We start from the raw sequence: 111,389 nt of genomic DNA, 5'->3' as shown, positions 1-111,389 counted from the left end.
CGATGTCAGGCGTGCTGCGCAGGAGATGGGTATCGATCGTTCCGGGGGCCACCGAGTTGACGCGGATGCCGTCGGGGCCGAGCGCGTCCGCCAGCGCCTTGGCCATGAGCACCACCCCGCCCTTGCTGGTCGAATACGCCACGGTCATGCCCGCACCTGCGATCCCGCCCATGCTGGCCATCAACACGATGCTGCCGGGCTTTCCGCGCGCCTTCATCTGCCGCGCCGCGGCTTGGGCACCGAACAGAACGCCGTCCAGGTTCACCGACATCAGCCGGCGGTAGCCCTCTTCGGCCACGTCCGCGCCGTCCGAGGGCAGCGTGATGCCCGCGTTGCACACCATCACGTCGACACCGCCGAACTCTGCTGCAGCCGCGATGAGCGCATCGACCTCGGCGTGTTTGCTGACGTCGGTCGGGTGAAAGCGCGCAATGACACCGAGCGCCTCGATCTCGGCGGTCGTCGGACCACCGCCTTCGCGCGGCGTTTCGCTGATGTCCGAGACGATCAAGGCCTTGGCGCCATGCTGCGCAGCCCCGATCGCGATCGCCCGGCCGATGCCGCTGGCCGCGCCGGTGACCACCACCACCTTGCCCTTGAGGATGTCACTCATGGCTGTCGTCCTGGGTCAGGCACTTCTTCACAGTGTCCCTGCGCGTCACGCCTGCTTTGCGGACGGCCAGGCGCCCAGCTGCTGCAAGAGCGAGAACAGATTCGCCACCCCCCAGTGCTCGGTGATCTTGCCGTTTTGCACGCGCATGGCGTCGACGGTCTCGAAATGGATCTCCCGGCCTGTGGGGGCGACCCCGAGGAAGTCGCCCTGGTGCGTTCCGTGGTAGGTCTTGAACGTGGTCACCACATCGCCATCGACGCGCTGCCAATGGATGTCCGCGTGGAAGTCAGGGAATGCCGCACGCAAGGCCCGGTACAAGCCCAGCGCGCCCTGCTTGTCCGGCGTGCAGTTCGGCTGCGGCGTGTGGTCCAGGAAATCGTCGGCAAAGAGCTCGTCGAAGAGCGCGTAGTTGCCGCCGCCCTGGACCTCTTCGGTGTTGCGGCGGACAACGGCCTTTGCCGCTTCGCCTGCGCTTGTGTTGCTCATATACGTATCTCCATCGCGTGGGATCAGCCGAACAGCTTGGCTGCGGTCTTCGCGACGAGCTCGCCCTGGTGACGCGCGCCGGCAAGATCGATCTCCGTCGGCTGGCGCGAGCCGTCGCCTCCCGCGACGGTGGTGGCGCCGTAGGGCGCACCGCCCACGATCTCGTCAACGCTCATCTGGCCTTGATGGCTGTAGGGCAGGCCGACGATGGTCATGCCGAAATGCAGCAGGTTCGTGATGATCGAGAACAGCGTGGTCTCCTGGCCGCCGTGCTGCGTGGCCGAGGAACTGAAGGCCGCGCCCACCTTGCCGTTGAGCGCACCGCGCATCCACAGGCCGCCGGCCTGGTCGAGGAAGGCGGCCATCTGCGAGGACATGCGGCCGAAGCGGGTGCCGGTGCCGACGATGATCGCGTCGTAGTTCTCCAACTCTGCGACGCTGGCGACGGAGGCCGCCTGGTCCAGCTTGAAGTGCGCGGCCTTCGCGATTTCCGTCGGCACGGTTTCGGGCACGCGCTTGACGTCCACCTGGGCGCCGGCACTGCGTGCGCCCTCGGCGACGGCTTCGGCCATCTTCTCGATGTGGCCGTAGGACGAGTAGTAGAGGACAAGAACCTTGCTCATGGAGATCTCCTGGGTTGGTGGAATCGATGACATGCTGCAAGGTTAGAAGCTGCTCATCTCTCGTGGAAGCCTCTTTTTCTCGATGAAACCCATCTACGGAAACGATGGATTTCGAACGCACCAACTCATGCGCGGCAGGGCCGCTGTCACGGGTCTTCGCGGGCGTGGCTCGCACTGGCGAGGTTTAGGCAAGGATGCACGGGGATTGACATACCGCCCTCCCGCCCTTCGTTCCTAGACTTCATCTCATCCCTGCAACAGCGCAAGGATTCAACCCACCACCCTAGGAGCAGTTATGTCTGGAATCGAAGGAAAAGTCGTCGTCATCACGGGCGCCAGCAGCGGCATTGGCGAGGCCACCGCGCGCTTGCTGTCCGAGCGCGGCGCGCGCGTCGTGATGGGCGCCCGCCGAACCGAGCGGCTGGAATCCATCGCCGCGGCCATCACCCGCGAAGGCGGACAGGCCCGCTTTCGCGCAGTCGACGTGACGAAGCGCGAGGACGTCGCTTCGTTCGTCGATTTCGCCGCGCGCGAGTTCGGCCGCGTCGATGTCATCGTGAACAATGCCGGGGTCATGCCGCTCTCGCCCCTGGAAGAGACCAAGGTCAACGAATGGGACCAGATGATCGACGTGAACATCCGCGGGGTTCTGCATGGCATCGCCGCGGGCCTGCCCCGGATGCGAGCGCAAGGCAGCGGGCAGTTCATCAACATGGCTTCGATCGGAGCACACACGGTGTCTCCGACAGCCGCGGTGTACTGCGCGACCAAGTTCGCGGTGCGGGCGATCTCGGAGGGGCTTCGCCAGGAGGTCGGGGGTGACATCCGCGTGACCGTGGTGTCTCCCGGCGTCACCGAGTCCGAGCTCGCCGAAAGTATCTCCGACGCGAGCGCGCGCGAAGTCATGCGCGGCTACAGGCAGATCTCGATCTCGCCCTATGCGATCGCCAGGGCCGCGGCCTTCGCCATCGACCAGCCCGACGACGTCGACACCAGCGAAATCATCGTTCGGCCGACGGCAAGTCCCTATTGACAGTGAAGTCGCGATGTATCCGACGAAGCATCTCTACCCTGCCGCCATCTCCGTGGCGTTTCTCGCCCTTCCCGGCGCAGCGATCGGGAGCGAGGCGCTGGCACAGAAGAACGCCTGTACGGCTTGCCATGCCGCGAGCAGCAAGCTCATGGGCCCATCGATTGCTGACATTCGCTCACGGTACACGACGAACTGATCGCAAAGAAATTCCCAATGGCCCACGACAAGACCGCATCGGACAACGATGCACCGCGTTCCGACGATGCAGAAGCGCGCCACGCGCGGGGTCTGGCCATTCTTCGCCAGATCGGCGGGCCCGAGTACGACGGCCCCATCGGCCGCCTGGCACGCGTGTCGCCGGACATGGCGCGCTTCACCGTCGACTATCCCTACGGCGACGTTCTCTCGCGCCCCGGGCTCGATCTACGGCTTCGACAGCTCTGCAACGTGGGCTCGCTCATCGCCCAGGGATCGGTTCAGCCTCAGCTGCGATTTCACATGGAAGGGCTGCTGAACGTCGGCGGAAGCGCTCAGGATCTCGTGGAAGTCATGTTCATCGCCACGGCCATCCTGGGTTTTCCGGCGGCGATCAACACGATCGGGATCGTTCGCCAGATTCTTGCGGATCGGTCCATCCCCTTCTCTCCGATATTGCCGCAAGCCGATGCCGGCGGCAGCCGGTACGCGCGTGGCCTCAGGGCGTTCGGGGAGCTCATGCAAGGTCCGCCCTCGGACTATCTTGCGTCGTTCGGGGCCATCACGCCCGAGCTGGCGCAGTGGTCGATCGAATTCGCCTTCGGCGATGTGCTGGCGCGCGGCGAGCTCGAGAGCAAGGCCAAGCATCTCGTCATCGCGAGCATGCTGGCGACGGTCGGCAACCGCGAGGATGCGCTGCGCCTCCATCTCGAGAGCGCCCTCAAGGTCGGCGCCACGAAGGAAGAAATCATCGAAGCGCTGATCCAGGTCAGCGTCTATGCCGGCTTCCCCGCCGCGCTGAACGCATTCGGCGTCGCCGCGCAAGCGTTTCAAAAGCGTGACGACGTGCCCGCTGTCGCTTCTGCCGTTCGGAGTTCGACGCCCGGTTCAGAGAGCGGCGCCCGGAGAAGGCAGCGCGGCCTTGCGGCCCTCGCCGCGACCTCGGGTGGATCCGGCGAAGCCGTTGTCCGCAGCTTCGAAGACGTGGCGCCCGAGATCGGCCAGATGATCGTCGAGCATTCCTATGGCGACATCTTCAGTCGTCCCGGGCTCGACCCCAAGACGCGCGAGCTGACGGCCTGCGCCGCGCTGGCAGGTCGCGCGACCAGGACGACGGAAACGCCCTTGCGCGTGCACATCAATGCCGCGCTCAACGTCGGCGCCAGCCGCGAGGAGATCGTCGAGACGCTCCTGAACATGGCGGCCTACTTCGGCTTTCCGGCGGTGCAAGGCGCGATGCGGATTGCGGGCGAAGAATTCCGGAAACGCGTGCTGTAACCCGTCAGCGGTCCGGCGTCGGTCACCTGACCGCCCTCTCGTGGGCCGCATTGCATGGCCTTGTACCGGCCGATCCGGCCTGGTGCTTCCAACCAGACCACCCAGCGTCCTGGGGCGGACTTCGCGCAGAGCATCGTCACGACGCAAGCCGTGAATGTGACCGGCGTCGCCGTGGCACGGCGGTGTTTCAGGGCCCTGGAATGCGCCATATCAGGGACTACACCTAGTTCTTCTATGCGAACTATGTTCCCATCCAAGAAATACCAAGCTATAGTTTGCAGTGAGATTGCACCGAAACCGCGAGACAAACTGCAACCGACGAGCCCCGCCCATGCAGATTCCTTTCGGCATCAACAGCCGGCCCGCCGCGCTCGATGTGGTGCCGGCCACGCTTCTAGCCTGCAAGATTCAGGAGAACCATTGATGGAATACGTTCGTCTCGGGCGCACTGGCCTGACCGTATCGCGTCTCTGCCTAGGTTGCATGAGCTATGGCACGGCCGGCTGGGAGGTCCACCCGTGGGCCCTGGGCCGCGAGGACTCCATGCCCTTTTTCCGCAAGGCAGCTGAAGCAGGCATCAACTTTTTCGACACGGCGGACCACTACAGCTACGGTGCGAGCGAGGAAATACTGGGCGATGCCGTGCGTGCGCTTTTCCGCCGCGATGAAGTCGTCGTCGCCACCAAGGTTGGGCTCCCCATGGGGCCTGGGCCGAACCTTGCGGGCCTGTCGCGCAAACGAATCCTGGAGTCGGTCAACCAATCGCTCAAGAGGCTGAAGTTCGATCACGTCGACCTCCTCTATACGCACCGCTTCGACCCTAACACCGAGCTTGAAGAAATGATGCTCGCGCTGGACCAGTTGGTGCGCGAGGGAAAGGTGCTGTACCTGGGCGCCTGCTCGGCCACATCGTGGCAGTTCGCCAAGGTGCGCGAGATGCAGAGGGCCGCGGGCTTGGCCCAGTTCCAAGTCATGCAGAACTTCTACAACCTCGCCTACCGCGAGGAGGAGCGCGAGATGATCCCGTACTGCCAGTATGAGGGCGTGGCGCTCGTGCCGTGGTCGCCGATCGCGCGAGGTTTCCTGGCCGGGACCAAGCCGCGTGATGGCTCTATCGTGGGCAACCGATCTGCAACGGACAAGGTACTGCAGAGTTACTTCGGCTCGGAAGCCGACTACCGTGTGCTCGACGCGGTCGAAGCCGCCGCAGAGCAATACGGTGTGTCGTCGGCACAGGTCGCCTACGCGTGGATTCTGTCCAAGCCGTACATCACAGCGCCCATCATTGGCGCCGACGCATTGACCCAGTTCGATCAGACGATTGCCGCGGCGAGTCTCAAACTGGACGACACCACCCTGCACGCCCTGGAGGCAGCCTACGAGCCACATGCCATGCTCGGGCAGGTGACCATCGGCGGGCGCCCCAGGCTTTGAAGGGAGCGCCGACATGCTCGCGCAACAACTGCTGAACGGAATCGTCGTTGGCGGCGTCTACGCCCTCTTCGCCATCGGGCTCACGCTCGTCTTCGGCGTTCATAGAATTCTCAACCTGGCGCACGGCGGCATCTTCATGCTGGGTGCCTTTGCAGCACTGTACGTTGTGGAAGCCGGCATGCCCCTGTGGCTGGGCTTCGTGGCGGCCACGGTGATCGGCGGCCTGTTGTCAGTCTTGGTGGAATTCGTGTGCTTCAGGCCGCTGCGCAGGACCGGCGACGAGGAGTTCGGAGCGATCATCTCGTCCATCGGCGCCAATCTGATCTTTGTCACGCTGGCCCAGCAGATATCGCAGACGCGCGTCATGCGCTTTCCGTTCGATACCTTCCCGGTGGAAATCTACCGCTTCATGGGCCTGCGCGTCTCGGCGCTGCAGTTGCTGATGACTGCGTGCGCCGTCGTGCTGGTGGTCGCGCTCACCTGGTACTTGCGACGCACGCAGTCTGGCCGACAGATCCGAACTGTCGCTGCCAATGAGCGAGCAGCGACGCTGGTGGGCATCAATCCCAACATGGTCTATTTTCAAACCTTCTTTGTTGCCGGGTCGCTGGCCGGCGCAGCGGGCGTCCTCGTGGGCCTTGCCTTCAACTCCATTCATTTCATGATGGGCGAGTCCTTCCTTCTGCGCGGCTTCATCGTTCTGATCCTGGGCGGCCTGGGCAGCATTCCCGGCGCGCTGGTCGCAGGCCTCCTCTTCGGAGTGATTCAGACAATCTCCTTCGCGTACCTGCCTACTCAGCTGAGCGACATCATCATCTTTACCTCGTTGTTCGTGATCCTGATGGTGCGGCCCACCGGTCTCTTCGGGCGTGACGGAGCCGGAACGATGAGGAGCGCACGATGATCGATTTCGTCCGATCCTGGCAGCCGCTCTTTGAGTTCCTGCTGCTGTATTCGGGCTACGCGCTCAGCCAGTATGTGGTGCTGCGCGCAGGCGTTTTCTCCGTCGCACCGGCCGGCTTCGCTGCCATCGGCGCCTACGGAGCGGCGATCCTCACAATGCGCCTCGGCTGGCCGCCCATTGCCGCCATGGCTACCGCGGCGACGGCTGGTGGCCTGCTGGGACTCTTGCTGGCCTTGCCGCTCGCGCGGCTGCGCGGGGTTTATCAGGCCATCGCGACACTCGCCTTCGTACAAATAGTGCTGTCGCTCAACCTCTACTTGGACGACTTCACGGGTGGTGCCAATGGGTTGAACGGGATCCCGAAATCCGTGGGCTTCTGGACCCTGTTCATTGCGCTCGGCGTGGTGGTCTATCTCATCACCAGCCTCAACGCCAGTCGTTCGGGCAGGGCGGCCAATGTGGTGCGCGACAACGAAGCCGTGGCCTCCACGCTCGGCGTGTCCGTCACCCTCCACCAGTCGGTGGCCTTCGGGCTCTCGGGTGCAATCGCCGGACTGTTCGGGGCGCTCGATGCCTTCCATGGCTACGCGCTGGATCCGAACCAGTTCGGGTTCGGCCTGGTCGTGGCCATTCTGTCGTATGTCGTGCTGGGCGGCCGCCGTTCGGTGGCCGGCCCCATCTTCGGCGCCGTCTTCCTGGGACTTTTGCCTGAAGTGTCGCGGCCACTGGCGGACTATCGGATGCTGATCTACGGCGCACTGCTCATCGCGGTCATCGCCTGGATGCCGCGAGGGGCTGTCGATACCTTGCTCAACCTATGGCGCCAGCGCCAGCTGAGCCGACCATGCACAAGTACCGCGCCCGTGCGGGTCAACACGCAAGCGGAGCCCAAGACGTGACCACGCTCACACTCGAAAAAGTCAGCAAGCGCTTTGGAGGCGTCATCGCCGCGGAAGACGTCAATCTCCGGGCCACGAGCGGCCGTGTCACCGGCATCATCGGCCCGAACGGCGCGGGCAAGACCACGCTGGTGAACCTTATCACCGGCATGACTACGCTCAGCAGCGGCGGCATACGACTGGACGGCCTGGACCTGAGCCGTTCATCGGCCGACGCTGTGGGCCGCGCCGGTGTCGCCCGCACGTTCCAGAACATTCGCCTGCAGACGGACGCCTCGGTGCTGGACAACGTCATGATCGGCTTCCAGCGACTGGAGACATCATCCGTCATCGCCGACCTGCTCGGCCTCCCGTCGTCACGGCGCGAGACCGCGCGAACCCGAAACAACGCGCGTTCCCTGCTCGAGGAGTTCGGCATGTCGCGCTACGCGCAACATCCTGCCGGCTCACTCGCCTACGGCCACCAGAGGCGAGTGGAGATGATGCGCGCCTTTGCCGCGAAGCCACGCGTGCTGCTCCTTGATGAACCTGTAGCCGGCATGAACGATGTGGAGGCGGAGGAACTTGGCGCCTTGTTTCGCGACCTCGCCGACAGTGGCGTGGCGGTGGTGGTCATCGAACACAACATGCGCTTCATCACAAGCATCAGCGACTACCTCTACGTGCTCGACCGGGGTCGCATCATCGCTGAAGGGGAACCGCGAGAAGTATTGACCAGCTCTTGCGTGATCGAAGCCTACCTGGGGAACTGAGGATGCTCACGATCACCAATCTGCATACATCTTACCGAGGCATCCATGCCCTGCGCGGCGTCAGCCTGCACGTAGCCCAGGGTGAAATGGTGGCGCTTATCGGGTCCAATGGCGCGGGCAAGTCGACGCTTCTCAATTCGATCAGCGGCGTTGTCAAGTCGGGGTCCGGCAGCATCAGCTTCGACGGCGCCGAGATCACCAACATCAGCCCCTGGCTGACCTCGCGCGCGGGTCTTATCCAAGTACCGGAAGGCCGCCAAATCATCCCCGACCTCACAGTACTGGAGAACCTGGAGGTTGGCACCACCGCTGTTGCGGGACGGCCACGCCGCTACGAGTTGGCCGACGTCTATGAACTCTTCCCGGTACTGGCCGAACGCAAGGCCCAGTTCGCGGGATCCCTGTCGGGCGGTCAGCAGCAGATGCTGGCCATCGGCCGCGCGCTGATGGGGTCGCCGCGCGTGCTGTTGCTGGACGAGCCTAGTCTGGGCCTGGCGCCGCTCGTTATCGGACAGGTCTTCGTCGCCCTCAAGAGGATCAATCAGCAGGGTCTCACTGTGCTGCTGGTGGAACAGAACGCCCGAAAAGCACTGGAGCTGACCGACCGCGCCTATGTACTCGACCAGGGGGCCATCGTGCTCGAAGGTCCCAGCGCCGCTCTGGCGGCGGACTCCACGATGACTGCCCACTACCTCGGCAGTGTGAACTGAGCAGGACCATCGCGTCCGTCAACCAGTACCAGGAGTAGACATGACCCGTATCGACACCAACAACCCCTTCACCGGCATCGCAGCGCTCGCCCTCGCTGCGAGCGCAGCACTGTCGCCGGGCGTCGCCCTCGCTGCCGAGCACAAGATCTCGGTGGTCATGGGAACCACCGGGCCGTCTGCTTTCGTCGCCGTGCCCGCAACCAACGCGATGAAGATCGCGGAGGAAGACCTGAGAGCAGAAAAGCTCTTCGGCGCTGACACGCTCAAAGTGACTTATGAAGACAACAGGTCCGACAAGCAGGAGGCGATCACGCTGCTCAACAAGATCGCTCAGGACAAGAGCACGCTGGTCTTCATCGGTCCTGTTTCTTCATCCGAAGCCCTGGCCGCCGCGCCGGCCGCCGTGTCGTTGAAAGTCCCGCTCTTCACGACCGGCACGAACCCCGCGATCCTGGCAGCGGGCGAGTGGGCCTTCAAGATTTCGGAAAACGCCGACGACTTCGTCCGCCCCTTGGGCGACTATATCGGCAAGGTCGTCAGGCCAAAATCCTGCTATCTCGTGTCGATCCGGGACAACGAGGCCTACCTCGTGTACTCCAAGGTTTTCAAGGAGGGGGTCACCGCCGCCGGCACCCGAATCGTGGGAGAGGACACCATCCTGTCATCGGACAGCAACTTCGCCGCTCTTGCCACCAAGATTGTGGATTCTGGAGCCGATTGCCTGTATGTTTCCACGCCGCCCGAACTCGGTGCCAACCTCGTCGTGCAAGCCAGGCAAGCGGGTATGGCGCGTCAAACAGTGCTGGTGGGCAACCAAAACATGGCCAGTGACAAGTACACGGCCATCGGCGGCAAGGCGGTGGAGGGCACCTACCTCATTGCCGAGTTCTCGCCGTTCTCGGACAGCGCAGCGGCAAGGGATTTCGTGAAGAAGTACAGCGCCAGGTACAACAGCCTGCCTGACGCTTGGGCCGCCGTCGGCTACTCGATGATGACGATCGCTGCGCACGCGGTGAAGAACGCCGGCCCCAACCCGACCCGCGAATCGGTCCGTGCCGCCATGGCTGCATCCAAGGATGTACCGGTCATCATCGGCAGCGGCAAATTCTCACTGGATGCCAACCGCGTCCCGCACTTCGGCGCCGTGGTCCTTCAGATCAAGGACGGCAAGGTGGCGCCTCCGGCGGTGCGGTGACCGGCGCCATCAGCAATCCCCTGCTCACCAGCCACTGCTGAATGCGCGCGGCAATGTCGTCGGAGTTCGTATCCATCATGAGCAGGTGCGAATTGCCGTGAACGCCCACTGCCGGAAGATCAAGCGCCGTGGCGTCGCCGCCCCTGCGCCGGACATTGGTGATGATCGCCAAGGACATCTGTTTGGCCGCGGTCCAGAAAGGCACCGCATCGACGTTGTCGCCCCACAAGGCGAGCATCGGAAAGCCGGTCAGCGCGTCGAAGTCGCCGGCGGCCATCTCGGGCGCTCCGCCTGGCTCGACCAACACCAACGCCTTGATCATGCCCGGAGCCTTGAGCGCCGCTCGAATCGCGAAGCCCGCGCCCTGACTGTGGGCGAACAGGAGACATGGGCCCTCGCGCGCGATCAGCGCATCGTAAGCGGCCTGTATCAACGCGTCGTTGCACGACCAGCGAGGCACGATCTGCCGGGTGAAATCGTCAAAAGCTGCCACCGGGAAAAGCCCTCCCGGGAATCCTCGTCGCTGCGCCGGATCCTCAACGAAGCCATCGCGCATACCAACGCGGTAGAGGGTCCATGCGGAATGCTGCGGCATGAAAAACGGCTCCGCCGGATAGAGGTCGGGGAAGCACGCCCAACCTGCGCGCCCACGCTCCACGGCATCGCAGACCAGGACGTCCAATCCCGCCGCAAGGAAGAAGGCCTGCCAGCCGGCGCGCGCGTCCGGTGTCGATTCCCAGCATGCGCCGGTCAGACCGCCGCCATGCCAAAGCAGCAGCGGGAACGGCGAACGTGGGGACACCAGCCTTGCGTGCTGAACATACATCTGCCCCACCTGGAACGAACCGTTGGGATCCAGCGCGATTCGAGGCGAGCCGGGCACTGGGGACAGTTCCACACCGGGTTTGCCCACGAGTTGGACAACGTTGCCACCGAGGTGGTAGCTGCCGAGTGCACGAAGCGCGAAGACCTGTTCTGACACCTAGCAATTCTAGTCAAAGGCACCATGAATATCTCGCAATCATCGACACAGCTGAACGGGGAAATAGCCAACTTCGGAATTGGTCAACCTATTGCGCGCGTGGAAGACGATCCGCTCCTGCGCGGTGCGGGTCGGTACACGGACGACATCCACCTGCCTGGCGAGGGATTCCTGCATGTCGTGCGCTCGCCCCATGCAGCGGCGAAGATCATTCGCATCGATGCTGCAGCTGCGCGAGAGGCGCCCGGTGTGGTCGCCGTCTATACCGCGGCTGATTTTGCCGGCTTGACCATTGCAAGCATTGATTCCAAAGTGCCGCACAAGCGGCCTGACGGCACACCGCATTCGCGAACACCGTACCAAGTACTGGCAGCCGAGCATGTGCCCTATCTCGGTGACGCGGTCGTCGCGGTGGTCGCGGAGTCGCTGAATCAGGCAAAGGACGCGGCCGAGCTGATCGCTATCGACTACGACGCGCTATCGTCTGTTACCGATGCCGCTGTGGCGCTCGCAACCGATGCCCCGCGTGTGTGGCCGCATTTGGCCGACAACACCTGCATGCAGTACACGCTTGGCAGCGAGAACGCGTGGGCAGGAGCAGCGTCGATGGCTGCCAGAGTGGTCCGCGAGCGCTTCGTCATCTCGCGCGTCGCGACCTCGTCGATCGAGCCGCGCGCAGCGATCGGGTACTTTGACAACCGAGCGAAGCGGTACGTGCTGTACGCTGGGCTGCAGATGCCGCATGAGGTGGGTCGCGACATCGCGGCAGCCTTCGGCATTTCATCCGGCGACGTGCACGTGATCTCGCCCGACGTGGGCGGCGGCTTCGGCATGAAGCTGGCGCTCTATCAGGAGTACATGCTCGTGCTGCTGGCCTCGCGCAAGCTGGGCCGGCCAGTGCGCTGGATCAGCGATCGCAGCGAGGCGTTTCAGTCGGACCAGCACGCGCGCGACACGGTGAGCGATGTCGAGTTGGCGCTGGACGCTGCCGGCCGCTTCCTCGGCCTGCGCGTGCGGACGGTGGCCAACCTGGGCGCGTACATCGGCCAGTGGAGCTTACACGTGCCCACCGGCAACCTGGGTGGGCTGACCGGCCCGTACAAGATCGCTGCCTTCGACGTAAAAGTGACTGGTGTGCTTACCAACACGGTGCCCGTCGGGCCGTTCCGAGGCGCGGGACGGCCAGAAGCGTCCTACCTGATCGAACGCATCGTCGATCGTGCTGCGCTGGAGCTGGGCGTGGACCCAGCCGAATTGCGCATGAGAAACATGATCGATGCGAACGAGATGCCCTACAACACCGGTCTTGTCTTCACGTACGACTGTGGCGAATTCAAGGCGCTGATGGCCGAGACGCTGGAGAAATCGGGCTGGCAGGACTTCGCCAGCCGCCGCGAGGAATCAAGCGCGTGCGGCAAGCTGCGCGGCATTGGCGTGGCTTATGTGATCGAGAGCGCTGGAGGCCCTGCAGGCAAGGCGTTCGACGAGCATGTAGAGATTCGCTTCGACTCCGGCGGCACGGCGACCATCTTCGTGGGAACGCATTCGCACGGCCAAGGGCACGAAACGGCTTATCGCCAGTTTGCGGCCGAGTACCTGGGCATGCCTTTCGATGCGGTGCGCGTCGTATGCGGCGACACGCAACTCGTCAGCCATGGTCGCGGCAGCTTCGGCTCGCGCACGATGATGGCTGGCGGTTCGGCCTTCAAGTCGGCTGCTGGCAGGATCATCGAGAAGAGCAAGACGATCGCAGCGCACGTGATGGAAGCAGCGGTGGAGGACATCGTGTACGAAAAGGGCCGGTTCGCCGTGCGAGGCACAGACAAGGCCATGAGCCTCGCTGACGTGGCGAGGACAGCCTTCAACCCTTGGGCCCTGCCCGATGTCATGGATACGGGTTTGCATGCAACTGCCGCCAATTCGCATGGAGGGATTACGTTCCCCAATGGCTGCCATGTGTGCGAGGTCGAGATCGATCCGCAAACCGGGTGCGTCGAGCTGCTGGACTACCACGTTGGCGAGGACGTCGGCACCGTCGTAAATCCACTGCTGCTGAAGGGCCAGATCGTCGGCGGTGTGGTGCAAGGCATCGGCCAGGCATTGATGGAGCAGATTGTCTATTCCGCAGACAACGGCCAATTGATCACCGGTTCGTTCATGGACTACGCGATGCCGCGCGCTGCAGACTTGTGCGATATCCAGTCCTTCAGCCGTCCAGTGCCGACAAAGGCCAACCCCCTGGGTGTGAAGGGCGCGGGCGAAGCCGGCGCCGTTGGCGCACTGCCGGCCGTGATGAACGCGGTTGGCAATGCTCTGTGGGCCGCCGGCGTTCGGCACATCGACATGCCGGCCACCCCAGCCCGCGTCTGGGCGGCACTGCAGCAGGCGTGGGCAGAAGTCCAGTAAGGCTGGCCGCAGGATCACTTCGCTCATGTCCTCGCCAAGCCACCCCTACATTGAATCAATTTCGGATCCGCTATCGAAGCCCGAAATCTCTATAGGAACCAATCGATGATCAGCCCGAGAACGTACTGGAGCATTGCCGCATCGGCAGTCCTTCTCACCCTTTCCAGCAAGGCACTGGGTAGCATGGCCTTGGCACAGAAAAATGCCTGCACGGCCTGCCATGCGGCGGACAAGAAGCTGATCGGCCCTTCGTTCAATGAGCTCCGCGTCCGCTACGCGAACGACCCCGGCGCATTGGCGAAGCTGGTCGCGAAGACACAGGCCGGCGGATCAGGTTCGTTCGGGGCAATCCCGATGCCTCCGCAGCGCCACGTGCCGGCTCAGGAGCTGGGCGCGATCGTGAAATGGATGCTCGAACCCGAGTGAGCACATGCGTAGCGCTGCGCCGTCACGCCGGCAGGGGGCTGCATTCCTGTGAAAGAATCGGGTTCCCATCCGCGAACTCTAGCCCTTATGTCGAAATCCGCCCTCCGCGTCCTCGAGATCATGGAACACATTGCCCAGCAGCCGCAGGGATGCACCCACACCGAGGTGGCGCAGGGCCTTCAGATTCCAAAGAGCAGCCTGACGGCGCTGCTGCAGGACATGATGTCCAAGGGCTATCTCCAGCGCAACCCCGACACCAACGTTTTCACGATCGGTGTGCAGGTCCTCTGGCTGGCGAACTCCTATCTGCGAAACCTCAACCTGGTCCGCCTGGGGCAGCCGGTCGTGGCGAGCGTGTTCAGCAAGGTGCAGGAGTTCACGCTGCTGGCGATTCCGACGGCGCACGAGTACATGGTCATTTGCACCGAAAGCGTGCCGTCCATCCTGGCCCATTCGCTGCAAATGGGCCAACGCGGGCCCATGTTCTGCAGCGCCGTGGGCCGCGCCATGCTGGCATTCATGCCCGACGCCCAAGTCGATGCGATTCTGGCGCAAAGCGAACTGAAAGCGCTCACGCCTTCCACGAAGACCGACATCGCGGACATCAAGAAGGAACTGGCGCGTACGCGCCGCACCGGCATCGGCGTCTCGAAGAACGAGGTCACGGCCGGTGTCAGCGGCTACGCCGCGCCTGTCTTCAACGCGACCGGCGTGCCAGTGGCATCGATCGGCGTCGGCTTCGCGACCGCCCAATCGACGCCGGCGAAAGTCAAGCAGATCGAAACGGAACTGCTGCTCGCCTGCGAGGCCTTGTCCGGGCAGCTCGGCTGGCGCACCCCGGCGGCCGTTGCCGTCTAGTCGCCAGCTCGTCGAGGGGCAGGCCGAGCGAAGGCGGGGGCGTGCCCGCGGCGATACATCAGGACGGTGCGCGTGAACTCGATGACGACGCAGCCATCCTGCGTGTAGCCGATCGTGCGGATGCCGACCACGCCGACATCCTCGCGTTTTGCCGATGGCCGCAGGCTCTCGATGCGCGATTCGCTGTACAGCGTGTCGCCCTCGAAGGCCGTGGCAGGCAGCCTGATGTCCGACCAGCCGAGGTTGGTCATGACGTTGGGCGTGAGATCGGCGACGGACTGGCCGGTGATCAATGCGAGCGTCAGCGTCGAATTCATCGGCCGCTTCTGATGACCCAGGCTTTGCGCGTAGTGATGATCGAGATGCAAGGGCGCGGGGTTCTGCGTCAGCAGTGTGAACAGCAGGTTGTCGTACTCGGTCACGCTGCGTGCGCTGCGGTGCTTGCATTCGTCGCCGACAGCGAAGTCCTCGAAGAAGCGGTCTCGCCAAGAAAGGTCGTTCATGGGCGCTCCGATCGCTCAGATTGAAACGACCACCGTGGTCACCGAAGCACCATCGGTACCGCTCACGGTGCCGCCCTTGCAGTAGGACATGGCCAGGCGGGCGCCCTCGATCTGCCGGCCTCCGGCCTGGCCCATCAGCTGCCAATAGAGCTCGCAGACCTGCGCCATGCCGGTGGCCCCCACCGGATGTCCGCGCGACAGCAGTCCGCCACTGGGGTTGACCGGCAGCCGGCCTCCCAGGCTGGTGGCACCTTCCTGCGTCCACCGGCCGCCCTCTCCCACCGGTATCAGACCCAGGCCCTCGAGGCGCACGATCTCGGCGATGGTGAAGCAGTCGTGCATCTCCACGAAGTCGATGTCGGCCGGGTCGATCGCGGCAAGTGCGTAGGCCTGCTCGCCGGCCCGGCGCGAGATGTCTTCCTCGTTCAACGCATACAGGCCGGTCCGCAGCGTTCCACTGACCAGGCCGATACCGCGCACCTCCGGTCGCCGCCCAACGATGCCCAGGCGTTGGAGGCCGCGCGGACTGCACACGACCGCGGCGGCCGCCCCATCGCTGATGGGACTGCAGTCGAGGACGCCCAGCGGATCGGCGACCGGTCTCGCGTTCAATACCTCTTCGAGGCTGACGGCGCGCTGGTACTGGGCATAGGGGTTGTGCTGCGAGTGCGCGTGGTTCTTGACCGCGACCATGGCAATCTGCTCTCGCGACGCGCCATGGTCGGCCATGTAGCGCTGCGCGCTCATCGCGTGGCCGGCAGTCATCACGAAGCCGTGCATCGCGTCCAGATCGCTGGGATCCGGTGCAACGCCTCCCTTGATGCGATCGGTCATCTTCTCGACCCCGAGCACCAGCACCACGTCGTACAGGCCGGCGGCGATCGCGAGCCAGGCCTCGCGCAGCGCCGTCGCGCCGCTGGCGCAGTAGTTCTCGTGGTTGCTGACAGGAAGGCCGCCAAGGCCGAGCTCGGTGGCTACACGCTGGCCGGCGACCGGGCCGCCGAAGACGTGCCCAACGAAGACCGCCTCGATGTGCGGACGCCGGGCGTTGGCGTCGGCCAGGGCCGCATTGCCGGCCTGGACGGCCAGCCTTTCGAAGGAGACGGTGTCATCGTATTTGCCGAAGCGCACCATGCCGGCACCAGCGATGTAGGTCGACGGCATCAGAGGCTCCCTTCTTCTTCGGGCACGAAGACATAGCCCACCACGGGCTGGCCGTCGTCCATTCGGACCGTGCGGAATTCAGTCTTCACCGGCAGGCCGATGCGCACCCCCTCCGGCGCCGTGTCGAGCTGGGCCATGACGCGAACCTGATCGCGCGGCAGGTCGACGTAGGCCAGCACATAAGGCACGGCGCGGCCCGGAGGCGCCTGACGCACGACGGTGAAACAGTGCAACGTGCCAGAGCTCGACAGGCCGCGTGTCGACAGGCCCTCGCGCGCGCCGCAGGCGGCACAGAACTCACGCTTGGGGAAAGTCACGGCGCCGCAGGTCGCACAGTGGAGCCCCAGCAGCTGGGGCGGGTCGAGTTGCATGACGTCGTCACGCATCGCTCGCGGGGGTAGGGATGGGGTCATCACGTTTCTTTCGGGAGTTTGTCAAAGCGCCTGGAATGAACACCGCGGTTCGGCGATGCCATGCTCCGCGGTGTCGACTGCCAACAGGCCGCCGGCCCACGGCTGCGCCTCGAGTGCTGCAGCGTCCAGTCCGTGCCGCGCCGTGGTGATGTAGAGCGTGCGCAGATCAGGGCCGCCGAACATGCAGCTCGTCGGCTGCGTCACGGGAAGCTGGATGACACGGTGGAGCCGGCCATCCGGCAGGTAGCGGTGGATGACGCCGCGGCCGAACTGGGCGCTCCAGACGCCGCCCTCAGCGTCCACGGTCAGGCCGTCCGGTCCACCCGGGCCCTCTTCCACCTGGACAAAGGGCCAGCGCGAGCGCACCGTGCCGCTCGCGATGTCGAAGTCGAAGGCATCGATCCGGCCGGTATGGGTATCGGTGAAGTACATCGTGCGGTTGTCCGGGCTCCACCCGATGCCATTCGAGAGCGTTGCGCCGCCAGCAACGCTGCACAGTGATCCGTCTTGCAGGCCATAGAGCTGACCCACGGGCTGGTGCAGCGCCCGGTCGAGCGTCCCGACCCAGAACCGCCCGCGGCGGTCGACCTTACCGTCATTGAAGCGCTCCTGGTCGCTTTTCAAGCCCGGCACGTCCAGCCAGCGCACCGCTTCGCCCGATGCAGACAGCAGGGCCATTCGGCTGCGAAATGCCATCAGCAGATCTCCGCCCTCCAGGAGCGCGAACGAGCCAGGCGGCTTGGGCAACTCCCGGACGGTCGTCGTCCCGGTCGCGCTCTCCAGGCACCACAACTGGGGCCTTGCCACATCGATCCACCACAGGCGCGCGGCTGCCGCATCCCATAGCGGCCCCTCGCCGAGCGAGTTTCCGCAATCCGCGACCAGTCGCACTGCTGAAGCCAACGCGTACTCCTAGTGATAGGTAAGCAGCCAATGCTGCGATGCCCCAAAGTTTAATCGAAGTAGTTCTTCTATGTGAACTAGGTTCTTCCCTAAGAACTAAAACAGAAATCGCGGCTATGCTGAAGATGCCGAAACGCCATGCCCACGCAGTTGACGGCACCGCCCGCCCCTGACCCCTGCCGAGGAGAAACCGGTGACCCAACGCCCCCAGCCAGCACCTTGCCCGGCGTGCTTCGAGATCGCACGCCGCCACCCCGACCCGCGAGGCCGTGGTCGCACCATCGACCCGCCTGACCTACCGTGCACTGGCCGCGGAGGTGGATCGCGCCGCACGCGGCCTGCAACGGCTGGGGATTTCGCGCGGCGACAAGGTGGCGATCCTGATGGGGAACCAGCCTGAATGGATCGTGGCTGCCCTGGCGGTGACCACGCTGGGCGCGATCGTCGTTTCGATGAACACCTGGTGGACACCCCGCGAGATCGAGTACGCGCTGTCCCACTCCGACGCCCGGCTGCTGGTCTGCACGCGGCGCTACCTCCGGCACGACTATGAAAAGGAGATCGCGAGCCTTCGAGGCCGGCTGCCGCTCCTGCGGCACGTGGTCGGCGTCGGCGACGAACTGCCGCCCGACTGGCAGCGCTTCGACGAACTGGACGCAGACCAAAGCCCCGGCGAAATACCCCTGATTCCCGAGCCCGACGATCCGGCCTTCCTGCTCTACACCTCGGGCTCCACCAGCAACCCCAAGGCCGTGCAACTGTTGCATCGGGGCATGGTCGAAAACACCTGGCACATCGGCGAGCGGCAGCGCCTCAGCGAGCAGGACCGGCTGTGGCTCGGCGTCTCGCTGTTCTGGGGCTTCGGTTGCTCCAACGCCTTGCCGGCCGTGCTCAGCCATGGCGGATGCGTCGTGCTGCAGGACTCCTTCGACCCCGGCCGTGCCCTGGAACTGATGGAGGCCGAACGCTGCACCGTCTTTTACGGGACGCCCAACATGGTGCAGGCCGTGGTCGATCACCCCGAGTTCGCGACGCGGCAGCTGCGCCTGCGCACCGGCACGACCTTCGGCAATGCGGCGCAGATGCAGCGCGCCCTCCGCCTGGCCCCCGAGATCTGCAATGTCTACGGAATGACGGAAACCTACGGCAACTCGCACGTGGCCGGCGCCGGCGAAACTCCGGCGGTCCGCACCGCCTGCTGCGGGACGCCGCTGCCGGGCCTTGCGCAGCGCATCGTCCATCCCGACACGGAAGAGGACTTGCCTGCGGGGCAGATCGGCGAGATCCGCATCAAGGGCTATGCGGTCAGCTACTACAAGGACGAAGCCCAGACGGACGCCGCCTTCGACGACCAAGGCTATTTCAAGAGCCGGGACCTCGGGTGCGTGGATGCCGAGGGGCGCCTCCAGTTCCACGGCCGGCTGAAGGAAATGGTGAAGACCGGCGGCATCAACGTGTCGCCCGCCGAGATCGAAGCCGTGCTGATGACGCACCCCGACGTGCATCTCGCCGTCGTGGTGGGCGTGCCGCATCCCACCCGCGACGAGGTTCTCGCTGCCGTCATCGTTCCGCAGGCCGGGCGCATGCCCAGCGACACCGAGCTGCTCGACCACTGCCGGCGCGAGCTCGCGCCGTACAAGGTGCCTTCCTTCGTCCGGCTCTCGTCGGAAGCGGATCTCCCGTTGACGACCACCGGGAAAGTCCAGAAGAACCGCATTGCGGAAGTGTTCTTCGAGCCTGCGGTCCCCGCGATCGCCAACTAGCCATCCACCCGTCGCAGATCAAGGAGACAGACATGAAATGGTTCACCACGGCGCTGATCGCGCTTTCGCCGCTCCTCTTCGCGGGCCCGGCCTCCGCGTCCGAGTTTCCGACCCGGGAGATCAAGGTGATCGTGCCCCTCGCGCCGGGCGGCGGCACCGACACCGTCACGCGACAGCTGACCGAGCGCATGGCCAGCGAGATCGGGCAACCGATGATCATCGACAACAAGGGCGGGGCAGGCACGACCATCGGCATGGCGGCGGCCGCCGCCGCGGCGCCGACCGGCTACACGCTGGTCGTCAACGGCGACACCGCCGCGATCTTCGAGTACATCTTCGCCAACCTGAAGTTCGACACCATGAAGGACTTCGTGCCGGTCGCCTATTTCGCCTCGGCGCCGATCGTGCTCGCCGCACACCCTTCATTTGCGCCCAACAACGTGAAGGAACTGATCGAACTCGCCAAGAAGGAGCCGGGGAAGATCAACTACGCGACGCCGGGCGTGGGCACGCCGCACGACCTGGCCGGCCTGCTTCTCATGCAGAAGTCCGGCGTGAAGTTCAACGAGGTGGCCTATCGCGGCAACGGGCCCGCATTGACGGATCTGCTGGCGGGCCACGTCCAGATCGGGATGTTCACGCTGACCAATGCGCTGCCCTACGTGCAGAGCGGCAAGCTGAAGGTGCTCGCGGTCGTCGGCGACCGGCGCACACCCTTGGCGCCCGACTTTCCCTCGATGGCGCAATCCGGCCTGCCGGGCGTCGACGTCAGCGCGCGCTACGTGCTGCTGGCGCCCAAGGGCACGCCCGAGCCCGTCGTCACCAAGCTGCATGCGGCCGTCGTTGCCGCAGTAAAGAAGCCGGAAACGGTGGCGGCCTTCAAGAAGATGGGATTCGAGCCGATGTCGATCAGCCGGCAGGAAGCCGCCAACCTCATGAAGACCGAGCACGAGCGTTGGGAGCCGATCCTGAAGGCCGCCAACATCAAGCCGCAATAAGGAGCCGCCCATGACCACCCGTTTGACGATCAATGGCCAGCGCCGCGCCGTCGAGGCCGACGCCGATACACCGCTGCTCTGGGTGCTGCGCGACGAACTCGGCCTGACCGGCACCAAATTCGGCTGTGGGGCCGGCCTGTGCGGCGCCTGCACCGTCCACCTGAACGGGCAGGCGACGCGCTCCTGCCTCGTGCCGATCGGCTCGCTGGAAGGCGCACAGGTCCACACGATCGAGGGGCTGTCCAAGGACCGCTCGCATCCTGTTCAGAAGGCCTGGATCGCCGAGCAGGTTCCGCAGTGCGGCTACTGCCAGTCCGGAATGATCATGGCGAGCGCCGCCCTGCTTCGGCAGGTCCCTCAGCCGACCGATGCCCAGATCGAGGAAGCCATCACCAACCTCTGCCGTTGCGGCACCTACCAACGCGTCAAGCGGGCGATCCATCGCGCCGCCAAGACCTGAGGAGGACAAGCATGAAAACAGCACGACACGGCGGTGCGCTGAACCGCCGCGCCTTCCTGCAGGCATCGGCTGCCGCCGGCGCCAGCCTGATGATCGCGCTGCCGCTGGAGGGGTGCTCGGTCCAGCGCGCCAGGCCCGAGCCTGTCACGGGCTCCTTCGGCCTCTTCCTCGCGGTGCACGCAGACGGTGCCGTCACGGTGACCGTTCCCGTGGTCGAGATGGGGCAAGGCGCGCAGACGGCGCTCGCGATGATCATCGTCGACGAACTGGGGGCCGACTGGAACCGCATCACGGTCCAGCCCCCGCCTGCCGCGGTGGGCTATCAGCGCCCCGACGTCACGAAGTACCAGCTGACCTCGGGCAGCTGGAGCGTCAGGCTGTGGAACCTGCCGATGCGCCGCGCCGGCGCTGCCGCGCGGGAAATGCTGATCGCCGCCGCAGCCCAGCGCTGGGGCGTCGCTCCCGCTTCCTGCGATGCGCTCGACGGACAGGTCGTCCATGGCCCGAGCGGCCGCCGGATCGGCTTCGGCGACGTTGCCTCGGCCGCGGCCAAGCTGCCGGTGCCGTCCGATCCATCGCTGCGCGCACCGGGTAAAGGTCGCCTGGTGGGTCGGCGCATCGCCCGCACGGACATCCCGTCCAAGGTCGACGGCAGCGGCATCTTCGGCGTCGATGTGCGGCTGCCCGGCATGCTGTATGCAACGCCGCGACAGGCACCCGTCTACGGCGCGGAGATCGCGGACATCGATCGCGACAGCGCGATCAAGCTTCGCGGCGTGGTCGACATCGTCCAGTCACCGGGCGCGGTGATCGTCGTGGCCGACACCTTCTGGCATGCGAAGCAGGCGCTCGACCAGCTCACGATCCGCTACCGCGAAAGCCCGCACGATCGCGACACGACGGAGCGCTTGATGGCTTCCGAAAGGGAGAAGCTCGGCGCACGCGAAGCGGCGATGTTCCGCCGCGTCGGCGACGCGGCCGCGGCCGCGGCCGGCGCGTCCAAGCTCGTCTCCGTCGACTACACGGTGCCTTTCCTGCATCACGCACCGCTCGAGCCCATGAACTGCACCGCGCGAGTGACGAAGGAACGGTGCGAGGTGTGGGCGCCGACGCAATGCCACACCACCGCGCTCGACGCCGCGCGACGGCTCACGGGCTTGCCCGACGACCGCATCGTGATCAACGCCACCCTGCTGGGCGGCGCCTTTGGCCGCCGCATCCACGACGACTTCGTCGAACAGGCGATTCGGGCGTCCATGGCCGTCGGCAGGCCGGTCAAGCTGATCTGGACGCGCGAGGAAGACATGCGGCACGGGTTTCATCGCCCCGCGATGTCTGCGCGCATGAAGGGCAGCCTCGACGACAAGGGCCAACTGACCGGCCTGACCATGCGGATCGTCGGTCCCTCGGTGCATGAGAAGTTCTGGCCCTCGTTCTTCAAGGATGGACTGGATGCCTCCGCCATCATGGCGCTGACGACCAAGAACACCGCCGCCGGGCTTCACTATGCGATCGCCCACCAGCACATCGACTATGTGCATCAGCCCACCCATGTGCCCATCGGGTACTGGCGATCCGTCGGCGCTTCGCACAACGGCTTCTTCATGGAGGGCTTCATCGACGAGGTCGCGCTAGCCGCAGGACAGGACCCCGCCGCGTTCCGGCGCAGGCTCCTGCGCGACAGCCCCCGAGGGCTCGCGGTGCTGGACAAGGCCGTTGAAGCCTGCGGCTGGGGCAGCCCGCTGCCGGCGGGACATGGTCGGGGCATCGCCTTTTGCGAGAACGTCGACAGCATCGTCGCCCAGGTGGCGCAGGTCGAGGTCGCGGGCGACCTGCTGCGCGTGCACCGCATCGTGGCGGTCGTCGACTGTGGCAAAGTGATCAACCCCGATACGGTCGAAGCGCAAATGCAGGGCGGCATTGTCAACGCATTGAGCGCTGCCCTGGCCGAAGAGATCACCATCCAGGAGGGTGCTGCGGTGCAAAGCAACTTTCACGACTACCCGGTCCTGCGCATGGCCGGCGCTCCCTCGGTCGAGGTGTACATCATCGAAAGTGGCGCTGCGATGGGGGGCGTCGGCGAAGCGATGGTTCCGACCTTGGCGCCAGCGGTCTGCAATGCGATCCACGCGGCCTGCGGCAAGCGCATCCGCTCGCTGCCCATCAAGCACCATGGACTGAGACCCGCATGAGCGACGCGCCGGGCCGCCCCAAGCAAGCTCGCACCGCAGCGCGTAGCGCGGAGGCTACTCAATGAACGATGCGCTCGTGGACGTGCTGGTCATCGCAGGCAATCCCGGCGGCTGCGCAGCGGCGATCGCGGCAGCCCGATCCGGCGCTTCCGTCATGCTGCTCGAAGCCACGCCGGTGTTGGGCGGCATGAACGCGAACGGCACCTTCGGGTTCGACTGCGCGACACCCCAGGCGCTCAGCGGCATCGCCGAGGAGGTGGCTGCGCGCGTGAAGGCGCACTATGCGCGCATCGGCCTCGAGGACCCGCTGTTCACCAAGCGGGCGGACCTGGTGTGGGAGAGCCATGTGCTGGCAGCCGTCTGGCTCGAGCTCGCGAAAGAGACCGCAGGGCTGCGGATCGAGCTGGGTGCCGTGCCCGTGGGCGTCCGCATGAACGGGCAACGCATCGAGGCCGTGCAATGGCAGCATGCCTGCGATCCGATGGGCAACCTCGATCCGGCCGATGAGGGGGTCGAGAGCGTCCAGGCGCGCATCGTGATCGATGCCTCGTACGAGGCGGACGTCACGGCCTGGTCCGGCGCTCCGTTCAGGATTGGCCGGGAAGCCCGCTCGGCCGACGAACCCCACGCGGGGAAGATCTTCGTCTCCGGATCGAAGCTGTCGGACGACGGCGTTCTTCCGCATTCGGTGCTCGCGGGAAGCAGCGGTGAAAGCGACGACGCGATCATGGCTTTCGCCTACCGCCTGCACTGCAGGCTCTATGCCGATCGGTCGCCGGGGGCAAAGCACCGGCTGCGAAGCCCGCCGCCGGGCTACGACCCGACCGTCTATCGATGGGAACCGGCCAAGACGCTGCCGGACGGAACCCCGGTCTACTTCGACACGCTCTATGTACTGGTGAACGGCAAGTACCTGCTCAACCGGATGGTCCGCGGCAACAACCTGGTCGGACCCAACCGGGCCTACGTCCTGACCCATCCGCGCGAGCGTGCACCGCTGCGCCAGCGCTTCGTCGATCATGCACTGGGCTATCTGTATTTCGTCCAGACCGAAGGCGGCATGCCGGAGCTCGGCCTCGCCGACGACGAGTTCCTGGACAACGGCCATCTTCCCTACCAGATCTATGTGCGCGAGGGCCGGCGCATCGTCGGCCGCCATGGCCTGAGCGAAGCCGACATCAACCCCTTCATTCGCGGCGACGGCTTCCGCGCTCCACCGCATGCGGATGCCATCGCCATCGGCGACTGGGCCATCGAGTCGCAAGGCTGCGCCGACGAAGTGCCGCCCGGGTACAGCTACCCGGACGGCTACATGATCAACCGCGTCGCCCGGGCACCGTTCCAGGTTCCCTATCGCTGCCTGCTGCCGCAAGGCGTGGACAACCTCCTGACCTGCGGGGCGATCAGCGCGACGCACGTGGCGTTCGGCGCCACGCGCGTCGAGGCCGTGCGCATCCAGTCCGGCATCGCGGCCGGCGTTGCGGCTGCGATGGCGGTGCAAGGGGATTGCCCGCCCTCCTCCGTTCCCGTGGAGGCCTTGCAGACGGAGATCATCCGGCGCGGCGGAAAGCTCACCTACTTCGCGGATGTCCCCAGCGATCATCCGCACTTCGCCGCGATCCAGTGGGCCGCGTTGCGTGGCCTGGTGCCGCACGATCCCGACTGGTACTTCCACCCGGACCACCCGGCCTCATGGGCGGACTTCGCGCAGAGCATCGTCACGACGCAGGCGTTGCCGGTGAGCGTGACCGGCGCCCATTTCGAGGGGATCACCCGTCGGCATCCGTGCTTCAGATTCGTCGAAACGCTCTACGACCTGTCGACCCGCGCCGGCGTGGACCTCTTCGAAGTCGCCAAGCTCCATGACGAAGATCCCATGCAGGAGTTCCTGCGGCTCGAGCCCCGCTTCAAGCTGCTGCCATTCCATCCGGAGCGGGCCGTGTCCTTGGCGGAGGCTCACAAGTTCCTGGGCCTTGTCGCCGTGGCTTTGGAAAGGAGCTACGAGCTTGCGCTTGTCCCTCCCGATGCCGGCTTCCTCACGCGAGCAGCCATGTGCGAGATGCTGAAGGGTCTTTGGGCAGCCAGGCCAGCTTGGGGCTGACACTCCGGCAGCCTTCACGCGGATTGCCGTATCAGGAGCTTGGGCTCCACCAGGTAAAGCTGGCGCGCCCGTTGGGGATCCTCGATGCGCGCGAGCAGGACCGCAGCCGCATGCTCCCCCAGTTCGCTGGGCCGGATGTCCACGGTGGTGAGCGGCGGGTTCGAGTGCGCCGCATCCTGCACGTTGTCGAAGCCCATCAACGCGAAGTCCGACCCCACTCGCAGGCCGCGTTCGCCCAATGCCGACATGGCGCCGAAGGCCACGATATCGTTGTAGCAAATCGCTGCGGTCGCGCCGGGCTTCTTGTCCAGGAGCACGTTCATGCTCTCGTAGCCCCCCTGCCGGGTCGGATCCGAACCGACCAGCAGCTCCTCGTCGAACTCGAGGCCGCGTTCGGCAAGTGCAGACTTGTAGCCTTTCAGCCGCTGTTCAAGCACGACGCCGGTGTGGCCCCCCAGGAAGCCGATGCGCTTGTGACCGGCGTCGAGCAGGTGTCGGGTTGCGACGAAGACGCCGTGCTCGTTGTCTGCGCCCGCGAAGTCATAGCTGCCCGGCCCCAAGGTGCGCACCATCACCACCAATGGGATTCCCCACGACTGCACTTCCTTGGGCAGGGTGCGTGGCGTCCCGAACGCCGGGCAAAGCACCATGCCCGCGGCGCCCTGCTCCCGCATGGCCTGCAAGACCTTGTGCTGCCGATCGACGTCCTCGTTGGTGTGCGCCATCAGGACGATGTAGCCGGCGTCGACGAGCTTGCGCTCGACCCCGACGAGGATCTCGGCAAAGAACGGGTTCATCAAGTCGTTGATGAGCACTGCAATCGTGTTCGAGGAGCCGCCCCGCATCTGGCCGGCGCGGCGGTTGTACACGTAGCCGAGCTTGGCCGCCGCCTCCCGCACGCGCTCGGACGTTTCAGCCGGAATCAACGGGCTGTCCTTGAGGACCAGCGAGACCGTCGACTTGGAAACCTTGGCTGCGGCAGCGACGTCCAGGATCGTGACGGGACGTGGCGAAGATGAGTTGCGCTTCATGAGTGGGTGTTTTCCCTAGGGCACGGCATCGGCGCTTGACCTTTTACTGGAACGTTCCAATAATTCATTCAACCGTTCCAACAAATGTAGCCGCAAAGGAGACGCCGTGGAAAGCAATGAGCCAGTCGGATGGGGCTTGATCGGCGCCAGCACGATCGCCGCCGAGCACATGATCGGCGCCATCCGCCACCAACCTGGGCACGAGGTGGTGGCGGTGGCCAGCAGCAATGCGCAACGCGCCACGGACTACGCCAGGCAGCACCGCATCGACAGCGCCTATGACTCCGTCGCGAAGCTGCTGGCCGATCCCCTCGTGCAGGTCGTCTACATCAGCACGACCAATGAACTGCATCGCGACCAGGTGCTGGCGGCCGCAGCGGCCGGCAAGCACGTGCTTTGCGAAAAGCCTCTGGCATTGACGCTGGACGACGCGCAGCAAATGGTGCGCGCCTGCGCCCAGGCCGGCGTCGTGATGGCAACCAACCACCACCTTCGCAACGCCGCCACGCACCGCAGGATTCGCGAGCTCGTGCAAGGCGGTGTGATCGGCCGACCGCTCTTCGCGCGTGTGTTCCACGCCGTCTACCTCCCGCCTCACCTGCAGGGCTGGCGCATCGACAAACCCGCTGCGGGCGGTGGCGTGATCCTCGACATCTGCGTGCACGACGCCGACACCTTGCGCTTCATCCTGGGTGCCGAGCCGATCGAAGCCATCGGCCTGTCCCACTCGGCGTTCCTCGCCCGCGAGGGGCTGGAAGACGGCGTCATGGCAGCCTTGCGCTTCGACAACGGCGTGCTGGCGCAATTGCACGACGCCTTCACGACGCCATTTGCCGGCACCGGTATCGAGATCCACGGTGACAAGGGTTCGATCGTCGGCCGCCATGTGATGACGCAACAACCGGTGGGGGACGTGCTGCTGCGCGACGCCGGGGGCGAGCGCGCCATCGCGGTCGAACATGAAAGCCTGTACGCGCGCGGCGTTGCGAGGTTCTGCGCCGCGATCCGCAGTGAAGGCGAGCCTGCCGCCACGGCCGTCGACGGCCTGCGTTCGCTGGCGACTGCGCTGGCCATCGCCGAGGCCTGCCGTACCGGCGCATCCGTGCGCATCGACGCCCTTCGAGCTTAGGAGTTCTTCCATGAAGAAAGTGATATCCGCCGAACAGGCGGCGGGGCTGGTTCGCGCCGGCGATGTGGTGAGCATCAGCTCGTCCAGCGGTCTCGGCTGCCCGGACAAGGTGCTGGCGGCCATCGGCGCCCGCTTCGAGCGTGAGGGCCAGCCGCGCGACCTGACGACGCTGAACCCGATCGCCGCAGGCGACATGTACGGCATCAAGGGGATCGACCACATCGCCAAGAAGGGGCTTCTGGCGCGAGTCCTGGCCGGCTCCTACCCGAGCGGTCCTTCCTCGCTGCCGATGCCTGCCATCTGGCACATGGTGGTCGACAACGAGATCGAGGCCTACAACATCCCCAGCGGCATCCTCTACGACATGCATCGCGATGCCGCAGCCAAGCGGCCGGGCGTGCTGACCAAGGTCGGGCTCGGCACCTTCGTCGACCCCGATCTTCAAGGCTGCGCGATGAACGACGCAGCCGCCGCGCGGCCGGTGGTGCGCAAGGAGATGTTCGACGACCAGGAGTGGCTCTACTTCCCGGCGATCGCGCCGCAAGTGGCCATCATCCGCGCCACCACGGCCGACGAGCACGGCAACCTGACCTACGAACACGAAGGCGCCCTGCTGGGCGGCCTGGACCAGGCGCTCGCTGCGCGCAACAACGGCGGCATCGTCATCGCCCAGGTCAAGCGCGTGGTGAAGGAAGGAAGCCTGCGTCCGCACGACGTGCACGTGCCTTGCAACCTGGTGGACTACATCGTGGTCGACGCCGATCAATGGCAAACCACACAGACGCCGTACGACCCGGCGATCAGCGGCGAGATCGCCCAGCCGCTCGCGACCTTCGAGCCGCAGGCCTGGGGACCGGAAAAGGTCATCGCGCGCCGCGCAGCGATGGAGCTGGCGCACGGGAATGCCGTGAACCTCGGCTTCGGCATTTCGGCCAACGTGCCGCGCATCCTGCTCGAGGAAGGCCTGCATGGAGAGGTCACCTGGGCCATCGAACAAGGCGCGGTCGGCGGCATGCCCTTGCTGGGCTTTGCCTTCGGCTGCGCGTCGAACGCCGACGCGATCATGGCCTCGCCGCACCAGTTCACCTACTTTCAGGGCGGCGGCTTCGACCTGACCCTGCTGTCCTTCCTCCAGGTCGACGGCAACGGCAGCGTCAACGTCTCGAAGCTCGGTGCCAAGCCCTACCTGACGGCAGGATGCGGCGGCTTCGTCGACATCACCGCACACGCGAAGCGCATCGTCTTCTCGGGCTTCTTCACGGCGGGCGCCAAGCTCGAAGTGGGCGACGGCAAGCTGACGATCGTCAAGGAAGGCAAGACCCGGAAGTTCGTCAAGGCGGCCGAACACATCACCTACAGCGGCGTGATGGGGCGCCAGCGCGGCCAGCGCGTGACCTATGTCACGGAACGCTGCGTGATCGACCTGGAGCACGACGCTCTGGTCGTGCGCGAGATCGCGCCCGGCATCGACCTGCAGCGCGACGTGCTCGACCAGGCGGAGATTCCGCTGCGCGTGGCCGAGGACCTGCGGATCATGGATGCAACGCTGTTCGGCGAGGCGCCGTTCGGCCTGCGACTCAAGGCCGAAGAGGTGCGCCGTGGCTGAGTCCTTCATCCGCCTCGCGCGCGACGGCGATGTGGCGACCGTCACGCTGAACCGTCCCGCCAAGCTCAACTCGCTGACGCCGGCGATGCTGGACCAGCTCGAGCAGACCGCACGTGAGCTCGACGCCGACGGCGACGTGCGCGTCGTGATCCTGACCGGTGGCGGAGAAAAAGCTTTCTGCGTCGGCGCCGACATCAACGAGTGGGCGGCGCTCCAGCCGCTCGACATGTGGCGCCGCTGGGTGCGCCGGGGGCACCAGGTGTTCGACCAGTGGGCACGGCTGCGCCAGCCGGTCATCGCGGCCATCAACGGTCACGCGTTCGGCGGCGGCCTGGAGCTGGCGATCACCGGCGACATCCGCATCACCGTCGAGCACGCGCAGTTCGCGCTGCCTGAAGCGTCCATTGCCACCTGTCCGGGCTGGTCGGGGACGCAGCGTCTGGTCCGGCTGATCGGCGCCAGCCATGCGAAGTACCTGGCCCTGAGTGGCACGCGCTTGTCCGTCGCCGACGCGCAGCACAGCGGCCTCGTCCACGAGGTCGTCCCTGCCATTCGGCTGGGCGAGCGGGCCATGACCCTGGCGCGCGAGATGGCCGCCAAGGCGCCGGTCTCCTTGCAACTGACCAAGCAGCTGATCAACGCCGCTGCGGGCGAAGACGCGGCTGCGACGCTCGAGGCGATGGCCGGCGCGTTGGCTGCAACCACCGACGACGCCGCGGAAGGCATTCGCAGCTTCCGCGAGAAGCGGTCCCCAGCTATCTGGGCCGCTGAACCCCACCTACCGGACCCACCATGAGCAACACTGAACTCTCCCTGCCGACGCGCTGACCCGCCCACCCTTCCAAGGCAAGCTGCTGATCGATGGCGCCTGGGTCGATGCTGCCGACGGCAGCACCCTGGAGCGCAAGTCACCGGCGCACGACAAGGTGGTGGCCGTCTACGCCCAAGCCGGCGTCGCCGATGCCGAACGCGCGATCGCCGCGGCCCGCCGGGCCTTCGACCGCGGCCCGTGGCCGCACATGAAGGGTGCCGAGCGCGCCCGCATCCTGCGCGCCGTCGCCGAGGGCATCCTGGCGCGCAAGCATGAACTGGCGCTGATGGAGACGCTGGAGAACGGCAAGCCATTGGCCCAGTCGCTGGCCGAGATCGAAGGCGCCGCCGACCTGTGGCACTACGCCGCCACCCTGGCGCGCAATCTGCATGGCGACAGCTACAACACGCTCGGCGAAAAGACGCTCGGCGTGTTGCTGCGCGAGCCGATCGGCGTCGTCAGCGTGATCACGCCCTGGAACTTCCCCTTCCTGATCGTCAGCCAGAAGCTGCCTTTCGCGCTCGCGGCCGGTTGCACGGCCGTGGTGAAACCGGCCGAAGTGACCTCAGGCACGACCGTGATGCTGGGCGAGATCCTGCTGGCGGCCGGCATCCCCCATGGCGTCGTGAACATCCTGGTCGGCCGCGGCAGCGTGGTCGGCGACGTGCTGGTGACGCATCCGGACGTCGACATGCTGTCCTTCACCGGCTCGACCGGCGTCGGCAAGCAGGCGGTCGCCAAATCCGCGCAGACCTTGAAGAAGGTCTCGATGGAGCTCGGCGGCAAGAACCCGCAGATCATCTTTCCCGATTGCGACTGGGACGCCGCGCTCGACGCCGCCGTGTTCGGGATCTACTTCAACGCCGGCCAGTGTTGCAACAGCGGCAGCCGTCTCCTCGTGCACGAGGCGATCGCCGAGAAGTTCGCGGCGGCCCTGGTGGAGCGTTCGAAGCTCGTCAAGGTCGGCGACCCGCTGGTGTCCGGCGTGCAGGTCGGTGCGATCACGACCGACAAGCAGCTCGAGACGATCCTGTCGCACGTCGACGGCGCCCGCCGCGCCGGCGCCACGGTCGCGCTGGGTGGATTGCGCATGGACGCGCCCGGCATGTACGTCGAGCCCACGGTCGTGACGGGCGTGACCCGCGACATGGCGATCGCCGGCGAAGAAGTCTTCGGTCCGGTGCTGGCGGTGCTGACCTTCAAGGACTTGGACGAAGCCGTCGAACTGGCCAACAGCACGCTCTACGGCCTGTCCGCCGCAGTGTGGAGCCGGGACTTCAGCACCTGCCTCGGCGCGGCGCGCCGCATCAAGGCGGGCACCGTCTGGATCAACACCTTCCTGGAAGGCCATGCCGAACTTCCGTTCGGCGGCTACCGCGAAAGCGGCATCGGCCGCGAGCTGGGCCGCTTCGCGACCGAGGACTACACCGAAACCAAGACCCTCCACATGCACCTCGGCGAACGGACCGACTGGTACCTGCCTCGTTGAACCCCCACCACACCCGAAGGAGACACTCATGAAGAAACAGCTCATCAGCCTCGCCATTGCCGCTGCCACCGCGGTGCCGGCATTCGCCCAGCAACAAAGCGTGGAGGTCCTGCATTGGTGGACCTCCGGCGGCGAAGCGTCTGCGCTCAACGTGCTCAAGGGCACGCTCGAGAAGCAAGGCGTCAAGTGGAACGACATGCCCGTCGCCGGCGGCGGCGGCGAAGCCGCGATGACCGCGGTACGCGCGCGCGTCACTTCCGGCAACCCGCCGACCGCCGTGCAGATGCTGGGCTTCGACGTGCAGGACTGGGCCAAACAGGGCGTCCTGGCCGACTTGAACGACCTGGCCGCCAAGGGCGGCTGGGACAAGATCGTTCCGCCGGCGCTGCAGAAGTTCTCCAAGTACAACGGCAAGTGGATCGCGGTGCCGGTGAACCTGCACACGACCAACTGGATCTGGGGCAACAAGGAGGTGCTGGCCAAGGCGGGCGTCACCACTGAGCCCAAGGACTTCGATGAATTCATCGCCGCGGCCGAGAAGGTGCAGAAGGCGGGGTTCATCGGCATCGCGCACGGTGGCCAGCCCTGGCAGGACGCCACCATCTTCGACAACGTCGTGCTCTCGACCGGCGGCGTCGACTACTACCGCAAGGCCTTCATCGAACTGGACACCAAGGCGCTGAACTCGCCGACGACCTTGAAGGTGTTTCAACGCATGTCGCAGATCCGCAAGCTGGTCGACAAGGACTTCTCGGGCCGCGACTGGAACGTCGCCTCGGGCATGGTCATCAGCGGCAAGGCAGGCTTCCAGATCATGGGCGACTGGGCCAAGGGCGAGTTCGCCAACGCGAAGAAGGTGCCGGGCAAGGACTTCCTGTGCTACCGCTTCCCGGGCACGCAAGGCGCGGCCGCGTTCAACACCGACCAGTTCGCGATGTTCAAGCTGAGCGATCCGCAGAAGACGGCAGCGCAGCTGAAGCTGGTGGCCGACATCATGGAGCCGGGCTTCCAGTCTTCCTTCAACGTGATCAAGGGTGCCGCGCCGGCGCGCTCCGACGTGTCCGATGCCGCGTTCGACGAGTGCGGCAAGAAGTCGATCAAGGACGCGGCCGAAGCCAGCAAGAACAACACGCTGGTGGGCTCCATCGCCCACGGCCACGCCGTGCCGGCCTCGCTCAAGAACGCCTTCTACGACGTGATCACGCGCCACTTCAACGGCCAGATCGACGACAAGAAGGCCGTGGCCGAGATCGTCTCGGCCGCGAAGAACTGAGCGCCCGGATTTCCCCTCGACCCCTCGGGTGGCCCATGGGCCACCCGGCCACCGGAGCCCTGCCATGAAAGCCGGTCACCTACCCAAGTTGCTGTTCAGCCCCAGCGTGTTCCTCGTGCTGGTGTGCGTGTACGGCTACATCATGTTCACGATCTACCTGTCCTTCACGACGTCGACGATGCTGCCGACGTACGACTGGGCAGGCACCGCCAACTACACCCGATTGCTCGGGCTGGACAACTGGCAGGTCTCCCTGGCGAACCTCGCGACCTTCGCCAGTCTCTACATCGTCATCGCCATGGCGCTGGGCCTGGGTCTCGCGATCCTGATCGACCAGAAGATCCGCGCCGAGAGCGCCTTCCGCTCGATCTTCCTGTACCCGATGGCGCTGTCGTTCATTGTCACGGGCACCGCCTGGAAATGGCTGCTGGACCCGGGCGTCGGCCTCGAGCGCTCGATGCACCTGCTGGGCTGGGAGAGCTTCTCCTTCACCTGGATCAAGGACAGCGAAATGGCGATCTACTGCGTGGTCATCGCCGCCGTCTGGCAGACCAGCGGCTTCGTGATGGCGATGTTCCTTGCCGGCCTGCGCGGCGTCGATACGGAACAGGTCAACGCGGCCAAGGTCGACGGCGCACGCACCTGGCAGATCTACCTGCGCATCGTCCTGCCGCAGCTCGGTCCGGTCTTCGTCTCGGCCTTCGTGATCCTCGCGCACATGGCCATCAAGTCCTACGACCTGATCATCGCGCTGACCAACGGCGGGCCCGGCCGCTCGACCTGGCTGCCCTCGGTGTTCATGTACCAGTACACCTTCACCCGCAACGAGATGGCCGTCGGCGCCGCCAGCTCGGTGCTGATGCTGCTCGCGATCGGCGCCGTGGTTCTTCCCTACCTCTTCAGCGAGATGCGAAAGGTGAAAAATGGCTAACGCACACACCCACGCCATGGTCCATGTGCACGGCGCCAGCGGCATCCAGCCCCGGCTGGACCTGGCCCGCATCGTCCTCTACGCGGTGCTCCTTGCGTGCGCCGTGGTGTTCCTGATGCCGGTCTACGTCATGGTGGTGAATTCGTTCAAACCGCTGGACGAGATCCGCAGCGGCAACCTGATGTCGCTGCCCGTCGACTGGACCATCGCACCCTGGCTCAGCGCCTGGAGCACGGCCCAGATCGGCGTGCAGCCGACGGGCTTGCGGCCGTTCTTCATCAACTCCTTCCTGCTGGTGATCCCGGCGGTGGTGCTGTCCACGCTGATCGGTGCCTTGAACGGCTACATCCTGACCCAGTTCAAGTTCCGCGGGGCCAACCTGATGTTTGCCGCGATGCTGTTCTCGGTCTTCATCCCGTTCCAGATCGTGCTGATCCCGATGGCCAAGACGCTCGGCTTCCTGGGCCTCGCGGGCACGGTGAAGGGGCTGATCTTCGTCAACACCGTGTACGGCATCGGTTTCACGACGCTGTTCTTCCGCAACTACTATGCGGCCTTTCCGGCCGAGCTGATCCGCTCGGCGCGGATGGACGGTGCCGGCTTCTTCGGCGTGATGCTGCGCATCCTGCTGCCCAACAGCACGCCGATCATCGTCGTCACGGTGATCTGGCAGTTCACCAACATCTGGAACGAATTCCTGTTCGGCGCGTCGTTCAGCGACTTCAGCTCCTACCCCCTCACGGTGGCGCTGAACAACCTGGTCAACAGCAGCACCGGCGTCAAGGAATACAACGTCCACTTCGCGGGCGCATTCATCGCGGCATTGCCGACGCTCATCGTCTACATGGTGTCCGGCAAGTACTTCGTTCGCGGCCTGATGGCCGGTTCCGTCAAGGGCTGAAACGCCCGATCTCAGGAGACATTCATGGCATCCCTCGACCTCGTCAACGTGCAGAAGAGCTTCGGTCCGGTCAAGATCCTGCACGACATCTCCATCGGCCTGAAGGACGGCGAGTTCCTCGTGCTGGTGGGCCCGTCGGGCTGCGGCAAGAGCACGCTGATGAACATCATCGCCGGGCTCGAAGAGCCGAGCGGCGGCTCGCTGACGCTCGAAGGCCGAGACATCACGACCGTGGCGCCCGCCGAACGCAACATCTCGATGGTGTTTCAGTCCTACGCCTTGTATCCGAACATGACGGTGGCGAAGAACATCGAGTTCCCGCTCGAGATGCGCAAGGTCGAGAAGTCCAAGCGCGCCGAGCGCGTGAAATCGGTCTCCAAGCTGCTGCAGATCGAGCACCTGCTCGAACGCAAGCCGCGGCAGCTCTCGGGCGGCCAGCGCCAGCGCGTCGCCATCGGCCGCGCCCTGGCGCGCGAACCGCAGCTCTACCTGTTCGACGAACCGCTGTCCAACCTGGATGCGCAACTGCGCGTGGACATGCGCACCGAGATCAAGAAGCTGCATCAGCGGCTGAAGGCCACGATCGTCTACGTGACGCACGACCAGATCGAGGCCATGACCCTGGCCACCCGCATCGCGGTGATGAAGGGCGGCGTGTTGCAGCAACTCGGCACGCCCCACGAGGTCTACAACCGCCCCGCCAACACCTTCGTGGCGAGCTTCATGGGCTCGCCGCGCATGAACCTCGTGAAAGCGCGCATCGCGGCTCATGGCGACGGCCTCGTGCTCACGATGCAGCAAGGCAGCGCCGCAGCCGTCCACATCGAGCTGCCGCGTGAATCCGTGTCGCCCGCGCTGGCGCGCTACAGCGGCGAAGAGCTGATTGCCGGCATCCGCGCCGAGGCGGTGACACTGGCCACCGAAGGCATGGTTGCCGGCCCGATGCAGCGCTTTGTCGATGCGCGCATCGAAGTCATCGAGCCCACTGGCGCCGACACGCTGGTCGTGCTCGACCTCGGCGGCCATGAGTTCACGGTGCGCCTGGATCCCGACCTGGCCTTGACGCCAGGCCAGAACGCGCGCTTCCTGATCGACCTGAGCAAGCTGGCGTGCTTCGATCCGAAGACGGAGTCGCTGATCGCGTGAGCGTCATGAAGGCCAAGGACTACGACATCGTCATCATCGGCTCCGGCGTGGGCGGCGGCGCGGTTGCGCTGCAGCTCGCCGGCAGCGATGCGAAGGTGCTCGTTCTCGAACGCGGCCCGCAGTTGCCGCGCGAGGCGCAGAACTGGGATCTCGAGGCCGTGTTCTGCGACCAGCGCTACCGGACGACGGAGACCTGGTTCGCCGACGGGCGGCCGTTCCGCCCCGGCATGTTCTATTTCGTCGGCGGCCACACCAAGTTCTACGGCACGGCGATGTTCCGGTTCCGCGAGCGCGACTTCGAGGAACTCGTGCACGACGAAGGCGTGTCGCCGGCCTGGCCCATCCGGTATGCCGAGCTCGAGCCATGGTACGGCGAAGCCGAACGCCTGTTCGAGGTGCACGGTGAATGCGGGATCGACCCGACCGACCCGCCGCACAGCACGCCCTACAGCCATCCGCCGGTGCCGCATGAACCGCTGCTCGCGAAGATCGAAGCGCGGCTGCGTGCCCAGGGTTTGAAGCCCTTCCCGATGCCGAGCGCGATCGACTTCGGCCCCGGTGGCCGTTGCCAGCGCTGTGCGAACTGCGATGCGCTGCCGTGCAAGATCGACGCCAAGGGCGATGCCGAGATCCGGCTGATCCGTCCGGCACTGGCGCATCCCAATGTCGAGTTGCGCGCCGGTGCCCAGGTCGAGCGCCTGATCACCGACGAAAGGGGCCGGCGCATCGTCGCGGCGGAGGTGGTCGAGGGCGGTGTCCGGCGCCGCATCACCGCGAGCCTGTTCGTGCTCAGCGCAGGTGCAATCAACTCCGCTGCGCTGTTGCTGCGTTCGGCCAATGCCCGCCATCCGCGCGGCCTGGCCAACAGCAGCGACGTGGTCGGGCGCCACTACATGACCCACAACACCACGGCCCTGATGGCGGTGCACCCTTTCAAGCGCAATCCGACGCGCTTTCCCAAGACGCTCGCAGTGCACGACTTCTACTTCGGCGAACGCGCCGGCGACACCCCGCTCGGCAGCCTGCAGCTGCTCGGCAAGATCCGTGAGCCGATGCTGCGCGGGCCGCTGCCTTCGGTGCCGAAGGTCGTGCGCAGCCTGCTGGCCCAGCACAGCGTCGACTGGTACGCCCAGAGCGAGGACCTGCCGCATCCCGAAAGCCGCATCAGCGTGCGATCCGACGGCGCGATCAATCTGCACTGGCATCGGACGAATCTCGCGGCGCATCAACGCTGGGTGGACAAGTGCCGCCAGGTGCTGCGTGCCACCGGCTACCCGATCGTGCTCGCCAAGAGCTTCGGCACCGAAGTGGTCTCGCACCAGTGCGGCACCGTGCGCTTCGGTGACGACCCCGTCACCTCGGCGCTCGACCCGCTCTGCAAGGCCTGGGATCACGACAACCTCTATGTGGTCGACGCAGGCTTCTTCCCCTCGTCGGCAGCGGTGAACCCGGCGCTGACGGTTGCGGCGCAAGCGTTGCGGGTCGGCCGGCACCTGAGAACGAACATGAAGGAGATCTTGTCGTGAGCCCCTCTTCGACCCTCCCCCGACCGGTCGCCCTCGTGACCGGCGGCAGCCGCGGCATCGGCGCTGGCATTGCCACCGAGCTGGCGCACGATGGCTTCGACGTGGCGATCACCGCGATGGACGACGATGGCGAAGCCCTCGCTGCGATCAGGAACGCCGGTGCCCGCGCGCTCGGATTGCGCAGCGACCTGTCCGACCTCGCGGACCACGCCCGCGTGCTCGATGCGGTCATGGCCTGGGGCGGCGGCATCGCGTGCCTGGTGAACAACGCCGGCATCGGGTCGCCACGTCGCGGCGACCTCCTCGACGTCACGCCCGAGGCGTACGACAAGGTGCTCGACACCAACCTGCGCGGCACCTTCTTCTTCACGCAGGCGGTCGCACGGCAGATGGCGGCGACGCCGGCATCGGGCCCGCGCGCGATCGTCACGGTGTCTTCCGTCAGCGCCAGCCTGGCGTCGATCGAACGCGGCGAATACTGCCTGTCGAAAGCCGGTCTGGGCATGCTGAGCAAGTTGTTCGCGCTGCGGCTGGCACCGCTGGGCATCGCGGTCTTCGATGTCCGCCCCGGCGTGATCCGGACCCCGATGACCGAAGGCGTGGCCGGCAAATACGACCAGCTCATCGCCGACGGCCTGGTGCCGATGGGACGCTGGGGCTACCCCGAAGACGTGGCACGCGTCGTCTCGGCGCTGGCCGGTGGCCGCCTCGCGTTCGCGACCGGCTCGGTGATCAACGTCGACGGTGCGCTGTCGATCCCACGCCTTTGACCATGGACACCTACGACTACATCATCACCGGCGGCGGCTCGGCCGGCTGCGTGCTGGCCAACCGCCTCAGCGCCGACCCGTCGGTCAAGGTGCTGTTGCTCGAGGCCGGCGGCTCCGACTGGCACCCGTTGTTCCATTGGCCGGCAGGCTTCGCGAAGATGACCAAGGGCATCGGCTCGTGGGGTTGGCAGACCGTGCCGCAGAAGCACCTGAAGAACCGCGTGCTGCGCTTCACCCAGGCCAAGGTGATCGGAGGCGGCTCCTCGATCAACGCCCAGCTCTACACACGCGGCGTGCCGGCCGACTACGACGAGTGGGCCAGCGCGGCGGGCGCGAACGGCTGGTCGTACCGCGACGTGCTGCCGTACTTCAAGCGCTCCGAGAACAACCAGCGCTTCGCCAACGAATACCACGCCTATGGCGGCCCGCTCGGCGTGTCGAACCCGATCAGCCCGCTGCCGATCTGCGAGGCCTTCTTCCAGGCCGGGCAGGAGCTGGGCATTCCGTTCAACGCCGACTTCAACGGTGCCCAGCAGGAAGGTCTGGGCTACTACCAGCTCACCCAGCTGAACGCACGCCGTTCGTCGGCATCGATCGGATTTATCGATCCGGTGCGGGGGCGGCCCAACCTGACCATCAAGCTGCAGTCGCAAGCGCTGCGCGTGATGATCGAGGGCGGCCGGGCCGTCGGCGTGGAGCTCGTCAGCGGAGGCAGCCGCACGCCGAGCGCCGTGCGTGCCAGCCGCGAGGTGATCGTGTCGTCGGGTGCGATCGGCTCGCCGAAGCTGCTGATGCAGTCGGGCATCGGGCCGGCCGGGCACCTGCGTTCGGTCGGCGTCGACGTCGTGCACGACCTCGCCGGCGTCGGCTCGAACCTGCAGGATCACCTGGACCTGTTCGTGATCGCCGAGTGCACCGGCGACCACACCTACGACAAGTACAACAAGCCGCATCATGCCGCCTGGGCCGGCATCCAGTACCTGCTGTTGAAGAAGGGCCCGGTGGCGTCCAGCCTGTTCGAGACCGGCGGCTTCTGGTACGCCGATCGCGCGAACGGGGCGCGCTCGCCCGACATCCAGTTCCACCTTGGCCTCGGCTCGGGCATCGAGGCCGGCATGGCCAAGCTGCGCAACGCCGGCGTGACCCTGAACACCGCCTACCTGCGGCCAAAGTCACGCGGCAGCGTGCGCCTGGCCGGTCGCGACCCGGCGGCGGCACCGCTGCTCGACCCGAACTACTGGTCCGACCCGCACGACCGCGAGATGGCCATCAAGGGACTGCGCCTGGCGCGCGAGATCATGAGCCAGCCGGCGCTGAAGCGCTACGTGCAGAACGAGGTGCTGCCCGGCCCGAGGCTGAACACCGACGCCGAGCTGTTCGACTACGCCTGCGCCAACGCCAAGACCGACCACCATCCGGTCGGCACCTGTCGCATGGGCCCGGCGAGCGACCCGGACAGCGTCGTGACGCCCGACCTGCGCCTGATCGGCCTCGACGGCCTGCGCGTCGTCGACGCCTCGGTGATGCCCTTCGTTCCCTCGTGCAACACCAATGCACCCACCATCATGGTCGCCGAGAAGGCGGCCGACCACATCCTCGGACTGATCCCTTGAGACAGCCGCCAACCGACTGGAGAACACCATGCAGATCCGCCTCCCCCAAGCCGACGGCAGCCTGAAGACCCTGGCGTTGAAGGCCCAGCCGATTCGCCCGCAAGCGCAGCAGCCCGTGCCGTTCAACCGCACCGTGTACGCCGCCGCCCACGTGGTGATCGATCCGTTCGCCACCGCCGATCCGTGGGATGCTTCACCGGTCGTCGACTGGCAAGCCACGCTGGCCTTTCGCGAGCATCTGTACAAGCTGGGCTTCAAGGTTGCCGAAGCCATGGACACCGCACAGCGGGGCATGGGCGTGGATTGGCCGGTGGCGCGCGAGCTGATACAGCGCAGCCTGCGCCATGCCCGCACGGTGGGCGGCGACCTGGCCTGCGGCGTGGGCACCGACCAGTTGGCGGCAGGACCCGAGGTGACGCTGGCACAGATCGAAGCCGCGTACCGCGAGCAGCTCGGCGTCGTCGAGGCCGAGGGCGGGCGCGTGATCCTGATGGCCAGCCGCGCGCTCGCGAAGGCCGCGAAGGGGCCCGACGACTATCTGGCGCTGTACGGCCGGCTGCTGCGCGACACCTCGAAGCCGGTGGTGCTGCACTGGCTCGGCGAGATGTTCGACCCGGCGCTGCGCGGCTACTGGGGCTCGACCGACCTCGCGAAGGCGCTCGACACCGTGGCCCACCTGATCGCGGACCACGCCGGCAAGGTCGAAGGCATCAAGGTCTCGCTGCTCGACGCCCGGTGGGAACTCGAGCTGCGGCGTCGCCTGCCGGCGGGCGTCAAGATGTACACGGGCGACGACTTCAACTATGCCGAGTTGATGGCCGGCGACGAGAACGGCTATTCGCACGGACTGTTGGGCATCTTCGATCCGATCGCGCCGGTGGCCGCTGCGGCGCTCGGCGAACTTGCGGCGGGACGCACGGAGCGCTTTCGCGAACTGCTATACCCGACAGTGGCGCTGTCGCGCGAGATCTTCCGCGCACCGACGCGCCACTACAAGGCGGGCGTCGTGTTCCTGGCTTGGCTCAATGGACACCAGGATCACTTCTCGATGGCAGCAGGACTGCAGTCGGCGCGCGGCGTGGCGCACTTCGCGAAGGTGTTCGAGCTGGCCGACGCCTGCGGTGTCCTGGCCGATCCGGAACTCGCGGTGCTGCGCATGAAGCGCTACCTGTCGGTGGCATGCGGCATCGACGCCTGAGACAGATGTCCATGGGCACCGAACAGGACATCGAGCGGATGGCCGAGCAGGAGCGGCGCCTGTGCTTCGCCCGCTTCGACAACGCCGCGGCATGGGAACTGGGGATACGGATCAAGGCCTTGTGCGAGTCGCGCAGCCTCGCCTTGGCCATCGAGGTGCGGCTGATGCGCGAAACGGTCTTCTTCTACGCGATGCAGGGCACGAGCCCGGAAAACGCCGACTGGGTTCGGCGCAAGCGTAACACCGTCGAGTTGGCGCAAAGCAGCTCCTATGCTGTGGGGCGCGCTCTTGAGCTGGAAGGGCTCTCGCTGGAGCAGAAGATGGGGTTGCCGCTGCGCGACTATGCCACTCACGGGGGTGGGTTTCCGATCCGGGTGGACGGCATCGGCGCCGTCGGTGCAGTGACCATCTCCGGCGCGCCCCAACGCGAAGACCATGCCATCGTCGTCACGGTGCTGGCCGAACTGTGCGGCATTCCGCTGCGGGAAGTCGCGCTGGATTGAACGGCGCATTGCCCGAGCTGTTCGCGGCTTCGCTTCCGCGCCGCGATCGGTTGGCAGAATGCTCCCATCCTGACATTCGTCGCCTAGAAGGCGCACAGCATGCTTCCCCTCGCCCTGGCCTACTTCCGCGAAGTCGCCCTCAACGGCTCGATCCGTCGCGCGGCGGAGCACCTGTCGATCGCGCCGAGCGCGATCAGCCGCCAGATCGGGAACCTCGAAACGACACTGCAAACCACGCTTTTCGACCGCCGGGCGGGGCGCCTGAAGCTGACCGCCGCGGGTGAACTCGTGCTCGCCTACTCCGAACGCTCCAGCGCCGATTTCGAGACGATGCGGGAGTCGCTGCAGCAGATCACCGGGCTGCAGGCGGGGCAGGTCAAGGTCGGAAGCGTCGAAGGCATGGTGACCTACTTCCTCTCGCGCTACCTCGCAAGCTTCAACAAGCGCTATCCGGGTGTCAATGTGGCCGTGTCGGTCGTCGGCTCGCGCGCAGTGCTCGAGCTGCTGCGTGACGGCGAGCTCGACCTGGCGCTGGCATTCGGCCTGCCGGCGCGCAATCCGTTTCGGGTGCATGCCCGGCTGGACCAGCCGCTGTGCGTCATCGTCGCCGTCGGCCATCCGCTCGCCTCGCGGCGCAGCATCTCGTTCAAGGCGCTTGCGGATCAGCGCGTGGCGCTGCCCGACCACACATTCCAGATCCGCTCGCTGATCGACGGCATCGCACTCAAGACCAAGACGCCGCTTCACCGCACCATCGAGACCAACACCTTGGAGATGGCCAAGGGCGTGGTGCGCAACTCCGAGCTGCTGACCTTCCTGCCGCGCTATGCCGCGCTGCGCGAGATCGCCAACGGCGAGCTCTGCGCCGTGCCGCTGCAGGAGCGCGACCTGGCCCAGACGAGCATCAGCCTGATCACGATGCCGTCGCGCCAGCCGTCCCCGGCGGCGCGCAAGCTGCTGGAGACGTTCAAGGCCGGCATGACGCGCTACGGCGCGACCGCCGGGCGCGGCTAGTCGGTCCACCCGGATGTTCACGCCGGTGTTCGCATTTCGGCAACTCCTTCGTGCCGAAATGAGCCTTCTTCGCGGGAGGCAAGCTGACTAGAGTTGCGCGGAACGGAGGCACTCATTCATGACCCAAGTTGTTGACTTTCAACCCGGCGGCTACCGATACGTCAAGGCGGTGTTCCAGTACTCCGCCGGTGTCGCCGCGCAACCCGGCTTCGCGATCGAGCGGGTGCGCTTCCACCGCCCGCCGGCGCTGACGGACGGCTTCGATGCCATCGCCGCCCACTTGACGGCGCGCGGCCGGCCTCTCGCTGCCCTGTGCGGCTGCGAACTGCGATCGCCGGCGCCGTTCTCCGAGGACGGCTTCGTCGAGTTCAATCGCCACTATGTGCAGACGCTCGAACGCTGGGGCCTGGTCGAAGGCGAAACGAATCCGGTGGCCCGCACCAATGTCTGCCCCGTGCACGAGCCGCCGCCGACGCCTGTGTTCCATGCTTTCTCCTACACCGTGCCGGACGACGGCGATACGTTGCCGAGCTTCGTGGTCGCCGGCGGCGGCGAGGCACCTGAAGGCCATGCGAACTACCGCGACGTCATCGTGCGCCTGGGCGACACCAGCCCGAACGGCCTGCGCGAGAAAGTGCGCTATGTCGTGGCGGAGATGACGCGCCGGCTCGAGGCCCTGGGCTTCTCCTGGCAAGACGCGATCGCGACGCAGGCCTACACCGTGCACGACATCGGACCGCTGATGTGGCAGGAGCTCGTGCAACGGGGCACGGCCCGCGGAGGCGTCACCTGGCAGTTCACGCGCCCGCCGATCGTCGACCTCGAGTACGAGATGGATCTGCGTCGCGTGGCGCGCGAACTCGTGCATGCCTAAGCCATGACGCGACCAAGGCCCCCAATGGCAACGGCAGAGCACTTGGCAGCCGCCCTGTCGGAAGGAAGAACCACCTCGCGTCAACTCGTCGAGGAGGTTCTGGCGCGCATCACGGACTCCTCCGGCGAAGGGCCGCGCGCCTTCACGCAGGTCGATGCCGACGCCGCGCGCCTGATGGCCGACGCGTCGGATGCCATGCGCGACCGCGGTATCGTGCGCTCGCCGGTCGAAGGCCTGCCGGTGTCGGTCAAGGACCTCTTCGATGTCGCTGGGCAGGTCACGCGTGCGGGTTCGGCGCTGCTGGCCGACGCGCCGCCCGCCCAGCAGGATGCCGCAGCCGTCGCGCGACTGCGTGCTGCCGGCGCCATCGTCGTCGGGCGCACCAACATGGTGGAGTTCGCCTTCGGCGGCGTGGGGCTGAATCCGCACACCGGGACGCCGCTCAATCCATGGGACCGCAGCACGGGCCGCGTGCCCGGCGGGTCCTCCTGCGGCGCTGCCGTGGCTCAAGCCGACGGCATGAGCGTCATGTCGCTCGGCTCGGACACGCGCGGGTCGGTGCGGATCCCGGCGGCGCTGTGTGGCGTGGTCGGCTTCAAGCCCACAGCGCGGCGGGTGCCCAGGGACGGCGCCTTCCCCCTGTCGTGGACGCTCGACTCCGTCGGGCCGCTGGCCAATTCCGTCACCTGCTGCGCGACGTACGACGCGATTCTCGCCGGAAGCAGGCCCTCCCCGCTCGTGCCGCTGGAGGTCCGCGGCCTTCGCCTGCTCGTCCCTCAGGGAGGCCTGATGGACGAGCTCGACGACGACGTCGCCCGCGCCTTCGGCAACGCGCTGTCTGCGCTGTCTCAAGCGGGCGCATGCCTCACGACCGCGACGGTGCAACCGTTCGACGCGCAGCAATCCTTCTTCGAAGGCGGCGGCATCGCCGGCGCGGAAGCCTACGTCGTGCACCGTAAGAACCTGGACCGGCTGGACCTCTACGATCCACGGGTTGGCCAGCGCATAGCCCTCGGCGCCCACATCGGCGCAGCCGATCACATCGAACTCATTCGCCTTCGAGCGACGGCCATCGGCCAGTTCGCTGCCGCGGCCGCCCCGTTCGACGCCGTCGTGATGCCGACCGTGGCCTGTATCGCGCCGACGATCGAGGAAGCTGGACGCAGCGACGACGACTACGTGCGCTGGAACATGCGCCTGCTTCGCAACGCCGGCGTCGTCAACTTCCTCGATGGCTGCGCGCTGACGCTCCCCTGCCACGAACACGGGGCTGCGCCAGTCGGGTTCATGGTCTGCGGTCCGACCGGGGCGGATCGCTACGTGTTGGCGGTTGGAGCGGCCATCGAGCGCGCGCTCGGGCCTCGTTGGCCTCTCGCTGGCATGCGGCCCATCCACTGATTTTCAAAGGAGAAATTCAATGACGACATCCTCCAAGCGCATCCTGGCTGCGCTCTGCACCCTGGCTGTATCGTTCGCAATGGCGGGCGCCGGACACGCGCAGAACATCAAGGAGCGCAACTTCAAGCTCGCGTTCGTCAACCAGAAGGAACATCCGCAAGGGATGGGTGCGCAGCGCTTCGCCGAGCTCCTCGAGAAAAAGAGCGGCGGCAAGATGAAGGTCAAGCTCTTTCCCGCGGGCGTGCTCGGCGGCGATGCGGCCATCATTTCCTCGCTGCAGGGCGGCACGGTGGAGCTGACGATGGTCGTGCCCGGATCGCTCTCCGTGGCCATCAAGGACTTCTCGCTGTTCGACCTTCCCTTCCTCTTCAACAACGAAAAGGAGGCCGACTTCGTGCTCGACGGTCCCGTCGGCCGGAAGCTGCTGGACAAGCTGCCTGAGAAGGGCCTGATCGGTCTGACGTACTTCGAACATGGTTTTCGCAACGTCACGAACAGCCGGCGGCCGGTGGCGAAGATGGAGGACCTGCAGGGTCTCAAGCTGCGCGTGATGCAGATCCCGGTGATGATCGAGATGTTCAACTCGCTCGGTGCCAATTCGTCGCCGTTGCCGCTGCCCGAGGTCTACACGGCGCTCGAGCAGAAGGCCGTGGACGGCCAGGAGAATCCGTACTCGCTGGTCGAAGCTTCGAAGTACTACGAGATCCAGAAGTACGGCTCGGACACCAAGCACACCTTCAATCCGATCGTGCTGCTGTTCAGCAAGAAGATCTGGGACCAGCTTTCAGAGGACGAACGCAAACTCCTGATCGATGCGGCCAAGGAAGCTCAGCCCTACCAGCGCCAGGCCAATCGGGAAGTCAATGCCAAGGCTGCCGAGTTCCTGAAGAGCAAAGGCATGACCTTGACGGAATTCCCCGCGCAAGAGCGCGAGAGGCTTCGCGAGAAGCTCAAGCCCGTGACGGAGAAATACGTGAAGCAGATCGATCCGGCGCTCGCACAGGAGTTGTTCTCCGAACTCGGCAAGGCGCGCAGTGCCAAGTAATCGAGTCACCCCTCAACCCCGCCAGGGGAGAGAGATCGTGACGCGTCTGATCGAGGTGTACTGTCGGCTGCTGAACGGCGTGATCGCTCTCTTCCTGGCGATCATGGTCGTCCTGGTCTTCGGCAACGTGGTGCTGCGCTATGGCTTCAACTCCGGCATCACGGTGTCCGAGGAAGTCTCGCGCTGGCTGTTCGTCTGGCTCACATTCCTCGGCGCGATCGTCGCGCTGAAGGAGCATGCCCACCTGGGCACCGACATGCTTGTCTCGCGCCTGCCCGTCGCCGGCAAGAAGGTGTGCCTCGTCATTGGACAGTTGCTGATGCTCTTCATCGCGTGGCTGCTGTTCAAGGGCAGCCTCGAGCAGGCAACGATCAATTGGGAAGTGGCCGCACCGGTCACCGGCATGCCCGTCGCCATCTTCTATGCGTCAGGCATCGTCTTCGCCGTGTCGGCCGCGGTGCTGATCGCACTTGATCTCTGGCGAGTGCTCTCCGGCCAACTGAGCGAGGACGAGCTTGTGATGGTCAAGGAATCCGAAGAGCAAGGAGAACTCGAAACGCTGCAGGCCGAACTGGCGCGAGAGGACGCGGCTCGCCCGATCGCCCATGGGGGTCGGCCATGACAGTCGGCATCTTCATCGGGGCGCTGCTCGGCACGATGGCGCTTGGCATTCCGATCGCCTTCGCCCTCCTTGCCACCGGCGTGGCGCTGATGTGGCACCTTGACCTGTTCGACTCGCAGATCCTGGCCCAGAACGTGATCAACGGCGCCGACAGCTTTCCGCTGCTGGCGGTGCCCTTCTTCATGCTGGCCGGCGAGATCATGAATGTCGGCGGACTGTCGCGGCGAATCGTCGACCTCGCGCTCGCGTTGATCGGCCATGTGAAAGGGGGTCTTGGCTATGTGGCGATCATGGCCGCAGTTCTGCTGTCCGCGTTGTCCGGTTCGGCGGTCGCCGATGCCGCCGCGCTGACTGCGTTGCTGTTACCGATGATGGTGAAAGCCGGGCACGACAAGGCGCGGGCGGGTGGTCTCATCGCGGCCTCCGGGATCATCGGCCCGATCATCCCGCCGAGCATCGGCTTCGTCATCTTCGGCGTTGCGGCCAACGTGTCGATCACCAAGCTGTTCCTGGCCGGCATCTTCCCCGGCTTGTTGATCGGTGCGTCGCTGTGGTTCACCTGGTGGTGGCTCGGCAGGCGCGAGAAGATCGACGTGCCGCCGCGCAAGTCGCGCGCCGAAGTACTGCACGCGTTGCGTGCTTCGACCTGGGCGCTGATGCTGCCGGTGATCATCCTCGTCGGCCTGCGCCTGGGGGTGTTCACGCCGACCGAAGCCGCCGTCGTCGCCGCCGTCTACGCGCTGTTTGTCGCCACCGTCGTCTATCGCGAGCTGAAGCTCAATCAGCTCTACGCCATCTTCGTCACCGCTGCCAAGACCACCTCGGTGATCATGCTGCTCATCGCCGCAGCGATGGTGTCGGCGTGGCTCGTCACGGTGGCCGACCTGCCGAGCAAGGTGATCGGCCTGCTCGAGCCTTTCATGGGCAACCCGACACTGCTGCTGATCGCCATCATGGTGCTCGTGATGGTCGTCGGCACCGCGATGGACATGACCCCGACGATCCTGATCCTGACACCGGTGCTGATGCCGGTGATCAAGGCCGCCGGGATCGACCCGGTGTACTTCGGTGTGCTGTTCATCATCAACAACTCGATCGGGCTCATCACGCCGCCGGTGGGCACCGTGCTCAATGTCGTGGCCGGCGTTGGCCGCATGAAGATCGACGAGGTCACGAAGGGCGTGTGGCCCTTCATGCTGGCCGAGCTGCTGGTGATGCTCCTGATGGTCTTGTTTCCCTCGCTCGTCACCGTGCCCGCCAGATGGTTCGGCGGCTAGCGCGACGCACACTCGCCAATTCCCACAACTACACATCGACGAGATCAACCATGAAGACCTTGCAAAGAATTCTTGCCTCCTTGACGATTTGCCTTTTGGCGATGGCTGCGTCGGCGCAGACGCGGCCCGTGGTGCAGTTCATTGCCACGGGCGGAACCATCGCCATGAAGATCGACCCTGTCACCCGAGGCGTCGTGCCTGCGATCTCGGGCGATGACCTGATGCAGACGGTCCCGGATGCCGGCAAGTACGCAACCATCGAAGTCAACAACTTCTCGAACATGTCGGCCAACTACGTCGAGGCGAAATGGTGGACGCGTCTGACCAACGCCGTCGATGACGCACTCGCGCGTCCCGAGGTCGCCGGCGTCGTCATCGCGCACGGCACCGACACGATGGAGGAAACGGCCTACTGGCTGGACCTGACCGTCAAGTCCGACAAGCCGGTGATCCTGATCGGCGCGCAGCGCAATGCCTCGTCACCCGACTTCGACGGTCCGCGCAACCTGCTCAATGCCATCCGCATAGCCACCACGCCGGAAGCCCGCGGCAAGGGGGTGATGCTGGCGATGAACAATCAGATCAACGCGGCGCGCAGCGTCACCAAGACCCATACCGGTAACGTCGAGACCTTCAAGTCCGGCGATTTCGGCCTTCTCGGCGAGGTGTGGGACGACAAGGTCATCTTCGCTCGCGCACCGCTGCGCCGCCAGCGGATCGAGATCGGCACCGCGGAGATGCCGCGCGTAGAGATCCTGGCCATGTTCGGCGGTGCCGACGGATCGCTGCTGCGCTATGCCGTCGACCAGGGTGCCAAGGGCATCGTGGTGCAGGCGCTCGGCATGGGCAACATGAACGTCTCCATGTTCGAGGCGGTCAAGTACGCCCTTTCGAAGAACGTTCCGGTGGTCGTCGCGACACGCGTGCCCAACGGGCGCACGATGCCGCTCTATGGTTTCGTTGGCGGCGGCAAGACCAGCTACGAGGCCGGTGCGGTGATGGCCGGCGATCTGAGCCCTCAGAAGGCGCGCCTGCTTCTCATGCTCTTGCTGCAACGCGGCACCGGCGGCAAGGCTGAACTTCAAGCGGCATTCGATCGCTAGCGAAATCGGGCTTCGGCTCATCTGCCAGACTCCCGGCACCCCGGGCGGGGACGACGTCAATGAACCTCGGCCAGCCGAATTCCGCTGGCCGAGACCCCGATCTGCTCGCGCAGCCACACCGCCGCGCGATCCTGCTGCGTCCGCTCATGCCACACCAGATAGCAGCTGACCGGCCGAACCGGCGTCGGAACCGCGAACGTCCGAAGATCGAAGCGTGCAGCCATCGCCGTGGCCAGCGTGCTGCCGGTCGTGAATACCAGGTCGGTTTCGGCCAGCATCGACGGGATCAGGCCCAGGTACTGGGTCCTCACGGTGATCCTCAGGCGAAGGCCGGCCTCGGCGAGCAAGGCGTCTATCGCCGCGCCGGCCCCTGGCGCCTGCTCCAGGGATGAAACATGCTCGGCGGCGAGGTAGTTCTGCAAGGTCGGCCGCTGCAGCAGCCGATGACCGCGCCTCACGATGCAGGCGAGGGGCTCGGTCAGCAGATGGACCGCGCGCAACACGCCGGGAATGTCCATGCGGCTCGTGATGGCTGCATCGATCTGGCCTTCGCACAGCCGCTGCACGAAATCGGCGCGGTCGCCGATTGTCTGTATTTCGAGCGTCGATTGTGGTGACTGCGACGTGATCCTGCGCACCAGGTCGGAGAAGAAGCCGGTCGGGAGAAAGTCGTAAGTCGCCAGCCTAAAGTTGCGGCTCGCCTCCGCGGGCGCGAAGTCGGCGCCGCCATCGCATATCAGCACCATGTCGGCAAGAACGCGCTCGACGACGGGCTTCAATGCCTCGGCGCGTGGCGTCAGGATCATCTTGCTGCCGCTTCGGACCAGCAGCTGGTCGCCCGTCAGTTCGCGCAGCATCGCGAGATGCCGGCTCATGGCAGGCTGCACAACGCCAAGCCGTGCGGCAGCGCTCGAAACGCTCTGCACGGTCAGCAAGGCCCGCAACGAGGCGAGCAGGCTGACATTGAGACGCTGGACGGCTTCCGGTCGAGCGCCGGACGTCTCGCTTGCGGGCGGGGGGATGGATTTCATCGGCCTCATCATTTTGAGGGAATACGCAGCAGCTTCTGTTTGCCTCCACCCAAAGGTTTATCGCTTTGGCGCTATGGGCGCATAACAGCGGGATGGATTGCGCCTTCAGATACGCGACCTAGACTCGTCCGTGACCATCAAACACAGGACGCCCATGTCTCCGAGAATCGTCATCGACCAGGCAGGAAGGATCTTTCTGAGCCTGCTCATTTTGATGCTGCCGCTGGCAGCGAGCGCACAGGCCGGCTGGCCGTCGCGGCCCATCACAATCATCGTGCCCTACGCGGCCGGATCGCTTCCCGACGTCTTCGCGCGTGCCGTCGCGAACGAGCTCGGCACGCGGCTGAACAACACCGTCATTGTCGACAACGTCAACGGTGCCGGCGGGGTCCTGGGCACCGAGCGCGTGGCCCGTGCCAAGCCGGACGGCCATACGTTCGTGCTGGGTGTCGAGAGCACGATGCTCATCGCGCAGATGGTCAGGCCGGCCACCGTCCGGTACGACGGGCTGAAGGACTTCACGCCGGTCGCGCTGATGGCATCGTCCCCGCTGGTGCTGGTCGCCAAACCCGAGTTCGCGGCCAACACGCTCGACGACCTGATGGCCTTGTTGCGCGTACAGCCTCGCAGCTACAGCTATGGCACCTCCGGCGTCGGCACCTCGCTTCATCTTGCCGGGGAGATGTTCAACCAGCAGGCGAAGGCTGAGATCGCACATGTGCCCTATTCGGTCAGCACGCAGATCATGACCGACGTCGCCGGCAATCAGCTCGATCTGGCGATGGTCCCCCTCGGCTCGGCCTTGCCTTTCATACGCTCGGGCAAAGTCAAGGCGCTCGGTGTGACCGCGGCTGCACGCAGCAGCCTTCTGCCGGGCGTGTCGGCCATGAGCGAGCTGCCCGCACTCGCGAACATGAACTTCACCGTGTGGTTCGGACTCTTTGCGCCGGCGGGCGTCGACAAGGGCATCGCCACAAGCGTCCACGCGCACCTTGCCGCCATCTTCGGCACGGAGTCGATCCGCCAACGGATCGCCGACTTCGGCATGCAGCCGACCGTGCTCGACCAGGCCGCCTTCACCCGCTTCCTTGCCGGCGAGCGAGCCAAGTTCCAGTCGCTGATCAGCGAGCGCAACATCCGGGCGGAATGACCGACGATGAACGACGCCTACGCCCGATTCTGCGCCGAGCTTCCCAAAGCCGAACTGCATCTGCACATCGAAGGCACGCTGTCGCCGCAGCAAAGGTTGCACCTGGCACGACGAAACGGACTGACGGTGCGCCACGGGTCCATCGCAGAGCTGGAGGCCGCCCGCAATTTCGGGGCAGCCGGCACGCCGCAAGAGGATCTCAAGGAGATGCTCGACTATTACTACGAGGGCATCGAAGTCCTGCGGACCGAGCGGGACTTCTTCGACATCACCTACGACTACCTCCGTCAGTGCCAGGCAGAGAACATCCGCTACGCAGAGATTTCCTTCGACCCGCAGGCGCACACCGCACGCGGCCTGCCCTTTGCTGCGGTGATCGACGGCTTGCACAACGGCCTTGTCGCAGGCGAGGCTGCCTTCGGCGTGCGAGCGCGGCTCGTGATGTGCATCAACCGTGATCGCAGCGTCGAAAGCGCGTTCGAGGCGCTGCGCGCGGCGGCGGCCTACCGCGAGTGGATTGCCGGAGTCGGGCTCGACTCGATCGAACAGGGCAATCCGCCGCTCAAGTTCAAGGCCGTGTTCGATCGAGCACGGGCCCAGGGTTACCGTCTCACGGCACATTGCGACGTCGACCAGCAGGATTCGGTCAGGCACATCTGGCAGTGCATCGACGAACTGGGGGTCGACCGGATCGACCACGGCATCAACTGCATCGAGGACGTCGCCCTGGTCAGCGCCTTGAGGGCGCGAAGGACCTGCCTGACCGCCTGCCCGACCTGGCGGCCGCGTGATGCCGGCCCCCGGCGGGTGGATCGCATGCGCACGATGTTCGACCTGGGTCTGCGGGTGACGATGAACTCCGACGATCCCGGCGTGCTGGCCAGCGGGTCCTTGGGCCATCTGATGCCACATGCGGGCGCGGCAGGATCCTTCACGCCGGCCGAGCTGGCCCGCTTCTCGATCCACGCCTTCGAGGGCGCCTGGCTTCCGTCCGCGGAGAGGGATGCCTACGTACGCGAGGTGACCGACTACCTTCGGAGCGCGGAACGCGGCCTGCAGGCCGGCCAGGCCGCAGGCGCGTCGTGACCCGAATGCTGACCGTCCGTTCCCCGTTCGACGACACGGTCGTCGGCCTGGCGCCGCTCTCGGATGCAGCCGACATCGAGCGTGCCCTGGCCGATGCGAGCGAACTGTTTCGGAATCGGCGCCGCTGGCTGGCCAAGAGCGAACGGGTGGATATCCTGCGCAGGGCGGCTGCCATCATTACCGACCTTGGCCAGTTCCATCTGCAGGCGCTCGGCATTGCGGCCGGCAGCGATGAAGGGGATGCCGCGCTCGGCCAGTTTCCAGGCCGTCAGCTTGCCGGTGTAGCCGCTGGCGCCGTAGACGACGACTTGATAGTTGGTGCTCATGTGAATCTCCTGTGGGTCGGTTTGAGCGAAGACAAGGTCATTGCGTGGTCTCGCCCGAGCCGTCGTCCAGCGCCGCATACAGGCAGCACAGCTGGGCGATCGGACCGTTCGATACCCAGGCGCCGACTTCTGACCCTGGATGACCAGCTCGTCGCCTTCGAGGCGCACGATGCAGTTGGGCTTGCCGTAGCTGGAGCCGGGATGCGCCGCCTGGCGGCCGAAGTCGAGGATGTCGGAGCCATGGTCGGGCTCGGTGATGCCCCAGCAGCCGACGCGGTTCTCGGGGTACTGCTTCAGCAGCTCGTGCCGGCCCATCATGTGCATCACGATCCAGGGCACGGTCGACGCCGCCAGGCAGATGGGCAGGCCACCGTCGCCCCAGCCCAGCTCCTCGAAGGCCGACGACCCATGACTTGTCTCCTTGGTGACGCGAGTCGCGATGGGAAGAACTATCGGCGCCGGGCCCTCGAACGTCCCCCATCCGAAGTTAGGATTTAGATAGGTTTGAAGCGCGCCACAATCGCATCTGCGACGGCAGCACGGCCGTGCTGCACCTGAAGCGCGGCAGCTACCTCGAAGCCCGGCAAGTGTGCATGAGCGGCCTCGAACTGCTCGATCGCAGACTCCACGGCCACCCGGCGCACGCCGGCCTGCTCCATGCCCTGCTGGCAGGCATCGCCTACGAGTTCGACGACATCGGGCCGGCCGTCGACCATATCGAGCGGGCGATGACCAGCGTCGACGAATACGGGCCTGCCGACGCTGTGGTCGTCGCCTACTTGACCCAGGCACGCCTGCAGCGCCTGCGTCACGACGAAGCCAGCGCCCTGGCGATCCTGAAGGAAGGCCAGGCGCTGGGTGAGCGGCGCGGGCTGCGGCGCGTGACCGTGACGCTGGCCGCCGAGGAGTGCAATGACCTGGCCCGCGCCGGGCGTTACGAGGAGGCCCGGGTCGTGGCCACGCGATTCGGCTTCAACCAGCTTCCGTCCGGCAAGACGGCTTCCGACCTGAGCAGCGACAAGGCCTTTCGGGCCGCATCGCGGTTCCTGCTGCAGCAGGCGCCGCGGCTCGTCGTCCAGGCGCTGGGGGGCGCCATCGAGTACTGCCAGCAGCGCAACCTGGCCCACCGCTGGGTCGAGCTGCTGCTGCTTCGCGCGCTGGCGCACAAGCAGGTCGGGGAGTGGGACATCGCGCTAGCCGACCTGCAGACGGCACTCGCCATCGCGGCGCCGAGACAGTACCTGCGCGTGATGCTCGACGAAGCCAATGATCTGCGAGCTCTGATCGATCGTCTGGATCCGGAACGGCTGCGCGGTTCGGAGGCGGCGCCGCTGGCGCGCCGGCTACAGCAGCTGATGCGCAAGCCCGACGGCCAGGGCTCCATCGACGCCCAGGGCCCGGCCGCCGCAATGGAAGAGCTGACCAAGCGCGAGGTAGCGATTCTCAAGCGCCTGGAGTCGGACCTGAGCAACAGGGAGATCGCCGAGGCGATCTTCATCTCGGAGGGCACGCTCAAGTGGCATCTGCACAATATCTACGGCAAGCTCGACGTGAAGAACCGGTCGGGCGCGATGACCCGGGCACGAGCGCTGGGCATGCTTTGAATCGACTTGCCAGGACCGCGTCGCGCCCGCCGCAGGCGGGCACGACACCCTCGACCATCTTCCGTCTCAAGCCAGTCGACCCTCTGCGCGCAAGCCGTGGGCAATTCGCCGAATGCCCGCTTCGCCTTCGCGCAACGCGGCTTCACTCGTGTGCACCGAGTAGTAGCCCATCACCAGTTCGTGCGGATGCTTCACCGCCGAGCCCAGGACAAAGGCGGTATCGCCGTGGGCCACGAAGTCGATCGCCTCACCCGATTCCTCGAACACTGCCAGTTCGCCGGTACCCACCGGCCCACCCGCATCGAGCCAGCCCGCATTGACGGCCACCCAGGCCACCGTGTGGCCGGCGGGCGGCGTGTAGCGCCAGCGCTCGCCGTCCTTCAAACGCACCGCGAGGTAGTTCATCGACGCGGGCGCCGGAATGACACTTTCCGCCTTGCCGTAGCGTCCGAGCAGCACGCGCGCAGGGCCCTCGTGCGGCACCTGCGAGGGCGCGAGGTAAAGGCTTTGGGCGGGTGCATTCTCTTCCGAGGCGGGCAACGCCACCCAGAGCTGGAAGCCACGCAAGCGCGAATCGCCGACGGGCCCGCCGGTGTGCCACACGCCATTGCCGGCGCGCATCCACTCCACGCCGCCGGCGGGCAGCACGCCCTCCATGCCGGTGGTGTCCTCGTAACTCACGTCGCCTTCGTTCATGAAGGTCAGCGTTGCGATGCCCGAGTGGGGATGCATGCCGAAGCCTTTGCGAGCCGCTTCGGGCCTGATGTCGACGAGGTCGAGAAACACGAATGGCTTCAGGAACTCGCCAAGGTCCCCCGGGCTCACGAGCCGCGTGATCGGCCCGTGCGTGCTGCCGGTCGTGCGATGGACGATGGCGCGGGCTTGGGCAGCGAGGACGGCGCTCATGTGGCTTCCCTCGCGGTCTTGAGCACCCCGGCCCACCAGGCCATGTCGTCGAGCAGCCCGTTGGCGGCCTGCGCCAGGTGCGGAAAATCCTCGAAGCGCTTGCCCTGTTGCCAGATTCCCATGAACTCCACCATGCCGATGTGAACGGCATTGCGCACCGGCGCCATCTGCAACTCGACGGCCACCAGCCGAAGCTGCTCGACAGCACGTGCCGCGCCCACGCCGCCGTAGCCCACGAAGCCGATCGGCTTGCGGACGAATTCCTTGTACGCGTAGTCGAAGGCGTTCTTCAGCACCGCGCTCGGGCCATGGTTGTACTCGGGCGTGACCACGATCAGGCCGTCGGTTGTTGCGAGCTTGTCAGCCCAGCGCTGCGCGGCCTCGTTCTTCGCCGGCGCCCAGGCGGGCGACATCGGCTCGTTGAAGAAGGGCAGCGCGTGATCGCGCATGTCGATCAGCTCGAAGGCGAGGTCGGTGCGCTGCTTGGCGACCTCGTGGATCCAGTGCGCGGGCTTCTCGCCGAAGCGGCCTTCGCGAGTCGAGCCGATGACGATGCCGATGCGGGGTTGTTGCTGTTGGGTCATGGTGTCCTTGCGTGTGAGTCGAGGGCTGGGAGCCCGATGCACAGAAGATTAGGGTCGCACCCATTGATCGACTAGACGGCACAATCGGATTGCACTCATCCATCCATAAAGGGAATCACACGTGTTCGACCTGAACGACATCGCCTTGTTTGTGCAGGTGGTGCGCTGCGGCAGCTTTGCCGAGGCGGCGCGGCGGCTGGGCATGCCGTCCAACACCTTGAGCCGGCGCATCCAGCAACTCGAGGCGCGGCTCGGCACGCGGCTGATGCAGCGCTCCACCCGCAAGCTCACGCTCACCAGCGCCGGCCAGGCCTTTCACGAGCGCTGCGCAGGCGCGGTCGACGGGCTGGTCGAAGCCGGCCAGGCGTTGCTGACGGGCAGCCAGGAGCCCAGTGGCCTGGTGCGCGTGGCGGCGACAGCCGATTTCTTCGACTTCTTCCCGATCGAGTGGGTGGCCGACTTCCTGGGCGCGCATCCGCTGGTGCGGCTGGACTTCGTGCTCAGCGACGCCAAGGCCGACCTGATTGCCGAGCAGATCGACGTCGCATTTCGCGGCGGCCCGCTGCGCGACTCGGGCTATGTCGCTCGCCAGCTGCTCGGCGCCCGCAGCGGCATGGTGGCCACCCCGCCTACCTCGCCGCGCGCGGCACGCCGGGCCGGCTGCAAGAGCTGGCGTTACGACTGCGTGACCCCCGCCCACCCCAGCGGCCCTACCACCTGGCACCTGGCCGGCCCGGATGGCGTGGAGGAGGAAGTGCAGGTGGCCGGCCGCTTCACAGGCAACACCGCCCAGGCGCTGCGCAGAGCCACCCTGGCCGGCCTCGGCATCGCGCTACTGCCGCCGGCCATGACCAGGCTCGACATCCAGGCCGGCCTGCTCGTGCCGGTGCTGCCGCAATACCAGCGTACGAGCCCCGGCCTGAGCGTGATCTACCCGAGCCGGCGGCACCTGCCGCTGGCGGTATCGGCGTTCATCGGGTTGGTGTTGGAGAAGCTGAGCGACGAGGAGGCGTTGCCGGACGTGCTCCGATCGGAGCGGGCTGAACGGCACGCACCACGCACCACGAAGGGACGGTCGATCAAGCTGCGGACTCCAGCGTCCTCAGGTCGGTGACCGAGTACGACATCGAGCAGCAGCGCGGCGTGTCTGTTTGTCTTCGGCGCTGAATGCTATTGCGGCAAAACACGCGCGGATTCGCCGCTTCCTTCGACATACACGCGGTCGCCTACATGGAGCTCCGGCACGGCCGCTTGTGTGATCAGGATCAGCACGCCGCTGCGGGTGCGCACGGTGACCTGCTGGCCTGCCAGCGGCTGCTCGTAGCGCTGCTGGATTTCGTCGACTGAGAGGCCCGTGCGCCCCTTTCGGCCGATGCGATCGTCGCCCGACTCGCGGGCGCCGTACTTCTCAAACGCGGGCATCCGCCATCCCAACCCCGGCGAGAACTCCATCCAGCTGCGCTACGCCTATCGTTTTCGCAAGAGAGGAGTGCCGACGCGCGAAGCGGTGTCGCCCGCGTCCAGGGCCCGCGACGTCTTCGATGGCAACTCGCCGAACAGCGCCTTGTACCGTTCGGTGAAATGACTCAGGTGCTCGAAGCCCTGATCCGCCGCCGCCTGCGAGACGCTCAGCTGAGCCTGGCGCGTCGACATCAGTCGCGTTCGAACGAGGTTGAGCCTCAAGCCCCGCAGGTAGTGCAAAGGGCTCGTGTCCGCAACCTGCCGGAAGCTGTGCTGAAGGCTGCGGCGGCTGGTGCGAAGACGCCGGCAGAGCGCTTCGACGTTCGGCGGCGTGTCGCCACTCGCCGCCACGATGCGATGGCATTCTTCGACGATGTAGCCGGCAGAAGCGCTCGATTGGGCTTCGCGCACGCCGCAGGCATGCCCGAAGAGCGCGCCCAGCGATTCGAAGAGCCCTGTAGACCCCGCCAGGTCGCGGCCGGAGGCGCGAGAGGCGGAATGCCGGGGCAGCGGCTGCCCAAGCATGCCGAGAAGCTGTTTTCGCATCCGCTGCAGCGCGCCGGCAGGGACCCGTACGACTTGACGAGTCAACAGCGCCCTTGACTGCTGCGGCCAAGGCCGCTCGTCGAGCAGGCGAAGGAAGTCCTCCGCCTGGAAGGTGAGCGCGAACAGCTCCATGCCGTTGGCGCGCTGGATGGTGAATTCCTCGCCGCCGCGCAGGAGGAAAAGAAAGTCCTCGTTCAACTCATGCCCCTGCATGCGGGACGTCCCTGCAGCATGGCCGCTGAGTAACGCAAAGCAGATCTGGCCCGCCGGGAGGCAGCCCTGCTGCACCACCCGCTCGCTCATCCACTTGCGAAAGAGGTGCACGCGGCCCGAACTGGCTTCGATCAACGTGCTGCGCATCGTGCCCGGCGACAACTGCACGTAGCGCTGGTTCCACTCCGGCGCCGAAGCGCCGTGCAAGTGGAAGTCATCGAACACGTCGACTCTGACGGGCATCCCGTTCATCCGATTTGCCGATTTGGGCTAACGCGGGCGCCGCGATCGTGCCGATACTGCATCTGGTCTCCCTGCCGTCGAACAAATGTGGAGGTTGAATTGCGCGCTGCCATTGCCTGTTGCCTCGCCTCGGCCGCACTTGCCGCATGCACCATGACTCCCGGCACGGCGCGCCTCGGAGAACGACCACCTGGCGAACGGAATTCTATGAACCTGCAGCAAGTCAAACAAGGCATGGTCGGCGAATGGGTGAGCCTGGCTCCCGAGATTCGCCCCAGCGCGAGCAAGAACCCCGACGGCAGCCTCAAGCCGTTCTACCTGAGGCGCGAGTTCAAGTACCTCGAGGGCGATGTGTTCGAGCTGACCATCGTCAACTCGGCCGATCCGTATGGCGCCGCCCCCTTGGCGCGGATCTTCCTCCGCGGCCACATGCTCTGGCGGGGGGCTCACCCCATCGCCGATGGCGCACAGAAGGTCGACTTCGTGGCGGACGAGGCTTATGAAGTGATGGCCATGCATCCAGGCTTCGCCGACCTGCTCAACAAGGCTGCTGCGCAGGGCTATGACAGGTGGGAAGTGAACAAGCCGCAGAGCATCTTCGGCAAATCGTTCGTCCCGTTCGGGCTCTCGGCGGGGAAGAACTTCATGGAGCACGACCTCGTCTACCTCAACCGCGACCTGCTGTTCTGGGGCGCCCGCAACATCGACGGCCGCGGTTTCGACAAGGAAGAGAACCGGCCCACGAACCTGCAGATTCCGCTCGTGCGGAAATAGCGTCAGGCTCGGAAAAGGCGGCAAGCCCCGTCTATATTGCGGCGTTCGCGCCCGACAAGGGGCAATCGGTCACAACTTCTGACGGGCCGCTTCAACCGGTGACGGCCTGAGCCTCAAGCGGATCGACCGCGGGCGCACCCGCCGCGGGAAAGCGCAGTTCGAAGCGGATCGAGCTCGGTGTAGGGCATGAAGCGCGCACTTCGCCGCCGTGCAGCGCCATGATCGCCTTGACGATCGCGAGTCCGAGGCCATTGGATTCGGTGTAGCGGCTGCGTGCCGCGTCGCCCCGGTAGAAGCGGTCGAACAGGCGCCCGAGTTGTTCGGGCGGAACCGGCGGCCCTTCGTTCTCGACGGCTATCGTCGCCATGTCGCCCTCTTGCTCGCCGATCAGCCGCACCGTTGTCCCCCGCGCGCCGTGGCGCACCGCATTCACGACGAGGTTGTTGATCGCGCGCCGGCACAGCGCCGCATTGACGAAGGCCACACCGGCGGCCCGCACGTCGAACCGGAGCCCGCCCTCATCGGCCGGTCCTTCGAAGTACTCGGCGATCTTCTGAAGCTCGCCGTGCAGCGCCATCGGTTCTCGCTCGATCGCCAGCGAAGCGTGGTCGGCCTGCGCGAGGAACAGGATGTTCTCCGCAATCTGACGCAGCCGGTTCAGCTCTTCGAGGTTCGATTCGAGAAGGTGCTGGTACTCGTCGGCGTTGCGGGCCCGCTGCAGCGCGACCTGCGTCTGCCCGATCAGCGCGCCGATGGGCGTGCGGATCTCGTGCGCGAGATCGGCCGAGAACTGCGAAAGACGCTCGTAGCCCGTGGCAATGCGGTCAAGCATTGCGTTGAACGCGATCACCATGTGCTGCACTTCGCGCGGCGCGTCATGCTCGGGCAGCCGCACGGCAAGATTGATCGGGTTGATCGAGGCCGCCTTCTCTGCCACCCGGCGTAGCGGCCGCAGGCCGTGCCGCAGTACCAGGTAAGCGAGCAGGGTCGAGGCGAGCATCGCGAAGAGCGCGCCGAAGACCACGCGATCGCGGTTGGCGCGAATCATCTTCACCTCGTTGGTCAGAGGGTGGCCGGCCACCACCTCCACCATGTCGCCATCGCGGCCCGAACGCGCGAGCGCCGCGGCCCAATGCATCGGCACGCCGTCGGCCAACGGGATGGTCAGCACGTCCTTGATCGCCAGGTCCTGATCGTCCGCAGCCGCGGCGAGCGTGCCGGGCACCGGAAAGCGACCGGGGTTGACGTCGATGAAAGGAGCCTCGCCGGGCCGGCGAAGGAGCAGCACGTCGCGCTCGGCGCCGAGCATGGTCTCGAACAGCAACGGCCGGTCGTGCAGGTCAGCGATCGTCTGCACGTTGCTTACCAGGCGGCGGAAGTGCTCGACGCGGCCGATCAGCTGCGTATCGAGGTGTTCGGTGATCGCCGCCCGCGCGGTGTAGAAGAAGTAGGCGCCGAGCACGCTGGTGACGGCACATGCGATGAGGGCGAGCAGCAAGGTGGCGCGCACTGCCAGCGATCGCGGAAGCCACTTCACGGCGCACTCCCGAACGAATAGCCGATGCTGCGCACGGTGTGGATCAACTTCCTTTCGAAGGGCTGGTCGATCTTCGCGCGAAGGCGCTTGATCGCGACGTCGACGACGTTGGTGTCGCTGTCGAAATTCATGTCCCACACTTCGGAGGCGATCAGCGTGCGCGAGAGCGCCTCGCCCTGCCGCTTGATCAGCAGTTGCAGCAGCAGGAATTCCTTGTTGGTCAGCACGATCTCCTTGCCTTCGCGAGTGACCCTGCGGCGCAGCACGTCGAGCTTGAGATCGGCGAATTCGTAGAACTCGGCTTCGCGCACGATGCCCCGGCGCAGCAGCGTGCGAATCCGCAGGACGAGCTCGGTGAACGAAAAGGGCTTGACGAGGTAGTCGTCGGCGCCGAGTTCAAGACCGCGGATGCGGTCGTCCAAGCCGTCGCGCGCGGTGAGGAAGAGCACCGGAAGATCGCGCTTGTCGCGCAAGGCCTGCATGATCTGCCAGCCGTCGATGCCGGGCAGCATCACGTCGAGCACGACGAGGTCATAGGCGTTCTCCAGCGCCAGGTGCAGGCCGTCCGTGCCGGTGCGCGCCAGGTCGACGGCGTAGCCGCTTTCCTTCAGGCCCTTCTTCAAGTAGTCGCCCGTCTTCGGGTCGTCTTCGATAACGAGGATGCTCATGGGCGTTCGGTCGCCATTCTCTCGCGTGGCGCGGCATCGCTTCATTACTTTTTTGTCATCCGGATGTCATGCCCATGAGCCTGGGCGATGCCTAGAGTGGCCTGGTCTCCATTCTCCTCGGCACATCCATGAACACCAAACTCGGAAAACTCCTTCGGACCCTCGCGCTCCCGACATTGATGGCCACCGGCCTGCTCGGCGCCGGCGGCTCCGCACTTGCCCAGACGCCGCCGCCGGTCGGTGTGCGCGGCGCGATTACCGCGGTCAGCAACGACGCGATCAAGGTCCATACCAACCGCGGGGAAGACCTGACGATCAAGATCAACAACGACACGCAGGTTCGCGCGGTCACGCTCGCCAAAGTGACGGACATCAAGCCCGGCAGCTACATCGGAACGGCGGCAACGCCGCTGCCCGACGGTTCGCTGAAGGCGCTCGAGGTGCATGTGTTCCCGCCCGCGATGGCGGGCACCGGCGATGGCCACCGTGCCTGGGACCTTGGACCCAAAAGCACGATGACCAATGGCACGGTCGGCGACCTGGTCGCGGCCAACGGCCGCACGCTGACCCTCAAGTACAAGGGCGGCGAGAAGAAGATCGTCGTGCCGGACGACGTGCCGATCGTCAACCTGGAGCCCGGCGACCGCTCGCTGCTCGCGGTCGGCACGAAGATTGTTCTATTCGCGAAGAAGGCGGCCGATGCAAGCCTGTCGGCAAGCTTTATCTCTGCGGGCAAGGACGGCGTGACGCCGCCGATGTGACGATGAAGAGCGTGATGATTCACCCGCTGGCCGTGCGTGCCGCCCACTGGATCAATGCGATCGCGATGGGCTGCATGCTGATGAGCGGCTGGGCGATCTACAACGCGTCGCCGATCCTGCCGTTCCGGTTTCCCGCCTGGGCGACGCTCGGCGGTTGGCTGGGTGGCGCCATCGCGTGGCACCTAGCGGCGATGTGGCTGCTCGTCGTGAACGGCCTGCTGTATGCGCTCTACGGCATCGCCAGCGGCCACTTCCGCCGCGAGTTCTTCCCGATCCGCGCCGGCGAGCTGCTGCGCGACGCGGGGCGCGCGCTGACGTTCCGGCTTGCGCATGAAGTCGGCCGCTACAACACGGTGCAGCGCTTCGCCTATGTCGTCGTTCTGCTGCTCGGCGTGCTCGTCGTCGCATCGGGGCTGTCGATCTGGAAGCCTGTGCAGCTGGCATGGCTGGCCGGCCTCTTCGGCGGCTTCGACTTCGCGCGCAAGGTGCATTTCGCAGCGATGGCCGGCATCGCCGGATTCATCGCGATCCATCTGCTGCTCGTCCTCCTCGTGCCGCGCACGCTGCTGCCGATGGTCACAGGCCGCCCGCCGGCCTCTCCCCGTACCGCATCATGATCCAGCTCTCCGATCACAGGAAGCAGCTCGTGAACGTGGAGCGACGGCTGCTGCTGCGTTCGTCGCTCTCGGTCGGCGCGCTCTCGATGCTGTCCGGCTGCAACCTGCAGGACGACGACCAGGTCGACAAGGCCCTGTGGGCGTTGTCGCGCTGGAACGATCGCGTGCAGGCCTGGCTCTTCAGCGGCAGCCGCCTCGCGCCGACCTATGCGGCGAGCCAGGTCACGAAGCCGTTCCCGTTCAACGCGTTCTATGCCGAGTTCGACGCGCCCGAAGTCGACGTGTCGAGCTGGCGGCTCGAAGTCTCGGGACTCGTCGCCGACAAGACGGCGTGGACCGTCGAGCGCCTGCGTACGCTGCCGAAAGCCGGGCAGATCACGCGCCACATCTGCATCGAAGGGTGGAGCGCGATCGGTGACTGGCGCGGCGTTCCGCTCAAGACCTTCCTGCAGCGCATCGGCGCCGACACGACGGCGCGTTACGTCGGCTTCAAGTGTGCCGACCGCTATTACTCGAGCCTCGACATGGCCAGCGCGCTGCATCCGCAGACGCTGCTGGCGCTCGACTTCGGCAATGAAGCGCTGCCGACGGCCTACGGCTTCCCGCTGCGGCTGCGTGTGCCGACCAAGCTCGGCTTCAAGAGCGCGAAGCACGTCGCGGCGATCTTCGTGACCAACACGAATCCCGGGGGCTATTGGGAAGACCAGGGATACAACTGGTTCAGCGGCATATGACATTCCCCTCAGGAGAAAAAGTGTCTACCCCTCACCCAAGCGCCCGTTTCCTGTCTGGCATGCAGTCGATCTCCGCGATTGCCTTCGTCAGTCTGATGGGGGGCTGTGGCGCCATGTCGCCCGCCACCGGAAATACGCCTTCAGCAGGCATGGAAGTCACATCCGGCGCTTTTGCCGAGAACGGCCCCATTCCGGCCGAGCACGCGGGCGTCGGTGACTGTGGAGGCAAGAACCTGTCCTTGCCGGTGGCCTGGACCCACCTGCCCGCGAAGGCGAAGTCGGTCGCGGTGTTGTTGTGGGACCCGGACGGCGCCAGCGGCCTCGGCGTATCGCACTGGGTGGCCTACAACATCGCCGCGGAGCGTGGCCAGCTCACGTCGGGCGAAGCCCGGGCGGGCGCAGACTTTTCCATGGGGCCGAACGTCTCGGGCGCGGCGGCCTATCGCGGGATGTGCCCGCCGGCTGGCGACCGACCGCATCACTACACGTTGACCGTGGTGGCGTCCGAGCTTCCGCCAGGAGCGCTGCCCGCCGGTCTGGCGCGCGATGCCTTGCTCGGCGCGCTCCAAGGTCATGCGCTCGGCGGACAGAGCGTGGTCGGGCGATATGGCCGCTGACGCGGCCGGGCTGGGTCGGCTCTCCCTCATGAAGGACCGTCTACGACGCGAGGGGCCTGCGACGAGGTCGCGCGGGCGCCGGCCGCTTGGTATCGGCCGGCATGCGATCAACGAAGGCTTGCCGAAGGAAGTCGATCAGCAAGCGCACGCGGGTGGGCAACCGGTCCCTGCTCGGAAAGAGCGCCGAGATCGGTCGTACATAGGCTTCCTGCCACGCAGGCAGCAGTTGGACGAGGTCGCCATTGCGCAGATCGGCCGCGACGGCATAGTCGGGTAGCAGCCCGATGCCGGCGCCGCAGCGGATGAACTCGCGCGCAGCGATCCCAGAATGCGTCTTGACCGTTGGATGCACGGACAGCACCAAGCGCTGCGCACTCTTCACATGCTCAAGGTGCAGCTTCTCCGGATGCGGAAGCTGTGTGATGCCGACCCAGGGCAGGCGCAACAGATCATCGGGCCCGACCACCCTGGGCGACGTGTTCAGCAGTTGCGGCGAGGCGCACAGCAGCATGCGACAGGGTCCCAGCTCCGCGGCAAACAACCCCGTGTCTGCCAGGCGGCCGACCCGTAGCGCGAGATCAAAGCGCTCCTCGATGATGTTGGACACGGAATCCTCCAGCACGAGGTCGAACGAAACGTCCGGGTGGATCTTCCTGAATGCTGCCAACTGTGCGATCAGGAAGCTGACGCCGAAGTTGTAGGAACAGGTGAGCCGAATCGATCCGCTCGCGCCCACGCGTTGCGACTCCACGGTGGCGAAGGCGCTTTCGCCCGCGGCCACCATCTGGCGGCAGTTCTCGTAGAACGCGCTTCCTTCCTGGGTCAGCGACAGCGCGCGCGTGCTCCGGCTGATGAGCTGCGTGCCGAGCCGTGCTTCCAGGCACGCCACATGGGCGCTGACCACCGATTTGCCGAGGCCCAGCGCCACCGCCGCCTTCGAGAAGGAGCCCTGTTCGACCACCTGCGCGAACACGGCCATGCGATACAGCTCCTTGAGCATTCAGGCCTCCAGGCGAATTTCGATTGTCCGATTCTGCCGCACTCTAATTCCGTTTGTCGCCATCTAGTCTTGTCCCGCCGGAATCTCTATTGTTCGGGCATCGGACAGGACAACTTCTCGCCGCCGGATTCAAAGACCGGCGGCGACAACCAGGAGACAAGAAAATGAGTGGACCTCTCACGGGCATCCGCATCGTGGACATGACGACCATGTTGTCGGGCCCATGGGCAGCGATGATCCTGGCGGATCAGGGCGCCGACGTGATCAAGGTCGAGGTGCCCAACAGCGGCGACCATGTGCGCTCGCTGGGCAACCAGCGTGCCGGCATGTCGGCGATGTTCCTGAACATCAACCGCAACAAGCGCTCGGTCACGGTGGACGTCAAGACCGAGATGGGGCGGGATATCGTTCGCGACCTCGCCAAGAGCGCCGACGTGTTCATGCAGAACTTCCGCCCGGGCGTCGTGGACAGGCTCGGTGTCGGCGAGGCCGACATCCGCGCCGTTGCGCCCGAGATCGTCTATGCCTCGATCAGCGGCTTTGGCGACGTCGGACCATGGGTCGGCAAGCCCGTGTACGACCCCATCATCCAGGCGGTCTCCGGCCTCACCACCGTCCAGGCAGGCTCGGATCTCGAGCGGCCGCGCCTGATCCGGACCGTGCTCCCGGACAAGCTCGCCGCGGTGACGGTGGCCCAGTCGATCTCCGCCGCGCTGGTGTCGAAGCTGAGCACCGGCAAGGGCCAGCACCTGCGCATCTCCATGCTGGACGCCATCCTCTATTTCCTCTGGGCCTCGGACATGGGTGCCCAGACCTACCCGGGCAAGACCATGAGCAACCAGGAAGCCGCAAGTTTCATCGACCTGATCTATGAAACGAAGGACGGCCACATGACGGTCGCGGTGATGAGCAACAAGGAATGGATCGGACTCACCAAGGCGCTCGACCAGCCGCAGTGGCTCGACGACGAGCGCTTCGCGACGCCCGGCGCCAGGGACAAGCATGTCAATGAACGACTGGTCCTGACGCAGGAAATCTTGAAGTCGAGAACAACGGCCGAGTGGATGGCGCGCCTCGAGGCGCATGACGTGCCCTGCGCGCCGGCGCTCACGAGAAACGAAGTGCTGACCCATCCGCAGGTGGTGGCCGCCGGCACGATCGTGGAATTCGAGCATCACGCCGCAGGCCGCCTGCGGCAGGCACGCCCACCCGCGCAGTTCGACCGGACGCCGTCCTCGATCCGGCGCGGCGCCCCGCTTCTCGGCGAGCACACCGACGAGGTGTTGGAGGAACTGGGCTACTCGGAAAGTATGCGTCGCGAACTGCGCACGGCAAGGATCACGGGCAGCGAATATTTGTGCAACAAAGGCTGAAGGAGAAATCTGATGACGAAGAACATTCTGGTGGTTGGTGCCGATCGTGGCATCGCCAATGCGATCTGCCTCCAGCTGCAGGCACGCGACGACCGCGTCATCGCGGCCTGTCTGGGCGACGGCGAGGGCTTCACCGAAGGAGGCGTCGAGACCATCGGCGGCGTGGATGTCACCTCGGGAGAGGCAGTCCACAAGCTGGTTGAGGCACTGGCGGCGCGCAACGCCCGCCTGGACTGGGTGCTGCACGTCGCCGGCGTTCTCGGCCTGGACACGTTCGGCGAGATCGACTACGACGACATGCGCCGGCAGTTCGAAATCAATACGCTGGGGCCGCTGCGCGTTGCCGAGGCCTGCGCGCCATTCCTGGATGCTGGGTCGAAGCTCGGCATCGTGACCAGCCGCGTGGGCTCGCTGGGCGACAACAGCTCAGGCGGCATGTATGCCTACCGCGTCTCGAAGGCGGGCGCCAACATGGTGGCGCTCAACCTGCACCACGATCTGAGCAAGCGCGGCATTGCGGTCGTGGCGCTGCACCCGGGCATGGTCGCGACCGACCTGACCAAGGACTATCCCGGGAACTTCAACTACATCCAGCCCGCGGATGCGGCGCGAGGCCTGATCGCGCGCATGGACGAACTCGAGCTGGCGTCTTCGGGGCAGTTCCGTCACGCCAACGGGGAACAGTTGCTCTGGTAGCAGCGACGCCTTTCCAGCCGCCACCACAACGACGGAGACAAGCGCAATGATCACTCTTTACCAATACATGCCGGCCTGGACCGTGCCCTGCATCAGTCCCTACGTCACCAAGGTGGCGTACTACATGAAGATGGCGGGCCTGCCTTTCGAGGCCAGGCCTCAGGATCTGACCCGGCTCGACAGGGACACCCCGGCCGGCAAGCTGCCCTGCATCGTCGACAGCGACGGGACGAGCGTGAACGACTCGACGCACATCATCGAGTACCTGCAGGGCAAGTACGGCGAAGTCCTTGATGAAGGCGCCACTGCGACCGAACGTGCGCAGATGCACGCCTTCAATCGCATGATCGACGAACACACCTACTGGGTGGCGGTCATCCAGCCGCGCTGGCGCGAGAGCGAGGGCTGGGAGAAGTACGTCCGCATCATCGCCGGCACCGAAGACGTACCGCCTGCACTGCGGGCCTTCGCCGACGATTTCCGCTTCCGCATCCTCAACGAGTTCATGACCGGAGGCTGGGGACGCATGCCCGCGGACGTGATCTACCGGCGGGCACGTGCGGACGTCGACGCAATGTCCGATTTCCTCGGCAGCAAGCCGTTCTTCATGGGCGACACGCCGCGCTGGGTCGATGCACCCGTCCTGTCGATCCTGCGGCATATCGTGGACTCGCCGTTCACGTACGACACGAAGGCGTACGCCACATCGAAGAAGAACCTGCTGGCCTACATGGACCGCATGCAGGAGCGCTTCGGCATCTGAGCAGCGAACCCAGTCCCCGCCGACCTGGACCCGACCCAATGATCGAACTCTACTACTACACCTCCCCCAACGCCCGCAAGGTGTTGATGATGCTCGAGGAGGTTGGCCTGCCCTACGAGGTACTGTGGATCGACATCAGCGCAGGCGATCAGCACAGCGAAGCCTACGCGCTGGTGAACCCGAACCGCAAGATCCCCGCGCTGATCGACTCCGAAGGCCCGGACGGCCAGCCTCTCGCGCTGTTCGAATCCGGGGCCATTCTGCTGTACCTGGCGGAGAAGACCGGCCGGCTGCTTCCGGTCGACCCGGCGAGGCGCTGGAGCACGATCAAGTGGTTGTTCTGGCAGACCTCGAGCCAGGGGCCGCTGCTGGGACAAGCCGCACACTTCGTGAGCCACGCCGCCAACCGCGGTATCGACGTGCAGTACGCGGTGGACCGGTACAAGGGCGAAGCCAACCGCCTGTACGGCGTGCTCGAGTCGCAGCTGAAGGACCGCGAGTACATCGACGGCGAGTTTTCCATCGCCGACATCGCCGCCTTTCCCTGGGTGCGCGTCGCGAAGGGGCAGGGCGTGCTTCTCGACCATTTTCCCAACGTCAAGCGATGGTGCGATGCGGTGGCCGAACGCCCTTCGGCACGCAAGAAGCTCGCGCGCGACAAAGCGACCCGCGAGGCGGCGCGCACGGGCTACTACACGGACGAGACCTGGAAGGTCCTGTTCGGCGGCCATGCGGCCGACCAGTCCACCACATCCATCAGCAACTGAGTAAATCCCATGAACTCTCCCGAAATCCTCCCGTTGCCGATGTGGATCGGCGGCAAGCCCGTTTCCAGCCCAAACAGCATCGCGGTCTCGGACCCCGCCAGCGGCGAAACGTTCGCCCGCGTGCCCGACTGCACGCGCACCCAGCTTGACGACGCCGTAGCGGTAGCGCAGCGCGCATTCGCCGAGTGGAGCCTCGTGCCCGGCGAACGACGCCGTGCAATGGTCAACGCCTTCATCGAGCGCGTGGTCGCCGACACCGACGTGCTCGCCGACCTGATCACCCGGGAGCAAGGAAAGCCCTTGCCCAAGGCCCGCAGCGAGATCGGCTCCGCGGTCTTCTTCTCGCGCGGCTACGCGGCCGTCGAGCTCAAGCCCGAAGTGCTGCGCGACACGCCGCAGCAACGCGCCGAAGTACGGCGCCGCCCGCTGGGCGTGGTCGGCGCGATCACCGCGTGGAACTATCCGGTGCTGCTGGCGATGTGGAAGATCGTCCCCGCCGTGTTGGCCGGCAACACGGTGGTCCTCAAGCCCTCGCCGAACACGCCGGTCGCGACACTGCGACTCGGCGAGCTGGCCCAGGAGATCTTTCCACCGGGGGTGGTCAACGTGGTGTCTGGGGGCAATGACCTGGGCGCCTGGATGACCGAGCACCCCGACATCCGCAAGATCGCCTTCACAGGCTCGGGGCCCACGGGCAAGCGCATCATGGCCAGTGCTGCAGGCAACCTGAAGCGCCTGACGCTCGAACTCGGCGGCAACGACGCCGGCATCGTGCTCGACGACGTGGATCCGGCAGCGATCGCGGCCGACCTGTTCTGGGCCAAGTTCTCGAACTGCGGGCAAGTCTGCGCGGCGCTCAAGCGCATGTACGTGCATCGCAGCGTCTACCGGGCCGTCTGCGACGAACTGGTCAAGGTCGCCGCGACCGTGAAGATCGGCCCAGGGACGCAGGAAGGCGTCGACATCGGCCCGATCCAGAACAAGGCGCAGTACGCGCTGGTCCATGCGATGGTCGACGAGGCCGTCGCCGCCGGGGCCAAGGTGCTTTACCGGAGCCCTGTGCCACCCGGCCCGGGGTTGTTCCTCCCGATCACGATCCTGACCGACGTGACGCCCGAGATGCGTGTCGTGAAAGAAGAGGTCTTCGGGCCGGTGCTCAGCATCACGCCCTACGACGACGAGGAACAAGCCCTGCGCTGGGCCAATCAGGGCGAGTACGGGCTCGGCGGCTCCGTTTGGGGTTCCGACATCGATCGCGCAACCCGACTCGCTGCACGGCTCGACGCCGGCGGCGCCTGGGTCAACCAGCACCCCGCGATGGGCCCGGACATCCCATTCGGCGGCGTCAAGGGCTCGGGCATCGGCGTCGAGCTCGGGCGCCTCGGGCTGGAGGAATACACCTCCGTCCAGGTGCTCAACGTCAAGCGCGCCGCCTGAGCACTTGCCGTTTCCGGCGCCTTCCGACGACTCCCCAACTGGAGACAACCATGAGCTTGCTGAGCCGAGACGACTGGTATGACATCGCCCGCGACGTCGACTGGACGCTGTCGTACGTCGATGAGCGCGAGGCCTTTCCGGAAGCCTGGTCCGGATGCGGGCCCGTGCCGAAGGAGGCCTGGGACGCCTGGGACGAGCCCTACCGCGTCACCTACCGCGACTACGTGCGCGTGCAGCGCGAGAAGGAGTCCGGCGCGCATGCGGTGCGCGAGGCGCTCAAGCGCGCCAACATCTACGAAAAGCTCGACCCCGGCCACACGGCCTCCTCGCAACTGCACATGGGCACCACCTGCATGGTCGAGCAGATGGCGGTCACGATGCAGAGCCGCTTCTGCCGCTTCGCGCCGACGCCACGCTGGCGCAACCTGGGCGTGTTCGGCATGCTCGACGAGATCCGCCACGCGCAGCTCGACCTCGCGTTCTCGCACGACCTGCTCAAGCACGACGAGCGATTCGACTGGTGCAACAAGGCCTTCCACACCAACGAGTGGGGCGTGCTGGCGGTGAAGAACTTTTTCGACGACTGGATGCTGAACGCCAACTGCATCGAAGCCGCGATGGCCACCAGCCTGACCGTCGAGCACGGATTCACCAACATCCAGTTCGTCGCACTCGCGGCCGACGCCATGGAGGCCGGGGATGTCGACTTCTCGAACCTGCTGTCGAGCATCCAGACCGACGAGGCGCGCCATGCGCAGCTCGGTTTCCCGACGCTCGAGGTGCTGATGAAGCACGACCCGAAGCGCGCGCAATACATCTTCGATGTCTCGTTCTGGCGTTCATTCCGCCTGTTCCAGACGCTGACCGGCACCTCGATGGACTACTACACGCCGGTGGCCAAGCGCAAGATGTCCTTCAAGGAGTTCATGCTCGAATGGGTGGTGCACCACCACGAGCGCACGATGAAGGACTACGGGTTGGCCAAGCCCTGGTTCTGGGACACCTTCCTGCACTGCCTGGACCACGGCCACCATGCGATGCACCTCGGCACCTGGTTCTGGCGGCCGACGCTGTTCTGGAAGCCCAATGCCGGCGTCTCGAAGGCCGAGCGCAAGTGGCTCAACGAGAAGTACCCGAACTGGGAGGACAGCTGGGGTGTGCTATGGGACGAGATCATCGCCAACGTCAACCGCGGCGACATGGCGCAGACCTACCCGGAGACGCTGCCGGCGCTGTGCAACGTCACGCAGCTGCCGCTGGGCTCGGCCTGGGACCGCCATCACCTGAAGATGCACACGAGCGAGTACATGGGCCGGCTCTACAACTTTGATTCGGACGTCTCGAAGTGGATCTTCGACAGCGAGCCCGAGCGCTATGCCGGACACACCAACGTGGTCGATCGCTTCCTGCTCGGCGAGATCCAGCCGATGAACCTGGCCGGCGGCCTGCAGTGGATGGGCATCACGCCCGAGGTGATGGGCGACGACGCCCATGAATACCGCTGGGCCGCCGACTACGCGCCGGCGGCAAGGTCGCAGCGCAAGGCAGCCTGAAAAACTCACTTCGATTTCGTGGAGACACACATGGCGTTGTTCCCAATCTACGGCGTATTCCAGGGCGACTTCGTGCCGCACCTGGTGGCAGTCGATACCGACGACACGATGAACCAGGTGGCCGAGAAGATCGCCGTCCACAGCGTTGGGCGGCGCGTCCCGCGCAGGGCTGGTTCCACGGGCTACCGGGTGCAGGTGGGCGAGTGTACGGTGCCGATCGACAGAACGCTGTCCCAGGTGCTGGTCGACCCCGGCCTCAAGCCGCTCGAGTGGGTCACGATCGGCTGGGCCGCCTGATCATGGGAGCGACGATGCCGGAGAACGACGGCGCCCCATTTGTCGAGGTGTGCTCGGCCGACGACCTGTGGATCGGCGAGATGGAGTGCTTCGACGTCGGTGATCGCGAGGTGCTCGTCGCCAACATCGACGGCGAGCTGCATGCCTACGACGGCGTCTGCCCGCACCAGAGCGTGCCACTGGTGGAAGGCGAGCTCAACGGCAAGGTGCTGACCTGCCGCGCGCATCAATGGAGCTTCGACGCCTGTAGCGGCAAGAGCATCAACCCGTCGGGCGAGCGTCTGCAGAAGTTCGCACTGCGCGTAGTTGACGGCAAGGTGTGGATCGCCGCACAGACCACCGACGCATGAGACTTCAATCCAGGAGAGCAAGATGGCAGGCGACCGAGTTTTCATGACCGATTCCGTCCAGTACGACGCAGTCGGACCGATCCTGCGCGCCGGCGAGATCGCCGAAGCCGTGATCGATGCGGTGGAAGAGGACAACCCGGAGTGCGACGTGTTCGTCACCGACCGCGGCGACTACCTCCATATCCACACCCTGCACGACTGCCGGCTGACACGGGCCAGCCTCGAGCGCAGCCTCGGCCGCAGCTACGACCTTGCACGGCTGGAGATCGAGATGCCGGCGTTCTCCGGCCGCATGCAGACCAGCGACCGCGAGTACCGCTGGTACTTCAAGTCTTGACTGTGCCGACACGAGCCGCCGATTCAAAAGACCCCGCCTGGAGACCATCGTGACTTTCCCCATCGCACCCGTCGCGCTGCGCTCGCGCCGCGCCAAGACCTGGTCAAGCTTCGGCCAACTGGGCCGAAAGCCCAGTGAATACGAGGTCGTGACTCACGACATGAACCACACCGTGGGTGCCATCCCGCTGGAGATGGGGCCCGAGGTCCATGGCAACCGCTGGTTGATCCGGCACCGCGACAGCACCGCGTTGAAGGTCGATGCGCTGCACAGCTTCCGCGATCCGGACCAGATGACCTATCGCAAGTACACGCAGGCAATGGATCAGCAGGAGACCTATGTCGACGGCCTGTTGCAGCAGTACGGCGAGGTGCGCGAGAGCGACCGGGGCCTGAATTCGCAGGCACTCGATTTCCTGGCGACGGCGCTCACGCCCGCACGCTATCTGGGCCACGGCCTGCAGATGCTCTCGGCCTACGTCCAGCAGCTCGCGCACTCCAGCTATATCGGCAACTGCGCCGCGTTCCAGACGGCCGACCAACTGCGCCGCGTGCAGCGCGTGGCCTACCGGACGCGCCAGCTTGCCGGTGCGCATCCGCTGCGGGGCTTCGGCACGAATGAACGCGCGACTTGGCAGGACCATCCCGATTGGCAGGCAACGCGTGAAGCGATCGAACGGCTCATGGTTGCCTACGACTGGGACGCGGCATTCGTCGGCCTGAACCTCGTGGTCAAGCCAGTGGTCGACGAACTGTTCCTGAAGGCCTTCGCCGAGGTCGCTCGCCTGCTCGGCGACGAACTCGATGCACTGATCGCGGAGAACCTGTTTCTCGATGCGCAGCGCAGCCGCCGCTGGACCGCCGATGCCTGCCGCGCCATGGTCGAGGCCGACGGAGCCAACGCCTTTGTGCTTCGCGAACGTCTGGCGCAATGGCGGCCGCGCGGCCCAGCCATCATCGAGTCGGCGAGCCGGCTGCTGGCGCGCCATGCGGCGACCGGCATCTCAGCCGCGGCGATTGCCGATGAGGCGTCGAGCGGATGGGCCGAGTTCCTGGCCGACACCGGCCTGGTGCCGGAAGCCTGACTCGGAACCACTGCGACCATGAACCCCATCGACCCGGCCGTCGCGGGCCGCACGGCTTTCGTTCGCCTGGAACCGAGCGGCGCGCGGCTCTCATGCGCTGCCGGCCAAACCGTGCTCGCGGCAGCGCTGGCCGCCGGCATCGACCTGCCCTACGAATGCGCAAGCGGCAGTTGCGGGAGCTGCCGCGTCCGCCTGGTCGAGGGCTCGGTCAGCCCACTCTGGGCTGGCGCGCCAGGCCTTAGCGAGCGCGACCGGCGCAAAGGCGATCGCATCTTGTGCTGCCAGAGCATCGTGCACGACGACTGCGCGATCCAGGTCCAGCCTCATGCAGGCACGCCACCGGTGCGGCCCGCGAGGTGGCGCACGCGTGTGCGCGAACTGCGCCCGCTCAACCGCAACGTCGTGCATCTCGTTCTGGAGGCGGAGCACGCGGTGGACTTCCTGCCGGGCCAGTTCATGCTCTTCGAGCTGCCGCACGGCATCGGCCGGCGCGCCTACTCGATGGCCAATCTGCCGGGCGTAGACGGGCAGCTCGAGTTCATCATCAAGCGCAAGCCCGGTGGACTCGGGTGCAACTACCTGTTCGATGCGTTGCACGCGGGCGATGCCGTGCACCTCGAAGGGCCCTATGGCCGTGCCTGGCTGCGCGAGGACGGCGCGAACGACATCGTGCTGCTCGCTGGTGGTTCCGGGCTCGCGCCCATCTGGTCGATCGCCCAGGCGGCCCTGCGGCGCTGGCCCCAGCGCCGGCTGCGCCTCTATTTCGGCGCGAACCGAGCCGAGGATCTGTTCTGGCTCGAAGAGATCGAGCAGGCGCGCCGCGTGATGCCCGCACTCGAGGCGAACCTCGTTCTCGTGCAGTCCTCCGCGGCCGATCCGCCCGGTGCCCGCACCGGTCTGGTTGGGGCCGTGATGTCGCAGGACATTGGCAACGCGCTGTCGAACGACCTCTATCTGGCTGGACCTCCCGGGCTGATCGACAGCGTGCTGCGCGACTTCGTCGCCACCGGCAGAGCGCGGGCCGACCGCGTGTTTTTCGATCGATTTCTTTGATGACAACCGAATCTCACTACGAGCTGATCGCCATCGGCGGCGGCAGCGGCGGCCTTGCCGTGGCGCAACGCGCGGCCGAGTACGGCGCCCGCGCAGCGGTCATCGAGCCGGCTCGGCTGGGGGGCACTTGTGTCAATGCCGGATGCGTGCCGAAAAAGGTGCTGTGGCATGCCGCGCACCTCGTGGAAGGTGCCCGCGCCGCGTCGGGATACGGCATCGAGCTGCCACCCGCGCGTGTGGACTGGGGCGAGATGCGCCGGCGACGCGACGCCTACATCTCTCGCCTCAACGGGATCTATGCGCGCAACCTCGAACGGCGCGGCGTGACGTACATCGACGGCTACGCCGTGTTCGAGGACCCGCGCACCTTGCGAGTGGGAGAGCGTTTGTACACCGCCGACCACATCGTCGTGGCCACCGGCGGGCGACCGAAGCTCCCCTTGATTCCCGGGGCCCGCCTGGGCTTGAACTCCGACGACTTCTTCGCGCTCGACGCCCGACCCGAGCGCGTGGCGGTCGTGGGCAGCGGCTACATTGCCGTCGAGTTGGCTGGGCTGCTGAATGCCTTCGGCTCGCGAGTCGAGCAGCTGTTGCGGCAAGACACCGTGCTGCGCGATTTCGATGTGTTGGTACAGACGGCACTCATGCGCGAGATGGGCGCATCGGGTGTCGCCTTTCTCACAACCACGGTGCCGGCGAGCCTGGAACGCGGCGCGGATGGCATCGTGCTGAACGCGGAGGATGGGCGCCGGCTGGGACCCTACGACGCGGTGTTCTGGGCCATCGGGCGAGAACCGGCAACGACAGGCCTGCAACTGGAGCGCGCCGGTCTCGCTACCGATGCGTCCGGCTTCCTGCGCACCGACGCTTATCAGCGCACGCCGGTCGCCGGCATCCATGCCATCGGCGATGTCACGGGCCGTGCCGCGCTCACGCCCGTTGCGATTGCGGCCGGCCGGCGTTTGGCCGATCGCCTGTTCGGCGGCCTGCCCGCGCGGCGCCTGGACTACGAGTGCGTTCCGACGGTCGTGTTTTCGCATCCGCCGGTCGGCACCGTCGGACTTACCGAAGCGCAGGCACGCGCTCGGCACGACACGGTCGAGGTCAAGAGAACCGCTTTCGTCCCCATGTACTATGCCCTCACCGAACGCCGCCAACGCTGCGAGATGAAGCTGGTACTCGCCGGCGACAAGCGACGGGTTGTCGGCTGCCACATCGTCGGCGACGGCGCCGACGAGATGCTTCAGGGGTTCGCGGTGGCCGTGCGAATGCGCGCTACGCTCGAGGACTTTCAGGACACCGTGGCCATCCACCCCACCAACGCCGAAGAGATGGTGACCATGCGCTGAGCCGCCAGTGGCGTTCGCCGAAGTCACCACGATGGGCGGGACTGCGGTGGGTGGTCGCGCTGCTGCTGAATATCGGGTTGCCCACGGGCGCCCGAGCCGGCCGGTCAGACCCGCGCGGCCAGGAAATCGAGAAAGCAGGCGATGCGCGCCGCCAGCATCGTGTTGCGGTAGTACACCGCATTGATCCCCTGGCGCACGTCCGCCGTTTCGTGCGCGAGCACCTGCACCAGCGCGCCACGCTCGCGATCGGCGGTGGTCATGAAGTCCGACAGGCACACCAGGCCCGCGCCCTCCAGCGCCAGCTGCCTGAGCGTCTCGCCGCTCGATGCCCTGATGGCCGGCACGATCTGCCATTCGTCACCATGCGCGCCGCGCAACGGCCAGCGGTTGAGCGACTCCGGCTGCGTGAAGCCCAGCAGCGTGTGCTTCGTCAGCGCCGCCACGTTGCGGGGCCGCCCGTGCTTCTCCAGGTAGCCGGGGCTGGCAAGCACGCGGATGCGGCTGGTGCCGAGCGGACGCGCATGAAGCGTCGAATCGCCCAACTCGCCGATGCGGATGGCGACATCGGTGCGGCGCTCCAGCAGGTCGATGTTGAGCTCGTCGGTGTCCAGCTCCAACGTGATGAGGGGATAGCTGCGCCGGAACTCCGGCACCAGCGGCACGATGACGTGGAGCATGAAGGGCGTCGCCGCATTCACCCGCAGCAGGCCTGCGGGCTGCTGGCGGCGCGCGACCATCTGTTCCTCGGCGTTGTCGATCGACGAGAGGATGGCGCGCGCATGTGCGAGGAAGGCCGCGCCCTCCTCCGTGAGCTCCATGCGGCGCGTCGTGCGGCGCAACAGCGTGGTGTCGAGCTTCGTCTCCAGGCGGCCGAGCGCACGGCTCACGCCGGAGACGGTCTGCTCCAGCTGCTCCGCCGCGGCGGTGATGGAGCCGGAATGGACGACGGCGACGAAAGCCTGCAGCTCCTCGAGCGTGGTCTTCATGGCATTCTTGATTTCGAATCAATAGTGTAGTGATGACTATGCGCTTTTTCTGCGAGAACTGCTGGCCCACACTCGAGCCTGCTTCTACACAGGAAAGCTCCCACATGCCCATCGCCCTCCTCGCGCTGACGCTCAGCGCCTTCGCCATCGGCACGACCGAATTCGTGATCGTCGGCCTGCTCCCCACCGTCGCGGCCGACCTCGGCATCGGCCTGCCTTCCACCGGCCTGCTGGTCAGCCTCTACGCGCTCGGCGTCGCCGTCGGCGCGCCGGTGCTCACCGCCCTCACCGGCAAGGTGCCGCGCAAGGCGCTGCTGCTCGGCCTCATGGCGCTCTTCACCGCCGGCAACCTGCTGGCGTGGCAGGCGCCGAGCTACGAAACGCTGGTTGCCGCGCGCGTGCTCACCGGGCTCGCGCATGGCGTGTTCTTCTCGATCGGCTCGACCATCGCCACCGGCCTGGTGCCGAAGGAGAAGGCGGCGAGCGCCATTGCCATCATGTTTACCGGCCTCACGGTTGCGCTGGTGACGGGCGTGCCGCTCGGCACCTTCATCGGCCAGCACTTCGGCTGGCGCGAGACCTTCCTCGCCGTATCGGCGCTGGGCGTGGTCGCCTTCGTCGGCAGCTGGCTCTTCGTGCCCGCCGGCATCCGCCACACGGCGCCCGCCTCGCTCGCACAGCAGGCAAAGGTCCTGGCGGAGCCGCGGCTGTTGCTGGTCTACGCCAAGACAGCGATCGGCTACGGCGGCTCGTTCATTCCCTTCACTTTCCTCGCGCCGATCCTCACCGAGGTGTCCGGCTTCAGCGCCGGCGCCGTGGGCTGGGTCATGCTGGTCTATGGCCTCTCCGTCGCGGCCGGCAACATCTGGGGCGGCAAGCTGGCCGACCGCCAGGGCCCGATCCCGGCGCTGCGCATCATCTTTGCCCTGCTGGCCACGGTTCTGCTGGTCTTCAACTTCACCGCGCCGCACAAATGGCTGGCGTTGGCCACGGTGCTCGCCTGGGGCGCGGTCGCCTTCGGCAACGTGCCGGGTCTGCAGGTCTACGTGGTGAAGCAGGCCGAGCGCTTCACGCCGCAGGCGGTGGACGTGGCCTCGGGCCTGAACATCGCCGCCTTCAACCTCGGCATCGCCGGCGCCGCCTGGGCCGGCGGCCTGATCGTTACCCACCTGGGCCTGATGCACACGCCGTGGATCGGCGCGCTCGTGGTGCTGGTCTCGCTGGCGCTCACGCACTGGAGCGGCGTGCTCGACCGCCGCAGCGGCATCCCCGTGCGCGCCGACGGGCCGGTTCCCGTCGGCCACTGAACAACCACTCGCAAAGGACCTTTCAAATGAACACGCACACCATCCCGCGCTTCGGCCTCGGCACCTTCCGCCTTCAGGGGCAGACCGTCATCGACTCCGTCGAGAACGGCCTCACGCTCGGCTACCGGCTCGTCGACACCGCCCAGATCTACGGCAACGAGGCCGAGGTCGGCCAGGCCATCGCCGTAAGCGCCACGCCGCGCGACGAGATCTTCATCACTACCAAGATCTGGACCGAGAACCATGCGCGCGACAAACTCATCCCCAGCCTGAAGGAGAGCCTGCGCAAGCTGCGCACCGACCGCGTGGATCTCGCGCTGATCCATTGGCCCTCGCCCGGCAACGCAGTGCCGGTGGACGAGTTCATGGGCGCGCTCGCCGAAGCGAAGGCGCAAGGCCTGACCCGGCAGATCGGCGTGTCGAACTTCACCGTCGCGCTGATGAAGGACGCCATCGCGGCTGTCGGCGCCGAGGCGATCGCGACCAACCAGGTCGAGCTGCATCCCTACCTCCAGAACCGCAAGGTGGCCGGCTTCGCCAGGAGTCAGGGCATCGCGATCACGTCCTACATGACGCTGGCCTACGGCAAGGTGCTGGCCGATCCGGTGATCGTGGAGATCGCGGCCACGCGTAAGGCGACGCCGGCGCAGGTGGTGCTGGCCTGGGCGATGCAGCTGGGCTACGCGGTCATTCCTTCGTCGACGAAGCGTGCCAATCTTGCGAGCAATCTCGAGGCGCAGCGCCTGGTGCTCGGCGATTCGGAGATGGCGCGCATCGCCGCGCTGGACCGCGGCGAGCGGCTCACCAGCCCGGCAGGCCTGGCGCCCGCCTGGGACTGAGCAAGCCCCACCCGGCGCATTACTTCGCGCCGGGGTGCAGGCCCAGCACGTTGGCGCCAATGGCCGGGTCGACGAAGCGCTCCAGCCGGTGTGGATGCAGCATCACCGTGATCTCGCAGGAACCCGTGCCCACCGTGAGCCCCAGCAGGTGGCCACCGGCGCCGATGAAGGTGCCGTCGGTCACGATGCCGTGCGCATGGATCGAAGGCTTGCCTTCCTTCCACGCGATGCTGCCCGTCAGGTTGGCCAGTTCGACGTCCTTGAAGGTCTTGGGATCGAACACCTTCCTCGAGAAATCGTAGAAGCCGAACTTGGCTTCCCGCATGAAGCCGATGCCGACGATGCTCGCGCTCGGGATCTGCTCGACCGCCGCGAGCCGCTCGAGATGGGCGATGACGTCGTCGCCGTTGCGCAGCACCATCAGGTAGCCGGTGGGCGTGCGCGTGTACTTGCCCGTGAGGTCCTGCGCCGACGCGCCGAAGGCAAGGGTCGCCAGCAGGGCCGGCAGCAATAGAAAGCGTTTCTTGAACATGCGTTGTCTCGATTCCTGGTTCTGAAATTCACACAGCGCACGATGCGGTCCTGCATCGGGCGGGCGCCAGTCTAGGAAGGCGATGCATCCGCGGCAAACGAGTTTTTTAAGGGCGATTGCGGAGAAAAAGTTGAAGCGTTTGCCCGCACACTCGACGGCATGCGGCTGCGGCCTGCCGCCCCCGCTTCAAGGAGACTTCCGTGTCACGTCCCATCCCGCCACTGAACGCATTGCGCGCCTTCGAGGTCGCCGCGCGGCACCTGAGCTTCACGCGCGCGGCCGACGAGTTGTTCGTGACGCCTTCCGCCGTCAGCCACCAGGTCAAGACGCTGGAAGAAAACCTCGGCGTCGCGCTCTTCATCCGGGATTCGAAGTCGCTGTCGCTCACCGCCGCGGGCAAGGCCTACCTGCCGGGCGTGCAGGAAGCCTTCAAGCAACTCGTCTTCGCCACGCACCAGCTGCACAAGACGCTCGGTGTTCCTTCGCTGAAGATCAACCTGCCGCCCACCTTCGCGGTGAAGTGGCTCACGCCGCGCATGCGCCGCTTCATGCAGGCGCATCCGGACATTGATCTCAAGATCTCCACCGAGAAGGAGATGGTCGACTTCACGCGGCAGGACTTCGACATGGCCGTGCGCTACGGCCGCGGCACCTATCCGGGCCTGTATTCCGAACTGTGCCTGCCGGTGGAAGTGTTTCCGGTCTGCAGCCCCGCGCTCGTGCAGGACATGGCGCATCCGCTGCGCACGCCTTCGGACCTGCGCTTCCACACGCTGCTGCACGACGAGAGCACCTACGACGACGTCAGCAATCCCAACTGGTCGATGTGGCTCGAGCAGGCCGGCGTGGCCGACGTGGACACGACCCGCGGCCCCTCGTTCTGGCCCAGCCACCTGGTGATCGGCGCGGCCATCGACGGTCTCGGCGTCGCGCTCGCCAAGAAGCACTGGGTGGCCGACGACCTGGCGAGCGGCGCTCTGGTGCGGCCCTTCGAAGGCAGCATGCAGGTGGAGTTCGCCTACTACATCGTGTTTCCTGAAGACCGGTCGAACGATCCGCGCATCCGCGCCTTTCTCGACTGGGTTCGCGAGGAGCTCGCGCGCGACGCGCAAGCTCAGCCGATGCGGTAGCAGCGCACCGCGTTGTCGTGCAGCAGCGCGCGGCGCTCCGCGTCGGGGCGCTGCGCGATGGCGGCCTTGAAGCCCTCCAGGAGGGTGGTGTAGTCGGCCACCAGGCTGTCCACCGGGAAGTTGCTCGCGAACATGCAGCGTGACGGCCCGAAGATGGCGATGGCGTCGCGCATCACCGGCACGTTGTCGGCCTGCGCCCACGGCTTCGCGAGACGGCCGAGGCCCGAGATCTTCACCGCCGTGTTCGGCTGTGCCGCCAGCGATTCCATTGCGGCCCGCCAGCCGCGCAGGCCGGCAACGCTGCGGTCGGCCGGCAGGCCGGTGTGGTTGAGGATCAGCGTCGTCCGCGGGAAATCGCGCGCCAGGTCGGCCGCCTGGTCCAAGTTCCACCACGGCGCCTGCAAGTCGAAGGACAGGCCGTGGCGCTGCAGCAGCGCATAGCCGCTGCGCCATCGCGGATCGTCCATCGAACCGGCGAGGCCGCGCCTCGCGTCCGACTGCGCCGCGGCGGTCACCGGCTTGTGGCGGATGCCGCGCACGAGCGCAAAGGCCGCCTGCGCCGCGAGCACCTCTTCCACGTCGCCGCGGTCGAGCGCCGCATGCGCCACGATGACGCTGGGCCGCCCATGGGTCTGCGCAAGCCGGGTGAGCCAGCGCGTCTCGGCCACCGGGTCGATGCGGTCCCACTCGGCCTCGATGTGCACGGTGGCGACGGGCGAATGGCGATGCGTGTCGCGTTCGAAATCCGCAGGCAGGTAGCTGCGCCTGAGTGCCGAATAGTCGCCGTAGCGGAAGGCAGGCACCGTCTCGCCCTGCAGCCAGGGATAAGGATTGGCCTCGAGATCCCAGAAGTGCTGGTGCGCGTCGATGAAGACGTCGTCGGGCGTTGGGTCCATCGCGGGATTCTCGCGCGCTCAGTTCGAGATCTTGAGCTTGCCGGCGAGCTCCTTGAAGAATGCACTCTCGCGGACCATCAGCGCTTCCAGCGCCGTGTCATCGCCATAGGTATCGGTGCTGAAGTGCAGCTTCTGCAGCGCGTCGAGCCACACCGGCTCCTTCACCGCCTTGGCGGTCGCGGCCTTCAGGACGGCCATCACGTCGTCGGGCGTGCCGCGCGGCGCAGAGAGGCCGCGCCAGATGCCGATCGACAGCTCAATCTTGCGCTCCTTCAGCGTGGGAACGTTCTCGAAGCCATCGCCCACGCGCCGGTCGGCCATCACCGCCAGCGTCTTGAGCTTGCCGGCCGCGACGTAGGTCGAGACTTCGGCCGTGCTCACCGTCACCGCGTCGATGTGCCCGCCCAGCAGGGCCAGCACGGCCGGTGCGCCGCCGGCGTAGGGGATGTGGTTGAACGGGGCGCCGGTCTTCTCCGAAAGCGCCGCGGCCGCCATGTGCCAGGTCGAGCCGTGGCCGGCATTGCCGACGCGGATGTTCGCCTCGGGCTTGCGCGCTGCATCGAGAAACTGCTCGAGCGTTGCATAGGGCGCGTCGGCGCGCACCACCACCGCGGCCGGGTCGGCATTGAGCCGCGCGATGGGCCGCAGGTCTTTGTACGAGAACTTCGCCAGGCCCAGGTGGTTCAGGAAGGTCAGCTCGGTCGATGACAGCACGATCCGGTAGCCGTCCGGCTTGGCGTTCACCACATCGCCGAGGCCGAGCGCGCCGCTCGCGCCGGGCCGGTTGATCACCACGATCGGCTGCGGCAGGTGCCTGGCCACGGCAGCACCGAAGGCCCGGCCGACCACGTCGGCACCGCCGCCGGCCTGCCAGGGAACGACCAGCTCGATGGGCTTGTTCGGATAGGCACCGCCTTGCGCCCAGGCGGGCACGGCGAGGGTGCTGCCCAGCAGCATGGCGGCAGGCCAGGTGCGCAGCCATTGGCGGCGCGCGGTATCGATCGTCGAGGAAGCCATGTCTTTCGTCTCCTGCTTTTGGGGATGGTGTCGCGTTGTCGTGTTTCGTGCCAGTGCCGCTTCAGGCATTGACCGCCGCACCGGCCCGGGCCGCGCCAAAGGCGCCGGCCTGGCGCAGCGCCTCGATGTGCCCTTCCGTCAGCCCGATCTCGCCCAGGATCTCGTCGGTGTGCTGGCCCAGCAGCGGCGCCGGATGCCGCACCTGCTGGGGCGTGCCGCTGAGCTTGACGGGAAAACCGAGCGCACGGGTCTCGCCTTCCACCGGATGCTGGATCTTCAGCACCATGTTGCGCGCCACTGCCTGCTCGCTTTCGAGCGCTTCTGCGTAGTTGTAGATCGGCGCGGCCGGCACGCCGGCGGCGAGCAGCGCATCGACCCACTCGGCGGCGGTGCGGCGCGCGAACTCGCGCTCGAGCTCGGCGATTAGCACTTCGCGGTTGCGGATGCGCAGCACGTTGTCGGTGAAGCGCGGATCCTGCACGAGGTCCGCGCGGTCGATCACGCCGCACAGCGCCGTCCACAGCTTGGGGTTGGCCGCGCCGACGACGAAGTGGCGGTCCGACGCGCGCACCGCCTGGTAGGGCGCGCTCATGCGGTTGGCACTGCCGATCGGCACCGGCAGCTCGCCCGTGCCCCAATACTCGGCCGATTCCCACACCGACAGGCCCAGGGCCGTCTCGAACAGCGAGGCATCGACGAACTGGCCCTCGCCCGTGAGACCGCGTCCGATCACCGCGCTCAGGATGCCGTAGGCCGCGAAGAGCCCGGCGCCGAGGTCGGCCAGCGGGACGCTGGACTTGACCGGTTCCTGGCCCGGGTGCCCCATCACGCTCATCACGCCGGTCATGGCCTGCGCGATCAGGTCGAGGCCCGGCCGCTTGGCCCACGGCCCGGTCTGGCCGAAGCCCGAGATGCTGGCGTAGACCAGGCGCGGGTTGATCTCGCGCAGCGTGGCGTAGTCGATCTTCAGCCGCGCGGCGACGCCGGGGCGGTTGTTCTCGACCAGCACGTCGGCGTCCTTCACCAGCGCGTAGAAGGCCTCGAGCCCGGCCGGATTCTTGAGGTCGATCTCCACGCTGCGCTTGTTGCGGTTGAGGGCGAGGAAGCCGCCGCTGTCGGCACCCTTGAGTCGGAAGCCCATGGACTTGCGGGTCTGGTCGCCGATGCCGGGCGTCTCGACCTTGATGACGTCGGCGCCCATGTCGCCGAGCAGCATGCAGCAGAAGGGGCCGGCCATGATCTGGCTGACGTCGAGGACCTTGATGCGGGAAAGAGGAAGGGTCACGCGGGAGCTCCGTGGTGTTCTGGGTTCGGGTGCAGGCTCAGCGGCCCGTGAAGACCGGCCTGGTCTTGGCGAGGAAGGCCTGGAAGCCGATGCGGTAGTCCTCGGTGTCGAAGCAGGCATAGGCCTCGTCGGTCTCCTCGGGGGTCAGCGGCGCCGGCTGCGCCAGCCGCCGCACGAACTTCTTGTGCCAGCGTGCCACCAGCGGCGCGCCGTTGGCGATGCGGCGCGCGGTCGCGTCGCCCTCCGCCAGCACCTCGGCGTCGTCGACCACGCGGTTCACCAGGCGCTTGGCCAGGGCCTCTTGCGCATCGAAGACGCGGCCTTCGAGCACGATTTCCAGCGCGGTGGCGCTGCCGACCAGGTCGACCAGGCCGCCGAGCTCGCCATAGGACATCACGAGGCCCAGCTTGTTGACCGGCACGCCGAAGCGGCTCGAGGTGCCGCAGATGCGCATGTCGCAGACCGAAGCGATCTCCAGGCCCCCGCCCACGCATGCGCCCTCGATCACGGCCAGCGTGGGGTGCTTGCTGTTTGCGATGGCCTGCATCGCGCGGTGCGTGACCCGGGCGTACGCGCCTGCCTGCTTCGAGTCGGCGCGCAGGCGCGTGAACTCCTCGATGTCGGCGCCGGCCGAGAAGGCCTTGCCGCCGGCGCCGCGCAGCACGACGCAGCGCAGTTCGTCGTCGGCCGACAGCTCGGCGAATGCATCGAAGAGGCCCTGCCACATGCCCAGGTCCATCGCGTTCATGCGGTCGGGCTTGTCGAGGGTGATGGTGGCGATGCGCGCTTCGCGCTCGACGAGGATGTGCGAGGTCATGGTGTGGGTCGTCTCTTTCGTGTGAGGGTCGCAGTCTAGGCAGCGCATCGGCCTGGGCCAAACGAAAAAAACTGGGCCGTTCTTCAAGAAAAACTCGTGGCCGCGCCTGTGAAATTTTCTCGGCCGGGCTTCAAGTAAATCCACGTTGTGGGCGCCCCGGGACCGTTCTTAGACTCGCGGCCCAGACAGCAGACACGACCCCGGAGACACATGGCCCTCATCAACTACATCACCCAGATCCAGATCGACTTCGGCGCGGTGCAGCTCCTCGCGCAGGAATGCGAACGCGTCGGCATCCGCCGCCCGCTGGTCGTCACCGATGCCGGCGTGCGCGCCGCGGGCGTGCTCGACCGCGTGACCGCCCACCTGGGCGCCACCACCCGCTTCGTCGTGTTCGACGGCACGCCCTCGAACCCGACCGAGCATGCGATGCGTGAGGCCGTCGCGCTCTACGCCGAGAACGATTGCGACGGCATCATCGCCGTCGGCGGCGGCTCGCCGATCGACCTGGCCAAGGGCGTGGCCGTCTGCGCGACGCACGAAGGGCCGCTCAAGTCCTTTGCGGCCATCGAAGGCGGCGTGGCGCGCATCACCGCGGCCACGGCGCCGGTGATCGCCGTGCCCACCACGGCCGGCACCGGCAGCGAGGTCGGACGCGGCGCGGTCCTGATCCTGGACGACGGCCGCAAGGTCGGCGTGCTCTCGCCCTTTCTCGTGCCGCGCGTCGCCCTCTGCGACCCCGAGCTCACGCTCGGCCTGCCGCCTTTCCTGACCGCCGCCACCGGCATGGACGCCATCGCGCACTGCATGGAAACCTTCATGGCGCCGGCCTTCAACCCGCCGGCCGACGGCATCGCGCTCGACGGCCTACGCCGCGCCTGGAAGCACATCGAGACCGCGACCGCATCGCCCGGCGACCGCGAGGCGCGCTTGAACATGATGAGCGCGTCGATGCAGGGCGCGCTCGCCTTCCAGAAGGGCCTGGGCTGCGTGCACAGCCTGAGCCATTCGCTGGGCGGCCTGAGCCCGCGCCTGCACCACGGCACGCTCAACGCCATCCTCCTGCCGGCCGTGATCCGCTTCAATGCCGAAGCGCCTTCGATGCAGAAGGACGAGCGCCTGGCGCGCATGGCGCAGGCCATGGGTGTGGGCGGCGCCGGCGACGTGGCGCCCGCCGTCACCGAGATGACCCGGCGGCTCGGGCTGCCGGCCGGCTTGGGCGCGATCGAGGTGTCGCCGGAGATCTTCCCGCGCGTCATCGAGGGTGCGCTCAAGGACCACTGCCACAAGACCAACCCGCGCGAGGCGAGCCCGGCCGACTACGAGGCCATGCTGATCGCGTCCATGTAGGCGCGAAGGCACGCGGAACGCGCATCCATCGATACAACCAACAGGAGACACACCATGCAGAAGCCGAATCCCTCACTCAAGCGCCTCGCGGGCGGAATGCTCGCCGCCCTGCTCGCCTTCGGCACCGGCACGGCCGCGGCGCAGGCGCCCACCAAGCTGCGCTTCAGCCACACCGTGCCGGAGAGCGATTCGCAGCACAAGGCTGCGCTGGAGTTTGCCAGGCGCGTGAAGGAACGCACCCAGGGCGGCGTGGAGATCCAGGTCTTCGCCAACAGCCAGCTGGGCAACGACGTGACGCTGGTGACCGGCGTGCGCAGCGGCACGATCGATATCGGCGCCACCGGCAATCCCTTCGTCACCGGCCTCGCGCCCAAGCTCAATGCGCTGGACCTGCCCTACCAGTTCGCCGACGCACAGCAGGCCTACCGCGCGCTCGACGGCGCCGTCGGCCGGTCGCTGCTCGACGAGCTCTCCGCGCACCAGATCAAGGGCCTGGCCTTCTGGGAGATCGGCTTCCGCAGCCTGGGCAACAACAAGCGTCCGATCAACAGCGCCGACGACATCAAGGGCCTGAAGATCCGCACCACGCCGAACCCCTCGCACCTGAAGGCCTTCCAGCTGCTGGGCGCGAATCCGCAGCCGATGCCCTTCGCCGAAGTCTTCGGCGCGCTGGAGTCGGGCGCGGTCGACGGCCAGGAGAACCCGCCGACGCTCATGCTGTCATCCAAGATGTTCGAGGTGCAGAAGTACCTCTCGCTCACGCGCCATGCCTACACGCCGCTGGTCGTGATCATGAACAAGGCGCGCTTCGAATCACTCAAGCCCGAGTTCCAGAAGGTGGTCATGGAAGAGGCCGCCACGGCCGCCAACTTCCAGCGCAAGCTCAATGCCGACGGCGAGAAGGACGCGATCGCCCAGCTGCGCGCCAAGGGCATGCAGATCAACGAGAACCCGGACACTGCCAGCATCCGCAAGCTGGTGCGCGAAGAGACCCGCAAGCTGTACGTCGAGAAGAACGGCGATGCGGTATTGAAAGCAATGGACGCGCAACCCTGAGGCGCGAATGAACGGCACGCTCCCGTCGGCCATCGTCGACGCGCACCACCATCTCTGGCAGCTGGCCGACGGCCGCTACCCCTGGCTGCAGGACGGCTATGACGCCCGGGCTTTCTTCCTCGGCGACTACGGCGCGCTGCAGGCGGACTTCGGCGCCGGGGCCTACCGCGCGCGCACCGAAGGTCTCAACATCGTCGCCACGGTCCACGTGGAGGCGGAACGCCATCGCGCCGAATCGCTGGCCGAAACGCGCTGGCTGCACGCCATGCATGCGAAACACGGCTTCCCGAACGCGGTCGTGGCGCACGTGGACCTGCTGGCGCAGGATGCGGACGCGCAGCTGCGCCAGCACCTCGAATGGCCGCTGGTGCGCGGCGTGCGCTGCAAGCCGCTCACGGCGCCGGGCGCGACCGGCAGCGTGCGCGACCGGCAGCGTGCGCGGCCAGCCCGGCGCGCTGCAGGACGCGCGCTGGCACGCCGGCCTCGCACTGCTCTGCGCGCGCGACCTGGCGTGGGATCTGCGCGTGCCCTGCTGGCACCTGGAGGAAGCGGCCGAGGCCATCGCTCGCGTTCCTGCGCTGCGCGTGGTGCTGGAGCATGCCGGCCTGCCCTGGGACCGCAGCGAGACGGGCCTCGCGCACTGGCGCCGCGGCATGGCAGCGCTGGCGGCCCTGCCGAACGTGCACGTCAAGCTGTCGGAGTTCGGCCTGCCCGATGCGCCCTGGGATGCCGGGAGCACCGTGCGCGTGATCCGCGAGACGGTCGCGATCTTCGGCTGGCAGCGCTGCATGTTCGCGAGCAACCTGCCGGTATCGGGCCTGCGCGTCGCAATGCCCGAGCTGGTGCGCACGGTGAGCGAGGCACTGGCCGGCCTGGACGCCGAGGCCCGCGACGGCATCTGGCGCGGCAATGCGCTGCGCTTCTACCGCATCGACGCCGCCGGCCGCTGAGCCGCGCCGACAGACCCGCAACAACTGGAGACAGACATGCTTTCCCGCCTCTTCGAGCGCGGCGCCAATGTGCTGATGATCGCGATGATGGCCGTCATGGTCGCACTCGTGTTCGGCAACGTGGTGCTGCGCTACGCCTTCAACTCCGGCATCGTCTTCTCGGAGGAAGCCTCGCGCTTCGTCTTCATGTGGCTCACGCTCGTCGGCGCGCTGCTCGTGATGAAGGACAACGCGCACCTGGGCATGTCCACCATCGTGGCGCGGCTCGGCGAAACCGGCCAGCGCATCTGCCGCGGCATCGCCGACCTCGGCGCCCTGGCTTGCTGCCTGCTGCTGAGCCACGGCGCCTGGAAGCTGGTGGTGATCGGCATGGACGACCGCGCGCCGGTCACCGGCGTGCCGCTGGGCGCGGTGTACGCCTGCCTGCTGGTGAGCAGCGCCGGCATGGCGCTGATCCTCATGCATTCGCTGTGGCGCCTGCTGAGCGGGCGCATGCCGCGCGAAGAACTCGTGAACGACACCGGCAGCGCCGGCGAATGACGGCAACCGAAAGCCCGCATGACCATCTTCGTCTTCATCACCTCGCTGCTGGGGGCCATGGCCTTCGGCATGCCCATCGCCTTTGCGCTGCTGGTCTGCGGCGTCGCGCTGATGGTGCACCTGGGCAGCTTCGACACTCAGATCCTCGCGCAGAACATGCTCGAGGGCGTCAACAACTACCCGCTGATGGCGGTGCCCTTCTTCATGCTCGCCGGCGAGTTGATGAACGCGGGCGGCCTCTCTTCGCGCATCGTCAAGGTGGCCGACGCGATGGTCGGCCACGTGCGCGGCGGCCTTGGCTACGTCGCCATCATCGCGGCCACCGTGGTCGCGAGCATCTCCGGCTCGGCAGTGGCCGACACCGCGGCGGTCGCGGCGCTGCTGATCCCGATGATGCGCAATGCGGGCTACGACGTGCCGCGCGCGGCCGGGCTGATCGCCGCGGGCGGCATCATCGCGCCGGTGATTCCGCCCTCGATCGCGATCGTGGTGTTCGGCGTGGTCGCGCAGGTGTCGATCACCAAACTGTTCCTGGCCGGCCTGTTCCCCGGGATCATGATGGCGCTGACGCTCACGGCCACCTGGTGGCTGTGCGCGAAGAAGGAAAAGAAGGTCGCGGTGCGAAGCTTCGACCTGCGCGAACTGGGCCGCTGCATGCTCGACGGCGTCTGGGCGCTGGTGCTGCCCTTCGTGATCATCGGCGGCATGAAGTTCGGCGTCTTCACGCCGACGGAGGCTGCCGTGGTGGCCGTGGTCTACGCCTTCGTGGTCGGCCGCTTCGTCTACGGCGAGCTGAAGTTCAGCCGCCTGCCCGAGCTGGTGCTGAGCGCCACCAAGACCTCGAGCACGGTGCTGTTCCTGGTGGCCTGCGCGCTGGTGTCGGCCTGGCTCATCACCATCGCGAACATCCCCGCGCAGGTGACGCAGCTGCTGGAGCCCTTCATCGACAACAAGATCCTCCTGATGTTCGTGATCATGATCCTGGTGATCATCGTCGGCACCGCGCTCGACCTGATGCCGACGGTGCTGATCATGACGCCCATCCTGATGCCGGTGATCACCAAGGCCGGCATCGACCCGGTCTACTTCGGCGTGATGTTCATCATGAACAACGCCATCGGACTGCTCACGCCGCCGGTGGGCACCGTGCTCAACGTCGTGGCCGGCACGGCGCGCGTCAGCCTCGACAGCGTGATCCAGGGCGTCTGGCCCTTCCTGCTGTCGCTGACGGCACTGATGTTCCTGTTCGTGCTGTTCCCGCAGCTGATCATGGTGCCTGCGGGCTGGCTGCGCTGAGCCGCCGACAACACCCGATTCATTTCTCGAGCTCAACCCCTCCGCAGCCACTCCGCGCGTGACGATCCACGCGGTACCAGCACTTGGCGGTAGTGGCCTGGAGTGAGCGACATGCACACCTGGTCGGTCACGCCCTGATAAAGACCCATCGGAGTTTCGGCCATGAACACCTCCGGGTCCAGGTAGCGATGGGCTTCGCAGCTGTTCGCGGTGGCATGCGCAAAACCTTTGTCGAACAGGCCCAGCGTGTAGAGCCACAGCGACAGCCGCGTGAGTGACACGTGCACCCTGTAGCTGCCGCCCTCGTGCGCGCGCCGCATCAGCGCGGCCACGATGCCCGTGGTCAGCAACCAGGCGCCCAGGTAGTCATTGACGACCATGATGACGGGCAGCTTCGGCTTGCTGGGTGAGCCTTCCAGTGTCATCACGCCAGTCACGCAGCCCGCCGTCTGGTCGAAACCCGGCCGGTTTGCAAAGGGGCCGGTTTCGCCATGCAGGCTGATGCTCGCGTGGATGATGCCGGGCCGTGCGGCGGCCGCCTGCTGCGCTGAAAGGCCACGGCGCTCCAGATAGCCCTGGCGTCGGTTGGCGTAGAACACGTCGGCGCCAGCCAGCAATGCCTGCATGCGCGCGAAGCCGCCGTTCTCGCGGTCGGCCACGTCGAGCAGCGCGGAGCGCACGCCAACGTTGGCGGTGGCATAGAGCAAATCACTTTCGAAATCGCTGGGCGGCCAGACGTTGAGCACGTCAGCGCCATGCAGAGCCAGCGTACGGCCCGTGCCGGCACCCGCGATCACGCGCGCCAGGCCCAGCGCACGCACACCGTCGAGCGGCCGCTGTGGATTGGGTGTGAAGGGCTCGGGCGCCGAGTCGCCGATGCGCTCGATCTCGATCAGCGGCAGGCTGCGCAGCACATCCAGGTACTGCGGCTCTTCCATGAATTCCTCGACCGAGCGCAGCATCGGCATCACGATGCCGGCCTGGGCACTCGCCTCCTCCAGCTCACGCCCCTTCCAGCCGCGAATGGCCTGCGCCACGGCCGCCTCGCTGTCGCTGCAGTTCAGCAGGCGCAGCGCCGACGACTTGATGCGCGGGTACAGGTTGAGCGGCATCACCCAGCGGGCATCGGCCGTTTCGTAGAACTTGAGCGTGAACGGCGAATCCGGGTCGGCCGTGTTGCGCGGCGGGTAGCCGTTGATCAGTTCCCACTTTCGGTCATAGAACGGGCACAGGCGGTGCGGCGCTCGGCGCAGGTCCATCGCAATGTCCTGCCCCGCGCCACCGCGATGGCGCCACAGAGCCGCCATGGCCACCGACTTGGCCACCAGCCCGATGCCTGCCGCGGACGCGATGCGGAACACGCTGGCGATGACCGGGTCCTGTCCGGTGAATTGGATGGCACCGCCACTGTCTTCGGGCGCCAATCCCACGCCCCGCAGCACGCCGCGCAGGTGCGCGTGCGCATCGAAGCCGTTGGCATGCACCGCTGGGGCCGCCAGTGCACGGCGAATGACTTCGGTGGTGCTGTCGCTCATCGCGCTCAGCCCTTGCTGCTGTCGCTGACGCCAGTCAGTGCCTGCAGGATCGCGATCTGGCGAGCATCGCGCGCAGCCTCCAGTTCGGCGCGCGTGTGCTGGCCGTAGGCGGCATCGGCCTGCTCGAACAGCAACTTCTTCGTGGCCTCGTCGAAGCGCACCTCGCGCTGCATCGAAGCCCAGCGCTTTTCCATGCCGGGGCCGAACTGCTCCACGAAACTGCGCAACCCGCCATCGCCCCCACCCAGGTGGAAAGATGCAAAGGGGCCGCCGGCAGCCCAGCGCAGCCCCACGGAATTCGTGACGATCTCGTCCAGCTCGTCGATGGTGACCACGCCGCCCACCACCAGCGCCACGCACTCGCGGAAGATGGCCGACTGCAGCCGGTTGGCGACAAAGCCACCCACCTCCTTGCGCAGCACCTGCGGCACCTTGCCTACCGCACGGTAGAAGTCCACGGCGGCTTGCACCGACTCGGGCGCAGTGGCCTTGCCCGGCACCACTTCCACCAGCGGGATGATGTGCGGCGGGTTGAATGGATGGCCAACCAGCAGGCGCTGGGGCGTCGCCATCTCGGCGGCCTGGTCAGTGGCCGGCAGCGCCGAACTGGACGAAAGAAACAACGCCCCGGCGGGCGCCGCCTGCTCGACACGGCGCCAGAGCTGGCGCTTGAAATCCAGCCGCTCGGGACCGTTTTCCTGCACTTGGTCGGCCTGCGCCACGGCGCGCTCCAGGTCGGGCTCGAAGCGCAGGCGCTCGCCGATCTCGTTGTTCGCTTGTGGCGCGCCAAGCTGCGCCAGCGTGGGCATGGCGCGCGCCACGTAGTCGCGCACCTCGGCATCCACACCCTCGCGCGGATCGCTCACGCAGACCCTCAGGCCATGCGCCAGGAACAGTGCGACCCAGGATGCACCGATGACGCCGGCGCCCACCACCGTGACCTGTTGAACGCGCTGCGGCACTTGCGTGCGGATCGAATCGGTTGGGTTGCTCATGATGCCCTTGCCAGGTAGTCATGCACCACGCTGGGAGGCGTGAGCGACAGGTCGGCCACGATGTGGCTGGCGGCCACGACCTCGCGCACCGGAAAGTCGGCCATCGGTGCGAGCACGTGCTCGAACAATTGCAGCCGCGCCGGCCCACGGAAGGCGGCCTTGATCTCGATGTCCTGGATCTGCGTGCGCACCAGCTCGCAGATGCGCAACTGCCGGTCGTAGCCACGCATGAGCTTGAGCATGAAGGTCGGCACGCAGATCTCGGCCCTGGCCTCCTCCAACGGCAGCGGCTGGTGCTTGTAGCCCATGGTCGCGACCGCGATGCGCAGGGTGCCGTAGTCGAGCGTGCCGACCAGCGTATCGGAATCCACATACAGCTTGGGCGCCCCCAGCTTCTTGGGAAAGGCGCTGACCTCGCGGCCGCTGGCGATGGCCGGGTGGTTGTCCACGTACATCGCATGCAGGTATTCGCCACGCTCCTGGCCCAGCCGTACCACGATGGCCTGGCCGCACTCGGTGTAGTTGCCCAGCCCCGTGGTGTCGGGCATGCGCATGACCTCGAAGCGCACCAGCGGCTCATCGATTTCGATGGGCTCGGGCACCACCTTGCGCAGCGCCTCGATGTCGGTGCGGTAGGTGATGTTGAGGTACTCGCGATTGTTGAAGCGGTAGGGCCCGCGCGGAAAGGCCGGCGCGCCCAACGGCGTGCTGACCTGCTTGAACAGTTCGTCGATCTTCATGGTGCTGTATCGCTCATTGCCCGCCGAATTCGCGGGCGTACTGGTCGCGCAGCGCGCGCTTGTTGATCTTGCCGACGCTGGTCTTGGCAATGCTCGCGACGAAGCGGATGGTGGCTGGCACGGCAAACTTGGAGATCTCGCCGCCTTCCACGTAGGCCATCAGGTGCCGCTTGAGCGCGGCCTCGGTCAACTCGCCCGCCTGGCCAGCGCGCGCCACCACCAGCGCGATCGGACGCTCGCCCCACTTCTCGTCCTTGATGCCCAGCACGGCCGCCTCGGCCACGCCCGAATGCTGCAGCAACAGGTCTTCGATGGCAATGGACGATATCCATTCGCCGCCACTCTTGATCACATCCTTCAGGCGGTCGGTGATCAGCAGGTAGCCGTTGGCATCGATGCAGCCGATGTCCTGCGTGTGCAGGTAGCCACCGTCCCACAGCGTTTCCGACGCGTCCGGGTTGCGGTAGTAGGCCTGGGTGAGCCAGGGCGCGCGCACAACGATTTCCCCGGTGGACTGGCCGTCGTGCGGCAGCGGGTTCATCTCGGAGTCGACGATGCGCATCTCGACCAGCGGCAACGGCATGCCGGATCGGGTGCGCAGCGCGAGTTGCTCGTCTTCGCCCAGCGCCGTGGATTCGGGCTTGAGCTGTGCCTGTGACAGTGTGGGGCAGGTCTCCGACATTCCATAGCCGGCCCATACGTCGATGCCACGATCCAGCGCCGCCTTGGCCAGCGCCTTGCTCAGCGCCGAGCCGCCGATCACGATCTTCCAGCCCCGCAGGTTGACCGACTCGGCCGCGGGCACATCGAGCAGCATCTGCAGGATGGTCGGCACGCAGTGCGAGAACGTCACCTTCTCCCTGGCCTTGAGCTGCAGCAGCAGCTTCGGGTCATAGCGGCCCGGATACACCTGCTTGAGCCCCAGCGCGGTTGCCACATAGGGCAGGCCCCAGGCGTGCACATGGAACATGGGCGTGATGGGCATGTACACGTCGCCGCGATGCAGGTTCTGGCCCGGCGCGCTGGTGCCCATGAAACCCATGGTGGCCAATGTGTGCAGCACCAGCTGGCGGTGGCTGAACGACACGCCTTTGGGCAGCCCGGTGGTGCCCGTGGTGTAGAACACCGTGGCGCGGGTGTTCTCGTCGAAGTCTTCGAAACGGTAGTCGGCGGATGCCTTGGCCAGCAGCGCCTCGTACTCGCCCGCAAAGGGAATGGCGTGCCCGGCGCCAGGCGGCGCGTCGTCGAGCAGGATGAAGGTCTCGACGTTGGCGAGCTTGGGCAACAGCTCTTCCACCACGGGGGCAAACTCTGCATTCACCAGCAGCGCCTTGGCACCCGAGTGGTCGAGCGTGTAGAGAATCTGCTCGGGCGAGAGCCGCACGTTCACCGTCATCAGCGTGGCACCCATCATCGGCACCGCGAAGTAGGCGTCAAGGTAGCGGTGGCTGTCCCAGTCCATCACGGCCACGGTGTCGCCGGGGCCCACGCCCTGCGCGGCCAGCATGCCGGCGAGGCGGCCGATGCGCTCGCGCAGCTCTCCATAGGTGTGGCGCTTCAGGTCGCGATAGACGATCTGCTGGTCGCCCGCATGCTGCAGCGGGGCGTGCAGCAGCTGCTTGATCAGCAACGGGTAGCCGTAGGCCGAGGGGGTGCTTTCGATGCGTGGCGCGCTCACGTTGTCTCCTTGCGTGCCGTGGCATTGTGCGAGCCGCCCGTTTGCGACGACAGGTGCACAACGGCTAAGATGGGGTGAGTTCCGGACATGCCCAGCGATGGACGTATCCGGGTTGACCCTGAAGGGAGACTTCACTGCAGTGACCCACCCCTACACCCGTCCCTTGGCGCAATTGCCGCTGGCCGACGAGCGCGTCTACCTTCCCTACAAGATCGCGACCCTGGTCGACACGCTGGCTGAAGCGGGGGTCGATGCCGCACGGACGCTGGAACGTACCGGCCTGCAGGCCAGCGACCTGCGCAGCACCGCGCTGAGAACATCCATCCGCCAGTTCATGACGGTCTGCCGCAACGGCATGGCGGCCACCGGCGACCCAGCCCTGCCCTTCCGTGCCGGCACGCGCATGCATGTGTCCAGCTACGGCATGTACGGCTATGCGCTGCTGTGCTGCGAGACCCTGCGCGAGGTCACGCAAATGGCGGTGAAGTTCCACCGCCTGGCCACGCCCACCGTAGCGCTGAGTTTTCGGGAAGAGGACGGCGAGGCTGTCTGGACTTTTGACGATGTGCTGGACCTGGGCCCGGACGATGCGCTGCACCGCTTTTTTGTCGAGTTCCAGTACGGCATTCACCAGACGCTGGCGCGCGACATGGTCGGCCCCGACTTCAAGCTGAGCCGGCTGCGCGCGCGCTACCCGCGTCCGGAACACGCCGCTCTGTACGGGGTGTATTTCGACTGCCCCATTGAATTCGATCAGCCGGACAACGAACTGCGCTATCCCGCGGCGCTGCTGGACAAGCCGGCCGCGTACCGCAACTCCATCTCGGTGGCGATGGCGGCCGAGGTGTGCGAACGCATGCTGGTGGAAGCCAAGACTACCAGCGGCCTGACCCGCCGCGTCTACAACCTGTTGATGGAGCGGCCCGGCCAGTTCGACGACATGGAGGCACTGGCGCGCAAGCTCAACACCAGCTCGCGCACGCTGCGCCGCCACCTGACGACGCAGGGCACCTCGTACAAGGAGATCCTGGACGACGTGCGCTGCCACCTGGCCAAGGAATACTTGCGCAGCACGCGCATGGGTATCGACGACATCGCCAGCACGCTGGGCTTCAGCGATGCCGCCAACTTCCGCCACGCCTTCCGTCGCTGGACACACAAGAGCCCGAGCGACTTCCGCCGCTGAGCTAAATTCCTGAACCCAAGGGCCCCAGCAGCGAGCCATGTTGGCCGCCCGCCACCGGTTTCTGACCGGACGCGACCTTGGTGCCGCCTGCGGCGCGCTCAACAATCCGGCGCATCACCCATGCGGCCGCGACCACGACGGCTGCCGACGCCAGGAGACAAATCTTGATGAAGCCTTCATTCGCTGCCGCGGCGTTGCTTGCTTGCGCCGCTCTCGCGGGCACTGCGCATGCGCAGACTGCTGCCAATTACCCCACTAAGCCCATCCGCTTGGTCGTGCCCTACGCGGCCGGCGGTGGCGTCGACGCCATTGCACGCCAGCTTGGCAAGAAGATGGGCGAGGCGCTGGGCCAGTCGGTCACGGTCGACAACCGTCCAGGCGCCGGCGCCATCATCGGCCTGGACGCGGTGGCCAAGGCGCCACCGGACGGGTACACGGTGCTGTTCACCGCGGGCTCGTCGATCAACCTCAACCCGCACGTCTACAAGAAGCTGCCCTACGACCCGTCCAAGGACCTGCAACCGGTGGCGCAGGCCGGCAACACGCCCCTGCTGCTCTTGGTGAGCGCCACCAATCCGTCCAAGACGCTGGCCGAATTCGTGGCCGCGGCCAAGGCCAAGCCCGGCACGGCCAGCTTTGGCTCGTATGGCAACGGTACCACCGGCCACTTGCTCGGTGCCGCTTTCGGCAAGGCGGCGAATATCGACCTGCTGCACGTGCCCTTCAAGGGAGCGGCACCCGCGCTCACCGACCTGATCGGCGGCAACGTGAGCTCGGTGGTGGCGGACCTGGGTTCGGCGCGCGGTCTCATTCAGGGCGGCAAGGTGCGTCCCCTGGCGCAGACGGGCGCCAAGCGCGACCCGGCGCTGCCCAATGTGCCGACCTTCGCCGAAGCCGGCCAGCCCAGCCTGACAGCCATGACCGGCTGGCTGGGCGTGTTCGTGCCCGCCAAGACGCCGAAAGACCTCACCGACAAGCTGGCCGGCACCATCAGCAAGGTTCTGCAGACGGCCGAGCTGAAAGCCAGCATGGCCGAACTGGGCTACACGGCCACGGGTCTCTCGGGCGCCAAGTTCGAAGAGCTGGTGCGAACCGACACCGACCACTGGGGCAAGGTGGTGAAAGACATGGGGGGCATCACGCTGGATTGAGAGATCGAGCACCAGACCAAGGCTCAGGTCGGATAAGTCTCACGCACTTCCAGCCGCGCAAACATCGACGCTGACTGCGCGCGAAGCCGAGTCATGGGGTTGAACAGCGGGTTTTCAGCCCCGCCGGCCCCCAGCAGGCCGTTGCGCGACTGCTCCAGCCATTCGCCCCACATCAACCCGCCGACAAGAAGGTCGCGCGCCGTCTGGCCAGCCATCGCCTGCCATCCGCCCCCGGCATCGATCTCGTACGTGCGGTCGGGTGCGCTGCATCCCGCAAAGGCATCGGCCAACGCATCGCCCATGCGGTCGAGCGCATCGCGCGCCGCGCGCAGCACTGTGTCGAAATTCAGAAAGCCATGAAATTGACCACCGTAGTGAAGCAACTGCACGGACACGCCAGTTGCACGCAAGTGGCCCGCATAGGCCAGGCCATCGTCGCGGATGGGGTCGTAGCCGGCACTGACGATCAACGTCGGTGGCAACCCCTTCAGGCTGCGCGCCAGCGCGGGTGAAAGCAAAGGGTCGTTGGTATCTACAGGGCTCCGGGTCGCGCCCAGCGCATCGAACCAGGCGATGGACTCGGCCGTCAGCAGATAGCCCTTGGCGTTCTCGGCCCGGGAGGGAGGTTCGTCGCGCAGATTGGTGGCCGGATAGACCAGCACCTGCAGCACAGGCGCCGGGTACCCGCGCCGCACCGCCCGCTGCGCCAGCACAGCGGCCAGATTGCCGCCAGCCGAGTCGCCGCCGACCGCGATGCGGGTGGCGTCGATGCCCAGCGCTTCGGAATTCGCAACCATCCAGTCCAGCACCGCCAGGCTGTCTTCTCGGCCCGCGAGCAACGCGTGCTCGGGCGCCAGCCTGTACTGCGCCGTCACCACGATGGCGCCGCTGCGTGCCGCGATGTTGCGACAGATCGAATCCGCGGTCGCAACGCTGCCCAGCACGAAGCCACCGCCATGAAACCACAGAAGCGCCGGTGCCGCCGCATCGCCATCGCCCGCATGGCGCGGTCGGTGCGGCCTGAAGATGCGCAGCTTCAACGGCCCCGCCGGGCCCTGGATGCTGAGGTTGTCCACCCGGGCCACCGGCACCTTTCGCCCCAACAGGCGCGCCAGCAGTTGCCAGCGCTGGCGCATCTGTCGCAACCGGGGACGCTGCGGATCCAGTCGCGGCAACATGATGTTGATGGCGCGCAGCAACGCATGCGCCTCGGGGTCGAGTCGCGCCGCGCGCCGCACGGCCGGCAGGCCGATGTCGCTGGGCATCGACTACAGCGACGACACCAAGTGTCCGCCGTCCACGGCGATCAGTGCGCCTGTCATCCACGACGATGCCTCGGTGGCCAGCAGCAAATAGACGCCATCGAGCTCTTCGGCCCGGCCCAGCCGGCGCATGGGTATGCGCTTGATCATGTCCTGCCCGGCCTGCGTTTCGAAGAACGCGTCGTTGATGTCGGTGCGAATGTGCCCTGGGGCAATGGCGTTGACGCGAATGCCGTAGCGCGCCCACTCCAGCGCCAGGCCCTTGGTCATCTGGATCACGGCGGCCTTGGTGGTCGAGTACGGCACCACCATGTGGGCCACGCGCTCGCCCAGGATGGAGGCGATGTTGATGATGGAGCCACCCCGCTTCGCCGCGCGCCAGCGCCGTGCCGCCTCGGTGGACGTGAGCCATACACCGCGCAGGTTGGTCTGCAGGGTGGCGTCGAAGTCGGCCGGGCTCATGTCGATCGCTGCGCCCTCCCCGCCCACACCGGCGTTGTTGACCACCACGTCCACCGGGCCGCCCTCGGCCTCCACCGCGTCGAAGGCAGCGCGGATGGCAGCGTCGCTGCCCACGTCCATGTCCACCGCCAGCACGCTCTGGGCGCCCAGGGTCTTCAATTCGGCCGCCAGCGCATCGAGCTTGGCCTTGCGCCGCGCGCCGATGACGACGCGCGCACCGTTCCGCGCCGCCACCTGCGCGAAGTGCGCGCCCAGCCCGCCCGAGGCGCCGGTAATCAGCACGCCTCTACCCTTGAGCATCGCGCCCAGATCCATGGTTCTTGTCTCCTTGTGGTGGATGGAATTACTCGCCGACGCCGTAGGCCGACAGTCGCGCCGCCACCTCTGCGACGTTGTGGCTCAGCATCACGACATCATGTTTGCCGCCCTCGCGGTCTCGCACATGGCCAGCCAGCAGCGCCTCGGCGCGGAAGCCCATGCTCTCGAACATGGCAATGGCACTGCGCTGGTCGGTGGTCATCTGGGCCACCAGCTTTTCCAGTCCCAGCGCGAGCGCCTGCGCAAAACTCTCCTGGATGAGCTGTCGGCCCAGTCCAAGGCCCCGCGCTTCGGCACCGACCACCACGCGCAACTCGCCCACGTGCGGCGACCACGAGAAATCGTCATGGATCAGCGAGGTGCAGCCAATCACATCGCCGCCCAGTCGAGCCAGCAGACTGGGCATGCGCTGGCGCTCCACCGCCTCGCGGATCCACGCCTTGATGACGCGCGGCTGGCTGATGTCGCGGTAGGTGAACAGCAGGTCGTGTGCGGGCAACGCCTGCGCAAAGGCGAGCAGCGCGGCTTCGTCGCCGGCACGCAGCACATCGATGTGCACGGCGGTTCCGTTGCAGTCGATGGTGCGCGGATAGCTGCGCCCGGCGGCGGCAGCGGTGGTTGCGGCGGCAGCGGTGGTTGCGGTGGTTGCGGTGGTTGCGGTTGCGGCGGTGTTCATGTCGATCGTTCTCCCAGCCATTGGTTCAGCCTGGGCCACAAGCGCTTGACGGCGTTGGCGCCCGCCACAAGGCTGACGTGGCCCCCCTTGAGCATCACTTCTTCCTTGTCCTTGGAGCCCACCTTGTCCATCAGCGGATGGGCGCAGTCATAAGGCACGATGTGGTCGTGCTCGGCCACCACCGACAGCAGCGGCACCTTGATCTTCTTCAGGTCGACCTTGCGGCCACCCACTGTCAGCGTGCCGTTGTACAGCCCGTTGTCCCACATCAGCAGCTTGATGGTTTGCTTGAAATAGGCGCCGGCCACCGGCAGGGTTTCGGTGCCCCAGCGGTCCATCATGCGGTATTGCCGGACGTACTCGTCATTCCACAGGTTGTCCCACAGGCGCAGGGTGCCGGTCACGCGGCCGGTCGGCCGCAGCGCGTCGAAGCCCCCGGTGATGACGTTGGCCGGCACGATGCCCGTCGCGTCGACCATCTTGTCGACGTCGAAGTGCTTCCTGTCGGACCAGGCCTGGAACAGCGCCATCTTGCTGAAATCGACCGGTGTGGTGAAGCACACCAGGTTCTGCATCGGCCCATCGGCATGCAATGCGGCATAGATGGTGGACAGCACGCCTCCCATGCAGTACCCGATGATGTTGACGTCGTCGACGCCCGAATCCTCCTGTACGCGGCGCACGCATTCGGGAATGAACTTCAGCGTGTAGTCCTCCAGCTGCAGGTTCGCCTCGTCGGAGCGCGGCGGATTCCAGTCCATCACGTAGACGTCGTAGCCGGATTTCAGCAGGTATTCCACCAGGCTCTGCCCCGGCGCCAGGTCGAAGATGTAGGCACGGTTGGTGGTGGCCATCACCAGCAGCAGCGGGATGCGGTAGATCTCCGACGCCATGGGCCGGTAGTGGTACAGGTTGAGCGTGCCGCGGTTGATCAGCACGTCCTTGGGCGTGGTCCCCACGGTGGCCGGTGGCGCGCTCAGATACTCCAGGCCTTTGACGCTGCGCTGCACCGCACGATCTATCTCGCCGCGGACCTTCTGCACCCAGTCTTCATCGGGTGTCTGCGCTCCGGCTTGTCCGGCGCTGGTCGCCATGGCGTCAGGCCTTTCTTCTGGTGGACCGCTGACGGACGGCGGCAGCCTTGGCAACTGCTGCTGGAGAGGCTGTGCCGGAGCCACCACGGCCGCGAGAGGCGGGCGTGGTGGCCGGGGACGCTTCTCGTGCGGCTGCCGGGCTGGCGAGGGCGGAGGCTGGCGCCACCACGGGGGCTGGCTTGCGGGTGCGGGGTGGCATGGCTCCCCGGGCGGGCCCGGGGGCCGAAACCGCCGGGTCGCCCAGTCGGTGTGACAGCTGTTCCAACATTTCCTCGATGCGCTGCAGTCGCGCACCGATCTCGACGATGTCGCTGCGGCTGGGCAGGTTCAGTTCCTTCAGCAGCACACCGTTGGCCTTGCCCAGCGCCTGCTGCAAAGCCATCGCCACGCTCATCACCGCCTGCATCGCGCGGACCGACTCTTCGGAACTCATCTCCTTGTTGGCCAGCGAGTTCGCACTCCCCTCCCAGTTGGATAGCGCATCGCGCCAAAACTGAAGTGGGTCCAGCATCGAAAATCCGCTTTGAGCCATGGCGTTCGCTCTCTTGATTGGCTGGTGCTGTGCACGACAGGCTCCGGCGGCACCTACCAACCTGCTTCCACCGTCAAAGTCGCGCATGCAAGGGCTTGTCTCTTCGAGACGAATGCTACATGCCCCCGGAGCCCAGAGAGAGGTTCAACGCGGCCACAAGCAATGGCGCGTCGGCCAATGTTGATCCGCCAGCGGGGGTGATCGCAGCGATTCGAATCTTGCTCGGAAACCTCAAAGCATGGACTCTGGGATAACAAGCGACTGGAAATATAGCTTCGCGCGCATGACCAAGTCGCCCCCTGGCTCCTGATCGGTCACTTTGACGGGCGCTGGACCATCGATGCGCCACCACTCCAAGTCGCGGTCACTGCCAGCCCGCAGCCTCACTTGGAAGGAGGCATGCGTCCTCAGCTCGTTGAGAAATGCCAGTGCCTCCTGCGCCAGTGGCGGGCAGTCAATCAACAGGCCGAACTCGGTGTTCAGCGCATCCGAACGCGGGTCCATGTTGACCGAGCCGAGGAAGAGCCGCTTGCCGTCGATGACCAGCGCCTTCGTATGCAATCGCACTTGCGAGCCCTCGCCGATGTTGCCGACAAACAGCGCCCTGCCTGCGTTGGGGTGAATCTCGTAGATCTGCATGCCGGCGCGCAACAGGTTGTCCCGATAGCGGCGGTAGGCGGTGTGCACGACCGGCTCGTCGGTGGCAGCCAACGAGTTGGTGATCAGCGTCTGGCGGATGCCGCGCGCCGCATCGCGACGCATGCCATCGAGCGCGAGCGGCCCTGGGACGAAGTAAGGTGACACCGTCACGATCTCTTGCTGCGCCTGCTGTGCGGCCTCGCCGAGCAGGCGGCGGCTGGTATCGATCAACGCGCCGCTCGGCAGGCGCCGGCTCTCCTGCTCGCCCCAGGCTTTGGCGGGTGAATCGGCGAAGGCCTGTGCCGCACCGAAGGCCAGCGTGACGCGGCCGGCGGCCAGTTCGTCGCCCAGCGTCACCCGGCCGAGCGGATCGACCTGACGGAAGGCCACCGGTTCGGGCGTGTCTGCACCGTCGACGCGCTGGTCAAAGGCTGTTCGCAGGGCCTCCGGTGTGCCTTGGGGGCGCAGCACCGAGGCAGCGCTGCGCACCTGCGGCGCGTTCCAGTATTCGTCGAACAGGCTCGCCATCTGCGGCACCACGGCGCCGGCCGTCAGCACGTCGTAGTCGAAGAAGTTCGAATCGGCGTCGCGCATGAAGTAGATGTCGCCCAGGTTGCGGCCGCCCGCCACGGCCAACACGCCATCGGCCACGAAGAGCTTGTTGTGCATGCGCCGATTGACGCGGGCAAAGTCGAAGAGCGCCAGGCCGAAACGTCGGGCCTGGCCGCCGCGGGTGGGAAAGGGATTGAACAACCGCACTTCGACGTTCGAGTACGCGCCGAGGCCTTCGAGCAAGGCACCGATCTCCTCGGTGTAGAGATCGTCGACGAGCAGGCGCACGCGCACGCCTCGCTGGGCGGCATTGCGCAACTCGCGCAACACCAATCGTCCCGTGGCGTCGTCGTGCAGGTGGTAGTACTGAAGGTCGAGCGAGCGCTGGGCACTGCGCAACAGAGCCAGGCGTGTGTCCATGCTGGCCAGCCCGAGCATCAGACGGAAGCCACTGGCACCCGGCCCCGCTCCCGCCATCGAAGCGGTGGCGATGCGGTCGAGGGGTGTGGGCGGAGCCTGTACCAGCACAGAGGTGCTCGCGGCGCGCGTGCCCTCATCGGGCAGCGAAGCGCAGCCCGTCAGCACCAGGACGGCCGTCATGAGCAGCGAGGAGAAAAGGCGATGCACGACAGCCCTGCATTCAAGCACGCAGCGGCAAGCCTGAGAGCAGTTTGTCCAGCGTGATCGGGTAGTCCCGCACGCGCACACCGGTGGCGTTGTAGATCGCGTTGGCTACGGCAGCGCCCGATCCGCAGGTTCCCAGTTCGCCGATCCCCTTGGCCTTGATCGGGCTTGCCAGATCATCGGCATCCTGCAGGTGGATGGCCTCGATGGCGGGTACATCGGCATGGGCCGGGATGAGGTATTCAGCCATGTCGTGGTTCACGAAGTAGCCATGGCGCTTGTCGACCACCGCCTCCTCCATGAGGGCGGCTCCGATGCCGAAGACCATGGCGCCGATGGCCTGGCTGCGTGCCAATTTTGGGTTGAGAATGCGCCCTGCCGCAAAAACACCCAGCATGCGGCGCACGCGCGTCTCGCCCGTGTCGATGTCCACGCCTACCTCGCAGAAATGAGCACCGAAGGCCGCTTGCGCATAGCGCTCCGCAAGATCTCCCGGTTCCACGGCGCCGAGCACCCGGAAGCCTTCCGGCCCGGCCAGCTCGCCCAAGGTGCGCGATTGCCTTCCTCCAACGATCCGCCCCTCCTCGAAGCGCACGGCGGCGGGGTCGAACCCGGCACGTTGTGCCAGGAGGTCACGCAGTTGCTGACAGCCGTCGTACACCGACGAGCCGGCGCTCCCGGCGCCGATCGAGGCGATGGACCCAGCGCCGGCTGGGTGCAGCGTGTCACCGAGCTGCACCGTGATGTGCGCCATCGGCACCCCGAGCATCTCGGCCGCAATCTGGGCCAGCACTGTGTAGCTGCCGGTGCCGATATCGGTCATCGACGTCTGCACGGTGAGCCGGCCCTGTCCGTCGAGCCGGATCGCTGCACTGGAGCGACGCACCGAATGGTGATGGGTGGCGCTCGCCACGCCCATGCCGATCAGCCAGCGGCCGTCGCGCTGTTGGGCCGGCAGCGGACTTCGGCGCGACCACCCGAAGCGCAGCGCGCCTTCGCGCAAGCATTGCACCAGCTTGCGCCCGGAGTACGGACGCGACGGACCCATTTCGGGGTCGTGCTGGCTGTCGTTAAGGATGCGCAGCTGCACCGGATCGATGCGCAGCTTTTCCGCGAGCTCGTCGAGCGCGACTTCGAAGGCCAGTTGCCCGGTGGCCGTGGCGGGCGCGCGCATCGCTGCGGCTTCGGGCAGGTCCAACGCCGACACACGATGCGCCGTCATGCGGTTTGGCGCCGCGTAGAGCGTGCGCGACTGGCGCGAGGCACCTTCGTAGTAGCTGCGACCCGGCAGATTGCCGGTCCACGTCTCGTGGCCGAGTGCGGTCAACCGGCCGTCGGCGGCAGCGCCCAGGCGCACACGCTGGATGGTGGCGGCGCGGCGCGTCGTGTGGTTCAACACCTGGTGGCGCGCCAATGCTGTTTTCACCGGCCGGCGCAATTCGCGCGCGGCAAAGGCCGACAGCACCGCTTCGGCGTAGGTGCGCAGCTTGCCGCCGAAACCGCCGCCCACATAGGCTGCGATCACCCGCACATTGGCCACCGGCACCTCGACCATGGCGGCCACGTCCGCGGCGCACCAATTGGCCATCTGGTGCGAGGTGTGAAGGGTGAGGCGGTCGCCGTCCCACTGCGCGGTGGTCGCCTGCGGCTCCATCATCGCGGGATGCTGATCGGGTGTCGTGAACCGGGCGTCGATCTGGAACGGCGCAGCCCGGAAGGCGCTCTCGAAATCGCCGACCGACGTGTCGGCGGCGCGATCGTTGCCTGCGCTCGGGTCATCCCCGGGTTTCACGGCGCTGGGCAGTGCTTGCTCCAGGTCGAAGCGCCCCGGCGTGCGCTCGTATTCGATGTTCAGCAGCGAGGCGGCCGCCCTGGCCTGCTCGAACCCTTCCGCCACCACAAAAGCCACCGCCTGGCCATGCTGCAGGATTTCCGGGCCGGACAGCTGCGCCACCAGGTTGGCGCGTCCGGTCGGGGTCATGCGCGGCACGTTGCGGTGGGTGTACACCAGCAGCACGCCAGGGGCGCGCTCGGCCTCGCAACTGTCCATGCGGGTGATGCGGCCCTTGGCAATGCCCGCCGTCACCACCCACCCATAGGCGGCACGCGGCGCTGTCTCGTGGGACTCGTAGCTGTAGCGCGCCTTCCCGCTGACCTTGAGCGGACCGTCGATCCGATCGAGCGGCTGCCCGACCACGGTCTGGGCATCGAGCGGCGTGGCGCCTGCTGCATGGGTGAACTGCATGGACTGGCTCCTTCAGGCAGTGCCGATGGCGCGCGCCAACGTGGCGGTCAGCGTGCGGCGCAAGAGCGGGATCTTGAAATCGTTGTCGCCGTGGCCCTGCGCGCCGGCCAGCACGATGTCTGCCACCGCGCTGCGCGTCTCGGCGCCGCCGTTGCTGCCGATCAACCGACGCTCGGCGGCTTCGACTCGCCAGGGTTTGGGTGCGAGGCCGCCAAAAGCCAGCCGCGCATCCGTCACGGTACTGCCCGAGCGCACCACCACGGCGGCCACCGACACCAACGCAAAGGCATAGGAGGCGCGGTCGCGTACCTTGCGGTAGAGCTGCACACCGCCTAACGGTGGCGGCAGCAACACGGCGGTGATCAGTTCGCCACGCGCAAGAACCGTCTCAATCTGCGGCGTGCTGCCGGGCAGGCAATGGAAATCAGCGATCGAAATCTGCCTGGTGCGGCCGTCGGCTTGCAGGGTTTCGATGCGCGCGTCCAGCGCCCGCATCGCGACTGCCATGTCGGAGGGATGGACCGCGATGCAGTCCTTGCTCGCGCCCAGCACCGCATGCACGCGGTTGAACCCCTCCAGCGCCGCGCAGCCACTGCCCGGTATGCGCTTGTTGCAGGGCTTGGTGGTGTCGTAGAAATAGAAGCAGCGCGTGCGCTGGAGCAAGTTGCCGGCCGTGGTCGCCCTATTGCGCAGCTGCGCACTCGCGCCTGACAAGAGTGCGCGTGCAAGCAACCCGTAGTCACGTCGCACCCTTGGATCAGCCGCGAGGTCGGCATTGCGCACCAGCGCGCCGATCTTCAATCCGCCATCTGCGGTGGTCTCGATATGGTCGAATCCGAGGCGGTTGATGTCGATCAGATGGGTCGGCCGTTCGATGTCGAGCTTCATGAGATCGAGCAGATTGGTGCCGCCCGCGATGAAGCAGGCGCCGGGCTGCCGTTGCGCTGCGACCGCCGCAGCCGGGCTCGTCGCGCGCTCGAAACTGAAATCCCTCATGCGCGCGCCCCCGCCACTTCGCGGATGGCCGCCACCATGTTCGGATAGCCGGCGCAGCGGCACAGATTCCCGCTCATGCGCTCCCGCAACTCCTCTTCACTGAGCTGTGGATGGGCATTCAGGTCCTCGCTCACGTGGCTGGGCATGCCGGCGCGCAATTCGGCCAGCATGCCGACGGCGGAGCAGATCTGGCCCGGCGTGCAGTAGCCGCACTGGTAGCCGTCATGCTTGACGAAGGCCGCCTGCGTCGCGTGCAGGGCGCCGGGTTGGCCCAGGCCTTCGATGGTGCGGATCTCGTCACCGTCGTGCATGGCCGTCAGCGTGAGGCAACTGTTGATGCGCCGTCCATTGACCAGCACAGTGCACGCGCCACACTGGCCGTGGTCGCAGCCCTTCTTCGAGCCGGTCAGCTTCAAGTGCTCGCGCAACGCGTCGAGCAGCGTCACGCGCGGGTCGAGACGGAGTACGTGATCCGTTCCGTTGACCCTGAGAGTGAACGCAGGCGAGGATCGCGATGTGCGCGAAGGCGGCGCATCGGCCGCCGCGGCAGGCATGGGCGGCGTCGTTGCCGCTGCAACGCTGGTGATCAGAACAGTGCGGCGCGTGACGCCGGGCGGTGATGTGTCCATGGCTTGCGTTCCCTTCGTTGCGTGTCGAGAGGGATGCTGCAAACCAAATGTGCAGAAAGGATGAAGACCTTGAGTCCCGTGCAAGGCCGCACGAGAGCACAGGGCCTTCGGCACAATTCCGGCATGCGCTTCGGCATTTCGACCCGGCTTTTCCTGGCCATCCTTGCGACTTCGGCGCTCACTGTGCTGCTGGTGAGCGGGGCTACGCGCTGGAACTTCGAGCGCGGCTTTCTCGGCTACCTGAACGAGTTGGCGGTCGAGCGCATGGACACGGTGCTGCCGCGCCTGACGCAGGCCTACGCGCAGCATCGCGACTGGGCCTTTCTGGGCGAGCCGAGCCGCCCCTGGTACAAGCTGCTGCGCCCCGGACCGGACGAACCGCTGCCGCCCGGTGGACTCGACGAGGCACTGCCACCCGATCTGACGGGCGCGCTATCGCGCCTCGGTCTGCTCGACGACCGGCAGCGCTGGGTCGCAGGCTACCGCAGCATCGACATGACGATGCAACATCGCGCGGTGGTGGTCGACGGCAGGACCGTCGGCTGGCTGGTTCTCGCGCCCTTCCAGAGCGTGGCCGATGGAGGCGACCAGCGCTTCGCCATCGGCCAGTGGCGCACCACGCTGGTGGCGGCACTGGTTGCCGTGCTGCTGGCAGGCCTGATCGCCTGGTGGGTCTCACACCGCTTGCTCGCGCCGGTCAAGCAGATCGCGGCCGCCACGCATCAGCTGACGCGCGGACAGCACGATGTGCGCGTGCCCGTGCACGGATCCGACGAAGTCGCTCAGTTGGGGCGAGACTTCAATCGCATGGCGCAGACACTCGCGCGCAACGAGGAAGCGCGCCGCGCCTTCATGGCGGATGTGTCGCACGAACTGCGTACACCTTTGGCGGTGCTGCGCGGGGAGCTCGAAGCGCTGGAAGACGGCATCCGGCCACTCAATCAGGCGGCCGTGTCCTCCTTGCAAGGGGAGGTGCGCCAGCTCGGCAAACTGGTGGACGATCTGTACGACCTCGCACTCTCGGATGTCGGGGCGCTGACATATCACATGGAGCCAGTCGATCTGGTGGATCTGGTGGGTCGCACCTCAACGACACACGCGCGCAGCTTCGAAACGGCCGGACTGCAGTTCACGCTGAAGCTGCCTGACTCCGCGGCTGCCGTCGAGGCCGATCCGGCGCGTTTGCAGCAGCTGTTCGACAACCTTCTGTCGAACAGCCGGCTCTACACTGAGACGCCAGGCCAGGTGACGCTCGCGCTCTCCGCGGCCCCTGGATCCTGGCAGATCGAGGTGCAGGACAGTCCGCCTGGTTTGCCGATCGAGCAGCTTGCGCAGCTGTTCGAGCGCTTTTTTCGCGGAGAGAACTCTCGCAATCGAGCGACAGGTGGCGCCGGACTCGGGCTGGCGATTGCGCGCAACATCGTCGCAGCGCATGGCGGCCAAATAGAGGCTCGCCCTTCGCCACTCGGCGGCGTTTCCATCCGGGTGAAGTTGCCACGCCTGGAGACAGCGTCATGATCCCCGCGCCCGCCGCACACATCTTGATCGTCGAGGACGAGCCCAAGCTGGCCCGGCTTCTGGTGGACTACCTGCAGGCTGACGGTTTCGCTTGCAGCGTGGTAGCAGACGGCTTGGAAGCACTGCCTGCGGTGCGCGAGCGCGCGCCGGCCTTGGTGATCCTGGACCTCATGCTGCCTGGACGCGACGGCGTTTCGATCTGTCGCGAGCTTCGTGGCTTTTCGACGGTGCCTGTGATCATGGTCACCGCCCGTGTCGATGAAGTCGATCGGCTGCTCGGCCTGGAGGTTGGTGCGGACGACTACATCTGCAAGCCATACAGCCCCCGAGAGGTTGTGGCGCGGGTGCGCGCACAGCTGCGTCGTGTCGGCTGGACGGGGCGAGTGCCGGCGACCGACAAGGGTGGACTCGCGATGGACGATGCGGCGTTGCGTGCAACGATACGCGGGCGCGCGCTGGATTTGACGCCCGCAGAGTTCCGCCTGCTGCGCACATTGGCAGCCCAGCCAGGGCGTGTTTTTTCACGGAACGATGTGCTGGATAGATTGCACAACGACAGCCGCGCGATCACGGATCGGGCGGTCGACAGTCACGTTCGCAACCTCCGGCGCAAGCTAACGACAGCCACGGACGGTGTCGACCCGATCCGCTCGGTCTACGGCGTTGGATACGCTTTTGAATGGCCGATTGACTGCGAATAGCCAGTGCACGGGTGCGTCGCCCATTCTCTTGACGAACGTCCCAATGTCGGATCCCGTCCTGTTTCCGGCCTCGCGTCGTCAGCACGGGCCGGAAACCGTCCTCGGAGCCTCGGTCGGCCGAGGCCCGCGCTTAGGCGAGGCATCGTCTCGATCATCCGGTCCGAGTCTCTCGACATGGGCGTCTCCCCATTTCTTCAGCGCGTGAATGACCGGCGCCAGAGTCCTGCCATAGTCCGTCAATCGGTATTCCACCTTGGGAGGAACTTCGGGATAGACCTTGCGAGCGACCAGGCCATTGGCCTCCAGTTCCCTGAGCTGATTGGTGAGCATCCGCTGCGTGATGTTGGGAAGCAGGCGGCCCAGTTCATTGAAGCGCAGCACCTGTTCGGTGAGCAGGCGGTAGAGGATGACGCCCTTCCACTTGCCTCCGATCAGGTTGAGCGTGGCCTCGACCGAGCAGCCGACGGCGCAGGTGAAGGTCTTGTGGGGAATGCGTCCTCTTCAGCGCCTGAGCTTTTTTCGTTCGCCGCCACGGCGTGGTGACCTGCGACGCCGACGCCGCCTTCTGCCGGCGCTTCGCCGGGCGGGCGGAGACCGGCCGGCACTCGGTGAGCGATCCGGCGATGGGGCTGGCAGACCGCTTCTGAGCGCGATCTGAGCGGGTCGAGGTGCCGGACGGCCGCTCGGCCCCTTCACCCCCCCCTCGCGCTGCGCTGCATCCCCCGCGCAGTTCCCCCCACCATCGCCCCCAGCGACCGCACCATCGGATGCCCCACCAGCTCCTTCAGCGTGAAGAAACTGACCGGCGGCAGACTCCAGCTCAAGCGATAGGGCAGCGCCGCCAGGTGCCCTGCCTGCTCCATCTCCATCACCACGTCACGGGCCAGAATGGCGATGGCGTTCGGCTCGGTCCGCAGCACCGTCTCCATGCTGCGCATCGACGTCGTCTCCAGCATCGGCACCGGGGGCTGCACGCCGGCGCCCACGAAGATCGCGTTGTAGGTTCTGCGCATGGGCGTGTTCGGCGGCGGCAGGATCCAGTCGAGCTGCGCCAGCCGCGCCCAGTCCAGCGGCCCGCGCGATAGCCGCTTGACGCTCTTCGCGGCCACCACCAGGCAGGGCTCCTGCTGGTAGATCGCCTCCTGCACCAGGCCCGTCGCATCCCCGTCGTAGGAGCGGCCGATCGCGCAATCGAGCTCGCGCGCGACGAGGCTCGCGACGAGCTCGTCCGTCGTGCCCTCGCGCGTCATCACCGCCATGCGCGGGGTGCGATCCAGCAAGTGGGTGAGCGCGGCGGACAGTAGCTGTTGCGGCACCTGCTGAGTCAGGCCCAGGCGCACGCGTCCGCTGCGGCCTGCCTCCAGTGAGGTGAGCACGCGCGTGGTGGACTCCAGTTCCGCGAGCCAGCGCCGCGCGTAGTGCAGCACCGCCTCGCCCGACGGCGTGGGCACCAGCCCGCGGCTGGTCCGCTCGAAGAGCGTGCTGCCGAAGATGTCTTCCGCCTCGCGCAGCGCCTTGGTGATGGCGGGCTGGCTCACTCGCATCTCGGCGGCCACGCGGCCGAGCGTGCGATGGCGGTCGATGGCCTGCAGCAGTGAGAGCTGGCGCAGCTTCAGGCGAGAGAGCAGCGCGTGCTGCAGCTCGGCGGCGGGATCGCGGGCAGTCGGCAAGGCCATAACTCCTGGGTTATCGGGTCATCAGAATTTAATGCACTTCGGTGAATTGCGGCGCCTAGACTTTCTTCATGGACGCAGCCACCGCATCGAAGCTCACGGCCTTCACGGCCAGCCTCCTGGACGTGCTCGCCGAGGCGCGCGGCGCCGACGCCGCCCTGCGTCAGGTCGACCTCTATCGGCGCCGGATTGCGGGCGACAGCATCTTCAGCATCCAGCAGAACGTGACGACGGAGCGCGACCCGGTCGACGAGATCCGGCTGCGCCGCCTCTATTCGTCCGAGGCGCAGCACTACCCGGTGAACGGCGCCAAGCGCAAAACGCTCGGGCCGTGGACCGAGTGCCTGTTTCTGCAGGGCCGCGTGTTCATCGGCGAGGGAGAAGAGGCGCTGGCGCGCCATTTCGACGATTTCGAACAGATGCGCGGGCACGGCCTGCAGAGCGTGATCAACGTGCCCCTGCTCCAGGGCCATCTCTGCTACGCCACCTTCAACGTCTTCGGCACCCGCCCCCGGTGGCTGCCGCAGGAAGTCCTGGGCATCCGCCTGCTGGCCCTGGCCGCGGCGCGCTGGGTGCCCGCCGCGCCCGGCCTGGCGTACCGCTTCACGGCCGTGCCCCTCACCTCACCCATGGAGGCTTGACCATGCAAAGCAAAGTCCCTGTCGTGATCGTCGGCGGCGGCCCGGTGGGCCTGTCCATGGCGATCCTGCTGCA

Annotated in this window: 109 protein-coding genes and 2 pseudogenes (2 of these 111 running past the window's edge); 72 read left to right on the top strand and 39 right to left on the bottom strand. The window is 66.4% G+C overall.

The genetic code is table 11. The annotated features are described in order from the left end of the window. The 3 genes in view from GXN78_RS32360 to wrbA are tightly spaced (at most 45 nt apart) and all read right to left on the bottom strand, a layout consistent with a single transcriptional unit that may run on beyond the window. On the bottom strand, positions 1-613 hold the 5' portion of the coding sequence (locus GXN78_RS32360; RefSeq protein WP_106554446.1) for an SDR family oxidoreductase. It extends 158 nt beyond the left edge of the window; 613 of the gene's 771 nt are visible here — the first part of the coding sequence; the start codon lies at positions 611-613; its stop codon lies off the left edge, out of view. 45 nt (positions 614-658) lie between these two features. Then, on the bottom strand, positions 659-1,099 hold the full coding sequence (locus tag GXN78_RS32355) for an ester cyclase (RefSeq protein WP_106554447.1): 441 nt from the start codon (positions 1,097-1,099) through the stop codon (positions 659-661). 23 nt (positions 1,100-1,122) lie between these two features. After that, on the bottom strand, positions 1,123-1,722 hold the full coding sequence (gene wrbA / locus GXN78_RS32350) for an NAD(P)H:quinone oxidoreductase (protein ID WP_106554448.1): 600 nt from the start codon (positions 1,720-1,722) through the stop codon (positions 1,123-1,125). 295 nt (positions 1,723-2,017) lie between these two features. Between wrbA and GXN78_RS32345 the strand changes: the two genes are divergently transcribed. The 8 genes from GXN78_RS32345 (at position 2,018) to GXN78_RS32310 (ending at position 10,122) form a co-directional block, all read left to right on the top strand. Continuing rightward, the gene (locus tag GXN78_RS32345; RefSeq protein ID WP_106554449.1) at positions 2,018-2,755 is read left to right on the top strand and encodes an SDR family oxidoreductase; all 738 of its coding nucleotides are present in this window, start codon (positions 2,018-2,020) and stop codon (positions 2,753-2,755) included. A 213-nt stretch (positions 2,756-2,968) separates the two neighbouring features. Beyond that, on the top strand, positions 2,969-4,228 hold the full coding sequence (locus GXN78_RS32340; RefSeq protein ID WP_106554450.1) for a carboxymuconolactone decarboxylase family protein: 1,260 nt from the start codon (positions 2,969-2,971) through the stop codon (positions 4,226-4,228). Between the two features lie 423 nt (positions 4,229-4,651). Further along, complete coding sequence (locus GXN78_RS32335) at positions 4,652-5,662, top strand: aldo/keto reductase (RefSeq protein ID WP_106554451.1); 1,011 nt, start codon at positions 4,652-4,654, stop codon at positions 5,660-5,662. A 13-nt stretch (positions 5,663-5,675) separates the two neighbouring features. Continuing rightward, on the top strand, positions 5,676-6,566 hold the full coding sequence (locus tag GXN78_RS32330) for a branched-chain amino acid ABC transporter permease (protein ID WP_106554452.1): 891 nt from the start codon (positions 5,676-5,678) through the stop codon (positions 6,564-6,566). Further along, positions 6,563-7,465, top strand: coding sequence for a branched-chain amino acid ABC transporter permease (locus tag GXN78_RS32325; protein WP_106554453.1), 903 nt, complete (start codon positions 6,563-6,565; stop codon positions 7,463-7,465). Before GXN78_RS32330 ends, GXN78_RS32325 begins: the two co-directional genes overlap by 4 nt. After that, positions 7,462-8,217 (top strand): ABC transporter ATP-binding protein, encoded by a 756-nt coding sequence (locus tag GXN78_RS32320; protein ID WP_239142977.1) that lies wholly within the window; start codon positions 7,462-7,464, stop codon positions 8,215-8,217. Before GXN78_RS32325 ends, GXN78_RS32320 begins: the two co-directional genes overlap by 4 nt. A 2-nt stretch (positions 8,218-8,219) precedes the next feature. After that, positions 8,220-8,927, top strand: coding sequence for an ABC transporter ATP-binding protein (locus tag GXN78_RS32315; RefSeq protein WP_106554455.1), 708 nt, complete (start codon positions 8,220-8,222; stop codon positions 8,925-8,927). A gap of 40 nt (positions 8,928-8,967) precedes the next feature. Then, entirely contained in the window at positions 8,968-10,122 is a 1,155-nt protein-coding gene (locus GXN78_RS32310; protein WP_106554456.1) for an ABC transporter substrate-binding protein, read from the top strand. Here the strand turns inward: GXN78_RS32310 and GXN78_RS32305 are convergent. Then, on the bottom strand, positions 10,085-11,104 hold the full coding sequence (locus GXN78_RS32305) for an esterase (RefSeq protein ID WP_146162966.1): 1,020 nt from the start codon (positions 11,102-11,104) through the stop codon (positions 10,085-10,087). The two genes, GXN78_RS32310 and GXN78_RS32305, sit on opposite strands and share 38 nt — an antisense overlap. 24 nt (positions 11,105-11,128) lie before the next feature. Between GXN78_RS32305 and GXN78_RS32300 the strand changes: the two genes are divergently transcribed. The 3 genes from GXN78_RS32300 (at position 11,129) to GXN78_RS32290 (ending at position 14,794) form a co-directional block, all read left to right on the top strand. Next, positions 11,129-13,510 carry a xanthine dehydrogenase family protein molybdopterin-binding subunit gene (locus GXN78_RS32300; protein WP_106554458.1) on the top strand — a complete coding sequence of 794 codons (2,382 nt, stop codon included), beginning with the start codon at positions 11,129-11,131 and terminating at the stop codon, positions 13,508-13,510. 105 nt (positions 13,511-13,615) lie between these two features. Then, positions 13,616-13,936, top strand: a complete 321-nt coding sequence (locus GXN78_RS32295) for a c-type cytochrome (protein ID WP_146162967.1) — start codon at positions 13,616-13,618, stop codon at positions 13,934-13,936. Positions 13,937-14,056: 120 nt separating this feature from the next. Next, the gene (locus GXN78_RS32290; protein WP_164256048.1) at positions 14,057-14,794 is read left to right on the top strand and encodes an IclR family transcriptional regulator; all 738 of its coding nucleotides are present in this window, start codon (positions 14,057-14,059) and stop codon (positions 14,792-14,794) included. Here GXN78_RS32290 and GXN78_RS32285 read toward each other — a convergent pair. From GXN78_RS32285 to GXN78_RS32270, 4 genes are read right to left on the bottom strand one after another with little or no spacing between them, the layout of a single operon-like run. Beyond that, positions 14,791-15,297, bottom strand: coding sequence for a MaoC family dehydratase (locus GXN78_RS32285; protein WP_106554461.1), 507 nt, complete (start codon positions 15,295-15,297; stop codon positions 14,791-14,793). The two genes, GXN78_RS32290 and GXN78_RS32285, sit on opposite strands and share 4 nt — an antisense overlap. A 15-nt stretch (positions 15,298-15,312) precedes the next feature. Then, positions 15,313-16,461 carry a thiolase family protein gene (locus GXN78_RS32280; RefSeq protein WP_106554462.1) on the bottom strand — a complete coding sequence of 383 codons (1,149 nt, stop codon included), beginning with the start codon at positions 16,459-16,461 and terminating at the stop codon, positions 15,313-15,315. After that, the gene (locus GXN78_RS32275) at positions 16,461-16,874 is read right to left on the bottom strand and encodes an OB-fold domain-containing protein (protein ID WP_106554463.1); all 414 of its coding nucleotides are present in this window, start codon (positions 16,872-16,874) and stop codon (positions 16,461-16,463) included. The genes GXN78_RS32280 and GXN78_RS32275 overlap by 1 nt, the downstream gene beginning before the upstream one ends. Before the next feature lie 21 nt (positions 16,875-16,895). Continuing rightward, a complete protein-coding gene (locus GXN78_RS32270) occupies positions 16,896-17,777 on the bottom strand; it encodes an SMP-30/gluconolactonase/LRE family protein (protein WP_106554464.1) in 882 nt (293 codons plus the stop codon). Between the two features lie 269 nt (positions 17,778-18,046). On the opposite strand from GXN78_RS32270, the gene GXN78_RS32265 reads away from it, so the two are divergent. From GXN78_RS32265 to GXN78_RS32245, 5 genes are all read left to right on the top strand, one after another. Beyond that, positions 18,047-19,540: a class I adenylate-forming enzyme family protein gene (locus GXN78_RS32265; protein WP_164256045.1), complete on the top strand. Its 1,494-nt coding sequence runs from the start codon at positions 18,047-18,049 to the stop codon at positions 19,538-19,540. A 32-nt stretch (positions 19,541-19,572) separates the two neighbouring features. Beyond that, positions 19,573-20,538, top strand: a complete 966-nt coding sequence (locus tag GXN78_RS32260) for a tripartite tricarboxylate transporter substrate binding protein (protein WP_106554466.1) — start codon at positions 19,573-19,575, stop codon at positions 20,536-20,538. 10 nt (positions 20,539-20,548) lie between these two features. Then, a complete protein-coding gene (locus GXN78_RS32255) occupies positions 20,549-20,998 on the top strand; it encodes a (2Fe-2S)-binding protein (protein WP_106554467.1) in 450 nt (149 codons plus the stop codon). 11 nt (positions 20,999-21,009) lie between these two features. Further along, on the top strand, positions 21,010-23,190 hold the full coding sequence (locus GXN78_RS32250; RefSeq protein ID WP_106554468.1) for a molybdopterin cofactor-binding domain-containing protein: 2,181 nt from the start codon (positions 21,010-21,012) through the stop codon (positions 23,188-23,190). Between the two features lie 61 nt (positions 23,191-23,251). Continuing rightward, positions 23,252-25,291, top strand: coding sequence for an FAD-dependent oxidoreductase (locus GXN78_RS32245; RefSeq protein WP_106554469.1), 2,040 nt, complete (start codon positions 23,252-23,254; stop codon positions 25,289-25,291). Between the two features lie 14 nt (positions 25,292-25,305). Here GXN78_RS32245 and GXN78_RS32240 read toward each other — a convergent pair whose 3' ends face one another. Continuing rightward, positions 25,306-26,322, bottom strand: a complete 1,017-nt coding sequence (locus tag GXN78_RS32240) for a LacI family DNA-binding transcriptional regulator (RefSeq protein WP_106554470.1) — start codon at positions 26,320-26,322, stop codon at positions 25,306-25,308. A 169-nt stretch (positions 26,323-26,491) separates the two neighbouring features. Between GXN78_RS32240 and GXN78_RS32235 the strand changes: the two genes are divergently transcribed. From GXN78_RS32235 to GXN78_RS32140, 20 genes are all read left to right on the top strand, one after another. Next, complete coding sequence (locus tag GXN78_RS32235; RefSeq protein ID WP_106554604.1) at positions 26,492-27,451, top strand: Gfo/Idh/MocA family oxidoreductase; 960 nt, start codon at positions 26,492-26,494, stop codon at positions 27,449-27,451. Between the two features lie 10 nt (positions 27,452-27,461). Continuing rightward, on the top strand, positions 27,462-29,057 hold the full coding sequence (locus tag GXN78_RS32230; RefSeq protein ID WP_106554471.1) for an acyl CoA:acetate/3-ketoacid CoA transferase: 1,596 nt from the start codon (positions 27,462-27,464) through the stop codon (positions 29,055-29,057). Next, a complete protein-coding gene (locus GXN78_RS32225) occupies positions 29,050-29,853 on the top strand; it encodes an enoyl-CoA hydratase/isomerase family protein (protein ID WP_164256042.1) in 804 nt (267 codons plus the stop codon). The genes GXN78_RS32230 and GXN78_RS32225 overlap by 8 nt, the downstream gene beginning before the upstream one ends. A 28-nt stretch (positions 29,854-29,881) precedes the next feature. Further along, positions 29,882-31,357 (top strand): aldehyde dehydrogenase family protein, encoded by a 1,476-nt coding sequence (locus GXN78_RS32220; RefSeq protein WP_164256184.1) that lies wholly within the window; start codon positions 29,882-29,884, stop codon positions 31,355-31,357. Positions 31,358-31,385: 28 nt separating this feature from the next. Continuing rightward, positions 31,386-32,630 (top strand): ABC transporter substrate-binding protein, encoded by a 1,245-nt coding sequence (locus GXN78_RS32215; RefSeq protein ID WP_106554474.1) that lies wholly within the window; start codon positions 31,386-31,388, stop codon positions 32,628-32,630. 64 nt (positions 32,631-32,694) lie between these two features. Continuing rightward, positions 32,695-33,561: a sugar ABC transporter permease gene (locus GXN78_RS32210; RefSeq protein WP_106554475.1), complete on the top strand. Its 867-nt coding sequence runs from the start codon at positions 32,695-32,697 to the stop codon at positions 33,559-33,561. Positions 33,562-33,577: 16 nt separating this feature from the next. Next, entirely contained in the window at positions 33,578-34,462 is an 885-nt protein-coding gene (locus GXN78_RS32205) for a carbohydrate ABC transporter permease (RefSeq protein WP_106554476.1), read from the top strand. A gap of 24 nt (positions 34,463-34,486) precedes the next feature. Beyond that, complete coding sequence (locus tag GXN78_RS32200) at positions 34,487-35,608, top strand: ABC transporter ATP-binding protein (protein ID WP_106554477.1); 1,122 nt, start codon at positions 34,487-34,489, stop codon at positions 35,606-35,608. Between the two features lie 5 nt (positions 35,609-35,613). Then, positions 35,614-37,134 carry a GMC family oxidoreductase gene (locus tag GXN78_RS32195; RefSeq protein WP_106554478.1) on the top strand — a complete coding sequence of 507 codons (1,521 nt, stop codon included), beginning with the start codon at positions 35,614-35,616 and terminating at the stop codon, positions 37,132-37,134. Continuing rightward, the gene (locus tag GXN78_RS32190) at positions 37,131-37,904 is read left to right on the top strand and encodes a 3-ketoacyl-ACP reductase (RefSeq protein WP_106554479.1); all 774 of its coding nucleotides are present in this window, start codon (positions 37,131-37,133) and stop codon (positions 37,902-37,904) included. Before GXN78_RS32195 ends, GXN78_RS32190 begins: the two co-directional genes overlap by 4 nt. A gap of 2 nt (positions 37,905-37,906) precedes the next feature. Beyond that, positions 37,907-39,517, top strand: coding sequence for a GMC family oxidoreductase N-terminal domain-containing protein (locus GXN78_RS32185; RefSeq protein WP_106554480.1), 1,611 nt, complete (start codon positions 37,907-37,909; stop codon positions 39,515-39,517). A gap of 28 nt (positions 39,518-39,545) precedes the next feature. Next, a complete protein-coding gene (locus tag GXN78_RS32180) occupies positions 39,546-40,715 on the top strand; it encodes a dihydrodipicolinate synthase family protein (protein WP_106554481.1) in 1,170 nt (389 codons plus the stop codon). Between the two features lie 11 nt (positions 40,716-40,726). Continuing rightward, positions 40,727-41,218: a heme-degrading domain-containing protein gene (locus GXN78_RS32175; protein WP_181360477.1), complete on the top strand. Its 492-nt coding sequence runs from the start codon at positions 40,727-40,729 to the stop codon at positions 41,216-41,218. A gap of 99 nt (positions 41,219-41,317) precedes the next feature. Continuing rightward, on the top strand, positions 41,318-42,232 hold the full coding sequence (locus GXN78_RS32170) for a LysR family transcriptional regulator (RefSeq protein WP_106554483.1): 915 nt from the start codon (positions 41,318-41,320) through the stop codon (positions 42,230-42,232). 118 nt (positions 42,233-42,350) lie between these two features. Continuing rightward, on the top strand, positions 42,351-43,106 hold the full coding sequence (locus GXN78_RS32165) for a hypothetical protein (protein WP_106554484.1): 756 nt from the start codon (positions 42,351-42,353) through the stop codon (positions 43,104-43,106). 3 nt (positions 43,107-43,109) lie between these two features. Continuing rightward, positions 43,110-44,504 (top strand): amidase, encoded by a 1,395-nt coding sequence (locus GXN78_RS32160; protein ID WP_106554485.1) that lies wholly within the window; start codon positions 43,110-43,112, stop codon positions 44,502-44,504. 19 nt (positions 44,505-44,523) lie between these two features. Beyond that, complete coding sequence (locus GXN78_RS32155; protein ID WP_106554486.1) at positions 44,524-45,549, top strand: TRAP transporter substrate-binding protein; 1,026 nt, start codon at positions 44,524-44,526, stop codon at positions 45,547-45,549. A gap of 37 nt (positions 45,550-45,586) precedes the next feature. Next, positions 45,587-46,171 (top strand): TRAP transporter small permease, encoded by a 585-nt coding sequence (locus tag GXN78_RS32150; protein WP_106554487.1) that lies wholly within the window; start codon positions 45,587-45,589, stop codon positions 46,169-46,171. Beyond that, positions 46,168-47,448 carry a TRAP transporter large permease subunit gene (locus GXN78_RS32145; protein ID WP_106554488.1) on the top strand — a complete coding sequence of 427 codons (1,281 nt, stop codon included), beginning with the start codon at positions 46,168-46,170 and terminating at the stop codon, positions 47,446-47,448. The genes GXN78_RS32150 and GXN78_RS32145 overlap by 4 nt, the downstream gene beginning before the upstream one ends. A gap of 50 nt (positions 47,449-47,498) precedes the next feature. Then, positions 47,499-48,551, top strand: coding sequence for an asparaginase (locus GXN78_RS32140; RefSeq protein ID WP_106554489.1), 1,053 nt, complete (start codon positions 47,499-47,501; stop codon positions 48,549-48,551). Positions 48,552-48,607: 56 nt separating this feature from the next. Here GXN78_RS32140 and GXN78_RS32135 read toward each other — a convergent pair whose 3' ends face one another. Beyond that, the gene (locus GXN78_RS32135; RefSeq protein WP_164256039.1) at positions 48,608-49,582 is read right to left on the bottom strand and encodes a LysR family transcriptional regulator; all 975 of its coding nucleotides are present in this window, start codon (positions 49,580-49,582) and stop codon (positions 48,608-48,610) included. Positions 49,583-49,736: 154 nt separating this feature from the next. Here GXN78_RS32135 and GXN78_RS32130 point away from each other — a divergent pair, with 154 nt between their 5' ends. Then, the gene (locus tag GXN78_RS32130; RefSeq protein ID WP_106554491.1) at positions 49,737-50,732 is read left to right on the top strand and encodes a tripartite tricarboxylate transporter substrate binding protein; all 996 of its coding nucleotides are present in this window, start codon (positions 49,737-49,739) and stop codon (positions 50,730-50,732) included. Between the two features lie 6 nt (positions 50,733-50,738). Further along, entirely contained in the window at positions 50,739-51,818 is a 1,080-nt protein-coding gene (gene add, locus GXN78_RS32125; protein WP_106554492.1) for an adenosine deaminase, read from the top strand. Here add and GXN78_RS41605 read toward each other — a convergent pair. Beyond that, the gene (locus GXN78_RS41605; protein ID WP_239142976.1) at positions 51,761-52,483 is read right to left on the bottom strand and encodes a hypothetical protein; all 723 of its coding nucleotides are present in this window, start codon (positions 52,481-52,483) and stop codon (positions 51,761-51,763) included. The genes add and GXN78_RS41605 overlap by 58 nt on opposite strands. A 206-nt stretch (positions 52,484-52,689) precedes the next feature. On the opposite strand from GXN78_RS41605, the gene GXN78_RS32115 reads away from it, so the two are divergent. Then, the gene (locus tag GXN78_RS32115) at positions 52,690-53,748 is read left to right on the top strand and encodes a LuxR C-terminal-related transcriptional regulator (RefSeq protein WP_106554493.1); all 1,059 of its coding nucleotides are present in this window, start codon (positions 52,690-52,692) and stop codon (positions 53,746-53,748) included. 66 nt (positions 53,749-53,814) lie between these two features. Here the strand turns inward: GXN78_RS32115 and GXN78_RS32110 are convergent, their stop codons facing one another. Together GXN78_RS32110 and GXN78_RS32105 are read right to left on the bottom strand one after the other, a co-directional pair. Then, positions 53,815-54,654, bottom strand: a complete 840-nt coding sequence (locus GXN78_RS32110) for a pirin family protein (protein WP_106554494.1) — start codon at positions 54,652-54,654, stop codon at positions 53,815-53,817. After that, the gene (locus GXN78_RS32105; protein ID WP_106554495.1) at positions 54,651-55,238 is read right to left on the bottom strand and encodes an NAD(P)H-dependent oxidoreductase; all 588 of its coding nucleotides are present in this window, start codon (positions 55,236-55,238) and stop codon (positions 54,651-54,653) included. Before GXN78_RS32105 ends, GXN78_RS32110 begins: the two co-directional genes overlap by 4 nt. A gap of 121 nt (positions 55,239-55,359) precedes the next feature. Here GXN78_RS32105 and GXN78_RS32100 point away from each other — a divergent pair, with 121 nt between their 5' ends. Beyond that, positions 55,360-56,352 (top strand): LysR family transcriptional regulator, encoded by a 993-nt coding sequence (locus GXN78_RS32100; protein WP_239142975.1) that lies wholly within the window; start codon positions 55,360-55,362, stop codon positions 56,350-56,352. A 56-nt stretch (positions 56,353-56,408) separates the two neighbouring features. Here the strand turns inward: GXN78_RS32100 and GXN78_RS32095 are convergent, their stop codons facing one another. Further along, positions 56,409-56,690 carry a hypothetical protein gene (locus GXN78_RS32095; RefSeq protein WP_164255854.1) on the bottom strand — a complete coding sequence of 94 codons (282 nt, stop codon included), beginning with the start codon at positions 56,688-56,690 and terminating at the stop codon, positions 56,409-56,411. Between GXN78_RS32095 and GXN78_RS42285 the strand changes: the two genes are divergently transcribed. Then, the gene (locus GXN78_RS42285) at positions 56,611-56,823 is read left to right on the top strand and encodes an acyloxyacyl hydrolase (RefSeq protein ID WP_258186947.1); all 213 of its coding nucleotides are present in this window, start codon (positions 56,611-56,613) and stop codon (positions 56,821-56,823) included. The two genes, GXN78_RS32095 and GXN78_RS42285, sit on opposite strands and share 80 nt — an antisense overlap. A 2-nt stretch (positions 56,824-56,825) precedes the next feature. Here the strand turns inward: GXN78_RS42285 and GXN78_RS42280 are convergent. Next, positions 56,826-57,224 (bottom strand): annotated as a pseudogene (locus GXN78_RS42280) (helix-turn-helix domain-containing protein); the annotation flags it as partial. A gap of 684 nt (positions 57,225-57,908) precedes the next feature. Here GXN78_RS42280 and GXN78_RS32080 point away from each other — a divergent pair. Next, on the top strand, positions 57,909-58,475 hold the full coding sequence (locus tag GXN78_RS32080; protein ID WP_106554499.1) for a hypothetical protein: 567 nt from the start codon (positions 57,909-57,911) through the stop codon (positions 58,473-58,475). 91 nt (positions 58,476-58,566) lie between these two features. Here the strand turns inward: GXN78_RS32080 and GXN78_RS32075 are convergent, their stop codons facing one another. Together GXN78_RS32075 and GXN78_RS32070 are read right to left on the bottom strand one after the other, a co-directional pair. Next, a complete protein-coding gene (locus tag GXN78_RS32075; RefSeq protein WP_106554500.1) occupies positions 58,567-60,012 on the bottom strand; it encodes a heavy metal sensor histidine kinase in 1,446 nt (481 codons plus the stop codon). After that, positions 60,009-60,680: a heavy metal response regulator transcription factor gene (locus GXN78_RS32070; RefSeq protein WP_106554501.1), complete on the bottom strand. Its 672-nt coding sequence runs from the start codon at positions 60,678-60,680 to the stop codon at positions 60,009-60,011. Before GXN78_RS32070 ends, GXN78_RS32075 begins: the two co-directional genes overlap by 4 nt. Positions 60,681-60,859: 179 nt before the next feature. On the opposite strand from GXN78_RS32070, the gene GXN78_RS32065 reads away from it, so the two are divergent. From GXN78_RS32065 to GXN78_RS32050, 4 genes are read left to right on the top strand one after another with little or no spacing between them, the layout of a single operon-like run. Further along, positions 60,860-61,441, top strand: coding sequence for a DUF5666 domain-containing protein (locus GXN78_RS32065; protein WP_239142974.1), 582 nt, complete (start codon positions 60,860-60,862; stop codon positions 61,439-61,441). Between the two features lie 2 nt (positions 61,442-61,443). Next, entirely contained in the window at positions 61,444-62,058 is a 615-nt protein-coding gene (locus GXN78_RS32060; protein WP_106554503.1) for a cytochrome b/b6 domain-containing protein, read from the top strand. Then, entirely contained in the window at positions 62,055-62,792 is a 738-nt protein-coding gene (locus tag GXN78_RS32055; RefSeq protein WP_106554504.1) for a molybdopterin-dependent oxidoreductase, read from the top strand. Before GXN78_RS32060 ends, GXN78_RS32055 begins: the two co-directional genes overlap by 4 nt. Before the next feature lie 59 nt (positions 62,793-62,851). Continuing rightward, on the top strand, positions 62,852-63,409 hold the full coding sequence (locus tag GXN78_RS32050; RefSeq protein ID WP_239142973.1) for a YbhB/YbcL family Raf kinase inhibitor-like protein: 558 nt from the start codon (positions 62,852-62,854) through the stop codon (positions 63,407-63,409). Positions 63,410-63,449: 40 nt separating this feature from the next. Here GXN78_RS32050 and GXN78_RS32045 read toward each other — a convergent pair whose 3' ends face one another. Next, positions 63,450-64,409: a LysR family transcriptional regulator gene (locus GXN78_RS32045; protein ID WP_106554506.1), complete on the bottom strand. Its 960-nt coding sequence runs from the start codon at positions 64,407-64,409 to the stop codon at positions 63,450-63,452. A 164-nt stretch (positions 64,410-64,573) separates the two neighbouring features. Here GXN78_RS32045 and GXN78_RS32040 point away from each other — a divergent pair, with 164 nt between their 5' ends. Genes GXN78_RS32040 through gorA form a run of 12 tightly spaced genes read left to right on the top strand, consistent with a single transcriptional unit; the run spans position 64,574 to position 75,468 of the window. Further along, positions 64,574-65,782, top strand: coding sequence for a CoA transferase (locus tag GXN78_RS32040; protein ID WP_106554507.1), 1,209 nt, complete (start codon positions 64,574-64,576; stop codon positions 65,780-65,782). 12 nt (positions 65,783-65,794) lie between these two features. Continuing rightward, positions 65,795-66,478, top strand: coding sequence for an SDR family oxidoreductase (locus tag GXN78_RS32035; RefSeq protein WP_106554508.1), 684 nt, complete (start codon positions 65,795-65,797; stop codon positions 66,476-66,478). Between the two features lie 46 nt (positions 66,479-66,524). Beyond that, a complete protein-coding gene (locus GXN78_RS32030; RefSeq protein WP_106554509.1) occupies positions 66,525-67,241 on the top strand; it encodes a glutathione S-transferase C-terminal domain-containing protein in 717 nt (238 codons plus the stop codon). Positions 67,242-67,279: 38 nt separating this feature from the next. Beyond that, positions 67,280-68,008: a glutathione S-transferase N-terminal domain-containing protein gene (locus GXN78_RS32025; protein WP_106554510.1), complete on the top strand. Its 729-nt coding sequence runs from the start codon at positions 67,280-67,282 to the stop codon at positions 68,006-68,008. 9 nt (positions 68,009-68,017) lie between these two features. Continuing rightward, positions 68,018-69,445, top strand: a complete 1,428-nt coding sequence (locus GXN78_RS32020; RefSeq protein WP_106554511.1) for an aldehyde dehydrogenase family protein — start codon at positions 68,018-68,020, stop codon at positions 69,443-69,445. Between the two features lie 50 nt (positions 69,446-69,495). After that, on the top strand, positions 69,496-70,998 hold the full coding sequence (locus GXN78_RS32015) for a YHS domain-containing protein (protein WP_106554512.1): 1,503 nt from the start codon (positions 69,496-69,498) through the stop codon (positions 70,996-70,998). A gap of 30 nt (positions 70,999-71,028) precedes the next feature. Beyond that, positions 71,029-71,295: a toluene-4-monooxygenase system B family protein gene (locus GXN78_RS32010; protein ID WP_106554513.1), complete on the top strand. Its 267-nt coding sequence runs from the start codon at positions 71,029-71,031 to the stop codon at positions 71,293-71,295. Positions 71,296-71,309: 14 nt separating this feature from the next. Then, positions 71,310-71,645, top strand: a complete 336-nt coding sequence (locus tag GXN78_RS32005; protein ID WP_106554605.1) for a Rieske 2Fe-2S domain-containing protein — start codon at positions 71,310-71,312, stop codon at positions 71,643-71,645. 43 nt (positions 71,646-71,688) lie between these two features. Beyond that, a complete protein-coding gene (locus GXN78_RS32000; protein WP_164256033.1) occupies positions 71,689-71,982 on the top strand; it encodes an MmoB/DmpM family protein in 294 nt (97 codons plus the stop codon). Between the two features lie 49 nt (positions 71,983-72,031). Next, complete coding sequence (locus GXN78_RS31995; RefSeq protein WP_239143047.1) at positions 72,032-73,066, top strand: toluene hydroxylase; 1,035 nt, start codon at positions 72,032-72,034, stop codon at positions 73,064-73,066. Positions 73,067-73,084: 18 nt separating this feature from the next. Beyond that, a complete protein-coding gene (locus GXN78_RS31990) occupies positions 73,085-74,119 on the top strand; it encodes a 2Fe-2S iron-sulfur cluster binding domain-containing protein (RefSeq protein ID WP_106554515.1) in 1,035 nt (344 codons plus the stop codon). After that, the gene (gorA, locus tag GXN78_RS31985; protein WP_106554516.1) at positions 74,119-75,468 is read left to right on the top strand and encodes a glutathione-disulfide reductase; all 1,350 of its coding nucleotides are present in this window, start codon (positions 74,119-74,121) and stop codon (positions 75,466-75,468) included. Before GXN78_RS31990 ends, gorA begins: the two co-directional genes overlap by 1 nt. A 104-nt stretch (positions 75,469-75,572) precedes the next feature. On the opposite strand, the gene GXN78_RS31980 is transcribed toward gorA, so the two are convergent. After that, a complete protein-coding gene (locus GXN78_RS31980) occupies positions 75,573-76,454 on the bottom strand; it encodes a LysR family transcriptional regulator (RefSeq protein WP_106554517.1) in 882 nt (293 codons plus the stop codon). Between the two features lie 104 nt (positions 76,455-76,558). Between GXN78_RS31980 and GXN78_RS31975 the strand changes: the two genes are divergently transcribed. Beyond that, complete coding sequence (locus tag GXN78_RS31975; RefSeq protein ID WP_106554518.1) at positions 76,559-77,761, top strand: MFS transporter; 1,203 nt, start codon at positions 76,559-76,561, stop codon at positions 77,759-77,761. Positions 77,762-77,787: 26 nt separating this feature from the next. Continuing rightward, a complete protein-coding gene (gene dkgB, locus GXN78_RS31970) occupies positions 77,788-78,600 on the top strand; it encodes a 2,5-didehydrogluconate reductase DkgB (RefSeq protein WP_106554519.1) in 813 nt (270 codons plus the stop codon). Positions 78,601-78,619: 19 nt separating this feature from the next. On the opposite strand, the gene GXN78_RS31965 is transcribed toward dkgB, so the two are convergent. Then, positions 78,620-79,132: a PPC domain-containing DNA-binding protein gene (locus GXN78_RS31965; protein ID WP_106554520.1), complete on the bottom strand. Its 513-nt coding sequence runs from the start codon at positions 79,130-79,132 to the stop codon at positions 78,620-78,622. A 200-nt stretch (positions 79,133-79,332) separates the two neighbouring features. Here GXN78_RS31965 and GXN78_RS31960 point away from each other — a divergent pair, with 200 nt between their 5' ends. Beyond that, entirely contained in the window at positions 79,333-80,262 is a 930-nt protein-coding gene (locus tag GXN78_RS31960) for a transcriptional regulator GcvA (RefSeq protein WP_106554521.1), read from the top strand. On the opposite strand, the gene GXN78_RS31955 is transcribed toward GXN78_RS31960, so the two are convergent. The 4 genes from GXN78_RS31955 to GXN78_RS31940 all read right to left on the bottom strand — a co-directional run bounded on the left by GXN78_RS31955 (position 80,247) and on the right by GXN78_RS31940 (position 84,277). Next, complete coding sequence (locus tag GXN78_RS31955; RefSeq protein ID WP_106554522.1) at positions 80,247-81,158, bottom strand: amidohydrolase family protein; 912 nt, start codon at positions 81,156-81,158, stop codon at positions 80,247-80,249. The two genes, GXN78_RS31960 and GXN78_RS31955, sit on opposite strands and share 16 nt — an antisense overlap. Before the next feature lie 18 nt (positions 81,159-81,176). Further along, entirely contained in the window at positions 81,177-82,175 is a 999-nt protein-coding gene (locus GXN78_RS31950; RefSeq protein WP_106554523.1) for a tripartite tricarboxylate transporter substrate binding protein, read from the bottom strand. A 61-nt stretch (positions 82,176-82,236) separates the two neighbouring features. Next, positions 82,237-83,460, bottom strand: a complete 1,224-nt coding sequence (locus tag GXN78_RS31945; protein WP_239143046.1) for a CoA transferase — start codon at positions 83,458-83,460, stop codon at positions 82,237-82,239. A 37-nt stretch (positions 83,461-83,497) separates the two neighbouring features. Further along, complete coding sequence (locus GXN78_RS31940; RefSeq protein ID WP_106554525.1) at positions 83,498-84,277, bottom strand: enoyl-CoA hydratase-related protein; 780 nt, start codon at positions 84,275-84,277, stop codon at positions 83,498-83,500. A gap of 210 nt (positions 84,278-84,487) precedes the next feature. Here GXN78_RS31940 and GXN78_RS31935 point away from each other — a divergent pair, with 210 nt between their 5' ends. The 5 genes and pseudogenes from GXN78_RS31935 (at position 84,488) to GXN78_RS31915 (ending at position 89,469) form a co-directional block, all read left to right on the top strand. After that, positions 84,488-85,627: an iron-containing alcohol dehydrogenase gene (locus GXN78_RS31935; protein WP_106554526.1), complete on the top strand. Its 1,140-nt coding sequence runs from the start codon at positions 84,488-84,490 to the stop codon at positions 85,625-85,627. 54 nt (positions 85,628-85,681) lie between these two features. Then, positions 85,682-86,683: a TRAP transporter substrate-binding protein gene (locus GXN78_RS31930; RefSeq protein ID WP_181360479.1), complete on the top strand. Its 1,002-nt coding sequence runs from the start codon at positions 85,682-85,684 to the stop codon at positions 86,681-86,683. 7 nt (positions 86,684-86,690) lie between these two features. Beyond that, positions 86,691-87,633, top strand: a pseudogene (locus GXN78_RS31925) (amidohydrolase family protein). A 36-nt stretch (positions 87,634-87,669) separates the two neighbouring features. Continuing rightward, the gene (locus GXN78_RS31920) at positions 87,670-88,173 is read left to right on the top strand and encodes a TRAP transporter small permease (protein ID WP_106554528.1); all 504 of its coding nucleotides are present in this window, start codon (positions 87,670-87,672) and stop codon (positions 88,171-88,173) included. Positions 88,174-88,191: 18 nt separating this feature from the next. Then, entirely contained in the window at positions 88,192-89,469 is a 1,278-nt protein-coding gene (locus GXN78_RS31915; protein ID WP_106554529.1) for a TRAP transporter large permease subunit, read from the top strand. A 32-nt stretch (positions 89,470-89,501) separates the two neighbouring features. Here the strand turns inward: GXN78_RS31915 and GXN78_RS31910 are convergent, their stop codons facing one another. Genes GXN78_RS31910 through GXN78_RS31895 form a run of 4 tightly spaced genes read right to left on the bottom strand, consistent with a single transcriptional unit; the run spans position 89,502 to position 94,417 of the window. Then, complete coding sequence (locus GXN78_RS31910) at positions 89,502-91,004, bottom strand: CoA transferase (RefSeq protein ID WP_106554530.1); 1,503 nt, start codon at positions 91,002-91,004, stop codon at positions 89,502-89,504. A 5-nt stretch (positions 91,005-91,009) separates the two neighbouring features. Next, on the bottom strand, positions 91,010-91,999 hold the full coding sequence (locus GXN78_RS31905) for a 3-hydroxyacyl-CoA dehydrogenase NAD-binding domain-containing protein (protein WP_106554531.1): 990 nt from the start codon (positions 91,997-91,999) through the stop codon (positions 91,010-91,012). Then, entirely contained in the window at positions 91,996-92,739 is a 744-nt protein-coding gene (locus tag GXN78_RS31900) for an acetoacetate decarboxylase (protein WP_106554532.1), read from the bottom strand. Before GXN78_RS31900 ends, GXN78_RS31905 begins: the two co-directional genes overlap by 4 nt. 13 nt (positions 92,740-92,752) lie before the next feature. Next, positions 92,753-94,417, bottom strand: coding sequence for a fatty acid--CoA ligase (locus GXN78_RS31895; RefSeq protein ID WP_106554533.1), 1,665 nt, complete (start codon positions 94,415-94,417; stop codon positions 92,753-92,755). 97 nt (positions 94,418-94,514) lie between these two features. Between GXN78_RS31895 and GXN78_RS31890 the strand changes: the two genes are divergently transcribed. Next, positions 94,515-95,603, top strand: a complete 1,089-nt coding sequence (locus GXN78_RS31890) for an AraC family transcriptional regulator (protein ID WP_164256030.1) — start codon at positions 94,515-94,517, stop codon at positions 95,601-95,603. A gap of 167 nt (positions 95,604-95,770) precedes the next feature. Beyond that, positions 95,771-96,754, top strand: coding sequence for a tripartite tricarboxylate transporter substrate binding protein (locus GXN78_RS31885; protein WP_106554535.1), 984 nt, complete (start codon positions 95,771-95,773; stop codon positions 96,752-96,754). A 23-nt stretch (positions 96,755-96,777) separates the two neighbouring features. On the opposite strand, the gene GXN78_RS31880 is transcribed toward GXN78_RS31885, so the two are convergent. The 9 genes from GXN78_RS31880 to GXN78_RS31840 all read right to left on the bottom strand — a co-directional run bounded on the left by GXN78_RS31880 (position 96,778) and on the right by GXN78_RS31840 (position 106,783). Beyond that, positions 96,778-98,019 carry an alpha/beta hydrolase gene (locus tag GXN78_RS31880; RefSeq protein WP_106554536.1) on the bottom strand — a complete coding sequence of 414 codons (1,242 nt, stop codon included), beginning with the start codon at positions 98,017-98,019 and terminating at the stop codon, positions 96,778-96,780. A 3-nt stretch (positions 98,020-98,022) separates the two neighbouring features. Then, positions 98,023-98,793, bottom strand: coding sequence for an SDR family oxidoreductase (locus GXN78_RS31875; RefSeq protein ID WP_106554537.1), 771 nt, complete (start codon positions 98,791-98,793; stop codon positions 98,023-98,025). Positions 98,794-98,821: 28 nt separating this feature from the next. Continuing rightward, on the bottom strand, positions 98,822-99,472 hold the full coding sequence (locus GXN78_RS31870; protein ID WP_106554538.1) for a GNAT family N-acetyltransferase: 651 nt from the start codon (positions 99,470-99,472) through the stop codon (positions 98,822-98,824). Further along, positions 99,469-100,566, bottom strand: coding sequence for an alpha/beta fold hydrolase (locus GXN78_RS31865; RefSeq protein ID WP_106554539.1), 1,098 nt, complete (start codon positions 100,564-100,566; stop codon positions 99,469-99,471). Before GXN78_RS31865 ends, GXN78_RS31870 begins: the two co-directional genes overlap by 4 nt. 4 nt (positions 100,567-100,570) lie before the next feature. After that, positions 100,571-101,098: a hypothetical protein gene (locus GXN78_RS31860; RefSeq protein ID WP_164256028.1), complete on the bottom strand. Its 528-nt coding sequence runs from the start codon at positions 101,096-101,098 to the stop codon at positions 100,571-100,573. Between the two features lie 231 nt (positions 101,099-101,329). Next, positions 101,330-102,916: a phospholipase D family protein gene (locus GXN78_RS31855; protein WP_106554541.1), complete on the bottom strand. Its 1,587-nt coding sequence runs from the start codon at positions 102,914-102,916 to the stop codon at positions 101,330-101,332. Between the two features lie 13 nt (positions 102,917-102,929). Continuing rightward, positions 102,930-105,158, bottom strand: a complete 2,229-nt coding sequence (locus GXN78_RS31850) for a xanthine dehydrogenase family protein molybdopterin-binding subunit (RefSeq protein ID WP_106554542.1) — start codon at positions 105,156-105,158, stop codon at positions 102,930-102,932. 12 nt (positions 105,159-105,170) lie between these two features. Further along, entirely contained in the window at positions 105,171-106,154 is a 984-nt protein-coding gene (locus tag GXN78_RS31845; protein WP_106554543.1) for a xanthine dehydrogenase family protein subunit M, read from the bottom strand. Beyond that, on the bottom strand, positions 106,151-106,783 hold the full coding sequence (locus GXN78_RS31840) for a 2Fe-2S iron-sulfur cluster-binding protein (RefSeq protein ID WP_106554544.1): 633 nt from the start codon (positions 106,781-106,783) through the stop codon (positions 106,151-106,153). The genes GXN78_RS31845 and GXN78_RS31840 overlap by 4 nt, the downstream gene beginning before the upstream one ends. Positions 106,784-106,906: 123 nt before the next feature. On the opposite strand from GXN78_RS31840, the gene GXN78_RS31835 reads away from it, so the two are divergent. Beyond that, complete coding sequence (locus GXN78_RS31835) at positions 106,907-108,301, top strand: ATP-binding protein (protein ID WP_106554545.1); 1,395 nt, start codon at positions 106,907-106,909, stop codon at positions 108,299-108,301. Beyond that, positions 108,298-109,002 (top strand): response regulator, encoded by a 705-nt coding sequence (locus tag GXN78_RS31830; protein WP_106554546.1) that lies wholly within the window; start codon positions 108,298-108,300, stop codon positions 109,000-109,002. Before GXN78_RS31835 ends, GXN78_RS31830 begins: the two co-directional genes overlap by 4 nt. Positions 109,003-109,080: 78 nt before the next feature. On the opposite strand, the gene GXN78_RS31825 is transcribed toward GXN78_RS31830, so the two are convergent. Together GXN78_RS31825 and GXN78_RS31820 are read right to left on the bottom strand one after the other, a co-directional pair. Further along, entirely contained in the window at positions 109,081-109,494 is a 414-nt protein-coding gene (locus GXN78_RS31825; RefSeq protein WP_219910053.1) for a helix-turn-helix domain-containing protein, read from the bottom strand. Positions 109,495-109,694: 200 nt separating this feature from the next. Next, entirely contained in the window at positions 109,695-110,672 is a 978-nt protein-coding gene (locus GXN78_RS31820; RefSeq protein ID WP_164256025.1) for a LysR family transcriptional regulator, read from the bottom strand. 74 nt (positions 110,673-110,746) lie between these two features. On the opposite strand from GXN78_RS31820, the gene GXN78_RS31815 reads away from it, so the two are divergent. Both GXN78_RS31815 and GXN78_RS31810 read left to right on the top strand, forming a co-directional pair. After that, a complete protein-coding gene (locus GXN78_RS31815; RefSeq protein WP_164256022.1) occupies positions 110,747-111,316 on the top strand; it encodes a GAF domain-containing protein in 570 nt (189 codons plus the stop codon). 2 nt (positions 111,317-111,318) lie between these two features. After that, positions 111,319-111,389 carry the 5' portion of an FAD-dependent monooxygenase gene (locus GXN78_RS31810; protein ID WP_164256018.1) on the top strand. It continues 1,531 nt past the right edge of the window, so the window shows 71 of its 1,602 coding nt (coding positions 1-71); it begins with the start codon at positions 111,319-111,321; its stop codon lies beyond the right edge, outside the window.

This window comes from Variovorax sp. WS11 (assembly GCF_010499245.1).
Taxonomy (GTDB): Bacteria; Pseudomonadota; Gammaproteobacteria; order Burkholderiales; family Burkholderiaceae_C; genus Variovorax.
This window is presented reverse-complemented; position numbering and strand designations above follow the sequence as displayed.

What these genes read in the sequence shown, in the direction of transcription:
- GXN78_RS32155 (WP_106554486.1), top strand. Translation starts at nt 44,524, where the DNA reads ATGACGACATCCTCCAAGCGCATCCTGGCTGCGCTCTGCACCCTGGCT.
- GXN78_RS32235 (WP_106554604.1), top strand. Translation starts at nt 26,492, where the DNA reads ATGATCGGCGCCATCCGCCACCAACCTGGGCACGAGGTGGTGGCGGTG.
- GXN78_RS32245 (WP_106554469.1), top strand. Translation starts at nt 23,252, where the DNA reads ATGAACGATGCGCTCGTGGACGTGCTGGTCATCGCAGGCAATCCCGGC.
- GXN78_RS32080 (WP_106554499.1), top strand. Translation starts at nt 57,909, where the DNA reads ATGAACCTGCAGCAAGTCAAACAAGGCATGGTCGGCGAATGGGTGAGC.
- GXN78_RS31840 (WP_106554544.1), bottom strand. Translation starts at nt 106,783, where the DNA reads ATGGACACATCACCGCCCGGCGTCACGCGCCGCACTGTTCTGATCACC.
- GXN78_RS32255 (WP_106554467.1), top strand. Translation starts at nt 20,549, where the DNA reads ATGACCACCCGTTTGACGATCAATGGCCAGCGCCGCGCCGTCGAGGCC.
- GXN78_RS31885 (WP_106554535.1), top strand. Translation starts at nt 95,771, where the DNA reads ATGAAGCCTTCATTCGCTGCCGCGGCGTTGCTTGCTTGCGCCGCTCTC.
- GXN78_RS31850 (WP_106554542.1), bottom strand. Translation starts at nt 105,158, where the DNA reads ATGCAGTTCACCCATGCAGCAGGCGCCACGCCGCTCGATGCCCAGACC.
- GXN78_RS32285 (WP_106554461.1), bottom strand. Translation starts at nt 15,297, where the DNA reads ATGAACGACCTTTCTTGGCGAGACCGCTTCTTCGAGGACTTCGCTGTC.
- GXN78_RS31910 (WP_106554530.1), bottom strand. Translation starts at nt 91,004, where the DNA reads ATGAGCGACAGCACCACCGAAGTCATTCGCCGTGCACTGGCGGCCCCA.
- GXN78_RS31975 (WP_106554518.1), top strand. Translation starts at nt 76,559, where the DNA reads ATGCCCATCGCCCTCCTCGCGCTGACGCTCAGCGCCTTCGCCATCGGC.
- GXN78_RS32250 (WP_106554468.1), top strand. Translation starts at nt 21,010, where the DNA reads ATGAAAACAGCACGACACGGCGGTGCGCTGAACCGCCGCGCCTTCCTG.
- GXN78_RS31865 (WP_106554539.1), bottom strand. Translation starts at nt 100,566, where the DNA reads ATGGCGACCAGCGCCGGACAAGCCGGAGCGCAGACACCCGATGAAGAC.
- GXN78_RS32070 (WP_106554501.1), bottom strand. Translation starts at nt 60,680, where the DNA reads ATGAGCATCCTCGTTATCGAAGACGACCCGAAGACGGGCGACTACTTG.
- GXN78_RS32335 (WP_106554451.1), top strand. Translation starts at nt 4,652, where the DNA reads ATGGAATACGTTCGTCTCGGGCGCACTGGCCTGACCGTATCGCGTCTC.
- GXN78_RS32170 (WP_106554483.1), top strand. Translation starts at nt 41,318, where the DNA reads ATGCTTCCCCTCGCCCTGGCCTACTTCCGCGAAGTCGCCCTCAACGGC.
- GXN78_RS32230 (WP_106554471.1), top strand. Translation starts at nt 27,462, where the DNA reads ATGAAGAAAGTGATATCCGCCGAACAGGCGGCGGGGCTGGTTCGCGCC.
- GXN78_RS31930 (WP_181360479.1), top strand. Translation starts at nt 85,682, where the DNA reads ATGCAGAAGCCGAATCCCTCACTCAAGCGCCTCGCGGGCGGAATGCTC.
- GXN78_RS32205 (WP_106554476.1), top strand. Translation starts at nt 33,578, where the DNA reads ATGGTCCATGTGCACGGCGCCAGCGGCATCCAGCCCCGGCTGGACCTG.
- GXN78_RS32185 (WP_106554480.1), top strand. Translation starts at nt 37,907, where the DNA reads ATGGACACCTACGACTACATCATCACCGGCGGCGGCTCGGCCGGCTGC.
- GXN78_RS32290 (WP_164256048.1), top strand. Translation starts at nt 14,057, where the DNA reads ATGGAACACATTGCCCAGCAGCCGCAGGGATGCACCCACACCGAGGTG.
- GXN78_RS32300 (WP_106554458.1), top strand. Translation starts at nt 11,129, where the DNA reads ATGAATATCTCGCAATCATCGACACAGCTGAACGGGGAAATAGCCAAC.
- GXN78_RS32240 (WP_106554470.1), bottom strand. Translation starts at nt 26,322, where the DNA reads ATGAAGCGCAACTCATCTTCGCCACGTCCCGTCACGATCCTGGACGTC.
- GXN78_RS32055 (WP_106554504.1), top strand. Translation starts at nt 62,055, where the DNA reads ATGATCCAGCTCTCCGATCACAGGAAGCAGCTCGTGAACGTGGAGCGA.
- GXN78_RS32260 (WP_106554466.1), top strand. Translation starts at nt 19,573, where the DNA reads ATGAAATGGTTCACCACGGCGCTGATCGCGCTTTCGCCGCTCCTCTTC.
- GXN78_RS31875 (WP_106554537.1), bottom strand. Translation starts at nt 98,793, where the DNA reads ATGGATCTGGGCGCGATGCTCAAGGGTAGAGGCGTGCTGATTACCGGC.
- GXN78_RS32180 (WP_106554481.1), top strand. Translation starts at nt 39,546, where the DNA reads ATGCAGATCCGCCTCCCCCAAGCCGACGGCAGCCTGAAGACCCTGGCG.
- gorA (WP_106554516.1), top strand. Translation starts at nt 74,119, where the DNA reads ATGACAACCGAATCTCACTACGAGCTGATCGCCATCGGCGGCGGCAGC.
- GXN78_RS32330 (WP_106554452.1), top strand. Translation starts at nt 5,676, where the DNA reads ATGCTCGCGCAACAACTGCTGAACGGAATCGTCGTTGGCGGCGTCTAC.
- GXN78_RS32345 (WP_106554449.1), top strand. Translation starts at nt 2,018, where the DNA reads ATGTCTGGAATCGAAGGAAAAGTCGTCGTCATCACGGGCGCCAGCAGC.
- GXN78_RS32050 (WP_239142973.1), top strand. Translation starts at nt 62,852, where the DNA reads ATGCAGTCGATCTCCGCGATTGCCTTCGTCAGTCTGATGGGGGGCTGT.
- GXN78_RS32295 (WP_146162967.1), top strand. Translation starts at nt 13,616, where the DNA reads ATGATCAGCCCGAGAACGTACTGGAGCATTGCCGCATCGGCAGTCCTT.
- GXN78_RS31955 (WP_106554522.1), bottom strand. Translation starts at nt 81,158, where the DNA reads ATGGACCCAACGCCCGACGACGTCTTCATCGACGCGCACCAGCACTTC.
- GXN78_RS32340 (WP_106554450.1), top strand. Translation starts at nt 2,969, where the DNA reads ATGGCCCACGACAAGACCGCATCGGACAACGATGCACCGCGTTCCGAC.
- GXN78_RS32015 (WP_106554512.1), top strand. Translation starts at nt 69,496, where the DNA reads ATGAGCTTGCTGAGCCGAGACGACTGGTATGACATCGCCCGCGACGTC.
- GXN78_RS32130 (WP_106554491.1), top strand. Translation starts at nt 49,737, where the DNA reads ATGTCTCCGAGAATCGTCATCGACCAGGCAGGAAGGATCTTTCTGAGC.
- GXN78_RS32020 (WP_106554511.1), top strand. Translation starts at nt 68,018, where the DNA reads ATGAACTCTCCCGAAATCCTCCCGTTGCCGATGTGGATCGGCGGCAAG.
- GXN78_RS32045 (WP_106554506.1), bottom strand. Translation starts at nt 64,409, where the DNA reads ATGCTCAAGGAGCTGTATCGCATGGCCGTGTTCGCGCAGGTGGTCGAA.
- GXN78_RS32280 (WP_106554462.1), bottom strand. Translation starts at nt 16,461, where the DNA reads ATGCCGTCGACCTACATCGCTGGTGCCGGCATGGTGCGCTTCGGCAAA.
- GXN78_RS31990 (WP_106554515.1), top strand. Translation starts at nt 73,085, where the DNA reads ATGAACCCCATCGACCCGGCCGTCGCGGGCCGCACGGCTTTCGTTCGC.
- GXN78_RS31860 (WP_164256028.1), bottom strand. Translation starts at nt 101,098, where the DNA reads ATGGCTCAAAGCGGATTTTCGATGCTGGACCCACTTCAGTTTTGGCGC.
- GXN78_RS32145 (WP_106554488.1), top strand. Translation starts at nt 46,168, where the DNA reads ATGACAGTCGGCATCTTCATCGGGGCGCTGCTCGGCACGATGGCGCTT.
- GXN78_RS32140 (WP_106554489.1), top strand. Translation starts at nt 47,499, where the DNA reads ATGAAGACCTTGCAAAGAATTCTTGCCTCCTTGACGATTTGCCTTTTG.
- GXN78_RS32315 (WP_106554455.1), top strand. Translation starts at nt 8,220, where the DNA reads ATGCTCACGATCACCAATCTGCATACATCTTACCGAGGCATCCATGCC.
- GXN78_RS31835 (WP_106554545.1), top strand. Translation starts at nt 106,907, where the DNA reads ATGCGCTTCGGCATTTCGACCCGGCTTTTCCTGGCCATCCTTGCGACT.
- GXN78_RS31965 (WP_106554520.1), bottom strand. Translation starts at nt 79,132, where the DNA reads ATGTTCAAGAAACGCTTTCTATTGCTGCCGGCCCTGCTGGCGACCCTT.
- GXN78_RS32310 (WP_106554456.1), top strand. Translation starts at nt 8,968, where the DNA reads ATGACCCGTATCGACACCAACAACCCCTTCACCGGCATCGCAGCGCTC.
- GXN78_RS32210 (WP_106554475.1), top strand. Translation starts at nt 32,695, where the DNA reads ATGAAAGCCGGTCACCTACCCAAGTTGCTGTTCAGCCCCAGCGTGTTC.
- GXN78_RS32025 (WP_106554510.1), top strand. Translation starts at nt 67,280, where the DNA reads ATGATCGAACTCTACTACTACACCTCCCCCAACGCCCGCAAGGTGTTG.
- GXN78_RS31845 (WP_106554543.1), bottom strand. Translation starts at nt 106,154, where the DNA reads ATGAGGGATTTCAGTTTCGAGCGCGCGACGAGCCCGGCTGCGGCGGTC.
- GXN78_RS32325 (WP_106554453.1), top strand. Translation starts at nt 6,563, where the DNA reads ATGATCGATTTCGTCCGATCCTGGCAGCCGCTCTTTGAGTTCCTGCTG.
- GXN78_RS31980 (WP_106554517.1), bottom strand. Translation starts at nt 76,454, where the DNA reads ATGAAGACCACGCTCGAGGAGCTGCAGGCTTTCGTCGCCGTCGTCCAT.
- GXN78_RS31830 (WP_106554546.1), top strand. Translation starts at nt 108,298, where the DNA reads ATGATCCCCGCGCCCGCCGCACACATCTTGATCGTCGAGGACGAGCCC.
- GXN78_RS32105 (WP_106554495.1), bottom strand. Translation starts at nt 55,238, where the DNA reads ATGACCCAACAGCAACAACCCCGCATCGGCATCGTCATCGGCTCGACT.
- GXN78_RS32000 (WP_164256033.1), top strand. Translation starts at nt 71,689, where the DNA reads ATGACCGATTCCGTCCAGTACGACGCAGTCGGACCGATCCTGCGCGCC.
- GXN78_RS31870 (WP_106554538.1), bottom strand. Translation starts at nt 99,472, where the DNA reads ATGAACACCGCCGCAACCGCAACCACCGCAACCACCGCAACCACCGCT.
- GXN78_RS32215 (WP_106554474.1), top strand. Translation starts at nt 31,386, where the DNA reads ATGAAGAAACAGCTCATCAGCCTCGCCATTGCCGCTGCCACCGCGGTG.
- GXN78_RS32005 (WP_106554605.1), top strand. Translation starts at nt 71,310, where the DNA reads ATGCCGGAGAACGACGGCGCCCCATTTGTCGAGGTGTGCTCGGCCGAC.
- GXN78_RS32095 (WP_164255854.1), bottom strand. Translation starts at nt 56,690, where the DNA reads ATGGAGTTCTCGCCGGGGTTGGGATGGCGGATGCCCGCGTTTGAGAAG.
- GXN78_RS32135 (WP_164256039.1), bottom strand. Translation starts at nt 49,582, where the DNA reads ATGAAATCCATCCCCCCGCCCGCAAGCGAGACGTCCGGCGCTCGACCG.
- GXN78_RS32175 (WP_181360477.1), top strand. Translation starts at nt 40,727, where the DNA reads ATGGGCACCGAACAGGACATCGAGCGGATGGCCGAGCAGGAGCGGCGC.
- GXN78_RS32275 (WP_106554463.1), bottom strand. Translation starts at nt 16,874, where the DNA reads ATGACCCCATCCCTACCCCCGCGAGCGATGCGTGACGACGTCATGCAA.
- GXN78_RS42285 (WP_258186947.1), top strand. Translation starts at nt 56,611, where the DNA reads ATGCGATCGTCGCCCGACTCGCGGGCGCCGTACTTCTCAAACGCGGGC.
- GXN78_RS31905 (WP_106554531.1), bottom strand. Translation starts at nt 91,999, where the DNA reads ATGAGCAACCCAACCGATTCGATCCGCACGCAAGTGCCGCAGCGCGTT.
- GXN78_RS32065 (WP_239142974.1), top strand. Translation starts at nt 60,860, where the DNA reads ATGGCCACCGGCCTGCTCGGCGCCGGCGGCTCCGCACTTGCCCAGACG.
- GXN78_RS31920 (WP_106554528.1), top strand. Translation starts at nt 87,670, where the DNA reads ATGCTTTCCCGCCTCTTCGAGCGCGGCGCCAATGTGCTGATGATCGCG.
- GXN78_RS31940 (WP_106554525.1), bottom strand. Translation starts at nt 84,277, where the DNA reads ATGACCTCGCACATCCTCGTCGAGCGCGAAGCGCGCATCGCCACCATC.
- GXN78_RS32195 (WP_106554478.1), top strand. Translation starts at nt 35,614, where the DNA reads ATGAAGGCCAAGGACTACGACATCGTCATCATCGGCTCCGGCGTGGGC.
- dkgB (WP_106554519.1), top strand. Translation starts at nt 77,788, where the DNA reads ATGAACACGCACACCATCCCGCGCTTCGGCCTCGGCACCTTCCGCCTT.
- GXN78_RS32040 (WP_106554507.1), top strand. Translation starts at nt 64,574, where the DNA reads ATGAGTGGACCTCTCACGGGCATCCGCATCGTGGACATGACGACCATG.
- GXN78_RS31900 (WP_106554532.1), bottom strand. Translation starts at nt 92,739, where the DNA reads ATGAAGATCGACGAACTGTTCAAGCAGGTCAGCACGCCGTTGGGCGCG.
- GXN78_RS32060 (WP_106554503.1), top strand. Translation starts at nt 61,444, where the DNA reads ATGAAGAGCGTGATGATTCACCCGCTGGCCGTGCGTGCCGCCCACTGG.
- GXN78_RS32355 (WP_106554447.1), bottom strand. Translation starts at nt 1,099, where the DNA reads ATGAGCAACACAAGCGCAGGCGAAGCGGCAAAGGCCGTTGTCCGCCGC.
- GXN78_RS31950 (WP_106554523.1), bottom strand. Translation starts at nt 82,175, where the DNA reads ATGGCTTCCTCGACGATCGATACCGCGCGCCGCCAATGGCTGCGCACC.
- GXN78_RS32160 (WP_106554485.1), top strand. Translation starts at nt 43,110, where the DNA reads ATGACGCGACCAAGGCCCCCAATGGCAACGGCAGAGCACTTGGCAGCC.
- wrbA (WP_106554448.1), bottom strand. Translation starts at nt 1,722, where the DNA reads ATGAGCAAGGTTCTTGTCCTCTACTACTCGTCCTACGGCCACATCGAG.
- GXN78_RS32010 (WP_106554513.1), top strand. Translation starts at nt 71,029, where the DNA reads ATGGCGTTGTTCCCAATCTACGGCGTATTCCAGGGCGACTTCGTGCCG.
- GXN78_RS31915 (WP_106554529.1), top strand. Translation starts at nt 88,192, where the DNA reads ATGACCATCTTCGTCTTCATCACCTCGCTGCTGGGGGCCATGGCCTTC.
- GXN78_RS31815 (WP_164256022.1), top strand. Translation starts at nt 110,747, where the DNA reads ATGGACGCAGCCACCGCATCGAAGCTCACGGCCTTCACGGCCAGCCTC.
- GXN78_RS32200 (WP_106554477.1), top strand. Translation starts at nt 34,487, where the DNA reads ATGGCATCCCTCGACCTCGTCAACGTGCAGAAGAGCTTCGGTCCGGTC.
- GXN78_RS32110 (WP_106554494.1), bottom strand. Translation starts at nt 54,654, where the DNA reads ATGAGCGCCGTCCTCGCTGCCCAAGCCCGCGCCATCGTCCATCGCACG.
- add (WP_106554492.1), top strand. Translation starts at nt 50,739, where the DNA reads ATGAACGACGCCTACGCCCGATTCTGCGCCGAGCTTCCCAAAGCCGAA.
- GXN78_RS31880 (WP_106554536.1), bottom strand. Translation starts at nt 98,019, where the DNA reads ATGCCCAGCGACATCGGCCTGCCGGCCGTGCGGCGCGCGGCGCGACTC.
- GXN78_RS31935 (WP_106554526.1), top strand. Translation starts at nt 84,488, where the DNA reads ATGGCCCTCATCAACTACATCACCCAGATCCAGATCGACTTCGGCGCG.
- GXN78_RS32165 (WP_106554484.1), top strand. Translation starts at nt 42,351, where the DNA reads ATGACCCAAGTTGTTGACTTTCAACCCGGCGGCTACCGATACGTCAAG.
- GXN78_RS32035 (WP_106554508.1), top strand. Translation starts at nt 65,795, where the DNA reads ATGACGAAGAACATTCTGGTGGTTGGTGCCGATCGTGGCATCGCCAAT.
- GXN78_RS32030 (WP_106554509.1), top strand. Translation starts at nt 66,525, where the DNA reads ATGATCACTCTTTACCAATACATGCCGGCCTGGACCGTGCCCTGCATC.
- GXN78_RS31890 (WP_164256030.1), top strand. Translation starts at nt 94,515, where the DNA reads ATGGACGTATCCGGGTTGACCCTGAAGGGAGACTTCACTGCAGTGACC.